The sequence below is a fragment of the Pseudooceanicola sp. HF7 genome (assembly GCF_011806405.1).
GTDB lineage: Bacteria > Pseudomonadota > Alphaproteobacteria > Rhodobacterales > Rhodobacteraceae > Pseudooceanicola.
This window is the reverse complement of record NZ_JAATOW010000019.1, coordinates 1-89,868: the sequence shown is the minus strand read 5'-3', so window position 1 is coordinate 89,868 and position 89,868 is coordinate 1. Positions and strand designations below refer to the sequence as shown.

Annotated in this window: 98 protein-coding genes, 2 tRNA genes and 3 pseudogenes; 56 read left to right on the top strand and 47 right to left on the bottom strand. The window is 63.7% G+C overall.

Annotated elements, in window-relative coordinates; translation table 11 throughout:
• A partial coding sequence (locus tag HCZ97_RS12285; RefSeq protein WP_167689000.1) for a M3 family oligoendopeptidase occupies positions 1–524 on the top strand: 524 nt, incomplete at its 5' end.
• A gap of 276 nt (positions 525–800) precedes the next feature.
• Here the strand turns inward: HCZ97_RS12285 and HCZ97_RS12280 are convergent.
• From HCZ97_RS12280 to HCZ97_RS12270, 3 genes are all read right to left on the bottom strand, one after another.
• Positions 801–1,769 (bottom strand): Gfo/Idh/MocA family protein, encoded by a 969-nt coding sequence (locus tag HCZ97_RS12280; RefSeq protein WP_167688999.1) that lies wholly within the window; start codon positions 1,767–1,769, stop codon positions 801–803.
• Between the two features lie 88 nt (positions 1,770–1,857).
• Positions 1,858–2,754 (bottom strand): RNA polymerase sigma factor RpoH, encoded by an 897-nt coding sequence (rpoH, locus tag HCZ97_RS12275; RefSeq protein ID WP_167688998.1) that lies wholly within the window; start codon positions 2,752–2,754, stop codon positions 1,858–1,860.
• Positions 2,755–3,033: 279 nt separating this feature from the next.
• Entirely contained in the window at positions 3,034–4,065 is a 1,032-nt protein-coding gene (locus HCZ97_RS12270) for an RluA family pseudouridine synthase (protein WP_167688997.1), read from the bottom strand.
• Here HCZ97_RS12270 and HCZ97_RS12265 point away from each other — a divergent pair.
• Positions 4,064–4,366: a DUF6476 family protein gene (locus tag HCZ97_RS12265; protein WP_167688996.1), complete on the top strand. Its 303-nt coding sequence runs from the start codon at positions 4,064–4,066 to the stop codon at positions 4,364–4,366. The two genes, HCZ97_RS12270 and HCZ97_RS12265, sit on opposite strands and share 2 nt — an antisense overlap.
• Positions 4,367–5,314: 948 nt before the next feature.
• On the opposite strand, the gene HCZ97_RS12255 is transcribed toward HCZ97_RS12265, so the two are convergent.
• On the bottom strand, positions 5,315–5,905 hold the full coding sequence (locus HCZ97_RS12255) for a TetR/AcrR family transcriptional regulator (protein WP_167688995.1): 591 nt from the start codon (positions 5,903–5,905) through the stop codon (positions 5,315–5,317).
• 89 nt (positions 5,906–5,994) lie between these two features.
• Between HCZ97_RS12255 and HCZ97_RS12250 the strand changes: the two genes are divergently transcribed.
• From HCZ97_RS12250 to HCZ97_RS12240, 3 genes are read left to right on the top strand one after another with little or no spacing between them, the layout of a single operon-like run.
• The gene (locus tag HCZ97_RS12250) at positions 5,995–6,339 is read left to right on the top strand and encodes a darcynin family protein (RefSeq protein ID WP_167688994.1); all 345 of its coding nucleotides are present in this window, start codon (positions 5,995–5,997) and stop codon (positions 6,337–6,339) included.
• A complete protein-coding gene (locus tag HCZ97_RS12245; protein WP_167688993.1) occupies positions 6,332–7,090 on the top strand; it encodes an SDR family NAD(P)-dependent oxidoreductase in 759 nt (252 codons plus the stop codon). The genes HCZ97_RS12250 and HCZ97_RS12245 overlap by 8 nt, the downstream gene beginning before the upstream one ends.
• A complete protein-coding gene (locus HCZ97_RS12240; protein ID WP_167688992.1) occupies positions 7,087–7,530 on the top strand; it encodes a hypothetical protein in 444 nt (147 codons plus the stop codon). Before HCZ97_RS12245 ends, HCZ97_RS12240 begins: the two co-directional genes overlap by 4 nt.
• Positions 7,531–7,774: 244 nt before the next feature.
• On the opposite strand, the pseudogene HCZ97_RS12235 reads toward HCZ97_RS12240, so the two are convergent.
• Positions 7,775–8,040: pseudogene (locus HCZ97_RS12235) on the bottom strand (transposase domain-containing protein); the annotation flags it as partial.
• Here HCZ97_RS12235 and HCZ97_RS20855 point away from each other — a divergent pair.
• A complete protein-coding gene (locus HCZ97_RS20855) occupies positions 7,939–8,298 on the top strand; it encodes an ATP-binding protein (RefSeq protein ID WP_368484366.1) in 360 nt (119 codons plus the stop codon). The pseudogene HCZ97_RS12235 and the gene HCZ97_RS20855 overlap by 102 nt on opposite strands.
• Positions 8,299–8,457: 159 nt before the next feature.
• Here HCZ97_RS20855 and HCZ97_RS12225 read toward each other — a convergent pair whose 3' ends face one another.
• On the bottom strand, positions 8,458–9,312 hold the full coding sequence (locus HCZ97_RS12225) for a PhzF family phenazine biosynthesis protein (protein WP_167688991.1): 855 nt from the start codon (positions 9,310–9,312) through the stop codon (positions 8,458–8,460).
• 149 nt (positions 9,313–9,461) lie between these two features.
• On the opposite strand from HCZ97_RS12225, the gene HCZ97_RS20850 reads away from it, so the two are divergent.
• Positions 9,462–9,899: an Lrp/AsnC family transcriptional regulator gene (locus HCZ97_RS20850; protein ID WP_167689008.1), complete on the top strand. Its 438-nt coding sequence runs from the start codon at positions 9,462–9,464 to the stop codon at positions 9,897–9,899.
• Between the two features lie 312 nt (positions 9,900–10,211).
• On the opposite strand, the gene HCZ97_RS12215 is transcribed toward HCZ97_RS20850, so the two are convergent.
• On the bottom strand, positions 10,212–11,114 hold the full coding sequence (locus HCZ97_RS12215; protein WP_167688990.1) for an AraC family transcriptional regulator: 903 nt from the start codon (positions 11,112–11,114) through the stop codon (positions 10,212–10,214).
• Positions 11,115–11,254: 140 nt separating this feature from the next.
• Between HCZ97_RS12215 and HCZ97_RS12210 the strand changes: the two genes are divergently transcribed.
• On the top strand, positions 11,255–12,010 hold the full coding sequence (locus tag HCZ97_RS12210; RefSeq protein ID WP_167688989.1) for an SDR family NAD(P)-dependent oxidoreductase: 756 nt from the start codon (positions 11,255–11,257) through the stop codon (positions 12,008–12,010).
• Positions 12,011–12,416: 406 nt separating this feature from the next.
• Here HCZ97_RS12210 and HCZ97_RS12205 read toward each other — a convergent pair whose 3' ends face one another.
• Complete coding sequence (locus HCZ97_RS12205; protein ID WP_167688988.1) at positions 12,417–13,436, bottom strand: alpha/beta fold hydrolase; 1,020 nt, start codon at positions 13,434–13,436, stop codon at positions 12,417–12,419.
• Positions 13,437–13,549: 113 nt separating this feature from the next.
• Between HCZ97_RS12205 and HCZ97_RS12200 the strand changes: the two genes are divergently transcribed.
• Positions 13,550–14,551, top strand: a complete 1,002-nt coding sequence (locus HCZ97_RS12200) for an AraC family transcriptional regulator (RefSeq protein ID WP_167689007.1) — start codon at positions 13,550–13,552, stop codon at positions 14,549–14,551.
• Between the two features lie 229 nt (positions 14,552–14,780).
• Complete coding sequence (locus tag HCZ97_RS12195; protein WP_167688987.1) at positions 14,781–15,413, top strand: tyrosine-type recombinase/integrase; 633 nt, start codon at positions 14,781–14,783, stop codon at positions 15,411–15,413.
• Between the two features lie 728 nt (positions 15,414–16,141).
• Here the strand turns inward: HCZ97_RS12195 and HCZ97_RS12190 are convergent.
• Positions 16,142–16,648, bottom strand: coding sequence for a ClbS/DfsB family four-helix bundle protein (locus HCZ97_RS12190; RefSeq protein WP_040605141.1), 507 nt, complete (start codon positions 16,646–16,648; stop codon positions 16,142–16,144).
• 250 nt (positions 16,649–16,898) lie between these two features.
• Here HCZ97_RS12190 and HCZ97_RS20465 point away from each other — a divergent pair, with 250 nt between their 5' ends.
• The 5 genes from HCZ97_RS20465 to HCZ97_RS12170 all read left to right on the top strand — a co-directional run bounded on the left by HCZ97_RS20465 (position 16,899) and on the right by HCZ97_RS12170 (position 20,281).
• On the top strand, positions 16,899–17,246 hold the full coding sequence (locus tag HCZ97_RS20465) for a DUF2946 family protein (RefSeq protein WP_217701775.1): 348 nt from the start codon (positions 16,899–16,901) through the stop codon (positions 17,244–17,246).
• 103 nt (positions 17,247–17,349) lie between these two features.
• Positions 17,350–18,324 (top strand): copper chaperone PCu(A)C, encoded by a 975-nt coding sequence (locus tag HCZ97_RS12185; RefSeq protein WP_167688986.1) that lies wholly within the window; start codon positions 17,350–17,352, stop codon positions 18,322–18,324.
• Between the two features lie 93 nt (positions 18,325–18,417).
• A complete protein-coding gene (locus HCZ97_RS20845; RefSeq protein ID WP_167688985.1) occupies positions 18,418–18,567 on the top strand; it encodes an SCO family protein in 150 nt (49 codons plus the stop codon).
• 356 nt (positions 18,568–18,923) lie between these two features.
• Complete coding sequence (locus HCZ97_RS12175; RefSeq protein WP_167688984.1) at positions 18,924–19,478, top strand: chloramphenicol phosphotransferase CPT family protein; 555 nt, start codon at positions 18,924–18,926, stop codon at positions 19,476–19,478.
• Between the two features lie 230 nt (positions 19,479–19,708).
• Positions 19,709–20,281 (top strand): adenylate kinase, encoded by a 573-nt coding sequence (locus HCZ97_RS12170; RefSeq protein ID WP_167689006.1) that lies wholly within the window; start codon positions 19,709–19,711, stop codon positions 20,279–20,281.
• 81 nt (positions 20,282–20,362) lie between these two features.
• Here the strand turns inward: HCZ97_RS12170 and HCZ97_RS12165 are convergent.
• A pseudogene (locus tag HCZ97_RS12165) lies at positions 20,363–20,809 on the bottom strand (GNAT family N-acetyltransferase); the annotation flags it as partial.
• Positions 20,810–21,195: 386 nt separating this feature from the next.
• Positions 21,196–22,092 carry a LysR family transcriptional regulator gene (locus HCZ97_RS12160; RefSeq protein WP_368484365.1) on the bottom strand — a complete coding sequence of 299 codons (897 nt, stop codon included), beginning with the start codon at positions 22,090–22,092 and terminating at the stop codon, positions 21,196–21,198.
• A gap of 124 nt (positions 22,093–22,216) precedes the next feature.
• On the opposite strand from HCZ97_RS12160, the gene HCZ97_RS12155 reads away from it, so the two are divergent.
• From HCZ97_RS12155 to HCZ97_RS12145, 3 genes are all read left to right on the top strand, one after another.
• A complete protein-coding gene (locus HCZ97_RS12155; protein WP_167688982.1) occupies positions 22,217–22,798 on the top strand; it encodes an NAD(P)H-dependent oxidoreductase in 582 nt (193 codons plus the stop codon).
• Positions 22,795–23,214 (top strand): DUF6220 domain-containing protein, encoded by a 420-nt coding sequence (locus tag HCZ97_RS12150; RefSeq protein ID WP_167688981.1) that lies wholly within the window; start codon positions 22,795–22,797, stop codon positions 23,212–23,214. Before HCZ97_RS12155 ends, HCZ97_RS12150 begins: the two co-directional genes overlap by 4 nt.
• Before the next feature lie 312 nt (positions 23,215–23,526).
• Entirely contained in the window at positions 23,527–23,688 is a 162-nt protein-coding gene (locus HCZ97_RS12145) for a hypothetical protein (RefSeq protein ID WP_167688980.1), read from the top strand.
• 268 nt (positions 23,689–23,956) lie between these two features.
• Here HCZ97_RS12145 and HCZ97_RS12140 read toward each other — a convergent pair whose 3' ends face one another.
• The 3 genes from HCZ97_RS12140 to HCZ97_RS12130 form a co-directional block, all read right to left on the bottom strand.
• Positions 23,957–24,469, bottom strand: a complete 513-nt coding sequence (locus tag HCZ97_RS12140; protein ID WP_368484364.1) for a DUF2267 domain-containing protein — start codon at positions 24,467–24,469, stop codon at positions 23,957–23,959.
• A 314-nt stretch (positions 24,470–24,783) separates the two neighbouring features.
• Positions 24,784–24,975: a hypothetical protein gene (locus HCZ97_RS12135; protein WP_167688979.1), complete on the bottom strand. Its 192-nt coding sequence runs from the start codon at positions 24,973–24,975 to the stop codon at positions 24,784–24,786.
• A 347-nt stretch (positions 24,976–25,322) separates the two neighbouring features.
• On the bottom strand, positions 25,323–26,057 hold the full coding sequence (locus HCZ97_RS12130) for a YafY family protein (RefSeq protein WP_167688978.1): 735 nt from the start codon (positions 26,055–26,057) through the stop codon (positions 25,323–25,325).
• A gap of 106 nt (positions 26,058–26,163) precedes the next feature.
• Between HCZ97_RS12130 and HCZ97_RS12125 the strand changes: the two genes are divergently transcribed.
• The 10 genes from HCZ97_RS12125 to HCZ97_RS20745 all read left to right on the top strand — a co-directional run bounded on the left by HCZ97_RS12125 (position 26,164) and on the right by HCZ97_RS20745 (position 31,646).
• On the top strand, positions 26,164–26,556 hold the full coding sequence (locus HCZ97_RS12125; RefSeq protein WP_167641872.1) for a GFA family protein: 393 nt from the start codon (positions 26,164–26,166) through the stop codon (positions 26,554–26,556).
• A 169-nt stretch (positions 26,557–26,725) separates the two neighbouring features.
• Positions 26,726–26,902, top strand: coding sequence for a hypothetical protein (locus HCZ97_RS12120; protein ID WP_167688977.1), 177 nt, complete (start codon positions 26,726–26,728; stop codon positions 26,900–26,902).
• A gap of 78 nt (positions 26,903–26,980) precedes the next feature.
• Positions 26,981–27,289, top strand: coding sequence for an IS66 family insertion sequence element accessory protein TnpB (tnpB, locus tag HCZ97_RS12115; protein WP_217701774.1), 309 nt, complete (start codon positions 26,981–26,983; stop codon positions 27,287–27,289).
• Positions 27,286–27,819, top strand: coding sequence for a hypothetical protein (locus HCZ97_RS12110; RefSeq protein WP_217701773.1), 534 nt, complete (start codon positions 27,286–27,288; stop codon positions 27,817–27,819). Before tnpB ends, HCZ97_RS12110 begins: the two co-directional genes overlap by 4 nt.
• A 776-nt stretch (positions 27,820–28,595) precedes the next feature.
• Complete coding sequence (locus HCZ97_RS12105) at positions 28,596–28,841, top strand: hypothetical protein (RefSeq protein ID WP_167688975.1); 246 nt, start codon at positions 28,596–28,598, stop codon at positions 28,839–28,841.
• A gap of 1,292 nt (positions 28,842–30,133) precedes the next feature.
• Entirely contained in the window at positions 30,134–30,340 is a 207-nt protein-coding gene (locus HCZ97_RS12100; protein WP_167688974.1) for a hypothetical protein, read from the top strand.
• Positions 30,337–30,924, top strand: a complete 588-nt coding sequence (locus HCZ97_RS12095) for a hypothetical protein (RefSeq protein WP_167688973.1) — start codon at positions 30,337–30,339, stop codon at positions 30,922–30,924. Before HCZ97_RS12100 ends, HCZ97_RS12095 begins: the two co-directional genes overlap by 4 nt.
• On the top strand, positions 30,921–31,136 hold the full coding sequence (locus HCZ97_RS12090) for a hypothetical protein (RefSeq protein WP_167688972.1): 216 nt from the start codon (positions 30,921–30,923) through the stop codon (positions 31,134–31,136). Before HCZ97_RS12095 ends, HCZ97_RS12090 begins: the two co-directional genes overlap by 4 nt.
• A gap of 140 nt (positions 31,137–31,276) precedes the next feature.
• Complete coding sequence (locus tag HCZ97_RS12085) at positions 31,277–31,522, top strand: hypothetical protein (protein WP_167688971.1); 246 nt, start codon at positions 31,277–31,279, stop codon at positions 31,520–31,522.
• Positions 31,515–31,646, top strand: a complete 132-nt coding sequence (locus HCZ97_RS20745) for a hypothetical protein (protein WP_303048713.1) — start codon at positions 31,515–31,517, stop codon at positions 31,644–31,646. The genes HCZ97_RS12085 and HCZ97_RS20745 overlap by 8 nt, the downstream gene beginning before the upstream one ends.
• Here the strand turns inward: HCZ97_RS20745 and HCZ97_RS20840 are convergent.
• Positions 31,643–31,801, bottom strand: coding sequence for a MucR family transcriptional regulator (locus tag HCZ97_RS20840; RefSeq protein ID WP_167688970.1), 159 nt, complete (start codon positions 31,799–31,801; stop codon positions 31,643–31,645). The two genes, HCZ97_RS20745 and HCZ97_RS20840, sit on opposite strands and share 4 nt — an antisense overlap.
• A gap of 28 nt (positions 31,802–31,829) precedes the next feature.
• Here HCZ97_RS20840 and HCZ97_RS12075 point away from each other — a divergent pair, with 28 nt between their 5' ends.
• Positions 31,830–32,087 carry a hypothetical protein gene (locus tag HCZ97_RS12075; RefSeq protein WP_167688969.1) on the top strand — a complete coding sequence of 86 codons (258 nt, stop codon included), beginning with the start codon at positions 31,830–31,832 and terminating at the stop codon, positions 32,085–32,087.
• 15 nt (positions 32,088–32,102) lie between these two features.
• A complete protein-coding gene (locus HCZ97_RS12070; protein ID WP_167688968.1) occupies positions 32,103–33,341 on the top strand; it encodes a recombinase in 1,239 nt (412 codons plus the stop codon).
• 85 nt (positions 33,342–33,426) lie between these two features.
• Here the strand turns inward: HCZ97_RS12070 and HCZ97_RS12065 are convergent.
• A tRNA-His gene (locus HCZ97_RS12065) sits at positions 33,427–33,503 on the bottom strand.
• 144 nt (positions 33,504–33,647) lie between these two features.
• Between HCZ97_RS12065 and HCZ97_RS12060 the strand changes: the two genes are divergently transcribed.
• A complete protein-coding gene (locus HCZ97_RS12060) occupies positions 33,648–33,848 on the top strand; it encodes a DUF6324 family protein (RefSeq protein WP_167688967.1) in 201 nt (66 codons plus the stop codon).
• Here HCZ97_RS12060 and HCZ97_RS12055 read toward each other — a convergent pair.
• Positions 33,845–34,300: an MmcB family DNA repair protein gene (locus HCZ97_RS12055; RefSeq protein ID WP_167688966.1), complete on the bottom strand. Its 456-nt coding sequence runs from the start codon at positions 34,298–34,300 to the stop codon at positions 33,845–33,847. The genes HCZ97_RS12060 and HCZ97_RS12055 overlap by 4 nt on opposite strands.
• 176 nt (positions 34,301–34,476) lie before the next feature.
• On the opposite strand from HCZ97_RS12055, the gene HCZ97_RS12050 reads away from it, so the two are divergent.
• A complete protein-coding gene (locus HCZ97_RS12050; protein ID WP_254871502.1) occupies positions 34,477–35,772 on the top strand; it encodes a hypothetical protein in 1,296 nt (431 codons plus the stop codon).
• Entirely contained in the window at positions 35,769–36,524 is a 756-nt protein-coding gene (locus HCZ97_RS12045) for a hypothetical protein (protein WP_167688965.1), read from the top strand. Before HCZ97_RS12050 ends, HCZ97_RS12045 begins: the two co-directional genes overlap by 4 nt.
• A gap of 299 nt (positions 36,525–36,823) precedes the next feature.
• Here HCZ97_RS12045 and HCZ97_RS12040 read toward each other — a convergent pair whose 3' ends face one another.
• Complete coding sequence (locus tag HCZ97_RS12040; protein WP_167688964.1) at positions 36,824–37,153, bottom strand: hypothetical protein; 330 nt, start codon at positions 37,151–37,153, stop codon at positions 36,824–36,826.
• A 238-nt stretch (positions 37,154–37,391) separates the two neighbouring features.
• Between HCZ97_RS12040 and HCZ97_RS12035 the strand changes: the two genes are divergently transcribed.
• Positions 37,392–37,931 carry a hypothetical protein gene (locus HCZ97_RS12035; protein WP_217701772.1) on the top strand — a complete coding sequence of 180 codons (540 nt, stop codon included), beginning with the start codon at positions 37,392–37,394 and terminating at the stop codon, positions 37,929–37,931.
• 3 nt (positions 37,932–37,934) lie between these two features.
• Here HCZ97_RS12035 and nusB read toward each other — a convergent pair whose 3' ends face one another.
• The 5 genes from nusB to HCZ97_RS12010 all read right to left on the bottom strand — a co-directional run bounded on the left by nusB (position 37,935) and on the right by HCZ97_RS12010 (position 41,477).
• A complete protein-coding gene (gene nusB / locus HCZ97_RS12030) occupies positions 37,935–38,432 on the bottom strand; it encodes a transcription antitermination factor NusB (protein WP_167688962.1) in 498 nt (165 codons plus the stop codon).
• A 28-nt stretch (positions 38,433–38,460) separates the two neighbouring features.
• Complete coding sequence (locus HCZ97_RS12025; RefSeq protein WP_167688961.1) at positions 38,461–39,003, bottom strand: 6,7-dimethyl-8-ribityllumazine synthase; 543 nt, start codon at positions 39,001–39,003, stop codon at positions 38,461–38,463.
• A 15-nt stretch (positions 39,004–39,018) separates the two neighbouring features.
• Positions 39,019–40,149 (bottom strand): 3,4-dihydroxy-2-butanone-4-phosphate synthase, encoded by a 1,131-nt coding sequence (gene ribB / locus HCZ97_RS12020; protein ID WP_167688960.1) that lies wholly within the window; start codon positions 40,147–40,149, stop codon positions 39,019–39,021.
• A 153-nt stretch (positions 40,150–40,302) separates the two neighbouring features.
• Entirely contained in the window at positions 40,303–40,824 is a 522-nt protein-coding gene (locus HCZ97_RS12015) for a hypothetical protein (RefSeq protein ID WP_167688959.1), read from the bottom strand.
• Between the two features lie 62 nt (positions 40,825–40,886).
• Positions 40,887–41,477: a riboflavin synthase gene (locus HCZ97_RS12010; protein WP_167688958.1), complete on the bottom strand. Its 591-nt coding sequence runs from the start codon at positions 41,475–41,477 to the stop codon at positions 40,887–40,889.
• A gap of 236 nt (positions 41,478–41,713) precedes the next feature.
• Between HCZ97_RS12010 and HCZ97_RS12005 the strand changes: the two genes are divergently transcribed.
• From HCZ97_RS12005 to HCZ97_RS11995, 3 genes are all read left to right on the top strand, one after another.
• On the top strand, positions 41,714–42,994 hold the full coding sequence (locus HCZ97_RS12005; protein WP_254871500.1) for a capsule biosynthesis protein: 1,281 nt from the start codon (positions 41,714–41,716) through the stop codon (positions 42,992–42,994).
• A 187-nt stretch (positions 42,995–43,181) separates the two neighbouring features.
• On the top strand, positions 43,182–44,267 hold the full coding sequence (locus tag HCZ97_RS12000) for a polysaccharide biosynthesis/export family protein (protein WP_167689004.1): 1,086 nt from the start codon (positions 43,182–43,184) through the stop codon (positions 44,265–44,267).
• Between the two features lie 55 nt (positions 44,268–44,322).
• Positions 44,323–46,284: a capsular polysaccharide biosynthesis protein gene (locus HCZ97_RS11995; RefSeq protein ID WP_368484363.1), complete on the top strand. Its 1,962-nt coding sequence runs from the start codon at positions 44,323–44,325 to the stop codon at positions 46,282–46,284.
• Here the strand turns inward: HCZ97_RS11995 and ribD are convergent.
• Complete coding sequence (gene ribD, locus HCZ97_RS11990) at positions 46,281–47,414, bottom strand: bifunctional diaminohydroxyphosphoribosylaminopyrimidine deaminase/5-amino-6-(5-phosphoribosylamino)uracil reductase RibD (protein ID WP_368484362.1); 1,134 nt, start codon at positions 47,412–47,414, stop codon at positions 46,281–46,283. The two genes, HCZ97_RS11995 and ribD, sit on opposite strands and share 4 nt — an antisense overlap.
• A gap of 33 nt (positions 47,415–47,447) precedes the next feature.
• A complete protein-coding gene (gene nrdR / locus HCZ97_RS11985; protein WP_167688954.1) occupies positions 47,448–47,915 on the bottom strand; it encodes a transcriptional regulator NrdR in 468 nt (155 codons plus the stop codon).
• Positions 47,916–48,162: 247 nt separating this feature from the next.
• Between nrdR and HCZ97_RS11980 the strand changes: the two genes are divergently transcribed.
• The 3 genes from HCZ97_RS11980 to HCZ97_RS11970 are packed head-to-tail and all read left to right on the top strand — an operon-like array spanning position 48,163 to position 50,696.
• Positions 48,163–49,572, top strand: coding sequence for a cytochrome ubiquinol oxidase subunit I (locus HCZ97_RS11980; RefSeq protein WP_167688953.1), 1,410 nt, complete (start codon positions 48,163–48,165; stop codon positions 49,570–49,572).
• Between the two features lie 12 nt (positions 49,573–49,584).
• A complete protein-coding gene (gene cydB / locus HCZ97_RS11975; protein WP_167688952.1) occupies positions 49,585–50,589 on the top strand; it encodes a cytochrome d ubiquinol oxidase subunit II in 1,005 nt (334 codons plus the stop codon).
• Positions 50,589–50,696, top strand: coding sequence for a DUF2474 family protein (locus HCZ97_RS11970; protein WP_167688951.1), 108 nt, complete (start codon positions 50,589–50,591; stop codon positions 50,694–50,696). Before cydB ends, HCZ97_RS11970 begins: the two co-directional genes overlap by 1 nt.
• A gap of 7 nt (positions 50,697–50,703) precedes the next feature.
• On the opposite strand, the gene HCZ97_RS11965 is transcribed toward HCZ97_RS11970, so the two are convergent.
• The 4 genes and pseudogenes from HCZ97_RS11965 to HCZ97_RS11950 all read right to left on the bottom strand — a co-directional run bounded on the left by HCZ97_RS11965 (position 50,704) and on the right by HCZ97_RS11950 (position 53,496).
• Entirely contained in the window at positions 50,704–51,684 is a 981-nt protein-coding gene (locus HCZ97_RS11965) for a GGDEF domain-containing protein (RefSeq protein WP_254871499.1), read from the bottom strand.
• A gap of 38 nt (positions 51,685–51,722) precedes the next feature.
• Entirely contained in the window at positions 51,723–52,310 is a 588-nt protein-coding gene (locus tag HCZ97_RS11960) for a heme NO-binding domain-containing protein (RefSeq protein WP_167688950.1), read from the bottom strand.
• A gap of 54 nt (positions 52,311–52,364) precedes the next feature.
• Positions 52,365–52,652 (bottom strand): annotated as a pseudogene (locus HCZ97_RS20835) (hypothetical protein); the annotation flags it as partial.
• A gap of 127 nt (positions 52,653–52,779) precedes the next feature.
• A complete protein-coding gene (locus tag HCZ97_RS11950) occupies positions 52,780–53,496 on the bottom strand; it encodes an HAD family hydrolase (RefSeq protein ID WP_167688949.1) in 717 nt (238 codons plus the stop codon).
• Positions 53,497–53,613: 117 nt separating this feature from the next.
• Between HCZ97_RS11950 and HCZ97_RS11945 the strand changes: the two genes are divergently transcribed.
• On the top strand, positions 53,614–54,072 hold the full coding sequence (locus tag HCZ97_RS11945; RefSeq protein ID WP_167688948.1) for a MarR family winged helix-turn-helix transcriptional regulator: 459 nt from the start codon (positions 53,614–53,616) through the stop codon (positions 54,070–54,072).
• Positions 54,073–54,084: 12 nt separating this feature from the next.
• On the opposite strand, the gene HCZ97_RS11940 is transcribed toward HCZ97_RS11945, so the two are convergent.
• The gene (locus tag HCZ97_RS11940) at positions 54,085–54,366 is read right to left on the bottom strand and encodes a DUF3572 domain-containing protein (RefSeq protein WP_167688947.1); all 282 of its coding nucleotides are present in this window, start codon (positions 54,364–54,366) and stop codon (positions 54,085–54,087) included.
• 104 nt (positions 54,367–54,470) lie between these two features.
• Here HCZ97_RS11940 and HCZ97_RS11935 point away from each other — a divergent pair, with 104 nt between their 5' ends.
• Complete coding sequence (locus HCZ97_RS11935; RefSeq protein WP_167688946.1) at positions 54,471–55,907, top strand: diguanylate cyclase; 1,437 nt, start codon at positions 54,471–54,473, stop codon at positions 55,905–55,907.
• Positions 55,908–55,975: 68 nt separating this feature from the next.
• Here the strand turns inward: HCZ97_RS11935 and HCZ97_RS11930 are convergent, their stop codons facing one another.
• From HCZ97_RS11930 to HCZ97_RS11915, 4 genes are all read right to left on the bottom strand, one after another.
• Entirely contained in the window at positions 55,976–56,437 is a 462-nt protein-coding gene (locus tag HCZ97_RS11930) for a periplasmic heavy metal sensor (protein ID WP_167688945.1), read from the bottom strand.
• A gap of 61 nt (positions 56,438–56,498) precedes the next feature.
• Positions 56,499–56,894, bottom strand: a complete 396-nt coding sequence (locus tag HCZ97_RS11925) for a hypothetical protein (protein ID WP_167688944.1) — start codon at positions 56,892–56,894, stop codon at positions 56,499–56,501.
• The gene (locus tag HCZ97_RS11920) at positions 56,887–57,480 is read right to left on the bottom strand and encodes an RNA polymerase sigma factor (protein ID WP_167688943.1); all 594 of its coding nucleotides are present in this window, start codon (positions 57,478–57,480) and stop codon (positions 56,887–56,889) included. Before HCZ97_RS11920 ends, HCZ97_RS11925 begins: the two co-directional genes overlap by 8 nt.
• A 181-nt stretch (positions 57,481–57,661) precedes the next feature.
• Positions 57,662–58,252, bottom strand: a complete 591-nt coding sequence (locus HCZ97_RS11915) for an EF-hand domain-containing protein (protein ID WP_167688942.1) — start codon at positions 58,250–58,252, stop codon at positions 57,662–57,664.
• 237 nt (positions 58,253–58,489) lie between these two features.
• Here HCZ97_RS11915 and HCZ97_RS11910 point away from each other — a divergent pair, with 237 nt between their 5' ends.
• Positions 58,490–58,909 (top strand): DUF983 domain-containing protein, encoded by a 420-nt coding sequence (locus HCZ97_RS11910; protein WP_167688941.1) that lies wholly within the window; start codon positions 58,490–58,492, stop codon positions 58,907–58,909.
• Positions 58,910–58,938: 29 nt separating this feature from the next.
• Entirely contained in the window at positions 58,939–59,613 is a 675-nt protein-coding gene (locus HCZ97_RS11905) for an NUDIX domain-containing protein (RefSeq protein ID WP_167688940.1), read from the top strand.
• On the opposite strand, the gene HCZ97_RS11900 is transcribed toward HCZ97_RS11905, so the two are convergent.
• Positions 59,610–60,503, bottom strand: a complete 894-nt coding sequence (locus tag HCZ97_RS11900; RefSeq protein WP_167688939.1) for a DMT family transporter — start codon at positions 60,501–60,503, stop codon at positions 59,610–59,612. The genes HCZ97_RS11905 and HCZ97_RS11900 overlap by 4 nt on opposite strands.
• Positions 60,504–60,732: 229 nt before the next feature.
• Complete coding sequence (locus HCZ97_RS11895) at positions 60,733–61,779, bottom strand: aldo/keto reductase (RefSeq protein WP_167688938.1); 1,047 nt, start codon at positions 61,777–61,779, stop codon at positions 60,733–60,735.
• Between the two features lie 169 nt (positions 61,780–61,948).
• Here HCZ97_RS11895 and HCZ97_RS11890 point away from each other — a divergent pair, with 169 nt between their 5' ends.
• The 4 genes from HCZ97_RS11890 to metG all read left to right on the top strand — a co-directional run bounded on the left by HCZ97_RS11890 (position 61,949) and on the right by metG (position 66,808).
• A complete protein-coding gene (locus HCZ97_RS11890) occupies positions 61,949–62,761 on the top strand; it encodes an ImuA family protein (RefSeq protein ID WP_175581714.1) in 813 nt (270 codons plus the stop codon).
• Complete coding sequence (locus tag HCZ97_RS11885) at positions 62,752–63,978, top strand: MFS transporter (protein WP_167688937.1); 1,227 nt, start codon at positions 62,752–62,754, stop codon at positions 63,976–63,978. Before HCZ97_RS11890 ends, HCZ97_RS11885 begins: the two co-directional genes overlap by 10 nt.
• Positions 63,979–64,093: 115 nt before the next feature.
• Complete coding sequence (locus HCZ97_RS11880) at positions 64,094–64,849, top strand: SDR family NAD(P)-dependent oxidoreductase (protein WP_167688936.1); 756 nt, start codon at positions 64,094–64,096, stop codon at positions 64,847–64,849.
• Positions 64,850–65,092: 243 nt separating this feature from the next.
• Positions 65,093–66,808 carry a methionine--tRNA ligase gene (gene metG / locus HCZ97_RS11875; RefSeq protein WP_167688935.1) on the top strand — a complete coding sequence of 572 codons (1,716 nt, stop codon included), beginning with the start codon at positions 65,093–65,095 and terminating at the stop codon, positions 66,806–66,808.
• Between the two features lie 267 nt (positions 66,809–67,075).
• On the opposite strand, the gene HCZ97_RS11870 is transcribed toward metG, so the two are convergent.
• Both HCZ97_RS11870 and HCZ97_RS11865 read right to left on the bottom strand, forming a co-directional pair.
• Positions 67,076–69,640 (bottom strand): methyl-accepting chemotaxis protein, encoded by a 2,565-nt coding sequence (locus tag HCZ97_RS11870; protein WP_167688934.1) that lies wholly within the window; start codon positions 69,638–69,640, stop codon positions 67,076–67,078.
• A gap of 204 nt (positions 69,641–69,844) precedes the next feature.
• On the bottom strand, positions 69,845–70,414 hold the full coding sequence (locus HCZ97_RS11865) for a hypothetical protein (RefSeq protein WP_167688933.1): 570 nt from the start codon (positions 70,412–70,414) through the stop codon (positions 69,845–69,847).
• A gap of 206 nt (positions 70,415–70,620) precedes the next feature.
• On the opposite strand from HCZ97_RS11865, the gene HCZ97_RS11860 reads away from it, so the two are divergent.
• Positions 70,621–70,767, top strand: coding sequence for a hypothetical protein (locus HCZ97_RS11860; protein WP_167688932.1), 147 nt, complete (start codon positions 70,621–70,623; stop codon positions 70,765–70,767).
• A gap of 65 nt (positions 70,768–70,832) precedes the next feature.
• On the opposite strand, the gene HCZ97_RS11855 is transcribed toward HCZ97_RS11860, so the two are convergent.
• Positions 70,833–71,378: a DUF6151 family protein gene (locus HCZ97_RS11855; RefSeq protein WP_167688931.1), complete on the bottom strand. Its 546-nt coding sequence runs from the start codon at positions 71,376–71,378 to the stop codon at positions 70,833–70,835.
• A 314-nt stretch (positions 71,379–71,692) separates the two neighbouring features.
• Between HCZ97_RS11855 and HCZ97_RS11850 the strand changes: the two genes are divergently transcribed.
• The 3 genes from HCZ97_RS11850 to HCZ97_RS11840 are packed head-to-tail and all read left to right on the top strand — an operon-like array spanning position 71,693 to position 74,639.
• Positions 71,693–72,673, top strand: coding sequence for a tripartite tricarboxylate transporter substrate binding protein (locus HCZ97_RS11850; protein ID WP_167688930.1), 981 nt, complete (start codon positions 71,693–71,695; stop codon positions 72,671–72,673).
• A 3-nt stretch (positions 72,674–72,676) separates the two neighbouring features.
• A complete protein-coding gene (locus HCZ97_RS11845) occupies positions 72,677–73,120 on the top strand; it encodes a tripartite tricarboxylate transporter TctB family protein (RefSeq protein WP_167688929.1) in 444 nt (147 codons plus the stop codon).
• Positions 73,121–73,133: 13 nt separating this feature from the next.
• The gene (locus tag HCZ97_RS11840; RefSeq protein WP_167688928.1) at positions 73,134–74,639 is read left to right on the top strand and encodes a tripartite tricarboxylate transporter permease; all 1,506 of its coding nucleotides are present in this window, start codon (positions 73,134–73,136) and stop codon (positions 74,637–74,639) included.
• A gap of 117 nt (positions 74,640–74,756) precedes the next feature.
• Here HCZ97_RS11840 and HCZ97_RS11835 read toward each other — a convergent pair.
• Positions 74,757–74,840, bottom strand: a tRNA-Leu gene (locus HCZ97_RS11835).
• Positions 74,841–75,034: 194 nt separating this feature from the next.
• On the opposite strand from HCZ97_RS11835, the gene HCZ97_RS11830 reads away from it, so the two are divergent.
• The gene (locus HCZ97_RS11830; protein ID WP_167688927.1) at positions 75,035–75,754 is read left to right on the top strand and encodes a rhomboid family intramembrane serine protease; all 720 of its coding nucleotides are present in this window, start codon (positions 75,035–75,037) and stop codon (positions 75,752–75,754) included.
• 121 nt (positions 75,755–75,875) lie between these two features.
• Here HCZ97_RS11830 and HCZ97_RS11825 read toward each other — a convergent pair whose 3' ends face one another.
• Positions 75,876–76,664, bottom strand: a complete 789-nt coding sequence (locus HCZ97_RS11825; RefSeq protein ID WP_167688926.1) for an inositol monophosphatase family protein — start codon at positions 76,662–76,664, stop codon at positions 75,876–75,878.
• 148 nt (positions 76,665–76,812) lie between these two features.
• Positions 76,813–77,727 (bottom strand): LysR family transcriptional regulator, encoded by a 915-nt coding sequence (locus HCZ97_RS11820; protein ID WP_167688925.1) that lies wholly within the window; start codon positions 77,725–77,727, stop codon positions 76,813–76,815.
• An 89-nt stretch (positions 77,728–77,816) separates the two neighbouring features.
• Here HCZ97_RS11820 and metF point away from each other — a divergent pair, with 89 nt between their 5' ends.
• Both metF and HCZ97_RS11810 read left to right on the top strand, forming a co-directional pair.
• Complete coding sequence (gene metF / locus HCZ97_RS11815) at positions 77,817–78,683, top strand: methylenetetrahydrofolate reductase [NAD(P)H] (protein ID WP_167688924.1); 867 nt, start codon at positions 77,817–77,819, stop codon at positions 78,681–78,683.
• Between the two features lie 105 nt (positions 78,684–78,788).
• Positions 78,789–79,232 carry a PaaI family thioesterase gene (locus HCZ97_RS11810; RefSeq protein ID WP_254871497.1) on the top strand — a complete coding sequence of 148 codons (444 nt, stop codon included), beginning with the start codon at positions 78,789–78,791 and terminating at the stop codon, positions 79,230–79,232.
• A 127-nt stretch (positions 79,233–79,359) separates the two neighbouring features.
• Here the strand turns inward: HCZ97_RS11810 and HCZ97_RS11805 are convergent, their stop codons facing one another.
• A complete protein-coding gene (locus tag HCZ97_RS11805; RefSeq protein WP_167688922.1) occupies positions 79,360–80,421 on the bottom strand; it encodes a DUF2235 domain-containing protein in 1,062 nt (353 codons plus the stop codon).
• Positions 80,402–82,696, bottom strand: a complete 2,295-nt coding sequence (locus HCZ97_RS11800) for a xanthine dehydrogenase family protein molybdopterin-binding subunit (protein ID WP_167688921.1) — start codon at positions 82,694–82,696, stop codon at positions 80,402–80,404. The genes HCZ97_RS11805 and HCZ97_RS11800 overlap by 20 nt, the downstream gene beginning before the upstream one ends.
• A gap of 312 nt (positions 82,697–83,008) precedes the next feature.
• Between HCZ97_RS11800 and HCZ97_RS11795 the strand changes: the two genes are divergently transcribed.
• Entirely contained in the window at positions 83,009–86,155 is a 3,147-nt protein-coding gene (locus tag HCZ97_RS11795; RefSeq protein ID WP_167688920.1) for a valine--tRNA ligase, read from the top strand.
• A 296-nt stretch (positions 86,156–86,451) separates the two neighbouring features.
• Here HCZ97_RS11795 and HCZ97_RS11790 read toward each other — a convergent pair whose 3' ends face one another.
• From HCZ97_RS11790 to HCZ97_RS11780, 3 genes are all read right to left on the bottom strand, one after another.
• Positions 86,452–87,681 carry a multidrug effflux MFS transporter gene (locus HCZ97_RS11790; protein WP_254871496.1) on the bottom strand — a complete coding sequence of 410 codons (1,230 nt, stop codon included), beginning with the start codon at positions 87,679–87,681 and terminating at the stop codon, positions 86,452–86,454.
• 129 nt (positions 87,682–87,810) lie between these two features.
• Positions 87,811–88,083, bottom strand: coding sequence for a DUF2842 domain-containing protein (locus HCZ97_RS11785; protein WP_167688919.1), 273 nt, complete (start codon positions 88,081–88,083; stop codon positions 87,811–87,813).
• Between the two features lie 109 nt (positions 88,084–88,192).
• Entirely contained in the window at positions 88,193–89,488 is a 1,296-nt protein-coding gene (locus tag HCZ97_RS11780) for an adenylosuccinate synthase (protein WP_167688918.1), read from the bottom strand.
• Positions 89,489–89,868 lie beyond the last annotated feature (380 nt).

Here is an 89,868-nt window from a genome sequence, read left to right as displayed (position 1 = left end):
TGCTGACCTTCCGCGCCCTTCTGGCCAAGGCCGAGACAACGGCAGAGCGCAAGACCATGCTCGCCTCCAAGGTCGAGGACATGATCAACACGGTCGTGCGTCAGATCGCCTTCTACGACTTCGAATGCAAACTGCACGAAGCCCGTCGCGGCGGGGAACTGACGCCCGAGGACATCAACGCGATCTGGATGTCTGTGCAGGCGGAAAGCCTGGGCCCGGCGTTCGACTTCATGGACGGCTACGAGACCTATTGGGCCTATGTCCCCCACTTCGTCCACTCGCCCTTCTACGTCTATGCCTATGCCTTCGGGGACAGCCTGGTGAACGCGCTCTACGCGGTCTACGAGGACCAGCCGGAGGGCTTCCAGGACAAATACTTCGAAATGCTGAAGGCCGGCGGTTCCAAGCACCACAAGGAGCTTCTGGCACCCTTCGGCCTGGACGCCACGGATCCCGCTTTCTGGGACAAGGGGCTGTCGATGATCGAAGGCTTTATCGACGAACTTGAGGCGATGGAAGACTGACCGGCGATCGTCCACGCGAAAAAAGAAGCCTGCGCGGCAAGTTGCAGCGCGGGCTTGTCCGGCTCAGGCGCACGATCCCACCGGGACTGCGCCTGCCGATTGGCATCCTGTTCTGCATCGGCGGTGTACTAGGCTTCCTGCCCGTGCTGGGGTTCTGGATGATCCCTCTTGGTGTGGCGCTGATCATCATGGATGTCAGGTGGCTTCGGACGCGACGCATGCCGCCCCCGAAGCCCGGGGACGAGCCCCCCTCACTTCGATTGAGCTGCTTGCGCTTTACGCTTCCAGCGCGGCTTCGATCATCCGCTGCGTGCCCTGGGCCTGCTCCAGCGACCAGGGATAGGCCGCCTCTCCTCGGATCGCGGCACCGAAGTTCTCAACTTGCAGGACGTAATGGTTCACACCGGGGAAACGCTCGGTCATGACGGTCAGGTCCGGGCGGGACAGATGCACCTCTGCCTGCCCAAAGACATTAGCGTTGAAGGGCGTGGTAAGTGACAGCACCCCCTCCGTCCCATGGAAGTGCATCCCCTGACGTGGCGCCATGCGGGTCGAAACCATGGAGGACATGGTGAAGCCCGGAAATTCGAAGATGTTGTGGGAAAACGTGTCTACACCGTTCGTCAGGTCCTTCCTGGCATGGGTCATGCGCTCAGGCTCTGCGCCGGTCACGAACCGCGTGGCGCCGAAGGTATAGACACCGATGTCGCGCAGCCCGCCGCCGCCGGTTTCCGGCTTGTTGCGGATATTCTTGCTGTCCGGATTGTCGTAGGAAAACTCCGCGTTGACGAAGCGCAGCTCTCCGATGGCGCCATCGGCCACGAGGTCGCGCGCGCGCTGGAACTGGGGATGATGAACGATCATGAAAGCCTCTGCCGCAACCAGGCCAGTGTCATCCCGAACCCGGATCAATCCCTCGATCTCGGCTGAGGTCATCCCCAGGGGCTTTTCACACAGCACGTGTTTTCCGGCCCTCAGCGCCTTCTCTGCCCATTCCACGTGCAGGTGGTTCGGCAGCGGGATGTAGACGGCATCGATATCCGTCGCGGCCAGAAGCGCTTCATAGCTCTCTTCATGGCGAATGCCCGGTGCAAAAGCCTGAAAGGGCGTGACCTTTTCCGCAGCGCTGGAGGCCACGGCAACCAGCTCGGCCCCGCGGGCCGCATGAATGGCCGGCCCCATGTGGTTCAGCGCGAAGTTGGCGGCGCCAAGGATGCCCCAGCGGACAGGCGGTGCAAATGACATGGAAAACTCCCTTGCATCAATGATGGTGCAAGGGAGTCTAGAAGGCGCCGATCGTTAGCGCAAACAAATGTCTTCAGTCACGACACCCTCAGGCAGAGGCCATCATGCCTTTGTCGTCGGCCAGTTCGCGCATCCGGGTCTGCAGTTTCTCGAAGGCGCGCACCTCGATCTGGCGGATCCGCTCGCGGCTCACGTCATAGCGGCTGCTCAGGTCTTCCAGCGTGACCGTCTCTTCGGACAGCCGGCGTTGCGTGAGGATATCCTTCTCACGGTCGTTCAGCACATCCATTGCCTCGGCCAGAAGGGCGCGGCGGGCCTGCAGCTCATCGCGTTCCTCGTAGTCGGTGGCCTGATCGGCATCTTCGTCCTCAAGCCAGTCCTGCCACTGCATCGTGCTGTCGGCATCCGAGCCGACCGTGGCGTTGAGAGAGGCGTCAGAGCCCGCCATCCGGCGGTTCATGGAAATCACCTCGGCCTCGGTCACGCCCAGATCATGGGCGATCTGCTTGACGTTGTCGGGGTGAAGATCGCCTTCCTCAAGCGCGCCGATCCGGGCCTTGGCCTTGCGCAGGTTGAAGAAGAGCTTCTTCTGGCCAGAGGTCGTGCCAAGCTTCACCAGGCTCCAGGACCGCAGGATGTATTCCTGGATCGAGGCGCGGATCCACCACATGGCATAGGTCGCCAAGCGGAAGCCCTTTTCGGGGTCGAACCGCTTCACGGCCTGCATCAGACCCACGTTCGCCTCAGAGATGACCTCGGCCTGGGGCAGCCCATAGCCGCGATAGCCCATGGCGATCTTTGCGGCCAGCCGCAGGTGAGAGGTGACAAGCTGGTGCGCCGCCTCGGTGTCTTGGTCTTCGACCCACCGCTTGGCCAGCATGTATTCCTGCTCCGGCTCAAGCATCGGGAATTTGCGGATCTCCTGCATGTAGCGATTGAGCCCGCCTTCCGGCGTCGGTGCAGGAAGATTTTTGTAATTACTCAAATCCTTGTCCTTCCCCTGTTTTCTGGTCCCATGTGAATGGGCTTAACATCCAGATAGGTGCGATGACACATGCCTGCAAGCATTGGTCACGAAAGTTTAACGGTTGGTGTACGTTTTGCCGTCGCAGAAAGTTCAGATTTACCTTTGCCCACTGCGGAGCGTTGCGAGATTTGTACGCCCGCACCATCCGGTCGCGCAAGGAAAGAGAATCTGCATAAATGCACACTCCCTTAGCTAGATGGGCCGGATTGAGCAGATACGCAGGGGAACCGGTGGAATTCAGCCGTTCTGGGGCAGTGCCTCAAGCAAGGTTTTCATATCCTGCGGCAAGGGCGCGTCAAAGGTCAGATCTTCACCGCTCACCGGATGCACGAAACCCAGCGTCGCCGCATGAAGCGCCTGGCGAGGGAAGGCATCCACCATCTCCGCCACCCCTGCCCCAAGGGCCTTGGCCGATGCGCGGCGGCGACCGCCGTAGACCGGATCGCCGACGAGCGCATGACCGGCATGGGACATGTGAACCCGGATCTGGTGAGTACGGCCAGTCTCAAGACGACATTCCAACAGCGCCAGCGCCGGGGGTGTTCCGAAGGTCTCCAGCACCCGGGCACGGGTCACCGCGTGCCGTCCATGATCGAAGCTGACCGCCTGTTTCTGACGGTCCGTCTTGTGGCGCCCCAGCATGGTGGTGATCTTGAGCAATCCGCCCGCCTCAAAAGAGGTGCCGCGAATGCCGCGCAACCGCGGATCATTGGCATCCGGCACGCCATGGCACAGCGCCAAGTAGCTGCGCCTTGCGGTATGTGCCTCGAATTGTGCGGCGAGGGCGTGGTGGGCCCGGTCGCTCTTGGCGACGACCAGCAGGCCGGAGGTTTCCTTGTCGATACGATGCACGATGCCGGGTCGCTTTTCCCCGCCGATACCGGAGAGGGTGTCGCCGCAATGGGCCAGCAGCGCGTTGACCAGCGTTCCGGAGGGCGATCCCGGTGCCGGGTGCACCACCATGCCGGCGGGCTTGTTGACCACGATCAGTTCTCCATCCTCATAGGCGATATCCAGCGGGATATCCTGAGGAAGCGTCTCTACCTCTGCGGCTGCGGGCAGCGTGATTTCTATCACGTCGCCTTCGGCTACCTTCGCCTTGGGGTCGCTCAGCACCTGGCCGTCGCAGGTTACATGTCCGTCAGAGATCAGCCGCGCAAGACGTGTCCGAGAGAGCGATGCCTCTACTGGCACATCGCGGGAAAGCGCCTTATCAAGACGTGCGGGCGGATCTTCTGAGATCCTGACGGTAAGGCGGTTGAGGGTCATGCAAGATATTCCAGAGGCGGAACCGGCAAATTTGCGGCTGCTACGGCGGTTGGTCACCACGCTGATGGTGGTAATGATCTTCGGGGTTCTAAGCTTAGTCGCGCTGGTTGTCATCCGCTTTGCGCATGATCCCGCCCCGGCAATTCCGGCAGAGATCACCCTGCCCTCCGGGACAGAGTCCGAGGCGGTGACGATGGGCAAGGGCTGGGTTGCCGTAGTGACCACAGATCAGCGAATTCTGATTTTCGACGCCAAGAGCGGCGCGCTGCGCCAAGAGGTCACCGTAAGCAGTCCGGATTGAGCAGATCTTGAAGGTCTTGCCCTTGGCGGCAACAGGGGTCTGTCGAGTAGGGTCAGTCGAAAGGGACGCGCCCCAAGCAGTCTTGTCGCGACACCTCTGCGCAGATGCCTGAGGATACAGCAGCGGAACAGGATGCCATTCCGGCAAACGATTGGACACGTCTGTCAGAGCCAAGGTGATGCAAACTGCGAATTGGGGGGATGGTACCGCCTCCCCGATTTAAACGGGGGACCTCTGGATCCACAATCCGGATAGTGCGAAAAAGTTCTAATATTTTCAGACTCTTGTCGACCCGGTTGGAAAGTCAATCTGGCTCAAGTTCCAACTTTCCAACTGACGACCGTCCGTTGGAACGGGGCTTTTTCCAACTTTTCGGCCCCTTCCGCGGGCCGCGCGAAACGTTCTCCGCCTCTCTCAGGCGGGGACCGGATCACTCCAGCACACAGCTCGCCGCCGACACGCGGCTGCGAGAGACAGACGACGAAAAGCATCTCGAAATCGCCACCAAGGAGCTGGTCGCGGGGTGCAACTATAGGCTGCGCTACAACCATCACCGTCCAGACGAGCCTCGACGGCCTCACCCCGTGGGAGTATCAACAACGGTCAGTAGAGGACCAAACACTGAACAGAGCGAACTATAAAACGCGGCCTCCAAGGGGAGCAGGTCACTTCTTTTGCTTAGCAGACCTCGGTGCAGAACGCAGCGAATGTCGGCTCTCCGGGCCATTTCGCCCGGCCGACCACCAGCTTGTCGGTCATCGCCAATGGCAGGTTGCGGGACACGGACCTGTCCCGCGAGGAGCCATCCGGTCGAGGCGTTTACTACGATCTCCGCTCCCACGGGGCTCCCACCGCAGGTCAGGCGAAACGGGGCGCCGAACGCAGCGATGCCTCCGTTGGCGTGATCTGGGATCAGGCGGGGCGGCCGGCATCGTGCCCGCGCGTGCCTCAATCGCGAGAACTTACGGCCCGAAGATACCCCTCAAGGGCCTTCACGACGCGCTCCCTCAATCCCGCCTCGGGCAGCAGACCTTCGCCGGCGGCGTTGACCAGCGACCGGGCGATGATGACGGCCGTCAGAAGATCGGTCGGGTCGAGAGGGCCGAAGCGCCGCGCCAACAGCCCCGAGGAGATCGAGGCGATTTCGCGCGCCATCTCGTCGGCCTCCTCCCCCATTGGGAACGAGGCCTCGATATGTTCCAGCGCAGCGGCCAGTCTCGGCCTTGCGAACTGATGCCGGATGGAGACGTCAACCATCTGTTGCAGAACCTCCTCGCCGCCGTCCTGGATCGCACGCAGCTCTGACAGCAGCACCTCACGCTCGCGGCGGATGAGCGCGACCAGTATCGCATGCTTGTCGGGAAAGTACTGATACAGCGTCCCGACGCTGACCCCGGCGCGTTCGGCGATCCGGTTGGTGTTCAGCGCCTCAGCGTCCCCGGTCTCCAGAATGCGAGCCGCTGCTTCGACAATGGCCGCAAAGGTTTCAATCGCGCGGCGTTGTGTCGGTTGTTTTCTGGCTTGCGGGGCGGCGGACATGACGTGAATCCTATGCGAGTAGAAAAACTGAGTCATTGCTCGGATAATGTGGCTTCCTGTCTACTTCTGCAACCCGAAAGGCCGGATCGATGACCGAAACCGCCCGCCATTACAAACCGCTGACACTTTTCCTGCTGGTGCGCGCCCTGCCCGCCTGGCTGGCGTTGCCGAGGCCACGGCGCCAAGAAATTGCCCTTGCCGCCGCGCCGAGCGAGTACATTCGCCTGCGCCAGTTCGACTGCGAAGCTTTTTCCGCCATGTGCTCGGACATCTGGATGCTGACCGCCGAGTCCGCCGGCGCGATCAACAGCGCAATGGAACGGCTGCGCGACACGCCGCTGTTCGCTCAGCCCTATTTCGAATTCGTCGCCATTTTGCCCTGTATCGAGGACGGATGGAGAACCTATGAAACCTCGGAGAACACCCATGGATGAGCGTCGTCCCATTGTCGTGACCGGCGCCAGCCGGGGGGTCGGGCTGGAACTGGTGCGGCATCTGGTGGCACAGGGACAGCCGGTCATCGGAATCGCCCGCGAAGCACCGGATCTGCAGGACCCCCTTTTCCGCTTTATCAGTTGCGATCTGTCGGACCGGGGCGCCATCAGCGCGCTTGTTCAGAACCTTGTTCAACAGAACCCGGGCGGCCTGGTCAACAACGCGGCCGTCCAGACGGAAGGTGACACCGTCACCCTGTCGACGGCGGCCATTGCGGCGTATATCGGGAAGGAACTGGACGTGAACCTAGCAGCACCCCTGATCCTCAGCACCGCCTTGATGCCGGTGATTGCCAAAGGGCCGGAGGGTTTCATCTGCAACATTAATTCCTGTCTCGCCCTTGCGCCCAAGACCGCTGCACCGGCCTATTGCGCGGCAAAGGCGGGACTGTCCAACGCGACGTTCGCCCTGCATGAGCTAGCCCGTGCCTGGCCAGGCCTGCTTGTGAGCGAGGTCCTTCTGCCGCTCGTCGACACCGACATGACGGCCGGGCGCGGCAAGGGCAAGATCAGCGCGACGCAAGCAGCCAAGGGCATCCTTGATGGACTTGCACGACGCAGGACGGCGATCAGGATTGGCGGCGCACGGGTGCTCTACGCCCTCTGGCGCCTGTCTCCCAACTTGGCCCGCATGGTGCTGCGGGGTGCCCGACCCGGCCAGGCCGGACACGTCCGGAGGGTCGGATCATGAGAACCCCGGTCATCATCCTCCTGTTGCTGACCGGGCCATGGCTTCTGGCGCAGGGCCTGTCTCCTACCGACATGGCGCGCGCCCAGTCTGGCGGGCTGGCCGGGCTGGTGCTTGCCTTCACATTCTTCGGCATCGGTCATTTCGCGATGACCGAACAGATGATCGACATGTTGCCCCCCTGGGTCCCCGCGCGGCGCGCTGTCGTGCTGCTGACCGGAGTCCTGGAATTTGCACTGGCCATCGCGCTTGTGATCCCAGCCACACGCTCGGTCGCGGGGTGGACCTGCGCGGCTGTTCTGGTCGGTTTCTTTGCTGTGAACGTCTATGCCAGTTTCAAACGCCGCGGCGGCGGCGGGCACGACTGGGGGCCGTTGTATCTTTTGGTCCGGTCCCCTTTGCAGGTCCTGCTGGTTTACTGGTGCCTCACCTTTTCAGTCTAAGGCCTGTGTCCGCGTGTCGAGACGCCGGTCCGACCGTTTCGACAGCGTCTGGCGCCGTTTCCCGGATTGGCGCCAAATGCGGGTCGAAGTCCGCCACATCCCGTAGGATGGCCTATAGCGGATATTTCAACCGGGGTCCGTCCGCCGTATGCGCACCCACCGACAGCGGCAAGTCGTGCCCGTCCTTTGAAACCGGCCTGTTGGGCTTGCTCTTAAGCTGTTACGCTGCTTGAGCAGCGTAACGCTAGGGGAGGAACTCGTCGAGGCAAGTGATCTTGTGATCGGCGATTTGGGCAAGGACCGACGTGAGCCAGGCTTGCGGATCGACGTTGTTGAGCTTTGCGGACTCGATCAGGGTGAAGGCGATTGCCATGGCTTTGCCGCCGCCCTCGGAACCGGCGAACATCCATTTTTCCGGCCTATGGCCACAGGTTTGACGGCGCGCTCGGCGGTGTTGCTGTCCAACTCCAGGCGGCTATTCTCCAAGTATGGCCGCGCCTTTGGCATCCGGATAAACGAGCTGATCTCCTCATCCTCGACGACTTTGGCGTTAGCAAGCTCAAGGCCACGGGCAAGCACGATCTTCCGGAGCTTCTCAATGATCGTATCGGTACACGCGCGACTATCGTTTGCGGCCAGCTGCCAGTCGAAAACTGGCATACCTCCATTGATAAACCGACGATAGCGGATGCGATCCTTGATCGACTGACCAGCGCGGCGCATCGCATTGAACTATCAGGCCCATCCTTACGAATAAAGGCAATCTGACTCCTTTGTCGCTCAATGTCAGTGCGGGTGAACAGGGCTATCGTTTTTGATTGCCCGGAATTGATGACACACCCTGATCGCGCATGTCGGTTTGGGTGACAACCAGCACTTCGAGACCAACTTCGACCGATGTCGCGATGTAGTGGAACTGCCGGCTCCCTATAGGGCGGCATCCTCCTCGATCTCGTAAGCTCTCCCCGAAACTTCGACCGGCGATCCGATATCTTCGCCGAGCGTGATTTCAAGTACGGACGGCGCGCCCATCTCCTCGCCCTGATGGATGGTAATCCGCCCGTGATGAGGCCAGCCTTGGTCCCGCAAATAGCCTGCGAAGGCGGCCGCGGCGGCGCCCGTGGCGGGATCCTCGACCACGCCGCCCGACGCAAAGGCGTTGCGCGCTGCGAAGGTCTGTGCGTCGTCCGCGTGGACGAGCATGATCGTCACCAAGCCGTGGCCGTCCATCATCCGCCGGCCGGCGTCGAGGTCGTAGCTTGTCGACGCCAGGGCCGCGCGATCCTTCAAGGCCAGCAGGACGTGATCCGCCCCGGCATGGATGCGTGCCGGTGGCAGGCGGTCGTCCAGATCGGCAGGGGTAAGGCCGAAGAGGGCAAGCGCGTCCCCCTGCTCCGCCTCGGTCGCGGCGCGGCTGTGCGTCGGAGGTGAGGTGAGCGTGGCGGCCATCCCGGCCTCGTCCGGCGTCGCCTCGACGGTTATTTCGGCGTCGTTCAACGTCAGCCGATAGGTGCCCGCACCAAAGCGCGCACCGAGGACTGCGCCTAGAGCGATCGTCGCGTGGCCGCAAAACGGGACTTCGGAGGCAGGCGAAAAGTAGCGCACGCGCCACGTCTCGACACCGTCGCCGAGCGGCACGGCGAACGCCGTCTCGGAATATCCGACCTCCGCCGCCACGCGCGCCATACTCGTTTCGCTGACAGGCGTGTCGAGCAGCACGACGCCCGCCGGATTGCCTCCTGCGCCGTCGCTGCTGAAGGCGGAAATGCGGTGAATGTTCATCTTGAGGTCCTCGTTGTTTCGATGTCCCCGTCATCCTATTGCTCGCGGACTTGTTCGTCCCCTGCGGACGAAAGGCAAATCAGCGATAGTGCCTTCATCATTTCGCCCAGAGAGGCGATAAAGACCGCATGATGAAGGCACTCGACTAAATCGACCGCCAGATCATCGTCGCCTTCGATTTGAATGGCCGCGCAAGCTTCACGGAGGTCGGCAATCAGGTCGGCCTGTCAGGCCCGGCAGTTGGAGAGCGACTCCGCAGGTTGCAGGACTCTAGCGTAATCGAGGGATTCGGTGTTCGAGTGGATCCCCGAACATTCGGTTACACGATGGAGGCCATTGTCCGCATCAAACCGCGCTCGCGGCAGATGCATATCGTCGAGCAGCTGATCCTAAACGAACCACGTTTCACAGCCTGCGACAGGGTCACGGGCGAGGATTGCTTCGTCGCACCGCTGGCCCTGGTCAGCGTCGCCGAGTTGGATGATATCTTGATGCCGCTGCACGAACGCGCCGAGACGCATACATCAATCGTCAAATCCTCGATCCTACCAACACGGATGCCCGATCTCTCTCCCCGCGACTTGTAGCGGTCCAACGGTCCTTCGACGAGCGACGGCAACGCTCTTTCGAGAATGCAGCCTTCTAGCGTGCAAGTTCGACTTTCAGCATTGTCCGCATGGCGAAAATTGATGCTACTTGCAGCGAAGGTCCGCTCCCCGCCCGTCGTGTTGATCGACGCCTTCTGCCCGAAGCCGGCATTCACCAGGATGGCCATCGCCGCAGCGCGACGTCCCAGTAGCGGACCTTTAAAGCTCTGCGCAGCATCGTCCAATGCCCTGAGGTCCGCAGTGCGGGACGAAGCTGACGCTGGTCTATCCGCAGAAGTGCATCCCGAGCACTCAGGCGACGGCATTCGCGATGCGTATGTCCCTCCCAGGAGGTGCATCGAAAAGACGGCCGTATTCCCGAGTGAACTGCGTCACGCTAGCGTAACCGACCGTGTGGGCTGCCTGCGCGATCTTCGCGCCCTCTACCAGCATGAGCCGCCTCGCTTCAATCAGGCGAAGCTGCTTCTGGAACTGGAGAGGCGAAAGGGTCGTGATGGCGCGGAAGTGCTTGTGGAACGCGGGCTCACTCATTGCGGCGGCCTCCGCGAGTTCCTCGACCCTGATCGGACGGGCGTACTCCCGCCGCAGGATATCGACCGCGCGCGCGATCCGTCCCGCGTGGCTGTCCGGCACCCCGAGCGCAGCGATGGCGGGGCCGTGAACCCCCATGAGAAGCCAGTAATGCAGCTCGCGCAGCAGGCCGTCGGCAAGGACCGAGAGGGCCTCGGGCCGATCCAGCAGGCGCGCAAGTCGAAGGGAGGCATCGATGACCTCTGTGTCAATCGGCTCCACCCTCACGGGCGGCGCTTTACCCGACCGCACGGAGACGGCCGGGCGCAATGCTCGCAGGATCGCGGGGTCGAGTTCGAGCACGAGCGCGTAATAGGGTTCCGCGATGCTGGCGTGGGCGATCCGGCTGACTGTCGGGATATCCGCCGCGATGACCATCGCCTCCCCCGGCGCATATTCGAAGCTCGCGCCCAGCGTCGTCACACGCTTCCTTCCCTGCAGCAGCATGGCGATCACGGGCTTCTGGACGGCAACCATCAGCTCTCCCGGGTGCAGGGCACGCACTACGGACAGGCCCCGGGCCGGAGTCGGCGCCGAACCGTCGGGCCCGGCATTGGCGTCGGCGAACCGGCGGCAATGGACGAGCAACTGAGCAAGGGACGAACTGCTTTGGGCAATGGTCATGCAATATCTTATGTTCTGGATTGGCCTGTCGGGGAAGGGAATAATGGAAACAGGCAAGTCTTGGCGAGGTTCAGGCAACTACAAGCGCCGGCGCACTTTTATTTCAGAGTGACACCATGACACCCTGAAAGGACACTCTCATGAGCAAGATCGCTCTCGTCACCGGCGCCAATCGCGGCCTCGGTCGCAACACCGCTCTCGCCATCGCCAAATGCGGCGGCGACGTCATCGTCACCTATCGGTCGAACGCCGGGCAAGCACAGGAGGTCGTGACCCTCATCCGCGAGATGGGGCGCCAGGCCGTGGCGCTGCCCCTCGACGTTGCCGACACCGCAAGTTTTCCGGCCTTCGTCGAAAGCCTGCGCTCGGATTTGCGCAACACTTGGGGCCGCGACAGCTTCGATCATCTCGTCAACAATGCCGGGCATGGCGAATTCGCCCTGATCGAGGAGACCACCGAAGCGCAGTTCGATCGCCTGTTCGCAGTCCATGTGAAGGGCGTCTTCTTCCTCGCTCAAGCCCTTCTGCCGCTCCTGGCCGACGGGGGGCGGATCGTGAATTTTTCGTCCGGCCTGACGCGGATCTCCTTCCCCGGCTTCGCGGCCTATTCGGCGGCAAAGGCGGCGGTCGAGATGCTCACGGTTTACATGGCGCGGGAATTCGGTGCGCGGGGCATCGCGGTAAACACGGTTGCTCCGGGTGCCATCGAAACTGATTTCGGCGGCGGTCTGGTCCGCGACAATGCCGAGGTGAACGCTCAGTTCGCGGGGATGACGGCGCTCGGCCGCGTCGGGCTGCCGGACGACATCGGTCCGATGATCGCCAGCCTTCTGCGGGACGACAATCGCTGGGTGACTGCACAGCGCATTGAGGTGTCGGGCGGCCAGACGATCTGATCACCCTGCATGACGCGCCGGCTCCCTCGGCGCGTCATTTCATTGGCCGATCTATGTTGCGAGACGGGAGCGTGACGGGCCGCGCCTCGCCCCCTTTGGGCTCAAAGCGATCATGCGGCGCTGCGGCGGGACGCATGACCGGCTCGGCGGTGCTGCAAGACGCTCGCGGCCCTCACCAGTCATTGGCCAGGATCAGCATTGCCGCAGCGCGGCTTCCCCATACCGGACCTTCATGGCACCGCGCAGCATAGTCCAAGGCCCCCAGGTCCGCAGTGCGGACAATCCAACCTCCCGGTTCCCATGTCCAAAGAGCGGCTTCAGGGCAACTTCGAGGCATGACGCTCTAACACGAACGCGATGACCCTTCCGCCGGTGTTCCGCGGAAGGGCCCGCCAGATCAAGGCGCCTACAGGTTCAAGAACTGCGCGATCGCCTCTATAGACGCAGCGTGTGCCATGCCGCGGTCCCAGCCCTCGGGATCGTCGCAAATCGGATCTTCACCTTCCTCGATCAGCAGGTGCGCGGCATTCTCCTTGCAGATCGGCAGGAACGAATAATGCCTTGCATTGGGTATCACGGAATGCTCCACATTCGGCAACATGTCGATCAGCCCGCTGCCTTCCGCCCGCACATCCGTGGCGAACCACGGAAAGGCATCGCCCAAGGACACCACTTGTACAGGGACGCCGATCGCCGCCGCGCTGTAGGGGGTCGCAGCATAAGTATAGCCGGGATCGACGGCGACGATCGAGCTGAAGCGGGGGTCCGACATGTCGGCCGAGAATTCCGGCGGCAGGTTGTTGAAGTCGACTCCGCCACGCATCAGAAACAGACAGTCCTGCGCGGCCTCGCCGAACCTGTCGCAGTAATCCCGGTAAGCGTCAGAATCAAGACGCAGACCAGCAAGCCCCATCACCGTGGAGCCGCCGAGCGAGAAACCGAGGGCCGTGATCCGCGCAGGGTCGACATGCTGCGCGATCTCCGGATCGGACAAGACATGGTCGAGCGCCGCACCCAGATCCGCCGCGCGCTCCGCCAGACGCGCTGTCCGGCGCGGAGAGCTATCGCCGGTCGTCGTCCCGGGATGGTTCATCACCACGACGAATGCGCCACGCTCGGCAAGCCCCGCGGCCAGCCAGGCGGTGCCGTCGATGCTGCTGCCGGAACCGTGCGACACGACGATCAGCGGCAGCTCTCCTTCGGGAAAGGCCGCGCCGACATAGGCCTCGACCGGCTCGAAGATCAGGCTCTCACCGACGGCGGCCGCATAGGTCGCCCGACCGACCGGATACCAGATGCCCCCGGCGATTGGCCCGGACCGATGGTCGGCCCGGAAATCGAACCGGTCGAAGCCGACGGTCGGGTCCGCGAGTGCCGGGTTGGCGAGCAAGACGGCAAGCGTTGTCGTGGACAGCAGGTATTTCATCTCGGGTCTCCTTATTTCGGATGATGGGCCCACGTGCCATGCAACAGCGCCGTCGCGCGTCCTGAAACCGGTTTCAGGTCGTGCGAAACCGGATCCTGGTCTATTGCGTCACCATGTTGACGCTTCCGATTCCACTTGTGGTCGCTCTGGTTCTTGGCTTTCTGGCACTGCGCCACGCCCTGGCCGGCGATCGCTCGATCCTGTTTCTGGTGTTTCTGGCGACCTGTGGGCTGCAGGCCTTGGTGATCTCGCTCACGCAACATTATGGGCTGTCCATTTTCCGGCCCATGCAACTTGCCACTGCCGTTGCCTTGCCGCCTCTGGCCTGGCTGACATTCCAGTCCGCAGCCCTGCGACCGTTCGACCGGAAAAGGGACTGGCTCCACCTGCTTGGACCCGGCTTCACCGCCTTCTGCACGGTCTTTGCCCCGGTCACATTGGACGTGGTGCTGCCTGCGCTCTTCGTCGGATACGGCGCGACAATCCTGGTTCGTGTTCGGACCGACGAAGCACTGCCGCTCGCTCGGCTGGGCGCCGGGCCACGACCGGCGCGGATCTGGAAGGGCGTTGGCCTGCTTCTCGTTTTCTCGGCCCTACTGGACGTGCTGATCGCCGTTGCTCTCCGGCTCGGGCATGCCGAATGGCGACCGCTGATCATCAGCATCTTCACATCCTTCACGCTTCTCGGCATCGGTCTTTTGTCGCTTTCACGCGACGCGGATGGCACAGCCGAAGACAGCGCGGGAGCAGCCGCTCCTGAAGCGCCTCGCCAGTCGGAGGAAGACGCAGAACTGATCTCGCGCCTTGATGCGCTGATGCAAAGAGACCGGCCGTATCTTGATCCCGACCTGACGCTGACCCGTCTCGCCCGGCGGCTGCATGTACCGATCAAGCATCTTTCGGCCGCGATCAACCGGGCAACGGGCGAGAACGTCTCGCGCTATGTGAACGGGTTTCGCGTTCGCAACGCCTGCGCGCTCTTGGATGGTGGCGATACCGTCACCGAGGCTATGCTCGGCAGCGGATTCAACACGAAATCGAACTTCAACCGCGAATTTGCGCGCGTGACCGGGCAGTCGCCCTCTGCATTCATTCGCAATGGCCACGAAGGCTAACGTTTGGCACCTGCTCCCGACAGTCCCGAAAGCACGGAGGTCGCGCAGACGTCCGATCTTCAACCTTTGTGGCGTTGGTGGCCCGAACTTCTCTAAACACCCGTCCGGTGCTGAAGCAGAATTCAGACAGAGTGGGCTCGATCCCGACATTCGCCTCGTTTTGGTGGTATGGTGGGACGTCGGCGCAGTGCCGAAGACGTGGCGGGACCGGTGGAGTGGAGGAACCACCATGTCTACCGCCAACCTACCAGTAATCCGCGCCTGCCGTCCGGCTTGGAACAAGGGGCGCATCGTCGGCCAGAAACGTCCGCTGCAACCGAAACATGTCTGGGCGATCCGGGTCCGCCTCGAAATCGCGGAGCGGACTCGCGAGCTGGCGCTCTTCAACCTCGCGATCGACAGTAAGTTGCGTGGCTGCGACTTGGTGCGCCTCAAGGTCGCTGACGTCTTTGCGGCGGGGCAGGTCAAGCATCGCGCCGCGATCGTTCAGAGCAAGACACGGCGGCCGGTCAGCTTTGAGATCACCGAAGGGACCCGGAAAGCAATCGCAGCATGGCTCGAGTCGCCGCTGATGGTCGGGTCGGAACATCTCTGGCCCGGACGATACCATGCGCGGCGGCACATCTCGACGCGTCAGTATGCTCGCCTCGTCCGAGACTGGGTGACATCCATCGGTCTTGAGCCGAGCGCGTATGGCACCCATTCCATGCGGCGTACGAAAGTCGCGCAGATATACCGAAAAACCGGGAACCTGCGGGCGGTGCAACTCCTCCTTGGCCATACGAAGATGGACAGCACGGTGCGCTACCTGGGCGTCGAGTTGGAAGATGCGCTCGCGATTGCCGAGGCGGTGGAAATCTGAACAGGGCGGGCCGGTTGTCGCGGCCGGCCCTCTGCGGACATTCATACCAGCCGAAGAGAACGGCCGGTTTGGGTCCAGGCGGGCCTCCACTGCGTCCTGAACGAACAGCAGCGTGCGGCCCACGGTGTTAGCAGGTGCCTCGCTTACTGATTTCTTGGGCACACTCAATCGCCCGCCCAAACTGCATCGTCCATAGCGAGCTAACAAAGGTGCATTGGCGCTCTTGAGCTCGTCTGCGCCGCTACCACTCTATCGAAAGTGAATCGGCAGGGAGCTCAAATGGCACAATTTGACCTATGTACACGGCATATCAATGAGGCTGGGCCGTGGCTGCCCTTGATAGAGGTAGGAATCCGAATGTGCAGTCGTTGTGCACGGTCAGCTCACAGTGAAGGGCTTGTTCCGGATCAGGAGCGCTTCGTTCGAGAGCGCTACGAACTCGCAGGCCTACTTTGCCCGTTGACGCGCAATGAGAATGGATTCGCGGTCTTTAAGCCGAATGTCGTGGAAATCACGGACCCCGAGGATAGCACATGAGGCCCTCCGCGGTCGCAAGCCGCCCTTGGCGATAGGGCAGCTCTCCTGGCGCTTCGAACACGTCGGCCCGAAGCCGACCTTGGCCGAGCAGGCTATCGCTGCCTGGCAGTTTCACCAAACCAGCCCTTCATGCATCGCGCAGCAATCCAGGAACATGAAGGTCGGCTGCGCGGAAAAAAGCTGCCTTGCGCCTAGCTGACAGTTTTCAACCATTTCCGGATACGCGAGCGCGCATTCGCGTAGGGTGACGAGGTATTGAACTGGATCATCCGGCCCTTCGTCCACTTGCCATACCAAGGGCTGCCATAAAGCTCGTCATGCGTCCGGGATGAAATGGTTTCAACCAGCCTGTGGTTGACTGCAGCAAGGCGGATCAGGAGGTTCTGCCAGTCAAGATGCTGATAATCCGCATAGAACTTCTGGGCCAGCAAGCCGAGTTGATTCCATTTGAAGCCGGTTTCGGGAAACTCCACGACCTCACCACGGTCATCCCGCTCCAACCATCGCAAAACGAGTTCGTTCCAGCCAAGCAGATAGGCCACCAGATCGGCAGGGCTTATCATCATTCCAGCGGCGTGTCCTTCCATAGAGGCTGTGCGTGCAAGCTCCGGTGGAACACGCTCTAGGTCAGATATCAGGTTGCCGAATGTCTTTGAAATTGCATCCAGAAGTTCTGTTTTCGATGTTGGTACGCCCATCGTGTTTCCTTGCTCTTCTTCAGAAGAGGATAGGCCCAACGCGCGTCGTCGCCAATGAGGGGAACGGGCCGTTCGCGTCGGTCGCCTACAAAATGGGGCGGCAAGCCGACCTTCGCTGCGCACCGAGCGAACGGCTTGTTTGTGTCCAAGACCACAAGGCGCTCAACTATCAATTTGCTCCTGCCGCAGACCGACGCACCCGCACATCGGCTCTGGCGTCGGTACAAAGCTCCGGTGTATTTTACACAACATGACCCATCGGTTGCGCCATCGACTGACCAGCATTGCCGCTGTGCTTCTCCTGATCGTGGGAAGTGCTGTATCTGCGGCCATGATGGCGCCTGATCGCGCGGATGCGGCCGAGGCCCGAATTACCCTGATGGCAATGAGCATGGATGACATTTGTGGGGGCGAGAGCGCCCACGACCATCACTGCCCCTTCTGTCACCTCGTCTCGGATACGCCTGTTCCGGCGCCGGCCGATATCGCTTCGACCCTTCTGCCGTTCGCGGCCTGGACCCAGTCCACCGATCTGCATCATGCGGCGCAGGCACGGGATCACGCGCGCTCTCCGAGGGCTCCTCCGACCTCGATCTGATCGCTGGCCCTCTACGGGCCGTCCCTGTCAGATCCGCGGCCCCATGGCCGCCCCTTCGCGCAGGCAGCGGTGCGTCCGCGCGCGCGTTCCAATGGAGAACTAGATGAAATCCGTCCTGATTGCCGGCGCCTTTGCCGCGCTCGCCACCACTGCGTCCGCCCATGCCACCCTCGAACAGAACGAGGTTAAGGCTGGCGAGACTGTGAAGATCACCCTCCGCGTGCCCCATGGCTGTAAGGGAGAAGCGACCCACACCGTTCATATTGCGCTGCCAGATGGTTTCTATGCCGCAAAGCCGATGCCGAAGGCCGGGTGGGAGCTGACGACCGCAACCGGCGCCTATGCCATGCCCTACAACAACCATGGCCGCGAAATGACTGAGGGCCTGCGCGAGGTAACCTGGTCCGGCGGCGATCTGCCGGATGCCTGGTATGACGAGTTCTCGGTCCGGGGCACCTTCGGTCCGGATGTCGCGCCCGGAACAGTGCTTTTTTTCCCGGCAATTCAGACCTGCGCCAACGGCACGGCCGACTGGACCGATACCAGCGGCTCGCATGACGTGCCGAACCCCGCGCCGAAGGTCACGGTCGTCGCGGGTGGGGGCGGCCACGGGCATGGTTCGGTGTCGGATCACGCCATGGGCGCCGTCACGGCCGGCGCGCTTGAGATCTCGGGCGGATTTTCCCGTGCGACCCTGCCGAACGCGCCTGTCGGCGGTGGCTTCATGACCATCACCAACACGGGAGCCGAGGACGACCGTCTAATTGGTGCGTCTTCATCCGTCGCAGGACATTTGGAGGTGCACGAGATGGCGATGGAGGGCGACGTGATGAAGATGCGCGAACTTGCCGATGGCTTGCCGATCCCTGCCGGAGAAACGGTCGAACTGAAGCCCGGCGGGTTCCACATCATGTTCATGGAACTGCAAGAACCGCTGGTCGAGGGTGAGACCGTCACCGTCAAGCTGACCTTCGAACGGGCCGGAGAGGTCGAAGTCCCGCTGATGATCGGCAAGATGAACGCCAAAGGCCATGACCACGGGTCCATGGATCACGGCAGCCACAGCATGAAAGACTGAGGCCGCGCGATGACCATCCAGCGCAAGCATCTGGTCATCGGTGGTTTGTGGGGGCTGGCTCTGCTGGCCCTCATCGCCGTGGTCTGAGGCCGTGTGATCGGACCGAAGTTCGAGGCCGGGCTGGCCGACACGATCGGCCCCGGTGATTACCATCTGACGACCACCAGGGGTGAGGCGCTCACCGAAGCTACCTTGAATGGCAGCCCGAGTGCCGTTTTCTTTGGATTCACTCATTGCCCCTAGGCCTGGCCGAGATAGGATGCGCGCTATCAGCGGGCGATATCCAGAATTGCAGAGCGTAGCCCTCAATGACGGACATCCGCCCCAGCAAGACCGAACGTCCGGTATGGGCCGGGAGCAGACTTGCGGCGACGCAGCGAGCCGAACACCTGGCGGGACGCAGCGCCCGCCGCTCGCGGCCCAGACCTGCCGTTCGAAGCGACCGTGGATGCGGCAACGCACTGTCACCAAAGCAGCCATTCGTGCATCGCGCAGCATTTTTCGTGAGTGAAGGTCAGCAGTGCGGGACGAAGTTGCCGTTCCGCTCTATCCATTGACCACGTATACCAGTTACTGCGTCGACGTTTCCGGAGGTCAGTATGTATGGTCAGATTATTATACTGCATGGCCCGTCAAGTAGCGGAAAATCCACAACGGCTAAGGCGATCCAAGGACTAGTAGAGTTGCCGTTCTGGCACATTTCTATAGACCACCTACGCGACAGCGGTGTTCTGCCGACAGACCGAATAGATCGCCAAGAGTTTCTGTGGTCTGACTTGCGTAAGCCCTTCTTTGCTGGCTTTCATGCTTCGCTTGCTGCATGTGCTAAAGCAGGTAACAATTTGATTGTAGAGCACATTCTTGACACACCTGACTGGGTTCCTGAGCTGAAGAACTTGCTGGCACCTTTCGATGTCCTTTTTGTGGGATTGCATTGCGAATTGGAAGAATTGAAAGCTCGCGAGTTTGCCCGAGGTGACCGTCCTTTCGGCAGTGCAAAACAAGACTATCACACCATTCATGCCGGTCGGGTTTATGATATCGAAGTGAATGGTCAAGCAAATGTGGAAGAGAACGCACAGGCCATTCTTGAATTTTGGCGTTCAGGTCTCAGACAGTCAGAGTTCACAGTATCAGAAAAGGGATCGGCGTAGGTAAGGGCTCGTTCCCGACCTTCGCTGCGCGGCAGGGACAAGCGCCTGGTCGCCCATCGAGCGGCGCCGCTCACGGCCCATATCCGACATTCAGCCTCGGATCAGAATGCTGCAGCCCGGCCCACCAAAGCAGCCGTTCGCCGCACTTGCGAACCCTGGCGGGGCCCCAAGGTCTGCTGTGCGGGACGAAGCGGACATTGCAGAAGGTGACGCGCACCGCTATCGCCCTCATGGTTTTGAATGCTAATGGCGGGACTGACGTGCCAAGAATATATTTGATCGGAGCTTCATGCTCGGGCGTCTCGACGCTTGGCGCGACACTGTCCGCGCAGATGGGTGTTCCATTGCTGGACGTAGACGACGTCTATTGGATACCAACAGACCTACCGTTCACAACAAAGCGCCCGCCAGAAGATCGGGTCCGCTTGATCCAACAGCGGCAATCCCAGACGGATGGTTGGGTTTTGTCAGGTTCCTTTATGGGCTGGGGAGATATCCTGATTGAGCAGGTCGATATCATAGCCTTCCTATATACACCTACCGCGATACGGCTACGACGTCTGGAGAGCCGAGAGGCACAAAGACATGGTGATCGTATTCTCCCTGGTGGCGACATGTATGAAGGCCATCTGGCATTCCGTGACTGGGCATCTCGCTATGATGACTCCTCGTTCACAGGACGCAATCTGGTGCAGCATGAACGCTGGCTCAAAGCACAAACTGCTCCGGTTCTGAGGCTTGACGGCACACAGCCTGCTGAAGTGTTAGCTGAGACAGTCACGACCGCGCTGGAACGGCTCTGAAAGGCCACAAAGGGGTCGCCCCCTAGCTTCGCGAAGGTGGTCTGGCAGGAAGGAATAGCCCTGCCAGACCTCTTCGCAGGTCTTGATACGGAGTGCCGCATTCGGGAACGGGAACCCGAAGTCATCGACCGCGCGCCGGGACACCTCCTGAAATCCGAGCCTCTTGTAAAAGCGGACGGCCTGTTCGTTGTGGGTATAGACCTCAAGGGACAGTTCGCCCTTCCGGGCCAGGGCATCGGCGATAAGCGTGCGCCCGATCCCGTGACCCTGCCAGCCCGGCGCGATGAAGATCCCGCCGATGAAACAGTCCAGAAGGCTGATGAAGCCAACAGCGTCTCCGTCAAGGCAGGCCACGGAGGTCTCCGCCTTCGGCAGATACACCTCCTCGACCAACCTGCGCTGTTCCGTCAGCCGTTTTTCACCGATGAAGGGGTGCGCCTCCAGAGAGGCTTCGAACCAGATGGTCGACAGTATTTTCAGATCCGTTGCCGCGTCAAAGGGCCGGATTACAACGTTTGCGTTCTTCATGAGAACTCCACAGAAATCATGCAAAAAGGCTCGGCATCCATGTGCCGAGCGATGCCGCTACATGCGGGTCAATCGAAGCCTCTGTGCATAAATCTCCGTCTTTGGCTCGACGAACATAAGCCTCCCCGCCACCAGTTTCAATGACGGCAGAGGGCTCCAAGCAGATCTGAGGCGGCGCGGCAGGCCGCTCGCCCTAGCGCGCCAGGACTGCGGACGCTGACGGCCCTCACCGGACATTCGAGCCAAGCGCGGCGAACGGCACGAAAGAGCCCAGAGTGACCGGAATCATGCCAAGGCTTCGCTGCTGGTGCATTCGTCCGCTCCCAGCCCTTCTGAAGCATTCGTGCAAGACGCAGCACGACGCCAAGCGCTTACACGATGGGCCTTCATCCGTTACCGGAGTTGATGATCTCGCCGCCTTCTGCGGCCAGGACCGCCCTGATGATCCCGGCCACATGGCCTATGCCCGGGTCATCGCTACTCCTGTCGTGCCACGCGAGATGAAGTGGGAAGCGATCGACTTCGAGCGGCGGGGCAACACCGACGAGGTCGCCCCCGTGGTGCGCCTCGAATGACTTGCGGGGCAGCATGGCGAACAGATCGGTCGTGGAGAGGATCGCAGGGACGAGCTGAAAAGACGGGACCACGAGGCCGACCTGGCGCGAAAGGCCGATGGCCCGCAGGCTATCATCGAGCGGGGTATGACGCTCGCCCCGGCCCGACACCACGATATGCCGCCATGCCAACCAGCTTTCGAGGCAGAAGCTTTCGGCCGCGGGATGTTCTTTGCGCATTGCGACAACGTAGTCCGCCTCAAACAGCGTCTCCGCTTCGATGTGATCGACCGGCCGGTCGAAGAGCGCGACGCCAAGGTCAGTCTCACCATTCGTCAGTTCCCGCGCGACGACGTCGGGGCCGAGCCATGGCTTGAAGACAATCGAGATGTTGGGTGCCGTTCGGGCCAGCTTTTCGATCAGAGGCTGCGCCAGAAGGGCCGTCGGTGCATCGGCCGCGCTGATCCGCACAACCTGTACCAGCTCGGAAAGCTCGGTCTCGGGCGGGTCGAGCAAGTGCTTTACCTGAGCCAGCACGTCACGGATCGGTCCGCGTAGCATTTCTGCCCTTGGTGTCAGCTTCATCTCGCCCCACCCCCGCTCGAGGAGAGGGTCGTCGAACAATGCGCGACAGCGTTGGAGCGCACTTGAAACGGCAGGTTGGGAGAGGTTCAGCCGCTGGGCGGCACGGCTGACATGCGCTTCTGCCAGAAGGGCATCAAGGATCACGAGGAGGTTTAGGTCGACGGCCCTTAAATTCATGGGATTGATAATATCCTATACCTGATATCTATTGGAGTAATTTTTATTGGAGCGCCATCCTGAGGTCAATCTTCATCCCAAGGAGGCAGCCATGTCCCGCACTCTCATACTTCTGTTCCACCGCGACATCGCGCAGTCGCATGCAAACCTCGCACTATGCGACCGCGTCGCCGCGCTCCCCGGAGTTGAGGTCGTCGACATGCAGAGCCTCTACCCGGACGGCGTGATCGACATGTTCACCGAGGCCGGCACCGAGGCGCAGCGCCTTCTGTCGGCTGACCGGATCGTTCTGCAATTCCCGGTGCAGTGGTATTCCACCCCCGCGCTGCTGAAGGCCTGGCAGGACAGCGTCCTCACCCGCATGTTCTACCTGTTTGCCGAGGACGAAGGCGACCGGCTGGCGGGAACACCGCTGATGGTCGCGGCCACCGCGGGGAACACCCCCGGCGCCTATGGGCGGGGCGGGGCGAACCACTTCACGATCGATGAGATCTTTACCCCGCTCAAGGCCACGACCCGTCGCTGCGGCTTGCCGTGGCACGCCCCCTACATCACGTTCGGTGCGGACAAGTTGAGCGCGGCCGAGCTGGCTGAGGCTGCCGAGGGCTATGCACATGCGCTGGACGCTTTCATCGCCGCCACGCCGGCAACGCGCGGACAAGAGGTGGCATGAGCATGACCGCGAGCAACCACGACACTTTCAGGGATCTTTCGTCCGGGACACCTGCGCCCTTCACCGTCGCCGCGCGCAGCTTGCCGGTGGTTTTGGGCCTGCAATTCCTGCTGGCCGGCCAGGCTCTCTACGGCGAGATCGGCTGGGGGGCACACGCCATCGTTGGCGGTATCATTTCACTGCCCGTTCTGGGGCTTGCCGGATACGCGCTCCTCGTGCGGCGGCTGCGGGGCTTCGCACGGTGGGCCTGTGCCCTCCTCGTGTTGTATTTGGGGCAGGTCGGTCTGGCCGCCACTGGCGGCGCGGCGCTTGCCATTCACCCCTTCAACGCCGCGCTGCTGCTCACCGCATCGCTTGTCCTGCTGTTCAAGGTCGAGCGGCGCAACGCCCGCTGCGTCAACGCCCAATCGGTGTGACCGCGGCAGGGCTGAGACAGGAATTTCGACGCATGGTAATTTTGGGCTGTTAGTATGGGGGGGCGCCACTCTCCGACCGCCGCGCAGCCGCACGATGGGTCCCAGCCCTTGGCGCCGACGGGAGAAGCGTCGCAGGAGCCGTATCTCCTGCGTCCTTGAGGCCGCGGACCCAGCCGCGCGCCCCGCAAAGCCCCCTCCGCTACCCCAAACCGGGTACCATGCTTCGGCCTGGATTGCCCGGCTCTCCGTAGGCGACTGCGCGAGCGGCATCTTCCGAAAGGGCTATAACGTGCTTTCGCACCAGGTGCGCAAATGTTCGATCATCGCGCGCAACTTTGGCGGCTGGTTCCGCCGCCCCGGCTAGAACAGGTAAAAGCCGGTGAACGGCGGCAGGTAGGCGTCAAGCAGCGCGCCCTCTCGATCGACGGCTTCCAGGGCCTAAACGGCATGCAATGGGTTCAGCGCGAGGGGTAGCGAACTGCGCATCGCCGACGTTCGGGTACAGAGATGTCGCAAGCGCGGCCAACGGCCGCTACGTCCCGCACTGCCGAGCTCGGATTGTTGGAAATGCTGCGCCGAGGCCCGAACGGCCGCTTCCGTGAATCCGCGCCGCAGCGCCCATCAAAACATCGAATGTCCGTTCAGGGCCGTTCATTACAGCCTGTGTGGCCAGGTTAGAGCGGTTCGCCGCGACGCGGAGATCGGCCGCTTTGAGCCCAGAGTGACAGATGCTGCAAAGCAGCTAGATGATCCTTTGCTCTAGCTCGGCAGGATCGGCGACATCTACTTGCCAGAAGTCGCGCGCCTCGGCCGGTAGCTTCGCTAACACTCGCTCGAAGTCTCTCCGGTTGGTGGTTCGCCGAACCGCCCATGCCGTTGCCTCAATGGCATTGTCCGGCGTTAGGTTGTGGTTCACCCTCACCGCTTTGACCTCGGAAAGGAGCTTTTCGCGGTCGTAAAATTCAGCGCGGGGTCCCGTAACATCCCAGTCGTGCACGAAAATCGCACGAAGAACGCTTGGCAGGACACTTGCGAATTCCAAACCCTCTTGAGCGTTCAAACGACGCCGAAACACCTGTAGGACCGCATCGACCGCCGTGTACGCCATGTTGTCGGACTCAAGGGACATGCGCTCTTTCACATCATCGAGGAAGGCGCGCCATTCCTTGGAAGCGTGTCGATATGTCCATGGCATTGGCATGGGTAGCTGGTTCCCTGCTACGGCATCGTTTCCCACACAGATATCGAAATTCAAGAGATTTGTCGAATAAACGAATGTCCGCTTCGTCCCGCAAAACCTCGCAGTCGCAGCGAACGACCGGAACGGCGGACCGTGCCGCAACGTAAACCTCACCTGGTTGCTTCAAACGGCCGAGTTTGCAAATGGCGCTATCTGCGCTTCGCTGACCTTGAAACAAGGCGCGGCACCCTCAGGGCCAGCTGAGCAGCCTTGAAGGTCCGCTAACGGGAACCCCTTCGCGCTTGCAGCAGAGACATCGCCGCGCCCTGCATGAATGTCGCGTTTGGGCTGGCAGCCGAACTAAGCCACGGCTAGGGGAGAAGCACCTGTCATACTGGAGGCTGAGCCTGTTGTTTGCGAACCGCCGACTTCATCGCCTCTGCGACACGATCAAGGTCTTTTTTAAGTTCCACGATCTGGGAGTCAATTTCGGCCTCACTTAGGCTTGCGGTGCCAAGGCGATCTCGAGCCGGGATTAAAACTGCTCCGTGGACGTCAATTTCATAGTCGAACCATTCCATGGCGTATTCCTCACTCAAGAGATGTGGGGCCGCACCGTGCCTCCAAAGGCACCCCGTAGTCAACATGATAGGGTCGTTCATTGGCGGTAGCCAACTGGTCAAATCCGAACGACTGCTTGCGTCCCGCAATGCGGACCTCGGGATCCTAGACCTTGCTGCGCGGTGCCATGAAGGTCCGGTATTGGGAAGCCGCGCTGCGGCAACGGTGATCCTGGCCAAGGTCGGCTTTGGGCCGTTCATGACAGCCCTGTGTGGCCAGGTTAGAGCGGTTCGCCGCGACGCGGAGATCGGCCGCTTTGAGCCCACCTTGACTGATGCTGCGCAACGCACGAATGTCGGCTTTTGAGTTACTCGGTTTCAAGGCCGCGCTGAAAACCTTGATCCAAAGCCACAAAATTCTCCCGCTCAAGGTCCATCGCACACCGCCACCGGGTCCGCAGCGCCCGTGCATTCTCCGGTATCCGCTGTTCCAATGGCTCCGCCGAAATCATGCGCTCGGTGCGAAAGTAACGAAACCCGCCGCGAAACTCGCACCACGCGGCCAGAATACGGCCCTCATCCCTATAGCCCAGGAGGACAGGCCAAACCACACGACTGGTATGCGTGCAGTTTCCGTCACGATAGACCAGTGCCAGCTTTCTATGGGCACGGATGGTATTTCGCAGCAGTGCGGCATCCACTGTCTCTGCAGTCGGGCTTACCGGGGCGATGCTGGTTGCAGGTTCCAATACATGCCCGCGCAACCGTTCAGGCACCATCACCTCGATCTTAGCCAACAGGTTGAGCGCAGCTTTTGCCAAGTCTGGCTCCCCCCGGCTGGCAACCCAATGCGCGCCCAAAACAGCGGCATCCAACTCGTCCGAGGTCAGCATCAACGGCGGCATGTCAAAGCCTCTTTCAAGAACATATCCGATACCAGCCTCACCACGGATCGGGACATCTTGCGCCGTCAAGGCCGCGATATCGCGATATACCGAGCGCTTCGACGACCCTAGTTCCTGCGCGATCTTTTCAGCAGAGACAGGGCCACTCACGCGCCGCAGCAGTTGAACAATCTCAAACAGGCGCTCTGCCTTGCGCATGATCACACCCCTTCGCCTTATGCTGCCACTATGCTGTCAGCATGCCATATTTATCGCGCTCAGAAAACATGACAGGACGGTGCTTTAAACAGAAAGTGAGACCACCATGATTAAAGGAAGTTGCTGCTGCCAAGCCGTTCAATTTGAGCTGGCAAACCCACCTTCATTTGTCGGAACTTGCCACTGCTCGCGGTGCCGAAAAGTTGGCGCAAGTGCGATTGCATTTGTCAAAGGCGAAGACGTGAAATGGATATCAGGCAAAGACTGCGTGCAGGTGTTCGAGCCGGTTGCGCCCTACATCTACCCGCGCTGCTTCTGCAAAATCTGTGGCACGTCCTTGGGTGAGATTTTATCGGCTGAAGACAGTTTTCCAATTGCCGCGAACACTCTGGATGGCGATCTGGACCTTGTGAATCAATTACACGAATTCGTTGGCGAAAAACCCTCATGGTATGAAATCTGCGATGATGCACCCCAGAATGTCGGGCATCCTGAGTAAGTATTTGCGGACACTCAAACCATAGTGATGAATGCCTGCTTTGTCCCGCTGAGCCGCCGTTCGTCCAGGGCGCAGCGAATGTCGGCTTCCCGCCCTTTCGAACCAGCTCTCGGCCTGGCGCCGCCAGGCAAAGCACGGACAGTTGGTTCTCCCCGCCGAGGAGATCGGCGTGCTGGTCTGCATGGCGCTGATCGTTTGCGACCCGGCCGAAAGGAACGAGCCGACGAGCGCGACGCCCGAGCTGATCTGGATCATCAGGGGAGCGATGCAGATCGGGCTGTCGCCCAACACGCAGGCGGATCGGATCGCCGCGATCGTGCATGCTCTGGAAGCACCGACATGCTGATGCCACCCCAAGGCGTCCGCATCCTGGTGGCGACGAAGCCCCCTCTCGGGCGCCTGCGGCGCATGCCCCTGCCGGGCAGTGGGTAGATTTCGTTTGGGACGTGATGGCCCGGCCGCCCCAGTTCAGTCGACCCTGGCCGAGGATCCGTTCACCGGGACGGTCGTTGTTTTCCGGGCGAAGCGCGCGGACCGAATGAAGATCCTGTTCCGGCACGGCAGCGTCCTCGTTATGGGTTGCAAGCAGCTGGAAGAGAGCGCCTTCACCTGGCCCGCGATCCGGGATCGGGCAATGACGCTGAACCGCGCCCAGTTCGAGGCGCTGTTCGCCGGGCTGGATCGGCGGCGGGTGCGGTCCCTGGGGACGCGCCGCCCGGCTGTGGCAGAATGACTCAGGAGCGGGAAGCCTGCCTGCCGGGGACGGGAGCAGGGTATCATCCCGCCATATCCAGCGCCCCATCCGTCGACCTGTCGGCCATCCCGGAAGACGAACGCGAAGCTGTTCTGGCCGCGTTGCGTGAGCGCGATGCACTCAGGGAAGCCAACAAGCGCCTCGAGCATCTCGTCACCGAGCTCAACCAGTTCGTGCATGGCAAGAAGTCCGAGAGGCTCAGCGAGGACGATCGGCAGATGGCGCTCGAGGATCCGGAAACTGCCTTCGCCGAGGTAGAGGCACAGCAAACCGAAGTGGCCCCGGCCTCATCCGGACCGCGACGAACCAAGACCGCCCGGCGAAACCGAGGCGATCTGCCCGAGGGACTTCCCCGGATTGAGCAGGTGATCGAGCCGGCCAGCCTGGAGTGTCCGTGCGGCTGCGGCTCGATGCACCGGATCGGCGTCGTGTTGGAAGCTAACCTCTGGCGAGACGACCGGAGCGGGAGGCTGGAAATCGTACCGGCCCAGCTCCGCGTCATCCTCTAACCAGCAGCACATGCCTGCATGTGCGAGAGGGTGACGGTCCGGTCTAAGTATGCCTGTCGTGCCTGCGCCGAAGGGATCACCCAAGCTCCGGCCCCCGCCCACCTGATCGAGGGCGCGCTACCGACTGAGGGCGCCATCGCGCGTGTACTCGTCACCAAGTTCGCCGACCATCTATCTCAAGGCGACGCTTGAGGCGATCGCGGCAGGCCTTCCTGCGCACCGGTTCGACGAGCTCCTGCCGTGAAACTCAAGCCGGCAAGCTGAACTCCGCGGGGGCGCAGACGCCGCTTACGAACGTCCGCATGATGAGCTCAAACAGAGCTTTCAAAGCGTGAGCACTCAACCAAATTGGTTCATTCTGAAATTCTGAAATTTCCCCAGCAATAACAACTGCATAGTAGCAACCCACTCTTCCCGCGTGCCTATAAAAAGGGTCTAGTGGGTCTCAGTCAGAGAGGCCGGAAACGATCCGGTCTGGGGCACTACATACCGGACCCGACACGAGGCCAGCGAAGCCGCCGGGCGAGGTGTGTCCAATAGAAACTGAGGTTCAATAATTGAACCTGACACCAACGAAATGGAAGAGAAAGACATCATCGCCAGCGCAATCGCTGATCTCGCCTTAACCTCTAAGGCCAGCATGCGGGGTGCAATGTAGTGCGGCTACCGTTACCACCTCGTCAGCCTTGACCTGACCAGCTGGACCGATGCCCAGTTGATTGAGATGCGGGACGCGGTGCTTGCCGAAATGGAACGCCGCGCCGAGGAGGTGGCCCTTGCTGCTGCCGGTTAATCCCCGCCCCTCCGACGAAACCCGGGCGCTAGTCGCCCGGGTCCAGCGGGAACGCGAGGCGGCTTTCGCCGCCTCCGACCCCGAGCCCACATCCGGAGCCAAGCCCGGCTGGGCCAAGCGGGCCAGCCGCAAGGCCCCCTTCGTGCCCGAGCGGGACAAGCCCGGGACCCGGTTCGCCGCGCCCGTGCCCCGCGGCCAGGGGCCCGCGAAACGCTGGTCCACGCGCTAAGCGCGTGGGTCTGCCCAGGCATCTGCCTCCGCCCACGTCACGGACGTGAGCCCCAGGGTTCCAATGTTTCCGCGTGAGGCGGATTTTGGGACTTTTTTCGAGATACACGCGACTGCCTCCGCGTGTGTGCCCCGCCTGCGTGTCGCCTGCACGTAGGCATTTCGTCGACTGCGGCGGGGTCGGGGTCGGGAGCAAAATCGCCTCCTGAGCCCGCCTCGCCGATTTTTTGAGGAAAGAAGCTGTAAAGAAGAAGAGAAATGCAACCGGAGCGAGAAATATCGCAGATCCGAGGAAAATCCAATGAAATCAGATATTTGCGATCCAAAGCCCGTATCAGGGCCATTTGGGGCGGTTCTAGGGTCTGGTTCAGGTTCGAACCGTTTTGGTGGGCTCCGGATCGGGTTCGGCCAGCAATACGCCCTCGTGGCGCACGCCCCAAAACCCATCTAAGTAACTGTTTTTATTGATAAAAATGGCTATTTTTCCTATTTTCTTTTTCTTCTTTCTCTCAAAGACCAAGCCTCAAGATGAAAAAAAGATGATCTAAGGAGAAGTTAGAAACAGTGGTGCCCTACAAGAACTTACTAGCCCCGCGAGAAATTCTAATTTCGCGAAATCCTATTATTCTTATAAAAGAAAAACAGGATGTAGCGCACCACGCTTTTGCGATCCCGCCCCCTCCCCTGGGCTTCGTGAGACGTGAGACGGGAACCGCCGTCCCCCCTTTCCTAGACCCGAGTTTCTGAGGCTCGCTCACAGTGGTGCTCGGCCCTGAGGAACCCACTTCGCGAAGTGGGACTACACATTCCCCGCTCCAATCACCCATTGTAGGCGACGCTCGACACCCTCGTCGAAACCGGAGAAGTACAATGGATCCAGTGAAAGCCCTCAAAGACCTGAAGACCTGCCTGACCGACGTGCTCGCCCCCCTACGCGAACCCGACGCTGTTCGTCTCGACCTTGGACAGCGAGCGGCCGCACATCATCCGGTAGAACGTCGAGAACATCCACGAGACCTTCGCCGAGGTCTACGAAACCACCCTGGCCCACATCCGGACCCTGCCCGATACGCAGACCCTCGAGTTGATGACCTTCCGCGCCAAACCGGCCGAGGCCTACACAACCGCCCCTGTGGGGTTCGACCTGGCCCCGGCACAAGCGCCCCTCGCAAAAATCGACGCACAGAGCGCCATCTCCCCCACTCAGCACCCCTACCCCATAAAATCCCGACTTGCCCCTCTGCGCCTCAATTCTCGAGCTCTTGGAGGGTATTCTGTCCGATGGATTACCCCATGACGATCCAGAACCTCTTCTCAAGGGCGACTTTGCACTCCCAACTCCAGCCAGGCAATCGGCGTGTGATCCGGGTCAAGCTAGCGGATCAGGTCGACAATACCGACCCCCTCCGCTTCATGAAGCTGAACCGCTTCACCCACAACGCTCTGCGCAAGCGCCACGCGGGCGTCAAAGAGCGGCTACTGCAGGACCTGGGCCAATGAAGCTGACCACTCTCGCAAAGCGGCTCGCCGAGCGTTCGGGTGAGCCTCTCCTCGAGCAGATCGCGCTCGGGAATAAGCCGCTTGAGGATCTCGGGCCTGACTGCCTCCCCTGGACGGGAACCTCCAGAGGGAACAGCAATACTCCCAGAGCAACGAAGCGTCGAGGGCGGGACAACCTCCCTTATCTCGAAATTCGCTCCGACCTCCCGGTCGGTGTCATCCAGTACAACGGCAAAGAGCATCGGGTCCCCCGCCTGCTTATCCAGCTGACCCAACAGCCGTCGGTCGAGTTCCGGCTGCAGCAGACTTGCTCGACGCCTCTCTGTGTCAACCCGCACCACTTCGAAGTCATCCAGCTGAACCGCGAGGTGCCCCAGCACGATCCAGAAGGCGTTCCGGACTTCTCTTTCGGAACGACGGACGAGGTCACAGTGGAGGAGGTCGAAGAACTGGTCGAGATTCTGCTCGACGAACACATGCCGGCCACCTGGACGGATGTGATCTCCAATACCCTCATGGAGGACCTGCCGCCGGAGATGATCCGCGACGTCCTCAAATCCCTGAACAAGGAGCATCTGACATGAACGACCAAGACCTGGTCCTCGGCGCCTTCCATCACGTCACAGGCGTGTCGGTGGTCGAAGGCTGTATTTCGATCCTCGACGATCGAAGAAACACCAAAGGATGTTTCGTGAACGCCCCAGAATTACCACCTGACGTTCTCGCTCAACGAGCGGAACCAGCACCAGGCGCGCGCTGTGCTCGCGGCTGGGATGCACATCGCCGCCATCACTGACCGCCCCGAGGGCACACTCTTCGGATACCCTGTGATCGACGGTGATGAGCACGACCTCCGGTTCCTGGACCCGACGCCCTGCGTCGTAGGCCTGAAGCCGAAGGGTTCTCTTGTCAAAGCCCAGAAAAAGGACCTGATATATGAAACGACCGATAGCCCCGGAGCGCTCGCCGCATGAGGCGATACTCGTCTGTGGGATGGAGGCCGTCGACGCCTACGAAGGTGGCGAGAGGCGGTTCTCCGAGCTGAACCGGATCGGCGCCGTCCGGTGTGAGAGTTTCCAGAGCCGCGAGGCTCTGGAGGCGTTCCTACTCGGGGTGCAGATCGCCACAGACTGGCTCGACACGGTGGTCACCACCGAGATTGAGGGCGTACCTCATGGATGACCTATTCGCTTCCCTGGAAGAGGTCATCCGAAGCACGGTGCCCCACCATGGTCAGCAGCACGCGCTCCTGCTCCAGCTAGATGCGCTGAAGAAGATGTTGCGGGAGTTCCAGCGGGTCCATTAATGCCCGAGGCCTGAGTCCTGCGCGATCTGGCTCCGCTTCTCGGAGAAGTTCTTGGTCACGAAGGGGTAGTCATCAAGTAGGCCCCACCTCTCGAGGTACTCTTCAGGGGACATCCCGAACCGCGACTTCAGGTAGCGCTTCAGCAGCCCCGACATCACGACCCGCCCCCGCAGGGCTGGTTCGATGCGTGATTTCGCGACAGTCGAAACGGCCTGTGGGGACATCTCCTGGGCGGCCCAGTTCCTAGGCATGAGCAAGCGCCGGTTCAGCGACCGGCGCCGCAACCTGGAGGCTGAGGGGTTCCCCAAGCGAGACCCCCTCCTCAACATCTACATCAAGGCCGACGTCGAAGCCTGGCTCGAGAACCGCCGCACGGTACCTGAGGCCGCGCCTCCTGAACCAGCGGTAGAGCCGATGGTCATCGACTTCAATGAGCTCTGATCACGGAGGACACCGATGAAATTCAAGGACGCCCTATGGGACGGGTCCGACCCGGACTACGCGCCGGGGAGGACCCGCTCGAAGAACCTGTTCTACTGGAAACCCCCAGCCCAAGCCGTAAAGGAGGGCTACCCAGGGAAGCGAGAGCGACTTGTAGGCGAAGACGGTGACGGCCGGGACCAAGAGCGCGCGCGACGCTGCCGCGAGCTGACCCGGGAGGTGTACGAGTTCTTCAACCCGGCAGGCCGGGAACCTATCACCGGGACCTGGGCCTGGCTGATCGAGCGCTATCGTTCCGACCGCTTCAGCCCGATCCACAAGGTGAAGGCCAACACCCGTGAGAGCTATCTGATCTACATAGGCAAGCTCGAGAAGGCTATCGGCCCGTCGATGATCTCTGGAACCAACTACGAGGTGCTCTGTCAGCTGCGCGACGGGATGCTCGACCGCGGCCGCACGCCCTCTTACGTGAAGAAGATCTTCACGCACCTGCGGATCGTGGCGAACTACGGCTCGCTGATCGAGAACGAGGCCGCTGCGCGAGTCGCCCAGACCCTCGCCGGCATGCGGATCGAGTCTGCGCCGAAGAAGTCGAAGGCCCCGACCCAGGAGCAGATCCGCGCGATTGTCGACAAGGCCGATGAGCAAGGCCTCTTCGCCTTCGCGACCGGGCTGCTCTTCCAGTGGGTCTTCGCCCTACGGGCGGTCGATGTTCGCGGGCAGTGGCTGGAGTGTTCCCCCGACGAGGCAGGCATCGTCCGCGAACTGGCCCGCAACCGACGTCAGATGCACCTGCCCCAAACCTACGAGCGGTGGCAGGACGGCCTGACCTGGGAAATGTTCGAGGACGACCTGTCGGGTTTCCGGAAGACGATCTCGAAGACGCGGAAGTCGATGCCCGAACCGCTCTTCTTCGACATGACCTACGCCCCGGAGCTGCAGCACCGACTGCGGATCCTAGGCTCGCAGAACCGAGCTGGCCCCGTGATTGTCGGGGAACGGACGGGGATGCCTTACACACGCGATGGTTGGACGCAGGCGTTCATCCGCTGCCGGCGCGCTGCCGGTATTTCAGAGGAGGTGAAGATGATGGACACCCGGGCCGGCGCCCTCAGCGAAGCAAGTTCGCTAGGCATCGATCCGACGATTCTGCGCGATGCCGCAGGCCACCAGAACGTGGCGACAACGGACCGCTACCTGAGGAATCGGGAGAAGAATATCGCGTCCGTGGTCCAGCTGCGCAGCAGGCGGTGAGCAAGGTTGGAAAGTTCACTTTCCAACCACTTTCCAACCGCCTGTGTCGACCGACCGAAAACGACTGCTAAGTGTCTGATTTTATTGGTACCGCCTCCCCGGTTTGAACGGGGGACCTCTGGATCCACAATCCAGCGCTCTAACCAACTGAGCTAAGGCGGCACGTGGGGGGTGACTTACCGATGCCTCCGGGCGAATGCAAGTCCCTCTTGACGGAAAAATGACAGCCAGCCGCCGGGTCATCCTGGGTCTTGAAAAATCTGGCGCTGCCCTGTAGCGGATGCCGATCAATCCGGGAGCAGTGCCATGGGAATCGACACAGAACGCGATATCGAAGCAAATCTCCAGATCGGCCCGACCGACGCCGGTATGGTCCGCCTTTTCATCGAGGCAGGCAGTATGGAGATTCCGATGGATTTCGATCCCGAGGAAGCCGAAGAAATCGCCGAGGAAATCCTTGCCGCGGTTCAGGCTGCGCGCAGTGCACGCGGCAAGAAGCGGCGCTAAAGCCGCGGATCGCGCCAGCCTTGCAGGCGGCGCGCTGAATCACGTGCGAACTTGAGCGTCATGCTCTTGCGGCGGGCTCCGGCGAGCTTGCTTTCTTCCGGCATGCGCAGGATCTCTCCGCCATAGGCGTCGCAGATGATCAGCCCGGTTTCCTCTGGCAGCAGCTCCAGCGGAAAATCCGCCCCCACCGCCCAGAAAAAGCGATCGCACCACTCCAGGTAGCCCTGCCACTTGCTGTCAGAGGTGAAATCCACCCGCGAACTCTTGCACTCAATGCACCAGAGCTCTCCCTTGGGACCAAGGGCCAGCACGTCCATGCGCTTGCCGCGCTCGGGCACGAATTCCTCCAGGCAGGCGAAGTCGTGACTGGCCAGCATGCGACAGGTGCCGCGGGCAAGAAGCTGGCCGGGTTGGGGATCTGCGGGGTCGGGAGCAAGCGGTGTAATGGGCATCCGGGCATTCTGAACAATACGTGAACAAGTGCAAGTACCATGGTGCCGGCACGGAAAACACCTATCTATCGGGACAATGCCGCGCCTCTGGCCCGGCGGAACGCTGTGGGGAGAAGACCTTGACCGATGATCAGAAGCGCACCGAAGGCCCGACGTCCGGCGCGCGTAACGCCCGCATGGCCCGCGAGCTGGAATCACACCTGGCCTTCCTGGATACCTTCACGGGCGCCGCGCTTGGCGTGCTCTCGGTCGCCTCGGGCATCTATACCTACCTCGGCGTTTCTTCCCTGCTGGATGGCGACGGGGCGATGCAGGCCTTCGCCGCGATCGCCTATTCTGTCGCGGTTTCCACCGGGATCTTCGTGTTCTGGTCCTACATGATGCGGCTCTTTCCAGCCATGCGCACCGCGCGGTCGCGCGCCGGCCTGCTGGGCGCGATGGGGCTGGGATCCCTCGCGATCATCGCCATGTCTTCCTGGCTGAACGCCGCCGCCCTTGCCGGGGCTGCCGCCGTCGAACAGCACCTGGCCGAAACTGTCCAAGACTACCAGGCTGCCCTTGAGCGATCGCATGAGATCGCGCTTTCGGCACAGGGACTTGAGCGTGACGTTGCCCGCGCGCAGCAAAGCTTTGCGGATCTCAGCGAACAGGAAGCGGACGGTGGCCTTTCGGGCTTTGCAGGCCGGGGAGCGGTTTTCCGGGTCCTGCGCCAGAAAAGCCAGGAGCTTTCCGCGCTTCAGGAGCAGATCGCGCAACAGGGCCCGCTGGTCGATGCCGCCTTCACAGAAGGCAATGCGCTTCTGAGCGAGATGCGCGCCCTCACGGTCGAACCCGGCCCGGTGCAGGCACGCTCCGTCGAATTCAGTGAAAAGGCCGTGCGCCTGGCCGGCATCGTGGCAGAACTGCGTCAGCTGTCCGTGGCGCCTCTGGTGGCCAGGGCCGCCCAGGACCTTTCGGCCTCTGTCGTCCTGCCGGAACTTGACGGAACCAACGAAGCGATGCGCGGGGCCCAGGGCGCAACCATCACCTCCGTCCTGAATGTTCTGGCGCAGCGCGCCACCACGCTGGAGGCCGCCGCGCAGGAGGTCGTTCAGATGGAGCCCGCAGCGGAGGTCGAATACACCCCAGTGTCTGCCGCTGACGCCGTGATTCTTTATGCGGGCAACTTCGTTCCTTCCTGGGCAGGCGCCATCGCGATCGACCTGCTTCCGGCCGTGCTGGTCCTGATCCTGGCCGTCACCCATGGCGCCATCCGCGCCGGCCGGGATGGCGCGCCCATCGAGGATCGCATGACGATCGCAGAGCTGCGCGCGGCCCTTGCGGCGGCCCGGGATGTTGACGCGGCGCTAATCGCGGGCCGTCAGACCGCACAGGCCCCGGACCTTTCCACCGATCATGCACAGCGCCCCTCTGCCAGAGCCGAACAGGTGCCTGAGACGGCGCAAGGAGCACCCAGCGGAGCGCCGAAATGAGCGCGCCCCGTGAAGAAGGCCGCAGCATCCGGCGCATCATGGCCGGTGTCCTGGTGTTCCAGCTGGGACTTTGCGCCTTGCTCTTCCTCGGTGATCTCGGAAAGGGCTTCTCCCTGCCCTCCCGTGGCCCTTCAGCGCCCGGCTTCGACCTGCCCGTCAGCCCTGGGGATCAGACCCGCCGCTATGACCCGTCGGAGCTGCCCAACACTGGCCCTGGCCCGTCCGGCCCCATGCCTGACCGCCTGGTCCTGGAAGAGCGCGACGGCGGCTGGCGTTTGACCGGACGCATCGCGGAAGGTGATGCAGAGCGTATTGCCGCCCGCATCGAGACCCGCCAATCGGCAGAGGCTCCGCCGCAGGACATCTGGCTGAATTCACCGGGCGGCTCTGTCGGGGATGCCCTGGCGCTTGGGCGTGTCATTCGCGACGCCGGGCTCACGACGCGCATGGGCAGCAAGGATGTCTGCCTGTCCGCTTGCCCCTACCTTTTCGCGGCCGGCGTGAGCCGCATCGCGGATGAAGATGCCCGGATCGGCGTCCATCAGCACTATTTCGGAGAGAACACGCTGCTGCCTGCCTTCACTGCCGTCAAAAGCATCCAGGAAGGACAGGGCATGGTCATGAACTACCTGTCAGAAATGGGCGTAGATCCAATGCTGATGAGCCACGGCCTGCTGACACCGCCGGACCAGATCTACCTGCTCACCCAAGAGGAACTGACCCGCTATACTCTTGTAACAGAGGGCGCCTGAAGCCCGGCCAGGATTGGCGCTGAGCGGAAGAACAAGCAGGCTGAGCGCCGCGAAAGCTGAACCGATTACCATTCCGGCGACAAGGCGCTGAATGGCTGGATGGAAAATTCTGCCAATTCGGTGGTCACGCCCCTTGCTCCACCGGGTGCGAAGCCCTAGGTGAAGCAGTGGCGGGTGCTGCCCTTCTCGTGAACGGTTACATTCCGGTGGCCTTAAGCAAATCCGAGGGAGCTGGCTCTGTCCGGGCCGTGGTCCGGTTACCTGGCGCCCACCTGTATATACAGGTCCTCGGGAATGCGTTAACCAAACGGTTGCGTGCGGGCCCGCCGCTTTTCTTTCGACTTCGACTCGACCCGGATGGGCATCAGTTGATGCGTCATCTGGCGCAGGCCACCGCGCGGCGTTCCGTCGTCACGCATGGCCATGATCGCGATGGCGAATTGCACGCCCCCGAAAACGATGCCGTTGAAAAAGAAGATCATGAAGGCCGCAAGAGGGCCGTCACGCGTTTCCAGCACAAGGTGCTTCAGGCCAGCGACGTCGAAGCCTACCAGCGCGGCAGTGAAGCCCGCTGAGATGGCGAAACCAATGGCAACTTGGATGATATAGAGTCGGATGAGCTTCGGCATGGCGGCCTCCGGAATCTGCATACCCGCCTAAGATAGTGCAGAAAGGGGCCAAAGTCATCGGCCTCCCCGGCTTTTGGGCAGCGACGCGGCGTCGCGCCCCGCCTCTTGCGTGCTTGACCCTGCCCGCCCGCATCCCCAGTCTGACCCGCACCGATGCGAAGGAGATAGCTTGGCCCATCTGATCCCCCCTGTCATGAGAACCTTGGCCGCTTGCGCCCTCATGTGCCCCGCGGTGGCCTTGGCCCAGTCCTGCCCGCAGACGCCGGTCAACGACGCGCCGCTGCGCCTGACACGTGCGGACCCTTTCATGCAGATCGACTACACAAGTACCGCCGAAGGCCTGCGCGAAGACAGGACAATGGAAGTGCGTGGACTGACGCGTGACAGCACGACCCTCTACGCTCACCCCCTGGTCCCTGCCCGCCTGACATCGGACCAGACGAAGATCACCATGCGGTACGATGCCCCGCTGCAGGGTATCGAAACGCTGGATCGGGACAAGAAATGGGAAAGCGGCTACACGGTGTCTTCAGACGGGGAAGAGCTCTTCAAAGGCCGCTTCACGCTGAGCTACAAACGCAGCGCGAATGTCGTCATCGGCGAGTGCCGCTACAACGTCTGGGTGGTCGAGGCGCGGATGTATCGCCCCGAACTCTACAGCAACTTTGAACAGCTCTATGCGCCGAAACTTGGCATCGTTCTGGGATCCGTTGCGAAGAATGCAGAGGATACGCCGGTTTCAGGCGTCTTCTTCGATCACATTGAACGGGGCCTGTGAGGCTTAGAAAGCTTCCGGCCGGGCTTCGCGCGCCATGTGGTCCAGGACGGCGTTGACGAACTTCGGCTCCTTGGTTTCCGGGAAGAACGCCTGAGCCACACCTACGTATTCGACGATCACGACCTTGGGCGGGGCATCGCCTTCCAGAAGCTCTGCACCCGCGGCCCGGAAGAGCGCCCGCAGCGTCGGATCGATCCGCGCGATCGGCCATTTCGCCACCAGGGCCCGGTCCGTCATCTGGTCGATCTTGACCTGCCAGTTCACGGCGCCCTTCATGACATCACGGAAAAGCGTAACGTCACCCTCGGTGTATTCACCCTCTTCGTAGGTCGCGCCGAAACGGTGATCTTCGAATTCCGCAATTACACGTTCGACCGTCTGGCCCGAGGCTTCCATCTGGAACAGCGCCTGAACCGCGTAAAGACGCGAAGCCGAGCGCATCTTGCGCTTCTGGTTGCCCGAAAGGGGCGCGGGCTCGGGGGTCTGGGTGTCTTCGCTCATCGGAGGCCTATCGGATCTGGAGGGTGCCTCAGGCGGAGGGTTCTCCCCCGGCAAGGCCAAACTCGTCTGCGGCAGGACGGAATCCAACGCCGCTTTTCGGAGCGCCCCATTTGCGCGAAAGCGCGAGAAGATGCAAGGCCGCAGCCGCCGCGCCGCCACCTTTGTTCTGATCGGCCACCCTGGCGCGCACCAGGGCCTGGTCCCGGTTCTCGACCGTCAGGATCCCGTTGCCGATGCAAAAGCCCTGGAGCCCCAGCAGCGTCAGCCCGCGTGAGCTGTCGTTGCAGACGGTGTCGTAATGGGTCGTCTCGCCCCGGATGACACAGCCAAGCGCCACGTAGGCGTCGTAATCCGCCATCCGACCCGCGATGGAGATCGCAGAGGGGATTTCCAGCGCGCCCGGCACTTCGACCAGGTCATGTACTGCGCCCCAGGCCTCGATTTCGGCCTTGGCACCGGCGATCATCTCGTCGGCAACGTCCTTGTAATAGGGCGCGACGACGATCAGCACCTTGGTGGCTTTTTCCACCTTGCCGCGCGGCAAGCTGTAATGAAGTTCATTTCCGGCCATGGTTGCCTCCGCGCCTCAGTTTCCAATCCGGCGGGTGCCGGTGATTTCCAGCCCATAGGCTTCCAGCCCCACCACGTTGGGCTTGGGCGAATTGGTCAGCAGCACCAGCTTGTGCAGCCCGAGCGAGGACAGGATCTGCGCCCCCAGCCCGTATTGGCGCAGCGTGTGGGGGGACACATCGTCTTCCGTGGCAAGCTTCATATGCAGGTCGCGCAGCAGAACGACCACGCCCCGGCCCTCCTCGGCGACCACGTTCATGGCATCGCGGAACTCGTCGGCGCGGCCATCCGGCCCGGCACCCACGACATCCTTAAGGGGATCCAGCGCATGCATGCGCACCAGCACCGGCTCATCGGTCGTGATGTCGCCCTTGGTCAGCACGATGTGTTCCGCACCCTGGGTCTCATCCACGTAGATCTTGAGCGCCCATTCACCGCCGAACTCGGACACCAGCGCAGATTCCTTTTCCACCTTGACCAGGTTGTCATGGCGACGGCGGTAGGAAATCAGGTCAGAGATCGTCCCGATCTTCAGCCCATGTTTCTGCGCAAAGGCAATCAGCTCCGGCAGGCGCGACATGGAGCCATCGTCGTTCATGATCTCGCAGATCACGCCGGAGGGGTTCAGACCGGCCAGCCGGGACACATCCACGGCCGCTTCAGTATGGCCAGCACGCACCAGAACGCCGCCCTCGCGGGCGCGCAAAGGGAAGACGTGGCCTGGCGTGGCGATATCCTGGGCACCCTTGCCCGCGTCGATGGCCACAGCCACGGTGCGCGCACGGTCATGGGCAGAGATCCCGGTGGAAACCCCTTCGCGCGCCTCGATGGAAACCGTGAAGTTGGTCTCATGGCGCGACGAGTTCTGAGAGGACATTAGCGGCAGACCCAGCTGGTCGACACGATCGCCCGTCAGGGAAAGGCAGATCAGGCCCCGGCCGTGGGTCGCCATGAAGTTGATCGCCTCTGGCGTGGCCATCTGCGCGGGAATCACCAGATCCCCTTCGTTTTCGCGATCCTCGTGATCCACCAGGATGAACATCCGGCCATTGCGCGCATCCTCGATGATCTCCTCGACAGAGGAGATGGCATCGGACCAGCTTTCCTCGACCGGGCCGGGCTGTTCGTATGTGGTGCTGTTGGACATGGGCAGATCCTCAATTTGCGGCAGCAGATACCGCAGCCGGACAAGGAAAGCGAGTCTCGCGGTACCTGCATTAACGGACACGGCCTGTGCAGGGGACGCAAGAGCCCCGTCCCCGTCAGCCGCGAGGGCGCATCAATTGCGACCTTGGGATGTTCAGCCGAACAGGCGGTCCGATGTCAGTACTCCACCAAGGCGACCTGCCGCAGCCCATTCCCCCTCCAGCGCGTGACCGATCACCGCAACAAGCCCAGCCGCGGGTAAGCGCCCCTGTGCCTGAGACAAGGCGTCGCGCATTCGGGGAAAGCTGGCCAGAAGCGGCGGCGCGGCAAAGGCGGCATCCAGGTTCTCGACGCAATCCATCAGCGCTTCGGGCACGAGCGGTGGCATGGCAAGACCGATACGCCTGACATGCCGCAGCCGGGCCAGCCGGGCTGCCACGTGATCAGGGGGCGGTGCCGCGTTGGAATAGACCTGCATCGCGTTGGAAGAAATCAGATAGGCGCTGACATCGCGCCCCGAACTGGCACGGATCGCCGCATAGTCACGATAGCTCAGCCCCAGCTCCTTCGCGCGCGCCATCCGCAAGCGCACGATTTCGACGGGCAACCGGGCAGACTGGTGCTGGGCCTGCGCCCGTTTCCAGGCATGGATCCGCCAGCTACGCCCGTCATCCATCGACGGGCCTTTGTTATGGCCGATGCCGCAAAGCGGGGCATCGCCATATCCCGGTTCCACGCTCAGGAAGCGCTCGACTGAAGGCGGGCGACGTAACGCGCCATCGTGTCGACCTCCAGGTTGATCGCATCGCCGGTCTTCACGTCACCCCAGGTGGTCACGACCTTGGTATGCGGGATCAGGTTCACGCCGAAGACGTTCCCGTCCACCTCGTTCACGGTAAGAGAGGTGCCGTTCAGAGCAACGGAACCCTTCGGCGCGATGAATTTCGACAGGGCTTCAGGTGCGCGGAAGAGAACGCGCGTGCTATCGCCTTCCTGCTCCATGGAGACGACCTCGGCCACGCCATCGACATGGCCCGAAACGATATGACCGCCCAGCTCATCACCGACCTTCAGGGCGCGCTCCAGATTGATCCGGCGCCCTTCGCCCCATTCATCAAGGTTGGTCTTGGAAAGCGTCTCTGCACTGACTTCCACGGCGAACCAGTCCTCGCCCAGTTCGATCACCGTCAGGCAGACACCGTTGCAGCAGATGGAGGCGCCCAGATCGATACCGTCAACGTCATAGCTGCACTGGATTTCCGCGCGCAGATCGCCCTGTTGCTCAAGGCGGCGGACGATGCCGATATCGGTGACAATTCCGGTGAACATGGGCAGGCCCCCTGGCAGCAAGATCTTTCCCTTCGGGGTACCGCCATTGCCCACGAGCCGCAAGCGGGCTTTACCTTTTGGCAGGATCCGATAGGACATAGTGATCCATTCTCGCGGCAGTTGACGCAGGAAGGTGAGCACGCCTGCGATCAGACATGACCGGCCAGGTGTGCTTGGACATGCGGAACGACCGCCACGGCGGTCAGGGCCGTGTTGGGGGGAGAAAGGCAGGGCCCTTGGACGAAAAGCGCGTTTTCCTGTTCCTGCAGGGACCTCATGGCCCCTATTTCCAGCAACTTGCCGCCATGATGCGCACTGCCGGGGCGGACTGCTGGCGCGTGGGCTTCAATGCAGGCGATGCCTTCTTCTGGCGCGACAAGGCAGGCTACATTCCTTTCGATTATGGCCTTGAGAAATGGGGAAACCGGTTCGACCAGATCGTCGCTGACAAGGCGGTGACCGATATCGTCCTCTACGGCGATGCCCGCCCGATCCATGCAGAGGCTATCGCCCGCGCCCACATCCACGGCCTGACGATACACGTGTTCGAGGAAGGCTACCTGAGGCCCTATTGGATCAGTTACGAGCGCGGCGGTTCCAACGGCCATTCGCGGCTCATGCAGATGAGCGTGGAGGAGATGCGGGATGTCCTTGCCAAGTCGCCAGTGGAACCCCCAGTGTCCCCGGCCCGCTGGGGCGACATGCGCCAGCACATCTTCTACGGCGCGCTCTACCATTTCTTCGTGATGTTCAACAATCGTGCCTACGCGAACTTCACCCCGCATCGCGGCGTGCCCGTGGCAAGAGAATTCCTGGGCTACCTCAAGGGCTTGCTGTTGATGCCGGTGACCAGTGCGGAGCGGCGGATCGCCTCGCGCAGGATCCGCCTGGGGCGGTTCCCCTATCATATCGCGCTGCTTCAGCTGGAACATGACAGTTCCTTCCAGACCCATTCCCCCTTCGCCACCATGGCCGATTTTCTGGAGGAGGTTCTGCAGGCTTTCGCGGAAGGCGCGCCCAGGCACCACCACCTTGTCATCAAGGCGCATCCCCTCGACGATGGTAATATCGGGCTTCGCCGCCAAATCCGGGCGCTGGCAGAGCGGTACGACCTGAAGGGCCGCGTGCACTTCCTGCGTGGCGGCAAACTGGCAGAGCTGCTGGCCGATACGCGCACCGCGGTCACGGTGAACTCCACCGCCGGGCAACAGGCGCTTTACCGGGGCATCCCCCTGCGCAGTTTCGGCAAGGCCGTCTACAACAAGCCGGAGTTCGTCTCGTCCCAGCCGCTGGCAGAATTCTTCGCCGGAGCCATCCGTCCGGACCGCCAGGCCTACGGCGATTATCGGCGCTACCTGCTGGAAACCAGCCAGGTCGCGGGCGGCTTCTATTCGGCGCGGGCAAGACGCCAGCTGCTGCGCCAGATCGTCGACATGATGCTGGCACCTGAAGACCCCTATGAGGCTCTGAAATCAGGCACCGCGGCCCCACGGCAACAGTTGAGAATCGTTCCCTGATAGGTGATCTTTCACAGGCTGGTGTTTCCATCGCGCCTCTGCCATCGTCTTACCTAATAGTCTGAATCCCGTGACTTTACCGGATAGCCCAGGCGTCAATGACGCAGTTTCATTGCACCCAGGCGCGAGGAGGCCAACCTTGAAGATGAAGACCATTCGCATCGCACGCCCAATTGCCCCGATCGCGATGGCATGTCTCCTGTCTTCCTGCTCCACCCTGCCCCAGGTCGGCCCCAACAAGTCGCAGATCTTTTCAGGATCCGTACAGGAACAGGGCGATGCCTATGTGGTCCCGGTCGATGCCCGCATTGCGCGGATCACCGATACCCATCAGGCGCTTGGTTTCTCCAGCAGCTTCCGGAATGCCGGTGTGCTTGGCTCGGACACCATCCGTGCCGGCGATGTGCTGGGCCTGACGATCTGGGAAAACGTGGATGACGGGCTGCTGGCCAACGAAGGCCTGAATGCAACCCAGCTTTCCTCCGTTCAGGTGGATGGCGACGGCTTCATCTTCGTCCCCTACGCCGGTCGGATCCGCGCCGCGGGCAATACGCCGGAAGCGATCCGCAGGATCATCACCGAAAAGCTTCAGGAGCAGACCCCGGACCCACAGGTAGAGGTGCGGCGCGAGGCTGGCGATGGCGCGACCGTGACGGTGATCGGCGCTGTTGGCGGTCAGGGCGTTTTCCCCATCCAGCGCCCGACCAGGACCCTGTCCGCGATGATTGCCGCGGCGGGCGGGATCGCCATCCCGCCAGAGACCGCGATCGTCACCGTTCTGCGTGGCAGCCAACGTTCGCAAATCCGCTACGAGGATATCTTCAAATCCGCCAGCAACGATATCGCGGTGCGGGACGGCGACCGGATCATGGTGCAGCAGGACGAGCGCGAATTCACCATCCTTGGTGCCATCGGCAGCCAGTCCATCAAGCGGTTCGAAAGCCCCGATCTTTCCGCGATCGAGGCGCTGGCCCAAGCAGGCGGCCTGCGCACGATCACCTCTGACCCGACGGGCATCTTCGTTCTGCGCTCGGAATCCGAGGGCATCACGAGCTCTGTTCTTGGTCGCGCCGTGAGCGGCCCGCAGAAGGTCATCTACCTGCTGAACCTGACGGAGCCCAACGGCATGTTCACGGCCCGGGACTTCAAGATTCGGGACGGCGACCTGATCTACGTCACCGAAGCGCCTTTCACTCAGTGGGACAAGGCTGTTTCCGCGCTCTTCGGATCGCTGGATTCAGCGGCCGCGTCGGTCTCCACTCTGTCTCCGTAGGTCGGCTATGGGCCGTGACTCCGGCAAGAGGCCGGGAGCGCCGCAAAGGATCTGCGTGCGCACCTCTGGTTTCCTGGTGCAGCGCCGCCTTCGCCGGATCCTGCACCTTGCCGGCTACAGGATTTCCATCGGCCGCCCCGCCCCAGGCGACCTGGTCGCGGTCTGGGGGCATTCCCGGCATGCTGCCCGTGGGGAACGCCTGGCCGCCCGTCATGGTGCCGGACTGCTGCGGGTCGAGGATGCTTTCCTGCGCTCGCTCTTTCCCGGCCGCGCTTACACTGGTGCGAAGGACGCGCCCATCGGTCTGACAATCACCCGGCAGGGCTGCCATTTCGACGCGAGCTGCCCCTCGGACCTCGAAACGCTTCTGAGGGAACACCCGCTGGATGACCCCGCCCTTCTTACCCGGGCAGAGGGCCTCATCGCGCGGATGAAAGAGGCACATCTGACGAAGTATGCCGCCGTGGATCCCGGCCTGCCCCTGCCCGAACCGGGCTACGTTCTGGTCGTCGATCAGGTCCGGGGCGACGCCTCTGTGCGGCTAGGGAGCGCTGATGCAGAGACCTTCCGGCGCATGCTTGCCGCCGCGCGCGCCGAACATCCCGATCGGCACATCCTGATCCGCACGCACCCCGAAACGGCCCAGAACCTGCGAAAAGGCCATTTCACCGAGGCCGATACGGCCCCCGGTGTGACGCTCTTTACCGCAGCGGCAAGCCCTTGGGACATGTTGGAAAAGGCCCATGCGGTCTACACCGTTTCCTCCCAGTTGGGGTTCGAGGCCATCCTTGCCGGTCACCGTCCTGAAACCTTCGGCATTCCTTTCTACGCCGGTTGGGGTCTGAGCAATGATCGCCATCCGGACATGCCGGACCGCCGCCCCCGCCAGCTTTCCTCTGTTCAACTGGCCGCCGCAGCCCTGCTTCTCTACCCCACTTGGTACGATCCCCTGCGCGACCGCCTTTGCCCGGCCGAAGACGCAGCAGAAGCGCTTGCAACACGGGCCCGCGCCTGGCGCGAGGATCACGAAGGCTGGAGCGGTGAGAATATCCGCCTTTGGAAACGCGGCCATTTTCAGCGCTTCTTCGGCCGGTACCGCCGGCTGACCTTCACCGCTGCCAAGGGGCGCAAGACCCTGCATTGGGGGGCCACGCAGGAAGACCAACAGGTGACCCGGGTCGAGGATGGCCTGCTGCGGTCCCGTGGCCTTGGCGCACAGCTGGTCCCGCCCCTGTCGCTGGTGCTGGACGACCTCGGGATCTACTACGATCCGACCCAGGAAAGCCGCTTCGAAAGACTTGTCGCGCAGCGCATCCACCTTCGCCCGGATCAAGAAACCCGTGCCCGGGGCCTGATCCGCAAATTGAAGGAGCTCGGGCTTAGCAAGTACAACATCGGCGGTGCGCCCGTGCCCTTGCCTGACGGGCATCGCATCCTGGTGCCAGGCCAGGTGGAGGATGATGCCTCCGTTCAGCTTGGGGCCGGCGCGCTACGCACAAATGCCGCCCTTCTGCGCCATGTGCGCCAGCAGAACCCGGGCGCGATCCTGCTTTACAAACCGCATCCTGACGTAGAGGCCGGCCTGCGACCCGGTGCCCTGACAGATGAGGGTTTCGCGGATCTCGTCCTGCGCGACACGGACCCGGCGCTCTTGCTTGATCAGGTGGATGAGGTCTGGACCATGACCTCCGGCCTTGGGTTCGAAGCCCTCGTTCGCGGCATTCCGGTCACCACGACCGGGCGCCCCTTCTATGCCGGCTGGGGCCTGACCCGCGACCTTGGAGAGGCCATGCCGCGGCGCGCCGCGAAACACGGCACCGTGACCCTTGAAGGGCTGGTTCACGCGATGCTGATCGACTATCCGCGCTACCTTGATCCGGTCAGCGGCCAGCCTTGCACCGTGGAGGTCGCAGTGGAGCGCCTTGAAAGCGGAAAGACAGGCAGGCCCCGACCAGGGCTGCGGATGCTGGCGAAGGCCCAGGGGCTCTTCGCCTCCTGGCCCGGTCTTTGGCGTTAATTGTCAGGCCGCTTCCAGCGCGTCATGACATCCTTGCCGACCTGACGGCTTTCAACCAGGGTCAGCCGCGGCGCTTCCGCCAGTCGATCGATGCCAAGCGCCCCGATGCCCGGCCGTCCTTCCGCGCCCAGCAAGAGGCCGGCGGACATAACGACCAACTCGTCTACAAGATCCGCGCCCAGAAGCGTCGCGGCCAGCGCGCCACCCCCTTCGCAGAAGACCCGCGTCAGCCCGGCAGCCCCAAGCGCCTGCAGGACCGAAGCGATGTCCAGCTGGCGACCCGAAACCTCACAGGACAGCAGCTTTGCGCCCAGCCCCTGCCATGCGTCCACAAGTGCGTGATCCGCATCCTTGCCGTGACAGATCCAGACCGGGATGTCCTTCGCTGTGCGGGCAAGCTGACCCATCAGCGGCAGATCCAGGCGCCGGGACACCACGACCCGAACCGGCTGGCGGGTAACGCCCAGCCCCCGCACGGTTAGCGACGGATCGTCGATCCGGGCTGTGCCGGCACCGACCATGACGGCATCATGGCGGGCCCGCATGGCATGGACATCGCGGCGCGCTTCCGGCCCGGTGATCCACTGGCTTTCGCCGGTCGCCGTGGCGATCCGCCCGTCCAGGCTGAGCGCCAGCTTCAGCGTGACAAAGGGGCGGCCATGTGCCTGTCTCAGGAAAAATCCGGCGTGATCCTTGGCCGCCTCGGACGCCAGCATGCCTGTCGAGACTTCGATCCCCGCAGCCCGCAACCTGTCAAACCCCTTGCCCTCGACCCGCGGATCGAGATCCTCAAGGGGGGCGACCACGCGCGCAACGCCGGCCTCTATCAGCGCCTCGGCGCAGGGCGGTGTCTTTCCGTGATGCGCGCAGGGTTCAAGGCTGACATAGGCGGTTGACCCACGCGCGGCAGAACCGGCCTGCGCAAGGGCCACAACCTCGGCGTGGGGACGGCCTCCGGGTTGGGTCCAGCCCCGCCCGACAACGCGCCCCTCGCGGACGATAACGCAGCCCACGGCCGGGTTCGGCCAGGTCTGTCCCTGCCCACGACGCCCGAGTGACAGCGCCATGGCCAGGAAGCGTTCATCCTCGGATCGGTTAAGGGTCCCGCTACGCACCGTACCGCTACTCACTTGCTGCGCCAGTCCCTGCCACGGCAACCGCCCTTAGTCATTCGGCGGAACGTTGGGCCGCAGCTCGCTGACAAACTTGTCAAAATCGTCTGCCGCCTGGAAGTTCTTGTAAACGCTCGCGAAGCGGACATAGGCCACCGTATCGATCCGGGCCAGCGCCTCCATCACGATCTCACCGATCACCTTAGAAGCGATATCCGTCTCCCCCATGCTTTCCAGGCGCCGCACGATGCCAGAGATCATCTGGTCGATGCGCTCCTGCTCCACGGGCCGTTTCTGCATGGAAATCCGAATCGAGCGTTCCAGCTTGTCGCGGTCAAAGTCCTCGCGACGTCCGTTGGACTTGATGACCACCAGATCGCGCAGCTGCACCCGTTCATAGGTGGTGAAGCGGCCCCCGCAGGCCGGGCAGAACCGACGCCTGCGGATGGACACGTGATCCTCCGCCGGCCTCGAGTCTTTCACTTGCGTGTCGATATTGCCGCAAAATGGACAGCGCATCGAATGGCACCCCTCTACCTCCGCCCCGCAAGATATGGGGCAGCTCCGATTTATCCACAGCCACTATAGGGGGTCCACTGTAAATTGGGTAGCGCGTAATTTAATGGCCCAGATATACGCTTTTAGTGTCGGTACTTACCTGCAACAGAGTGCCACAGCGGCGCGTCGCCACGCTACAATCTGTCATGTCGTATTTGCACATCCTCAGCGTAGGTTTAACCTGGGTTAACCAGGCAAGGATGTCCAAATGCTCGAAAGCGTCACAGCAGAGACCCTGGCACGTATCCAGTTCGCGTTCACGGTCTCTTTCCACATTATCTTCCCCGCCTTTTCAATCGGCCTGGCCAGCTACCTTGCCGTGCTCAACGCGATGTGGCTGCGAACGCGGGACGACACCTATCTTACCCTCTTCACGTACTGGAAGAAGATATTCGCGGTTGCCTTCGGGATGGGCGTCGTTTCCGGGATCGTGATGTCCTACCAGTTCGGCACCAACTGGGCGGTCTTTTCGGACAAGGCCGGGCCCATCATCGGCCCGCTCATGGGGTACGAGGTGCTCTCGGCCTTCTTCCTTGAGGCCGGTTTCCTGGGGATCATGCTGTTCGGACGCAACCGGGTGGGCGATGGGCTGCACATGTTCGCCACGCTGATGGTGGCGGTTGGCACGCTCTTCTCCGCGACATGGATCCTGGCCGTGAACTCCTGGATGCAGACGCCGACGGGCCACGCGATGAATGACGTGGGCCAGTTCGTGCCAGCGGACTGGTGGGCGATCATCTTCTCTCCGTCCTTCCCCTACCGCCTGGTCCACATGGTTCTTGCCGCTTACCTGACCACGGCGCTTGTCGTTGGCGGCGTCGGCGCCTGGCACCTGCTGCGCGACCGTCTTGATCCCTCGGCGCGCCGAATGTTCTCCATGGCGATGTGGATGATCGTCATCGTGGCGCCCATCCAGATCTTCGCGGGCGATCAGCACGGCCTCAACACGCTGGAGCATCAGCCCGTCAAGGTCATGGCAATGGAAGGTCACTTCGAAAGCCACCCCGACGGCGCACCGCTTGTCCTTTTCGGCTGGCCCAATCAGGAGGACCAGAAGATGGAATTCGCGGTCGAGATCCCGAAACTGTCCAGCCTGATCCTGAAACACCAATGGGATGCACCGCTGAACGGTCTGGATACCGTCGCAAGGGAAGACCAGCCGCCCGTGGCCATCGTCTTCTACGCCTTCCGCGTGATGGTCGGGCTGGGGTTCTGCATGTTGGCCCTGGGGCTCTGGTCCGTGACGAAACGGGCCATGGGACGCCTTTACGAAAGCCCCTGGCTGCACCGCTTTGCCCTCTGCATGGGGCCGATGGGGTTCGTCGCCGTTCTGGCCGGCTGGATCACGACAGAGGTCGGCCGCCAACCCTGGACGGTCTACGGCCTGCTGCGCACCTCTGACAGCCTGTCACCCATCCAATTGCCGGCGGTCGCGACCTCTCTCGCGGGCTTCGTGGCTGTCTACTTCTTCGTCTTCGGGGCCGGCACGCTTTACATCCTGCTGATGATGGCCAAACCGGCAGCAACGCCGAAACTGGGCCTGCGCGATGGTCCCATCCGCACGGCGGGGATTACCCCCGTTCAACAATCCGACCCCGATGCCCGTCATGATGACTGAGGAGCGCCAAAAATGATCTTCGATCTATCTTTCATCTTCGCCGGGATCATCGCTTTCGCGGTCCTGACCTATGTCGTGCTCGACGGCTTTGACCTGGGGATTGGCATCCTTTTCCCTCTGGCCACGGATCACAAAGAGCGCGGCCTGATGATGAACACCGTCGCGCCGGTCTGGGACGGGAACGAAACCTGGCTGGTGCTTGGGGGTGGCGGCCTGTTTGCCGTCTTCCCCCTGGCCTATGCGGTGGTCATGCCGGCGCTCTACATCCCGATCATCTTGATGTTGTTGGCCCTGGTCTTTCGCGGCGTTGGCTTTGAATACCGCTGGCGATCGGAGCGCTGGCAGCCCCTCTGGGACACGGCCTTCTTCGGTGGCTCGCTCGTGGCGACCTTCATGCAGGGCGTGGCGCTTGGCGCGCTGGTGCAGGGGATCGAGGTCGAGGGCCGCGCCTATGCCGGCGGCTGGTGGGACTGGCTTTCCGCCTTTTCGATCGGGACCGGCGTCGCCCTGGTGCTCGGCTACGGATTGCTGGGCGCGACCTGGCTTGTCATGAAGACTGAAGGCCCGTTGCGGGACCAGATGCGCCGCCTGGCGATCAAGCTTGGGGCGGGCACCCTGATTGCGATTGGCGCCGTCAGCCTGGTCACGCCCTTCCTGCACCCGCAGTACCTTGGCCGCTGGTTCACCTTCCCAGCCGCCTGGTATAGCGCCGCGGTTCCGTTGCTGCTGCTGGTCGCGGCCGCGCTGCTGTTCGACGGGCTGCGCAAGGGCAAGGACGTTCAGCCCTTCCTGGCCGCGCAAAGCCTTTTCGTGCTCAGCTTCATCGGCATCGGGATCAGCTTCTATCCCTACATGGTGCCGCCGAACCTGACGATCGCAGAGGCGGCCGCACCGGATGAGAGCCTGCGCTTCATCCTGGTCGGAGCGGTCGTGCTGGTGCCGATCATCCTTGCCTATACCGCCTATGCCTATTGGGTCTTCCGCGGTAAGATCGATCCGGAAGAAGGCTACCACTGATGCGGCAATCACCCAAACGGCTCATGTGGTTCGCCGGCCTTTGGCTGGCGGGTGTCTTGGCCGTGGGGGTTCTGGCCCTCGTCATAAAACTGGCCCTGCCCTACTAAGGGCAGGTCACCGTCCGGTCAGCCCCTCCGCATGGGGCACGAAAAAGGAATGCCGTGCCCGCCCGGACTCCTTTGACCCATAAAGAGCCGCATCCGCATCCGCCAGCATCTGCTCTGCCTGCGGTGCCGCGTAGTAGCTGGAAAGGGTCGTACCGAGAGAGCAGGAGATCCGGCACTCCTGCCCCTCGAACATCACCGGCTCTTCCAGCCGGTCGATCAGGCGGGCGGCGATTTCCTCGATCCGGGCGGGGCGTGTCAGGCGGGGGAAGATCAGCACGAACTCATCCCCGCCCACGCGCGCCACGGTATCGGCCTCTCGCGTTTCCTCCACCAGCACCTTGGCCACTTGCTGCAGAACGGCATCCCCGGCGGCATGGCCATGGGTGTCATTGACCTGCTTGAAGAAATCGAGGTCCATATGGCTGAGCGCAAAATCCTGTCCACTCCGGATCAGGCGGGCCAACACGTGATCCATGGCCCGGCGGTTCTTCAGTCCGGTCAGGGTGTCTGTATAGGCCTGTTCCTCTGCCGCCATCTTCGCGCCCTGCAATCGCAGCCCCAGTTTGCGATAGGCCTGGGTCACGGCTGCATTGGCCTCTGCCAGGTAAAGCAGTTCGATCGTCAGATCCGTAGGAGCGAAATCCCCGCTGTGCAGCGGGTAGGTCTGCAAGGCATCTCCGAAGGCGATCCCGAAGGCCGCGTTCACGATGGCACCGCCATCCTCCAGCGGAACGACCACCGCCTTGAGCGCCGTGCGCGGCTCATCGCGCAGACGCAGGCGCAGCTTCTGACCGGCCTGCGCCAGCAGATCCGGCATCGCGCTGATCGAACGACGCTGGTTCAGCTCGAACAGGTCGAGAAAGCGCAACCCCTCAAGCTGCCTGCCAGGCCGCAATTTCTGCATCGTCGGTCCGACACGGCGGATCAGCCCATCGGCATCCAGGCGCACATGCATCGGGAAGAGCACATCCATCGCTTCCGGGCTCATGCGAACCGGGGAAAGCGCAACGTTTTCCTGCGCACCGTTCATCCGGTGCGCACCCCAAGCTCGAACCGTTTGCCCTCGGAAAAGCGGGGTTCCACCAGCGTGATCTCTATGCATTCGCCCTGCCCCCCCTCGCCAAGGTGATCCAGCATGACCAGCGCGCCATAATCATCGGCCATGGCACGCAGCACGCCGACCAGCACATGCCCCATTCCGGGCAAGCCATTGCCCGTCGTCAGCGTGAAGCGGCTTGCCTCTTCCTGGCGCAGGTCCAGCGCGGGCAGTTCAAGGTCCGGGACGGCCAGCCGGGTGCGGTCCGGAAGATCTTCCAGCGAAAACAGGAAATCCTCGTAACAGACCCCCGCAAAACGCAGCAATCGCCTGACGCCGCGGCTGTTCTCGTGGGACACAAGATAGGTCCCGATATCTTCCAGGAGCACCTCGCGCGGGCGGCTCAGGCGGGCGGCGGCGGCATCCAGAACCAGGCCCGTGATCTCGTCATCATAGGCCAGCATCGCCTCGAACTCCTTGGTCGGCAGATCCGCCGCCAGAACGACATCACTCCAGACGGCCTCGCCGTAGGTGTCCCGCAGAAAGGACTGGATGGATTTGTTGATCAAACCGTGCATGTCGTCATTGCCCGCCACTTTCGGCCAGCATCGCCTCAGAGGCTTAACATCACTTCAACAAGTGCCGCTCTTCCTACGCGATCCTTGCGAGGACGGGCTTGGAAATCCGAGGGGGCGCCGCCCGATTCCTTGCGCCTTAAAAAGAAGTCCAAAAGAGCGGCGTCCGGCGTTGGCGGCGGCGGGAAGTCCTTCAATATCAGCAATTACTTGGCATGGGCTCTTTCGACGGCCTAGACTGCGGGACTGCTCCCAAAATTCGTAACTGCGCCAATCGGACAGGAAGGGGTGGTAAACGGCCATCGTATAGCCGGCCTGCTTTTGCTGGATGCCGAAGACGTGACCGCCTTTCCCGTTACATCGCGGAACGCCGGTCTCAGCCCATCAACGGGTTAGGACCGCTCAGCGAAGGCCAAGCCGCACCACTGTCCGCGCCGCACGTCAGGTCAGCAGGCGATGTGGAAAGATCCTGTTAACTACGTCCGGGCTGCTCCGACCCGTCCTGGCGCAGCCAATCGGGAAGATGGCCAATATGCGGCAGGACAACATCGGCATAGGGCGTCAGCTCATGCGCGTCCGCCATCCCCGTCAGAACCGCAACCGTCTGCATGCCGGCCGCGCGACCTGCCAGCAGGTCGTGGGTACTGTCACCCACCATGACCGCGTCGCCCGCCAGGTGGCCACCATGCTCCAGGAAAGCGCGCAGGGGGGCCGGATCGGGCTTTGCCCCATGACCACTGTCCGCGCCGGCCACGAAGGCAAAGCGGTCAAGCACCCCTGCCGTGCTCAGCTGCGCGCGCGCACTGACTTCACTGTCATTGGTCATCACGCCAAGCGCGATTCCGTCGCCCGCCAACTCATCAAGCAGCGCCTCGAGGGGGGCTGCGGGCACCAGGAGCGTATTGGCCGCAGAGGCGATCAGGAGATCCTCGATCTCTTCCAGGGAGCTTTCGGGCAGAACCCTGCGGATCAGGCCTGCGACCTCGCGGTTCGTCCCGGCAATCACCGCGCTGTCAGGATGGAAGCTGCCTGTCGACAGATCAAAGCGCATCGCCTCTGCCAGCGCGCCAGCCAGGGTCGCATCCCCCTGCGAAAGCACCTGTACCACCTGAGCCGCCCAGGCGTTCCATGTCGCACCAAATTCGAACAGCGTGCCGTCCTTGTCGAAGAGTATCGCCGTGATTGCCATGCCTGCCCTCTGTGCCCATGCCTTTCTGCAACCTGCTGCATCTCGATCATTGGCGCAAGCGCCGCTCAAGGGCGCGTGGCGCTTGACTTTTCACGGCGCGTCAGGCTGAAAACGCTCATGCATTCCCAGCCCCCCGGATATCGCCTGCACCAATCGCTCGGCTACTGGCTGTCCCTGGCCGCGCGCCTTCAGGAACGTCGCCTGGATGAGAAACTGCGTGAGATCGGGCTGACCCGGATCACCTGGTGCATCCTGCTGGGCCTGGCCAACGAAGGGCTTACCCAGCCGTCGGAACTGGCGGATTTCGTGGGCATCGATCGCACGGCAACCTCGCGCGCCCTGCGCCAGATGGAGGCCGCCGAACTGATCGAGCGCCGCTTCGGCACCGATGACCGCCGCACCCGGCAGATCTCGCTGACCGAAAAGGGGGAAGAGGCGGTGCGGCTTGGCACCCCCTTCGCGCAAGAGAATTCGAACGTCATGACCGATCGTCTGGGAGAGGCCGATGCAGCCCGGTTGGTCGCCCTTCTCAAGGAATTGACCGAAGGCGAAGAGGCGAACCTTCGCCACCTCTAGGCAAGCGCCTGCTCAGGTCCAATGCACCTGTTCGCCGCCGGGCAAGGCCATGCGCGCCTGCATCGGCTGATCATAGGCCAGGCCCGAAGCGTCGCAGCACGCTTTGACCCAGGCGTCGTCCATCAGCAGAAAATCCAGAACAGCCCCAAGGAATTCAGGGGTTTGCGCCGCCTCGCGCAGCTCATCCACGGACAATCCGCTGGATCCCAGGAAGACCGGAAGCAGGTCATCGTTGCCCGCAAGCCAGGCCAGGCAGGTCAGGGCAATCTCTTCCGCGCGCTGCGTGCTTGTCACCAAGAGCCAAGGTTTCCTTTACCAAGAGAAATGGATTCTTAACCAATTTCACCAATTCCTAGGTCAATCAAGCCGCAACAATGACCAAAAAGATCGGGGCGGACATGCCAGGAAGAATTCTGATTGTTGACGATGACGTAACGCGGCGGATCACTCTGGCCGCGCGTCTCTCGGGCGCATTCTATGACATCCGCATCGCCGGATCGGACGAAGAAGCCTTCGCCTTGATGCAGCAATGGAAACCGGGCGTTATTCTTGTTTCCGACCAGCTGAGCGCCCCGACGGTAAGGGATTTCCTGCAACGCATCCGCCAGGACTCCCGGTGCAGCGATACGATCATTTTCGTGGTCACGGCCGCCTGGGCACAGACGAACCGGGCCGAGCTCCTGTCCCAAGGAGCGGATGACGTAATTCCCCGCAGCGAACCGGATGAGGTGTTCCATGCCCGGCTGCGCTCGCATGAGCGTGCCCGCGCCATGGTAGAGGCCCTGCAGCTGCGCGGCGATGGCGGGGACACGCCACCGATGCCCGGCTTCTCCGATGCCACGATGGATTTCACGGGCCGCATTCCCGTGACCATGGTCGCCTCCGATGCGGGCATGGCCGAAGCGTGGAAAACGGCCATGTCAGCAAGCCGCCGCATCCACCATGATATCGTCACACTGGACCAGATCACGCGCACGGAAGAGCTTCGCGACACGCAGGATGACACCCCAAGGCTGCTGGTCATGGGGCTTCAGGCGGGCAACGAAAGCAGGGTCTTCCGGATCATCGCAGAGCTGCGCTCGCAACGCCATCCGCCAGAGACAGAGGTTGTCCTTATCGCGCAAGATCCCAGTCCGCGCTGCGTGTCCCAAGGGTACGACATCGGTGCCAGCGAGGTGATGACCAACGGTCTGGACGCAGAGGAGCTGAATGCGCGACTGATCAACCTGCAAAGACGCCTGGAACGGCGCCGCTGCCTGCGCTCAGCCCTGGCCGATGGCCTGCGGGCCTCGGTGATCGACCCGCTGACCGGGCTCTACAACCGCCGCTTCGCCCTGCCCCGGCTGAACCAGCTTGCTGCGAACGCGGGCAAGGCGGCGGGGTCTTTCGCCGTCTGCATTGCAGATATCGATCACTTCAAGGCGGTGAATGACCGCCACGGCCACCTGGCCGGTGATACCGCGCTGCAATGCCTGGCCGGTGTCCTGCGTGACAACCTGCGGCCCTGCGATCTTCTGGCGCGTCTGGGGGGAGAGGAATTTCTGATCATGCTGCCAGAGACCGGACCCAACGAAAGCCTCTACATCGCCAGCCAGCTTTGCGAGATCGTGCGCTGCTCACCCGTGCCGCTGGACACCCAGCGACCGCCCCTGAACCTGACGGTCTCCATCGGGGTGACCATCGGACAGCTTGGCCAGCGCAGCGCCGAAGAACTTCTGACAGATGCGGATAGCGCGCTTTACACCGCCAAGCGCAACGGGCGGGACCAGGTCGCGCTGCATGCAAGAACCAGCTACCTGTCCGAAATCAGCGGTGAGATGCGGCTGAGTTCCTGAACCTCTCACCCGCAAGACCTGCCCTTGCACGGTAAGCCCCCCGGCAAGGATGCAGGCCTGCCGCTGCCTCAATCGTCGGAGTGGCGCTTTGACAGCGGGCGCCGCAGGACTTCCTCAAGCCGGTCCGCAACGGCCAGCCGCTCTTCCCGGGACATCTCCGCGAGCCGCTCCAGCAAGACCTTCTGGCCCAGCCCCAGGCGTCGCATGGCTTCCTCAAGCTGACGCTCCATGCTGTCTTCCAGCACGTCCGCTTCATAGGGATCGGACCTGAGCGCCCCAAGGATACGTTCGAACTCTGCCCGCACGACATCCCGCTCCGGACGCCGCTCGCGCATCTCGCGCCCGATTTCCCGCCCGATCCAGCGCCGGTCCTCGGGGCTCAGCGCATAGGCAATGACGCCACCGAAGCGATCCGCCCCAGGCGGGCGCGAACGCGGACCATGTTCGCCATGCCCGCGCAGGATCGCACCGCCGACCATGCCGGCAACGGCAAGGTTGAGCGCAAGGGAAATGAAGAAGGCAATCTTCAACCCGCGCCCCCGACGGGGGCCTTGCCTGGGATCCCCTGCAGTCCTTGGTTCGCTCATTCCTCTACCCTTCCCCTTCGTCGAAACCGTAGCCATCCGCGCTGTCGACCACGTAAAGCTCGAAAAGCTCTTCGCTGCTGGCCGTTCCCATGAAAGCCTGCATCCCGTTCTGCACGGCGTCGGGCGGCGTCACACCGATCCAGATCCCGGCAACAGTGGCCGCCGCCAGCCCCGCCAGCGCCGGGATCCCGCCGATGGAGGCAAGGAACGCCCCCCAGCCCGCCCTGCGCCTGGGCGCACGCGGCGGGGCCTCCCGCCCGCTGGCTGCCTGCTCTGCATCAGCCAGGATGCGGGCCGTCAGATCATCGGGCAAGCGCAGGTCCTGCGCACCACGGGCCTCATCGAAGAGCGCCTCCAGCGCCGCCTCGGGAAACAGATCGTCCTTCTTGCCGTCAGTCATCCTGATACCCCAACTCGTCCCGCTTCCCGGCCAGTAGCCGGGTCAGCGCCCTCTTGCCCCTCGCGGTCAAGCTTTCGACCGCTTCGGTGCTGATCTCCATGATCTCGGCAATCTCAGGATTGCCGAACCCTTCCAGGTGGCGCAAGATCACCGCCTGTTTCTGCCGCTCCGGCAAGGCATCCAGCGCAAGCTGCAGCGCATCCAGTCGCGCCCGCTGCTGCAGCTGTTCATCTGCCGGTTCTCCCGGATCTGCCGGTTCCGGCACATCCTCGATATCCTGAGTGCCCCCCCGGCGACGGCGCAGACGGTCCGTGCACAGGTTCGCCGTCACCCGGTACAGCCAGGTAGAGACCTTGGCCTCGCCCTGGCGCCACTCCGGCGCGATCTTCCAAAGGCGCATCATCGCGTCCTGGGTCACATCCTCGGCTTCGGCCCGGTCGCCCAGCATCCGCCAGGCCTGCGACAGCACGCGCGGCCCCAGACGCGCCGTCAGCGCAGCAGCCGCGGCCCGGTCGCCATTGGCAAACAGCACCAACAGCGCGTCGTCCGGTATGGCATCTGGATCGTCGAAGGCCATGTCACTCATACCTCTGCGAGGTATCCCTTCGTGCGGGCCCTGGCAATCGCGTCACCTGCTGGCTGCGCCATGCGCCTCTCCTTGCGGGTCAAGCTTTGACCTGCCGGCGCCAGGGCACGGCGCCGGCAGCTCAGGACCGAATGCCCAGGGTCAGTCTTTGCCCCGGATATCCGGTCCGGCGTAATTGGCCTCAGCCCCGGTCCTGGCCGTGCTTCCAGGGTGCCTCGCGGTGGCCGTCCCGATGGTCACCGCCGTGTTCGCCACGCTTGCGGGGGCCGTGATCCCCATGCGGGTGCATACCACGCTCGGCAAAGCGATCCTGCATGGCCTGGAACTCCTCGGCAGAGATGACGCCATCCCCGTCGCGATCCACGCGACCGAACATCTTTTCCGCGCGCGCGCCCTTCGGAGCCATCTCATCGATCGACAGAAGGCCATCACCATCAGCGTCGCGTTCAGCCAGGAAATGCTTGGCCCGGCGGGCATCGCGCTGCGCTTCCCGCTCGGCCCGCATCGCCTTCATGTGGGCGGCAACGTCCGCTTCGCTCAGCTTGCCGTCCCCATCGGTATCGGCCGCCGCGAAACGTTCCTGGGCGCGGGCCTTCCCATGGGCCTGCATTTCTTCCAGCGTCAGCTCCCCGTTGCCATCGACGTCAAGCTGGCTGAAGTCCAGCGCCCGGCTCGCCGGCGGCGTATCACCGCCCTCCTGCGCGAAAGACGCGGCCGTAAAACCGGTCAGGGAAAGGGCCGTCAGCCCGCTCAGCAAAATGGCCTTCTTCATGGCGTTCTCCTAAACTACCCGTTATCGGATGCGCGCGGTTGTTCCGCCCGTCATCTGCTTCCTCATACGGGCCGGTTCAGCGCTTCCGTCGGCCGCCATCGCGATTTTCTTTCGCCACATCCGAAAGGCATGTTTTGCGACATCGGGACGCGGAGACGTTGCACCACCTAGGAATCCACTCAACCTTGCCCCATGTTCCAGCTTCGACGCAGCCCGACACGGGCGGGAGTTTCAGAGATGCAAGACAGTTCAGATACCGCACAAACCGTCGCCCCCCTTCCAGAGGGAGAGGACCGTCCGGTCATGCCCGCGATCACGCGCGGCTGGCGCCGCCGCTGCCCGCATTGCGGCAACGGTCCCCTGATGCAATCTTACCTCAAGGTGCGCGACAGTTGCCCGGTCTGCGGAGAGGTCTACTCCCATCATCGCGCCGATGATGGCCCGGCCTACCTCACGATCCTGATCGTGGGCCATATTGTGGCGCCCGCCCTGCTCAGCACCTGGCTGGCCTGGCGGCCCGACCCCATGGTGCTCTTCACCGGGTTTACGATTGGCACGGTGGCGCTCTCGCTTTATCTTCTTCCCAGGCTCAAGGGCGGGCTGGTCGCCTTCCAATGGGCCCGCCACATGCACGGATTCGGCCAGGCCAAGACCTGAGGGTCCGTCTGCGCGAAGGAAGCAGACCCATGGGCGATGGCCCCACGATCAGAGATGCGGCAACCGTGATCGCGATCCGCGACCGCACCACGGTGCCCAGGGTCCTGATGGGACAGCGCGGCGCGCAGGCGGTCTTCATGCCGATGAAGTTCGTCTTTCCCGGCGGCGCGGTCGACCCCGGCGATGCGGCGATCCCGCTGCCCCCGCTTGCAGAACCCTGCGCCACGCGGCTGGCCAGCAACAGCCCGCCGGACATGGCACCGGCCCTGGCGGCAGCTGCCATCCGCGAGTTCTGGGAGGAAACCGGCCTGCTGCTTGGTACGCCCGGCGACTGGCCCGACGCGCCAGACGACTGGCGCGACTTTGCCGCCACCGGCCACCGCCCGGATCCCTCCGGCCTCAGTTTCATCTTTCGCGCCGTGACGCCCCCGGGCCGTCCGCGCCGGTTCGACGCGCGGTTCTTCCTGATCGAGGCAGAGACAGCCATCGCCAGCGATCCCGATGACTTCTCAGCTGCCTCGGATGAGCTGTCGCACCTGCAATGGATTCCGCTGTCGGAAATCCGCCGCTTCGACCTGCCCTTCATAACCGAGATCGTGCTGGCAGAGGTCGCCGCGCGCCTTGACAACCCCGGCCCGCCGGACAGCGTGCCCTACTTCGCCCAGGGCGAGGAAGATCAGCTTTTCAAGCGCCTGCGCGGTTAGCCGAACAGGATCAGCGCCAGTACGCTGGCCGTCACCGCGCAGATCCCCAGCAGCTCGCGCCAGCTCACCTTCTCATGGAAGAACAGGACGGATGCGAGCAGGCTCAGCACCACTTCGAACTGGCCGATCGTGTAGACATAGGCGGCGTTCTGCAGCGTGAAGGCCACGAACCAGCAATAGCTGCCAAAGACCGATGTCAGCCCGACCAGCGAGGTGACGCGCCAGCCGCGCAGGACGCGGGTGATCTCTCCGCTTTCCCGCCAGGCCAGCCAGACCGCCATCAGCAACAGCTGAGAGGTCACGACCGCGCCCAGCGTCACCAGCGCGCGGGTCAGCGCCTCGCCCGTCACCAGCAGGGAGGCCCCGCGATAGGTCACCCCCGACACGGCAAAGAAGACGCCGGAGGCAAGGCCAAGCGCCGCGGCGCGGTTGGCAAAGCGCGCCAGCCCCTTGCCGCCCGGGACCTCCGTCATCAACAGGACCCCCACCAGCCCGCAAAGCATCGCCAGCAGCGCCGGCAGGGAAACGAATTCGCCAAGGGCTACGACACCGACGAAAGCGGTGATCAGGACCTCTGTCTTCTTCAGCGTCACGCCGACGGCGAAATTGCGGCTGCGAAACAGGGCGACGACGCAGATCGTTGCCAGGATCTGCGTGATCCCGCCCAGTACGCTTTGCGCCCAGAAGGCCGGCGGCAGGGCGCTCCAGATCTGAGGATCGGCAAGGCCGCTTGCCAGCAGCGCCGCCCAGACCAAGGGCGCCGACCACAGGAAGCGCGCAAAGGTCGCCCCCGAAGGGCTCAGCCCCGTTCCGGAAAGATGTTTTTGCAGCATGAACCGCCCGGTCTGAAAGACCACCGCGGCCAGCGTGAAGAGGATCCATTGCGACATGGGGTGCCTCTTTGCCTATTCTCCGGCGGAAGACCATAGCCTATGCGGAACCGGGTCCCTGGCGTGTCGAAATTATCGCCAGAAGACCTCTGCACAGGACCGGTAGAAATAGCCCCCATAGCGCGTCAGGGAATGCGCCCCGAGCGCGCGCCGCGCCTTCGCCAGAAGGGCCGGGATACCGGGCGCTTTCGGCATCCCGTCGCCCCGCAAGGCCACGATGAGCGCCTGCTCAGAAGGGCATCGGATGGGCCTTGTGCACCTCGTCCAGCTCGTTCAGCACCTCTTCCCCCAGCTTGAGATCCCTGCCCGCCAGGACATGCTTGAGCTGGGCCTGAGTCGTTGCCCCGAAAATGACAGAGGTCGTGAACGGACGTTGTTCCACCCAGGCCAGGGCCATATGCACCGGGTCCAGGTCGTACTTGAAAGCAATGTCCAGGTATTCATCCACGGCCGCGAAGGCGCGTTTGGTCTTGCGCCCGCCCAGTTCCGGGCTGACCGTGATGCGGGACCCCGCGGGCTTCGCCCGGCCCTGGTACTTACCCGTCAGCAGGCCCGTCGCCAGCGGAGAAAAGGCCATCAGCCCCACGTCCTCGTTCAGGCAAAGTTCGGCCAGGTCGGTATCGAAGCCGCGGCACAGCAGCGAATATTCGTTTTGGATCGTGGCCGCCCGCAACCAGCCGCCGTTTTCCGCCAGGCGCAGCCATTGCGCCATGCCCCAGGCGGTCTCATTGGACAGGCCGAAGGCGCGGATCGTGCCGCGCTTGCGTTCCTTTTCCAGCGCCAGCAGGCATTCCTGCATGTTCTCGATCACGGCCTTGGGGTCCTGCCCCGAGGGATCGTAGGACCAGTTCTTCCGGAAATGGTAGGATCCGCGATTGGGCCAGTGGAACTGGTAAAGGTCGATGTAATCGGTCTTGAGACGACGCAGCGCGCCTTCGATCTCTTCCGGGATGGACTGCGCCGTGATCGGTGCCCCCTCTCGGACATGTTTCATGCCCTCACCGGAATGCTTCGTGGCGATCACCACCTCGCTGCGGTGGCCGCGGGATTTCTCCAGCCAGAGGCCGATGATCCGCTCCGTCCGCCCGATCGTCTCTTCCTTTACCGGATTCGTCGGATACATCTCCGCCGTGTCCAGGAAGTTGATCCCGTGCTCCAGCGCGGCGTCGATCTGCTTATGCGCTTCCGAACTGCGTGTCTGTGTGCCCCAGGTCATGGTGCCTAGGCAGTAGGTCGAGACTTCTATGCCTGTGCGGCCAAGCTCTTTCATGCGCATTTTTCACCCGTCCATCGCCATCATTTCGCAATATCCACGGAAAGTTACGAAATTCCTGCCTCGCGTCACCCGGAAACCTTCATTTTTCGGTCAATCCCGCCTTTTCGCCACAGTGGCGCCTGCCTGGTCAGGCTTGAGAACATTTAGCGAACATTCTACATTTCATCTCATGCAGACCGATCATCCCCTGCTCTCCCGCCGTCCGGGCCCGAAGATCCCCCGCCTGTCTCTGGACCGCGCGGCAGAGGTCAGCTTCCGCCTGATCCGCCTGCATGAACTTTGCGGCCCCGCGCGGCAGGCCCTGGCCCTGATGCTTGCGGACCGCACCCTGGCGCAGGCCGATACCGGCGCGCCGATCTACTGGATAACCCTCGTCCGGCAGAAGGAAGAGCTGCACATGGAAGGTCTGCCGCCATTCTGCGATCCCAGCCGGCTTGTCTTCGTGAAACTGGAAAAGCCCGATGACGCGCTCTGGGCGCTGGAGGAGGTCCTGCGCAGCGGCGCCGTGCCCCTGGCCGTGGCAGAACTGCCAGAGCCCCCGGGCCTGACCCAGGTGCGCCGCCTGCACCTTGCGGCAGAGACCGGGGCAGCAGCCCATGGCGAGCGCCCCATGGGATTGATCCTGACCCCCGGGAATGGCGGCGCGCCCGGGATCGAAACGCGTTGGCACATGTCCTCGGACCACGCCAGCCCGGCAGAGGGCGGAGAGCGCTGGCAGCTGGATCGCCGCCGCGCCCGCATGGAGCCCCCCCGAAGCTGGGCCCTGCAGATGGGGCGGGAGGGACCGGAACTGGGGCCCTACCCGCCCGTGAAACAGCCCCCTTCGCAAAAGGGCGCAACCGCACCGGCACCCGACATGCCAGCGGCAGGACTTCCGGACACCAGATGTCAGGACGCAGGCGGCGCAGAAAACCGTCACCCGATGTCGCCAACAGGCGGCACAGCCGGACAGGAACGCCCCAAGACGGGGGTATGCGACTGATACTCAGCCTCTCGGCCCTCTTCCTTTCCGTCATCCTGCTGCAATTGTCCTCCGGTACGGTCGGCCCGCTGGACGCGCTTTCCGGCGTCGCCCTGGGCTTCTCCCGCGGAGAGATCGGGATGCTGGGATCGGCGCATTTCCTTGGCTTCTTCGTGGGGTGCTGGGGCGCGCCACGGCTGATGGGCCGGGTCGGCCATGCCCGCGCCTTTGCCGCCTTCACGGCCCTTGGCGCCATGGGGTTGCTGGCGCATATGCTGGTGACCGATCCCTATGCCTGGGCGCTGATGCGGGTCGCCACCGGCATGTGCATCGCGGGATGCTACACGGTGATCGAAGGCTGGCTCATGGCCCGGATCGAGAACGCCGAGCGCGGCAAGGTGACCGGGATCTACCGTGTCGCGGACATGAGCGCCTCTCTCGGGGCGCAGCTGCTGGTGGGGATCCTGGCGCCCGCCTCCTATGTCTCCTACAACCTGCTGGCCATCCTGTGCTGCGCGGCCCTGCTGCCGCTGGCGCTGTCCCGCGCCCCGGCCCCGGCGATGCGCGAAGCCCCCCGGCTGCGCCCGGCGCTTGCCTGGCAGCTCTCGCCGCTGGCGGTGGTGGCCGTGATGGTCTCGGCACTCTCGGGGGCGACCTTCCGGATGATCGGCCCGATCTACGGACAGGAGATCGGCCTCGACAAGGGACAGATCGCCTGGTTCCTGGGGCTTTACGTCCTGGGCGGCGCGCTGGCGCAATATCCCGCAGGCTGGCTTGCGGACAAGTATGACCGCCGCTGGGTACTGGTCTGGATCTCGCTGTCGACCATGGTGACCAGCCTGGCCTCTGCGCTGACCTCCGGCACGCCCTCAAGCGCGCAGATCAATGCCTTCCTCTTCGGCGCGGCAAGCTTTCCGATCTATTCCATCGCCGCCTCCCACGCCCATGACTTCGCCGAAAGCACCGAACGGGCAGAGCTTTCGGCGGCCCTGCTGTTCTTCTACGCGGTGGGGGCCATTGCCTCTCCCTACCTGGCTTCGCAGCTCATCACGCTCTGGGGTCCGGCGGCGATCTTCGGGATGATCGCCCTGGGGCACGCCGCCCTGCTGGCCTACGGCTTTGCCCGGATGCGCGTCCGCCCCTCGCGCCCCATCGGCGAACGCACGCGCTACACCTACGCGCCGCGGACCTCTTTCGTGATCGGGCGGCTGCTGCGCGGACAACGTGAGAAATCCTGAAAAGGGCCCTTATGCAGACCCGCCCCGGGCAAAATCGCACCATGCCCAGCCGTGAATTCGCCCAGGGCGTGATTATATGAAGTGCAGGGACAGCAGAGATGAAAGGAGTTATCTCATGGACCTGACATTCAACGGAAAAACCGCCATCGTGACCGGTGCGGCCTCTGGCATCGGCGCAGCCATCGCCGAGGAACTGGCCGCCTCCGGCGCCACCGTCATCGTCGCCGACCTCCAGAAGGAAAGCGCGCAGGCCCAGGTCGACAAGATCACCGCCGCCGGCGGCAAGGCCCTGCCCTATGCCGCCAACGTGGCAGATCCGGAAGCCGTCGCCGGGCTGGTCGATTTTGCGACCTCCGAAACCGGCGCGCTGCACATGATGGTCAACAATGCCGGCATCGGCGGCGCCCAGGCGCCCGTGGGTGAATACCCGATCGACAGCTGGAAACAGGTGATCGATGTGAACCTCAACGGCGTCTTCTACGGGATGCGCTACGCCATTCCCGCGATCAAGGCCGCGGGCGGCGGCTCCATCGTGAACATCGCTTCGATCCTCGGCTCCGTCGGGATTGCCGGATCGGCCGCCTACGTGACCGCCAAGCACGGGGTCGTCGGGCTGACAAAATCCGCCGCCATCGAACATTCCAAGGAAGGCGTTCGGATCAACTCCGTCGGGCCGGGCTTCATCCATACCCCCCTGGTGGACAGCAACCTGGACGCCGACACGCAAGAGGCGCTTTCCGGGGCCCACCCCATCGGGCGCATGGGCACCCCGGAAGAGGTCGCCTCGCTCGTGGTCTACCTGCTGTCGGACCGCGCCAGCTTCGTGACCGGCTCCTACCACCTGGTCGACGGCGCCTACACGGCCCAGTGACCCCGCCTGCTAGATCACCCGTTTGATCGCGCCCCGCCCCGCTTCCCTTGCGAAGCGGGGCCTTTCATTTCAGCGCAAGTCCCGTGCCCGCCGCCACCGGGATAAAGCACAAATCACCTTCCCCCTTCACAGTCGCACGGCCGGATGCCACAAGGCTTCCTCTGGGCTTCCTCTGGCTCCCCTCTGGCGCTCACCGCCCCGGAATTGTATGGGAGGCCGAAACCGCTACGCGAAGGGCATTCCATGGCACGGCACCTCATCACCTCGGCCATTCCCTATATCAACGGGATCAAACACCTCGGCAATCTCGTGGGCTCCCAATTGCCCGCCGATGTTTTCGCGCGCTACCAGCGCGGCCGCGGCAACGAAGTGCTCTTTCTCTGCGCGACGGATGAACACGGTACGCCCGCAGAGCTTGCCGCCGCCAAGGCCGGCAAGCCCGTCGCGGACTACTGCGCCGAAATGCACGATATCCAGGCCGGGATCGCGGAAGGCTTCCGCCTGTCCTTCGATCACTTCGGCCGCTCCTCCTCGGCCCAGAACCACGCGCTGACCCAGCAATTCGCGGGCGTTCTGGCAGACCAGGGGCTGATCCGCGAAGTCTCTGAAACCCAGATGTATTCGCCCACCGATGGCCGCTACCTGCCCGACCGCTACATCGAAGGCACCTGCCCCAACTGCGGTTTCGACAGCGCCCGTGGCGACCAATGCGACAATTGCACCAAGCAGCTGGACCCGGTCGACCTGATCAACCCGCATTCCACCGTCTCCGGCGCCACCGACCTGGAGGTGCGCGAAACCAAGCACCTTCACCTGCGCCAGTCGGAAATGAAGGCAGAGCTGGAGGCCTGGATCGACAGCAAACACGACTGGCCGATCCTGACCACCTCCATCGCCAAGAAATGGCTGAATGACGGCGACGGGCTGCAGGACCGGGGCATCACCCGCGACCTGGACTGGGGCATTCCCGTGCGCAAGGGCGAAGAGCCCTGGCCCGGCATGGAAGGCAAGGTCTTCTACGTCTGGTTCGACGCGCCGATCGAATACATCGCCTGCGCGCAGGAATGGGTCGATGCCGGCAAGGGCGATGACTGGGCCCGCTGGTGGCGCACCGACAAGGGCGCAGAGGACGTGACCTACACCCAGTTCATGGGCAAGGATAACGTCCCCTTCCACACGCTTTCCTTCCCGGCGACGATCCTGGGCTCGAAAGAGCCCTGGAAGCTGGTCGATTACATCAAGAGCTTCAACTACCTGAACTACGAAGGCGGCCAGTTCTCCACCTCGCGCGGGCGTGGCGTCTTCATGGACCAGGCGCTGTCGATCCTGCCGTCGGACTACTGGCGCTGGTGGCTTCTGTCCCACGCGCCCGAAAGCTCCGACAGCGAATTCACCTGGGAGAACTTCCAGGCCTCCGTGAACAAGGACCTGGCGGACGTGCTGGGCAACTTCGTTTCTCGCGTGACCAAGTTCTGCCGCTCCAAGTTCGGCGAAGCCATCCCCGAAGGCGGCAGCTACGGCCCGGAAGAAGAGGCGCTGATCGCCGATATCTCTGCCCGGCTCCAGCGCTACACGGCCAACATGGATGCGATCGAGATCCGCAAGAGCGCGCAGGAACTGCGCGGCATCTGGGCGGCCGGCAATGAATACCTGCAAAGCGCGGCCCCCTGGGCGGCCTACAAGGAGGATCCGGACCGCGCCGCCGCGATCATTCGCCTGTCGCTGAACCTGATCGCGCTCTACGCCAAGATCTCCGAACCCTTCATTCCGGATGCCTGCGCCACGCTTCGCGACGCCCTTGGCCAGACCGGCGATCAGCCCTGGCCCGATGACGCCGGCGCGGCGCTTTCGGCCCTTGCGCCCGGGGCGTCCTTCACGGTTCCCGAGAACCTCTTCCGCAAGATCACCGATGAAGAGCGTGACAGCTGGCAGACGCAGTTCAGCGGCAAGCGCGACTGAAACTGGACGGCACCCGGCCCCGCAGTTCAGCGGGCCGGGCCTCCGCAGGCTTGACCGGGCTAGCCGCTCAGACCGAGCGGCCTCACCAGACCCGGATCAGCTTCCAAGGTTAGGGCTTTCAGAAAAGCTCCGGTTCACCGGCCCCGAGCGCAAGTTGCGCCGCAGCCGCCCTCCTGCCCCGCTCGCCATGACCCAAACCGCATCAGGCCCGCGCCGTTTCCGGCAGCGGGCCTGTTTCTTTGGCTCTGCGCGGACCAGCGCCCAAGCTCAGGTCTCTTTCCACTTCTGGGCCGTCTTGCCTGCCGGCGCGGCCCCGCCGCCAACCGCCACAAGATCCGCGACCTTTTCCCGGCCAGGCCCTCCGGCGGTGCGCTTCCGGCTCTTGCTGCCCCGCGGCGCATTCACCTTGAACTTGCTGGCCGCCTCCACCAGGGAATTTGCCTCCGAGGTCAGGGAATGGCTGGCCGCGGTGGTTTCCTCGAACATGGCGGCGTTCTGCTGGGTCACCTGGTCCAGGTCGTTCATGGCCGTGTTGATCTCGTTCAGCCCCATCGACTGCTCCCTCGCAGAGGTGGCAATGGCCGACACCCGGTTTGAGATATCCACGACCGAGGTCACGATATCGCCAAGCGCCTCCCCCGTCCGGTCCACCAGGTCCACGCCCGATTTCACGTGATTGCCGCTGGCAGAGATCAGGGCATTGATCTCTCGCGCCGCTTCGGACGACCGCTGGGCAAGCGCCCTGACTTCGGTCGCCACGACCGCGAAGCCCCGCCCGGCATCCCCGGCCCGCGCGGCCTCCACCCCGGCATTGAGCGCCAGAAGATTGGTCTGGAAGGCAATGTCGTCAATCACGCTGGTGATTTTGGAAATCTCCTGGGACGAGGCCCGGATCGCATCCATGGCCTCCACCGCCTGGCGGGCGACGGTGCCACCGGTTTCCGCCTTGGCCTGCGCTCCGGCGGCGATCTGGCTGGCCTCATCCGCGCCGGACGCGGCCGATTTGACCGAAGCCGTCAGCTCATCCAGCGCCGCGGCGGTCTCTTCCAGCGTTGCGGCCTGTTTCTCTGTCCGCTGCGCCAGGTCATCGGCGGCATTGCTGATTTCCCGAGTCTCTCCCTGGATCGATTCCGTGTTCTGCACCACGGCGCACATGGCCCCGTGAAGCTCTTCCACCGCCTGGTTGAAATTGGCGCGAAGCTGCTCGTAATCGGCCCGGAACGGCTGGGTGATCGTGCTGGTCAGATCGCCCTGCGCCAGGCTTCTCAGGCCGACCTTGAGCGAGTTCATCACCAACTGCTGCTGCGCGGCCGTCTCCTTGCGCTCGCGGTCTGCGGCCTCCATCGCCAGGTGGCTCTCCGTGATGTCGGAGCCAACGAAGACGCAGCGTTCGACAGTGCCGTCCGGATCCATGATCGGCGTCAGGCTGCCCTGGAAGAAGAGCTCCTGATCCCCGCCGGCCTGAAGCACGAACTTGCCGGTCAGGGACAGCCCCTTGCGAAGCTCCACGAAAGCCGCCTTGGCCTCTTCCTCCGTTTCTCCGACCTGGGTCAGCACCTTGCTGCGGCGCAGGCCGCGCATCGTCTCGACCGAGGGGCCGGCCATCTCTGCCAGCCGCCGGTTCCAGCCGGCCAGGTTGAAGTTCTCATCGAATTCCACCCGAACCTGCTGGGTGTCGATCGCCGCAAGCACCGCCTCGTTCAGCTTCTGCTTGGTCACATCCTGCAGCTCGATCACGTAGCCAAGCACATGCTTGTCCTCGGCGCTAACCGAATCCACCGACACCAAGATGCGGGCCTCCCCCCATTTCAGCTCTGTCTGGCGCGGCAGGGCGGCGCGTCCACTGCTGACCTCCTCGAAGAAAGCATCCACACCCGGGAACCGCTTCATCGGCTGCCCTTGCAGGTCCTTGGGATCGAAATCCGTCCAGTCGCCGCGGATCACCTCCTTAAGGTGCTCAAGCAGCTTCCGGCTTGCGCCGTTCACGAAGGCGATGTCCATCTTGTCATCCAGCAGGATCATCGCCGCGCCTGAGGTCCTCAGCGCCTCGCTCTTGAACGCATTTTCCATCTCCGTCGCCCGGGCCGCCTGAAGATCCAGGCGGAATTCGTCCAGGCGCTTGGCAATGCCCCCGATCTCATCCGCACGCCGGGTGCCATGGATCACCGCGTCGAACCGGCCCTTGGCCACGTCCCCCATCTGGTCGGTCACATGCCGCAGCGGGACAGAGATCGACCGGTAGAACAGCACCGCCGCGATCCCGACCGCCACCAGGAAGACCCCGAAGGCCATAAAGATCGCGTTGATGCGGCCCGCCAAGGCAGCAGCCATGCGCTCACGCACGTCCCATTGGGTCACGAAGGCACCGGTGATTTCCTTCGCCGGGCCATAGCGTGCCGGATAGGCCCAGATCAGGTTTTCCATGTCGACCTGCGGGCTCTGGGTGCGGATCGCGGCTTCGGCGGCGCGCCGGGCCGCCACAACGTCAAAATCCTGGATCTGCAATTCGGTCAGCGTGCTGCCATCGGCGCGCACGGACATGGCCCCGCGCAGGTCGCCCCCGACACCACCTGCGAAGCCCTCGATCAGCTCGTCCACGGCTTCGGGCCGGTTGAACTTCAGCGCGCCGCCAACCTGCCCCGACAGCCCCGCCGTGGCCTCGTTGCCGCGGATCGCCGTCCACTCCACGATGGACTGGCGTGCCTTGGACATCGCGATCAGCTCCGTCGTGGTGACCACGGAGAGGATGCAGAGCGCAACGATGAAGGTCGCCCGGAAGAAGGTCGAGCGAAAGAAGGGAATGGCGCGGCTGTCTCTGGCTGATCGTGGCATGCTGGTTTCCTTGATCTGGCGCGATGGTCCGGGGATCTGGCGCGGTCTTCCTGCCCCGGCTCTGTGCCGGCGCGATCCGGCCCGGCGCTTGGTCAGACGATGACCGCCGGGACAAGCCCGGCACATCGCGGGGCGCGCGCCTTCATAGTCGCTGGCGCGAAGGCCTGCGGCCCCTGTCGATCAGGGGCCCGCAGCGCGGTTGCCTCAGTACAGCATCTCTGCATTGAGCCCGACGGTCATCGCCCCGATGGGATCACCGGTTTCCGGATCGGAGATCGTCAGGGAGACCTGGCCAACGTAAGACTGCACGGATTCATCGAATTCGACCTCGTCCACGAAGACCGCACCGCGTCCCACGCCATAGGTCTGCTGGAACTTCGCCTCGTCGCCCTGCCAGTAATCCGAGGTTGCCCCACTGGAGGCAACGTTCAGCCCGTGCTCATCCATCACGAAGACTTCGAAGATCGTGCCGGCAGAGTTGTCCATCTGATCGCGCAGGAAATCCGCGGCCGGGTTTTCCAGCACCGGGCGGATCGTCGGCTGCGTGCCGCTTCCCACTTCGGCGCGCCAGCGCAGGTCCGCGGCATCGATCCAGGCCTGGTCGACATCGGCATGGGCGGTGTTCTGGGCGCGCACGGCCTCAATGATGACGGGCGAGAAGGCCCAGACAAGCAATTCGCTTTCCAGGTAATCACGCATCGAGGCTTCATAGGGGTTGGCAAAACAGGGCGCGGCAGCAAGGGTCAGCGCAAGACCCGCAAAAATCGATTTCATGTGGTTTCCCTTCATCCAAGGCATTCTTCGCCCGGCACCTTGGAAGAAAAGGATTGCGGCGGGCTTAATGCTCCAGCGCTTCCGCCGCCGCGAACTGTCTAAAATCCATCGGGAAACAGCGACCAGCCCGTGCCCGTCAAGGCCAGGCGCCCTCCCGCGCCACGGCTTCACGCCGACATGGCGAAATAGCCAGCAAAGATGTCCTGATGACCAGCTACTCCCTGAACACCGACATCACCTGCCAGGTGGGGCGCAGAACGCTCGCCGCACTCGAATGTCGACTTCGGACCGGGTTAGGAGAGTTCATCGGCCGCAATGGCAGATACGGCTTGCCGACACATAGCGACAAATGAATGCTTCCAAACCTCTCCCTGGCCAAGATGCCAGCCCCTCGGCGCGGGGCGCGGCGCCTGTGACATCACTCCGGCAGCGGCACTTTCGGGCCGATCGGCTTGCCGGCATCATCGAAGAACGGGTTCCGCCGCCAGCCACCGGAAAGCCGCGACTTCACAGAGCGCAGGGCAAATTCCCTCAAAAGGCGCCCCTTGCCATATTTTTTCTCTGGTACGGGGCCCGTGGCGCACTCTTCGAACACGCGTATCTTGATCGGTGGCAAAGCATCTTTCTGCGAAAGATAGGCCGCCTGAAGCGTCATGAACGGAATGGCCCGTGTCGGCAGGGTATTGGCAAGCGGCGAGTGACAGCAGGTCGTGAACCACCGCGCGGGCCCCTTGCCTGTCATCCTCGTCCAGGCGACCTTGTCCGCGCCTTTCACGAACTGCGCGGCTTCGGGCGCGACCTGGTAAAGATCGCTGCCCCCAGCTTCATCAAGAATGTCACTCGCGCCAAGACGCGTGGCGTAGGCGCGGCAGCTCTTGCAATAGCAAACCGCGCGCGTGCCGCCGTCCGGTGCGACGGTCAGCGCGACCTGGCCGCATTTGCATGTCCATGTGGTGCTGTTCATGGGGACCAGGATGGCAGCCAGGAGGGGCGGAAGGAAGGGTCTTTCTGCCCGTCGCCCCGTCTTTCGACGGTGAGGCTGACAAAATGCCGCGTCCCGCAGGAAGCTCCCCAATGCGGGCGCCCCGCCACCCGCGTCCCAGCCCGGCTGTCGCACATGGCTGCGGCGGCTGCTCCCCCCGTCCCGGCCACCGAGTCGCGCCCGATCTCCCCTTGGTGCGGGATGTTTGACGGCACCTTGCCAATGCCTGCACTTTCCGCGATTTTGCGCGCGATTGACGGCTCTTTAAGCCAAACATGACTCCGGGAGGTTTCACCATGTTCATTTCGCGTCGCGCAGCCCTTTTGGGCGCTGCAGCCCTTTCGCTCTGCACGCCTGTCTTCGCACAGGAGGCCAGCTGGCCCAGCCAGCCGCAGCATGTCTACGTGGGCTTCCCCGCGGGCTCCTCTCCCGACCTGCTGGCGCGGATCGTGACGGAACCGCTGGCCGAAAAGCTGGGCCAGCCCTTCGTGATCGAAAACAAGCCCGGCGCTGGTGGCATCATCGGCATCCAGCAGATGCTGAACGCGAAGGACCAGGAAAACTCCTTCGCCACCACGATCAACGGCCCGCTGACGACCGCACCGCGCCTGACGCCCAGCCTGGGCTATGACGTCGCGGCGGATATCGCGCCGGTCACGCTGATCGCGACCTCGCCCCTGGTGCTGGTCGTGGCCGCCGATTTCACGGCAGAGGACCTCTCCGGCTTCGTCGAAGCCGCCGGCGAAGAGCCCGAGGCGCTTGCCTATGGCTCCGTCGGCCAGGGCTCCGGCGCGCACCTGACGGCAGAGCTCTTCTCTGATCGTGCGGGCGTGGAAATGCTGCACATCCCCTTCACCTCCTATGCAGAGGTCACCACCGCGATCATCGGGCATGAGATCGACGCCGGCTTCATGGCCCCCTCCGCCGCGATGCAATACGTCGAGGCGGGCAAGCTGCGGATCCTCGGCATCACCTCGCAAGAGCCCTTTGCACAGGCACCCGGCGTGCCGGTCATGGCCGGCCAGGCCGGTCTGCCCGAGGATTTCCGCGCCGAACTGTGGAACGCCTTCATCGCGCCGGCAGACACCGACCCTGCGGTCATCGATCAACTCAGCACCGACATCAACGCGATCCTCGACGATGAAACGGTGCAGCAGCGTCTGCTGGACATGGGCTGGCAGGCTGCCGGCGGCACGCCCGAAGACCTGGAAAAGCGCATCGCCGAAGACACCAAGGTCTGGGGTTCGGTGCTTGACCGGATCGACGCGAAAGACTGATCGATGAAGCGCGATATTCCTGACCTGGCGGGCGGCCTCATCCTGGCGGCCATCGGCCTTTTCGTCACCTTCTACTCAGTGGAACAGTACGATATCGGCACGATGCGCCGCATGGGGCCCGGGTTCTTCCCGGTGCTCCTGGGCGGCACCCTTTCCGTGCTGGGTCTGATCATCGCGCTTCCCGCCCTTGGGCGGCAGGGTGAAGCGATCCGCGTGGCATGGAAGGAATGCCTCGCGGTGCTGGCGGCGATCCTTGTCTTCGCCGCCGGCCTCAACAGCCTGGGCCTGGTGCTGGCGACCCTGATCAGCGTGCTGATCGCCACGCTGGCCACCCCGAACCGCCGGATCGGCTGGCGGATCCTGCTGGCCGGGATCGTCACGACCCTCTCGGTCGGGGTGTTTTCCTTCGGATTGAAAATGACTGTCCCGCTCTGGCCGGGTCTATGAAAGGCATCTGACTATGAGCGGTTGGGACGGGTTCCTGCACGGGTTGAGCGTTGCTGCACAACCTGACGTGCTGATTTACTGCATGTTCGGCGTGCTGCTGGGCACCTTCGTGGGGGTCCTGCCCGGCATCGGCGCAATGGCCACGATCTCTCTCTTGCTGCCGATCACCTATTACCTGTCGCCCGAAGCGGCGCTGGTGATGCTGGCCGGGGTCTACTACGGTTCGCAATACGGCGGCGCCGTGGCCTCGATCCTGCTGCGCCTGCCCGGCACCCCGCAATCGGCGGTCACCACGCTGGATGGCTACCCGCTGGCCCAGCAGGGGCGCGCCGGCGTGGCGCTGTTCACCTCGATGGTGTCCAGTTTCGCGGGATCGATGATCGGGATCTTCGTGCTGATCGTGCTCTCCGGCGCCCTCACGCGGGCGGCGGTCGCCTTCGGGGCCGCCGAATATGCCGCGATGATGCTGCTTGGCCTTGTCGCCGCCTCCACCGTTGGGGCCAAGGCCCCGGCCAAGGGGCTGGCCATGGTCGTCCTGGGGCTGATCCTGGGCTGCGTCGGCACCGATGTGAACTCGGGCGCGCAGCGGTTCACCTTCGGCCAGACAGAGCTGATGGATGGCATCAACCTGGTGGCGCTGGCCATGGGGCTTTTCGGCGTGGCCGAGGTCATCGCCAATATCCGCAAGGCCGAGCGTACCGGCGTGCCGCCCCACGTGGCGCTGCGCGACCTGATGCCCAGCCGGGCAGAGCTGCGCCGCATCCCCTTCCCGGCCCTGCGCGGTGCCAGCCTGGGCAGCTTCTTCGGCGCGCTGCCCGGCACCGGCTCGACCATTTCCTCCTTCCTCGCCTATGCGGCAGAGCGCCGGATTTCGCGCCGCCCGGAGCAGTTCGGCAAGGGCGCGATCGAAGGGATCGCAGGGCCGGAGGCCGCGAACAACTCCGCCGCCATCAGCGCCTTCGTCCCTACGCTGGCGCTTGGCATTCCCGGCGATCCGATCATGGCGCTGATGCTGGGCGCGCTGGTCATTCACGGCGTGCAACCCGGCCCCCTGATGCTGGAAGCGCGCCCCGACATGTTCTGGGGCCTGATCGCAAGCTTCGGCATCGGCAACCTGCTGCTGCTGGTCCTGAACCTGCCGCTGATCGGGATCTGGGTCTCGATGCTGCGCATCCCCTTCCGCTGGCTGTATCCGGCGATCCTGATCTTCGTCTGCCTCGGCGTCTATTCGGTGCGCGGGGCCAGCTTCGACATCTTCGCCGTCGCGCTGATCGGCGTCATCGGCTACGCGCTCATGCTCGCGCGGTTCAATCCCGCGCTCCTGCTGCTTGGCTTCGTGCTGGGCCCGCTGATCGAGACCAACCTGCGGCGGGCCCTGCTGATCGGGCGCGGCGATCCGATGGTCTTCCTGCAGCGTCCGCTCGCCGCGGCCTTCATCATCGCCGCCGCAGGGCTGATCGTGATGTCCCTGGTGCAGGTGATCCGGCGCAAAGGCACCCCGGCCGAGCCTGCCTCCTGACCACCACGCCAGGGCCTGCCCTCCTGAAGAAGGAAGCAGGCCCGACGCGCGGCTGAATGGCTAAAGCCCCCCCTGCGCAACGCGATGCGACATCCCCGTCGCACCCTGTTGCCCTGCTGGTACCCGCGGCCGGACTCGAACCGGCACGCCTTGCGGCTAGGGATTTTAAGTCCCCTGTGTCTACCATTCCACCACGCGGGCCTCGGGAGGTGGGCGGACCATAATCATTGGACCGGCAGAGTAAAGATGCCCCGCCGCCCCAATCCCCGGGAAATTGCGCGCGAGCTGCCAAGACCAAGGCAGGCACCGGCCGGACCCCGCCACCAGTGACCGGGCGCCCCAAAGACGGCGGGCCTTTACCTTGACCGCGCCGGGCAAACCGGCCAAGTGGCCCCATGTTTCCCCTTCGCGATCACAACCCCTCCGGCAGCACGCCCTATGTCACCTACGCGCTCATCGCGCTCAACGTGCTGGTCTATTTTTCCATGTCGGGCTGGCAGGATCTGACCTTTTTCGAATTCGCCTTGATCCCCGCGCGCCTGTCCTTCGGAGAGGGCTATTTCACCCTGCTCACCTCCACCTTCCTGCATGCTGGCCTGCTGCACCTGGCCGGCAACATGCTGTTCCTGTGGATCTTCGGTGACAACCTGGAGGACAAGATGGGCGCGCTGCCCTTCCTGGGCTTCTACCTGGCCTGCGGGGCGGGCTCCGGGCTGGTCCACTTGGCCTCTGCGCCGCAGTCCATGGTGCCCACGGTGGGGGCCTCGGGGGCGATCGCGGGGGTGATGGGGGGCTACCTGCTGCTGTTTCCGAAAGCGCGGGTGGACGTGCTGATCCTGATCAAGATCGTCCCCATGCCGGCCTGGATCATGCTCGGTCTCTGGTTCGCGCTGCAAGTGTTTCGCAGCTTCGGCGTGGATGCCGAAAGCGGCGGCGTGGCCTATTGGGCGCATTCGGGCGGCTTCGTGATCGGCCTGGTGCTGAGCCTGCCGGCCTTCCTGCGCCTGGGCGGTCCTGCCTTCTGGGATCGCTCCCAAGGCCGCCCGCCCCACCCCGAGGCGCGCTACAGGATCTCTCCCAGCATCGTACCGAAGGTGCCGCGCAAACGCCGCTAGGGGGCAAAGCCCCGGCCCACGACGCGCCTCTTTCGAGGCGGCCCCGCAAGGCCGCCCCCAGCCGGGATCACCCCGGCAAAGTCAGGGACCTCAAATCAGGCCCCCGAACTCGCCCCGGGCCTCAGCCCCGGCGAATGATCTTGGAGAACTTGTCGAACAGCGGCTCGTTGGCGCAGATGACCTCGCCATCGGCCAGGATGTCGCCCTCGGGGTTCAGCGGCTGGATCAGGCCACCGGCTTCGCGCACGATGACGATGCCCGCGGCGATGTCCCAGGGCTTCAGGCTGCGCTCCCAGAAGCCGTCGTAGCGGCCGGCGGCCACATAGGCCATGTCCAGCGATGCCGCGCCCCAGCGGCGCACGCCGGCACAGACCGGCATCAGCTCTGCCAGGTCCTTCAGGGTGTCGGGCAGATCGCGGCGGCCGCCGAAGGGCAGGCCCGTGGCGTAGATCGATTCGATCATCCGGATCCGGCCGGACACACGGATGCGCATGTCGTTCATCCAGGCGCCCTCGCCCTTCTCGGCCATGAACATCTCGTCCTTGGCCGGGTCGTAGATCACGCCGCTGACGATCTGGCCCTTGTGCTCCAGCGCAATGGACACCGCCCAATGCGGCAGACCGTGCAGGAAGTTGGTGGTGCCATCCAGCGGATCGACGATCCAGCGCCGGGTGGGGTCTTCGCCCTCGATCTCGGTGCCTTCCTCGCCCAGGAAGCCATAGGTCGGGCGGGCGCCCATCAGCTCTTCCTTCAGGATCTTCTCTGCCGCGATATCGGCACGGCTGACGAAATCGCCGGCCCCCTTCATGGAGACCTGCAGATTCTCCACCTCGCGGAAGTCCTTCACGAGGGACCGGCCCGCCTTGCGGGCGGCTTTCATCATGATGTTGAGATTGGCACTGAAGGTCATGGATCGGCTCCGGGAGAAGGCGTTAGGCGTGAAAGTCTGGAACTGGGCGTGATGCGAAAAGGCCGTATAGACTGCGGGATGGGGCTTGCCAAGGGTGCGCAGCTGCCTTCGCCCTGCCCTTTTGCCGCCCCAAGGTCAAGTCGTGGCGTCAGCTCTCGGGCAGGCGTTGCAGCTTCACCGCCTCTGTCCGGGCCAGCCGGGTGAAATGCGCCATGTAGGGCTTGGCCGCCTCCTCGGACCGGCAGGCCGCGTACATGCGCCGCGTCACACCGCCCTGGGTCAGCGGCAGCACCTTGAAATCGGGCTTGCGCCGGGCCTCCCGCAGGGCCCAGTCCGGCAAGACGGCAACCCCCCGGCCAGAGGCCACCAGCAGCAGGATCACCTCTGTTAGCTCGACCTGTCGGAACCCCGCGGGCTCCACCCCCGCCGGGTCCAGCAGCGTCTTGGTCACATCCAGCTTGCTGCGGTCGATGGGATAGGTCAGCAGCATCTCCGTGGCCAGGTCCTCGGCCTCGATATGGCTCTTGGAGGCCAGGGGATGGGAGGCGGGGCAGATGAAGGCCGGGGAATAATCGAAGATCGGCGCAAAGGTCAGCCCGGGGATGTCCTCGGGCTCAGAGGTGATGACCACATCGACCAGCTCGCGCTCCAGCGCCTCCAGCCCCTGCATGGCAAGGCCCGCGCGAATATCGATGTCGACATCCGCCCAGGCATGGCGGAACAGCTCCAGCACCGGCAGCAACCAGTCGAAACAGGCGTGACATTCCAGAGAGATATGCAGACGCCCCGCGCTGCCGTCGCGCAGCCCCTCGAACTCGGCTTCCAGCGCCTCCATCTCCGGCAGGATGCGCTCGGCCGTGCGCAACATGCGCAGACCGGCCGCCGACAGCCGCATGGGCTTGGTCCGGCGCACGAACAATTCCATGCCCGCCTGGTCCTCCAGGCCCTTGATCTGGTGCGACAGCGCACTTTGGGTTATCTTCAGAAGATCAGCCGCCCTGGCCAGGCCTCCGGCCTCGTGGATCGCACGGATCGTTTTCAGGTGGCGCAATTCGATATGCATGGGCTTTAGCTCATAATCATCGTGAGTATTATGAAGTTGTCTCATTTCCTCGGCTTTGCCACAAGAGACCAACTCCAAAGAGGTTCCAGATGACGACGCCCGCCGTTTCCTTTGAATTCTTCCCGCCCAAAAGCCTCGAAGCCTCCTTCCGGCTCTGGGACACGGTCAACGTGCTCTCCCCGCTGGACCCGCGCTTCGTCTCCGTCACCTATGGTGCCGGTGGCACGACCCGTGACCTGACCCGCGATGCCGTGGCGACGCTGCACAAGCACATGGGGCTGAACACGGCCGCGCATCTGACCTGCGTGAATGCCACCAAGGAAGAGACGATGGCGATCGTGGATGGCTTTGCAGAGGTCGGCGTGAGCGAAATCGTCGCGCTGCGGGGCGATCCGCCCAAGGGCGAAGGCAGCTTCACCCCCACCCCCGGCGGATTTGCCAATTCGGTCGAGCTGATCGAAGCCCTGGCAGAGCAGAAGAAGTTCACCATCCACGTGGGCGCCTACCCTGAACCCCACCCCGACAGCGCCGACAGCACCGCCGATGTCCGCTGGCTGAAACGCAAGTTCGAAGCCGGGGCCGATGACGCCATCACCCAGTTCTTCTTCGAAACGGAGACCTTCCTGCGCTTCCGCGACGAATGCGCCAGGGCCGGCATCGACAAGCCGATCATCCCCGGCATCATGCCGATCGAGAACTGGAAAGGCATGCGCAAGTTCGCCAAGGGCTGCGGCGCCAACTTCCCCGACTGGCTTGTCGAGGCCTTCGAAAAGGCCGACCGCGACGACCGCGCGGACCTGCTGGCCACGGCCCTCTGCACGGAGATGTGCGACAAGCTGCTCTCCGAGGGAGTCGAGAACCTGCATTTCTACACGCTCAACAAGCCCGAGCTGACCCGCGATGTCTGCCATGCCCTGGGCGTCCCGCCCGAGGCCAAGCTGGAAAACGTCGCCTGACCCCGCCTCTCTGCTGACCCCGTGCCGCTACGCTGCGTAAATCTTCCACTGTGCGGTTGAGCTCTCCACCTTGCGGGATTACCCTTCCGCAAGGGGAGGATGCTCATGCAAAACGTGAAAGAGATGACGGGCCTGGACAAGCTGACTCGGATGCTGCGCGACAACGCGCCGCCCGCCGGGATCTCCGTGCCGCTGAACTTCTCCCTGGAAACAGCGCAGGACGGCCATGTCACCTTCACCGGCACCCCGCTGCAGGATCACGTGAACCCCGTGGGCACGGTCCATGGCGGCTGGTACGGCACCCTGCTCGACAGCTGCATGGCCTGCGCGATCCTCAGCCGCCTGCCGGTGGAGACCAGCTACACCACGCTTGAATACAAGGTGAACATCATCCGCCCGATCCCCCTCGGCATGCCGGTGCGCGCAACGGGCTTGGCCCAGCACGTCGGCCGCTCCACCGGCGTCGCCAGCGGAGAGATCCGCGGCATCGCCGATGACCGCCTCTATGCCACCGGCTCCACCACCTGCATGGTCCTCCCCCGCCCCTGAACGCGCGCCGACGCGCCCCGTCGCCGCAACCGCCCGGATCCCCCTTCATCTGGCCCAAAATACTTTGGGGTGAATTGCGCCCGCCCCGGGCGCAAGAGGGGCAAGGCCCCTCCCCCGAGACGCAAGATCACGCCAACTGCCCCTGCGTCGGATAGCGCCCTCGCGCAATGGCACTGTCATGCAGCCGCTCTGAGGGATCCGCGCCCACGACCCGGGCCTTGCGCAACAGGAACAGCTTGGCATAGCCGCGCCACTGGCCAACGGAGGGCGCATCGATATCCATCGGGAACCGCGCCCGCCAATGCTCCGGCAGGGGCATGCCACGCAGCTCCGCCTGGCCCAGGATCCAGACCAGCGGGATGTTGGAAAGCTCCCGCGCCGGCGCGAAGCCACCCAGCTGGCCGCCCACGTCCCCATGGGTCCCCGCGAACCAGACCTGCTCCAGCCGCCCGGCCCAGGCCGGATCGCTGTCCCACATCACCGGCGCATAGACCTGCCGCGTCTCTTCCAGCGCCAGCGCATGAAAGCCCGACTTCACGCAGGCCGAAAGCGCGTGGTTGTGAAACCCGTGCTTGGCCTCCGCAAGCTTCCAGATCAGCGGCAGCCGCAGCCCCAGGCTCTTCACCGTGTCGAAGGCCCCGATCATCTCGATCGACGCGGCCTCGTGGCTCCAGGCGCGGCGAAAGGCGGTGCAGGTCTGCGGATCATGGGCCTCCTGGTAGAGGCGATAGGCCTGGCGCACGTTGCGCTCCGTCGCCTGCTCCGCCCGCAACAGCCCCACCCGGTCGATCATTCCGGCCAGCGAGCGCACGGCGTAAGCCCCGCGCGAATAGCCGAACAGCATCACCCGGTCGCCCGGCCGATAGCGAGAGGCCAGCCAGCCATAGGCCCGCCGGATCTGCCGGTTGATCCCGCGCCCCAGCAACACATCCATGGTCGACCGCCAGCTCTGCCACTGGATCCCGGCCTCGTAATAGACGGAGAGCTCCGGCCCCGCGGTCTCTGCCAGCAGCTTGTAGATCAGCCCCGCATTGCTTTCCTCTCCCTCCTCGAGAGAGGACATCGTGCCATCCAGCACGATCACATGCAGCACCTGCCCCCGGTTGGGCCCGGGGGGCCGGCGGCGCTGGCGGCGCAGCCAGGGCGGGCGCAGCCCGACCAGTATCCGTCTACGCAGCCGTGTCAGCATCTCTCAGCATTTTCCACACGCGCGACGGGGTAAAGGGCATCTCCGCCCGCTTCACGCCCCCGCGCGCCAGCGCATCCATGACCGCATTGGCCCCCGCCGCCATCGAGCCCACGGTGCCGGCCTCGCCACAGCCCTTCATCCCCATGGGATTGGCGGTGGAGGGAACGGGAACCGAGGTGAACTCGATCATCGGCACATCGGCGGCCCGTGGCACGGCGTAATCCATGAAGCTGGCGGTCAGCAGCTGGCCATCCTCGTCGTAGGTGACGTTCTCCATCAGCACCTGGCCCAGGCCCTGGACCACGCCGCCATGCACCTGGCCCTCTGCCAGCATCGGGTTGATCAGGTTGCCGAAATCATCGACCACCACGTAACGTTCCAGGCTGACCGCGCCGGTCTCGGGATCGACCTCCACCTCGGCCACATGCACCCCGTTGGGATAGGAGCGCCCGGGCAGGCGGGCGGACTTGCGATGGATCATCAGATCCTGGCGCCCGGCCTCCGCCGCCATCTCGGCCACGTCCAGCATGGTCGGCGCGGCATTCGATCCCTTGATGCGGAAACTCTCGTCATCGAAAGAGACATCCTCGCGCGGCACGGCCATCTTCTCGGCCAGGAAATCGCCGAAGGCCTCCACCATGACCTCGACCACGGCCAGGGTGGCATTGGCCTGCGTCGTGACCGATCGGGACCCGCCCGTGCCCCCGCCGGTGGCAATCAGGTCGCTGTCGCCCTGGATCACCCGGATCTGATCCTGCGGGATGCCGGTCTGGTCGGACAGGAAATGGGCATAGACGGTCTCATGCCCCTGCCCGTTCGACTGTGTCCCGACGTAGATATTCACCGATCCATCCTTCAGAAATTCCACCTGTGCGGTTTCGTTAGGATCACCCAGAATACTTTCGATATAATAACAAAGCCCCATGCCGCGCAGTTTTCCCGCCTCGCGAGAGGCCGCAACCCGCGCCTCAAAGCCGGACAGGGCCACCTCCTCGGCCGCGCGATCCAGCAGGGCGGGGAAATTGCCCACGTCGTAAAGCTCGCCGGAGAAGCTGCGATAGGGGAAGGCCCCGGGCTGCACGAAGTTGCGCCGCCGCAGCTCCCAGACATCCACGCCCAGCTCATGGGCGGCGTAATGCATCATGCGCTCCAGGGCAAAGATCGCCTCCGGCCGGCCCGCCCCGCGATAGGCATCGGTGGGGGTGGTATTGGTGAAATAACCCTCGGCCTCCAGCAGCGCGGTCTTGATGTCATAGACCCCGGTAAAGACCTTGGCAAAAAGCGTCGTCTGGATCTTCTGGCCGAAGTTCGACGGATAGGCGCCCAGGTTGTACTTCGTCTTCACGTGGTAACCGATGATCTTCAGATCCTTGTCAAAGGCCAGCAGGCTCTCGTGGCTCAGATCCCGCGCGCCATTGTCTGCCAGCATGGATTCGGTGCGATCCGCGATCCAGCGCACCGGACGGCCCAGCTTGCGCGCCGCCGCCGCACAGACGATGTACTCGGGGTAAAGCTTGGCCTTCATGCCAAAGCCCCCGCCCACGTCGGGATGGGTCACGCGCACGTTCTCGGGCTCCAGCGACAGAAGCTTCGCCAGCTCCGCCTTGGCCGCCCAGACCCCCTGGCCATTGTAGCTCAGGTGCATCCGCGTGCCGTCCCACTCGGCGAAACAACCGCGCGGCTCCATGGCCACGACCATCACCCGGTTGTCCATGATATCGGCCCGCACCACGTGGGCGGCCTCGGCGATGACCTTCTCCATCGCCTCCGGATCGCCCAGGCAGAAATCGACCGCCTTGTTGCCCGGCGCCTCCGGGTGCAGCTCGGCCGCGCCCGCGCCCATCTCCGTCTCCGCCGGCAGCTCCTCGTAATCGAACTCGATGAGCTCCAGAGCATCCTTGGCCAGCTCCACGCTCTCGGCCAGCACCACCGCCAGGGGCTCGCCCACGAAACGCACCCGCTCCTCGGCCAGCATGAAATACCGCGGAGCCGCCCCGAGGGAGCCATCCCGGTTGTCCTCGCGCGTATAGCCCAGCCCCTCGGTGATCCCCTCGGCCGCCAGGTCCCCGGCGCTCAGCACCGCATGCACCCCCTCCAGCGCGCGCGCCTCCTCCAGCCCAAACCCGGTGATCTGCGCATGGGCCACGGGCGAGCGATAGAAGACCGCCACCAGCGATCCTTCCGGAGCGATATCATCGACATAGCCCCCGTGACCCGTGACGAACCGGATATCCTCGACCCGTTTGACCGGCTGACTGCGTCCGAATTTCTCCATGGCGCGGCGCTCCTTCTGGCATGACAACATCTGGACACTAGCCGCTCCCCTGCCACTGTCCAGAGCCCGCGCCGCTTTCCCCGCGCCATTCCGCCCCACAAGCCCAGCCCGCAAGCCCAAAGGGCACGCCCCTCCCCCTTCTTCTTGCCTCCAAACTCTGGGGGAGGCCCGCAACGCGGGCCGGGGGCAAAGCCCCCCATCCCTGCCCGACGCTCCCCGCACATCGCCCCCATGGTGCGCCCCCTTCCCCTCCCTGCCGCAATTCGCTATCCCCACCAGAACGGATTGAGGCTGGGAAAACGGGGAACCGAGATGGCCATGGACAAGACTTTCAACGCCGCCGAGGCCGAGGCACGGATCTACGACGCCTGGGACAAGGCCGGGGCCTTCAAGGCCGGCGCCAATGCCAGGCCGGGAGCAGAGAGTTTCTGCGTGATGATCCCGCCCCCCAACGTGACCGGCGCGCTGCACGTGGGCCATGCCTTCAACAACACGCTGCAGGACATCCTCGTGCGCTGGCACCGGATGCGCGGCTTCGACACGCTCTGGCAGCCCGGCCAGGACCACGCCGGCATCGCCACCCAGCTCCAGGTCGAAAAGATGCTGGCCGCGCAAGAGCTTCCGGGCCGCCGCGAAATGGGCCGCGAAGCCTTCCTGGAAAAGGTCTGGGAATGGAAGGGCCAGTACGGCGGCACCATCGTCAACCAGCTCAAGCGCCTTGGCTCCTCCTGCGACTGGTCGCGCAACGCCTTCACCATGGCCGGCGCGCCGGGTGATCCGCGCACGGGCCATGAGAACTCCCCCGACTTCCACGATGCCGTCATCAAGGTCTTCGTGGAGATGTACGACAAGGGCCTGATCTACCGCGGCAAGCGCCTGGTGAACTGGGACCCGCATTTCGAAACCGCGATCTCCGATCTCGAGGTCGAGAATGTCGAAGTCGCCGGTCACATGTGGCACTTCAAGTACAAGCTGGCCGGCGGAGAGACCTACACCTACGTCGAGAAGGACGAGGACGGCCACGTCACCTTCTCCGAAGAGCGCGATTACATCTCCATCGCCACCACGCGCCCCGAAACCATGCTGGGCGACGGCGCCGTGGCCGTCCACCCCTCGGACGAACGCTATGCGCCCATCGTCGGCAAGATGGTGCACCTGCCGCTCTGCGACCGCCTGATCCCGATCATCACCGATGAATACCCCGATCCCACCTTCGGCTCGGGCGCGGTCAAGATCACCGGGGCGCATGACTTCAACGACTACCAGGTCGCCAAGCGCGGCAACCTGCCCATGTACCGCCTGATGGACATGGCCGGGAACATGCGCGCCGATGGCAATGATTACGACACCTGCGTCGCCCGCGCCCGCCAGATCGCCGAAGGCGCCACCGCCACGGAGATGGAGATCGACAGCCTCAACCTCGTGCCCGAGAAATACCGCGGCATGGATCGCTTTGAGGCGCGCGAAGCCGTGGTGGCCGATATCAACGAAGCCGGCCTCGCGGTCATGACCACCCGGGCCGATCCGCGCCTGGGCCTGCCCAAGCCCAAGAAGGGCCAGGAACCCACGGCAGAGGAACTCGCCGAACCCACCCCCCTGGTCGAGGCCAAGCCGATCATGCAGCCCTTCGGCGACCGCTCCAAGGTGGTGATCGAGCCGATGCTGACCGACCAGTGGTTCGTCGACACCGCGCAGATCGTCGCCCCGGCGCTCGATGCCGTGCGCGACGGGCGCACCCGGATCCTGCCGGAGTCGGGCGAAAAGGTCTATTTCCACTGGCTCGAGAACATCGAACCCTGGTGCATCTCGCGCCAGCTCTGGTGGGGCCACCAGATCCCGGTCTGGTACGGTCTGGACCTCGGCACCCTGAAACAGGGCGGCGACGGGGACATGGATCTCGTCGACATGCTCAAGCTCTTCCTGGATGAGCACCTGGTGCACATGGGCCCGGTGCAGGCCTGCGGCACGGATTTCGACGCCGTGATCGAAACCTTCCGGGACGAGATCGCGGATACCCCCTCGCCCATCTCCCATGCCCGCATCGTGGAGGTCGCGGATCGCCGCGAAGCCCAGCACATGCTGGCCGAAAGCCTGGCCAATTTCACCGCCACCCAGGATCCCACCGTCATCGTCTACCCAGTCTGGCGCGACCCCGACGTGCTGGACACCTGGTTCTCCTCCGGCCTCTGGCCGATCGGCACGCTCGGCTGGCCGCAACAGACGCCCGAGCTGGACAAATACTTCCCCACCTCGGTGCTGATCACCGGCGAAGACATCCTCTTCTTCTGGGTCGCCCGGATGATGATGATGCAGCTGGCCGTGGTCGACCAGGAACCCTTCCACACGGTCTACCTGCACCAGCTGGTCCGGGACGCGAAGGGCAAGAAGATGTCCAAGACCACCGGCAATGTCATCGACCCGCTGGAGATCGTGGACGAATACGGCGCGGATGCGCTGCGCATGACCAATACCTCCATGGCGGCCATCGGCGGCGTGCTGAAGCTCTCGGAAGAGCGCATCAAGGGCTACCGCAACTTCGGCACCAAGATCTGGAACGCCACCCGCTTCGCGGAGATGAACGGGGTCTATGACAACGGCGCCCCCGCGCAGGATGTCCCCGTCGCCACCGCCACGGTCAACAAGTGGATCATCGGCGAAACCGCCCGCATCCGCGAAACGGTGGACGCGGCGCTCGCCGAATACCGCTTCAACGAAGCCGCCCAGGGCCTCTATGCCTTCGTCTGGGGCAAGGTCTGCGACTGGTACGTTGAACTGGCCAAGCCGCTGCTGCTGAACGAAGACGCGCCCGAACGCGCCGAAACGCAGCGCGTCATGGGCTGGGTCATCGACCAGTGCCTGATCATGCTCCACCCGATCATGCCCTTCATCACCGAAGAGCTCTGGCAGGTCACCGCCAAGCGCGACGCGCTTCTGATGCTCACCGACTGGCCCGCCTATGACTCCAGCCTCATCGACCCGGCAGCAGACCGGGAAATGAACTGGGTCATCGCCCTGATCGAAGACATCCGCTCGGCCCGGGCCACCATGCATGTCCCCGCCGGCGCCTATGTGCCCCTGGTGGTCACCGACATGAGCGCCACGGCCCGCACCGCCTGGGACAACAACGAGACGATGATCAAGCGTCTCGCCCGGATCGAGGCGCTGGAAACCGTCGACAGCTTCCCCAAGGGCACGATCACCCTCCCCGCCGATGGCGCGACCTTCGGCCTGCCGCTCGCCGATGTCATCGACGTGGCAGAGGAAAAGGCCCGCCTGGAAAAGAGCCTCGAAAAGCTCGCCAAGGAAATCGGCAGCATGGCCGGGCGCCTCAACAACCCCAACTTCGTCGCCTCCGCGCCCGAAGAGGTTGTCGTGGAAACGCGCGAGAATATCGCCGCCCGCCAGGACGAACAGGCAAAGCTGCAGGCCGCCCTGGCCCGGATGTCCGAACTCGGCTGATCCCACCCGCCTGCCTGACCAACACCGCCAAAAGGGCCCCAACCAGGGGCCCTTTTTCCATGCACGCCCTCTCCCCACGCACAGAAGCGCCCGCCCCACCACCTGCGCGCGCCACCTCCCCCTTCTTCTTGCCAAAAAACTCCCGCCGGAGGCCCCCACGAGCCAAGCGCACACCGCCGCCCGTCCCGCCCCAGGGTTCAAAAAGCCCTAATCCCCCGCGCGCCCCGCACCGACGTGATACCGACGCAAGACAGACGCGATACCGACAGGCTGCAAAGGCCCCTCACCGTCCCCGCTCACTCCGCCGAAAGCGCCTCTTCCCGGGCCCGCCGCCCCTCCAGCCAGCGCACCCAAAGCGCCGCGGCAAGAGAGATCGCGCCCGCCGCGAACATCACCGTCAGCACCACTGTCACGCCGTTGCCGGCCGTGATCACCAGCCCCTGCAGCGTGGCCCCGACCCCGCCCATCAGCATGATCATGGCAGAGGACAGGCCAGAGGCGCTGCCGGCCAGCTGCGGGCGCACGGACATCACCCCGGCGGCCGCGTTGGGCGACGACAAACCATTGGAAAGACCCGAAATTCCCGCCGCGCAGAAGAAGACCTCCAGGCGCGGTTCCCCCAGCAGGACCTGCGCCAGCGCCGCCCCGATGGCCAGGATCGCCACGACCCGGCCGATGATCATCATCCGGGTCAGCGGCCAGTCCAAGTGGCGCGCCACCCGGGCCGACACCATGTTGCCCGCGATATAGCCCAGGGTCATCACCCCCATGTAGACGCCGAGCCGGCTCGGCGGCAGCGCGAAGGCCCCGCTCACCGCCAGCGGCGCCCCCGCCACGAAGGTGTGAAAGCTCGCCACGCTGAAGCTCCAGCAGATCGTGTAGCCCCAGAACCGCGGCGCCGCGACAAGCTCCGGGTAGGCCCTGAACTGCTCTGAAAAGCTGGCCGCGCGATGGTGGTTCGTCTCGCCCAGGTCGACCCAGGCCAGGGCGAAAATCCCAATACCGATAAGGGCATAGAGCCAGAAGGTCGCGCGCCAGCCAAGCAGCTGGTCGATGACGCCGCCCAGGGCTGGCCCCATCAATGGCGCCACCGCCATGACCATGGCCACGGTGGCCATTTTCTGGGCCACCGCGCGGCCCTCGTATTGATCCCGGATGATCGCCCGGCTCAGCGCCACCCCCGTGGCCGAGGCCGCCTGGCACATCCGCGCCACCAGGAAGACCTGCACGTTCTCGGTCAGCGCGCAGACGACCGAGGCCAGGGCAAAGATCGCCATGCCGATCAGGATCAGCGGCCGCCGCCCGTAAAGATCCGACAGAGGGCCGAAGATCAGCTGCAGAAGGGCTGTCATGAACAGGTAGCCGCCCACGGCGATCGACATCACCGCGTAATCCACCTGGAAATCCGCGGCCATATGGGCCAGCGAGGTGGCGAACATGTTGATGCTCAGGATGGAGACGCCGGTCAGCACGATCAGCGTCGCCAGGGCGGGCGGTGTCCGCGCGCCTTTCATCTGTCTTGCCAAGCGTCGCTCCTCCCCGGGCAGCCCCTCAGCGGGTCCCCTACCTTCACCCGCCTGTCCGGCAATGGAAAGCCCGGGCCCGCAGGCACCCGGCGCAAGAGCGCGTTTGCCAGGGCCCCGTGGGGCCTTTGCCTAGCCCCGGGGGGTGGAGTCCCGGCCGGTCTCGTCCTCCGCGGCATCAAGCGCCGGATCGGCATCGGGATCGGCCTTGCCGACGCCCTTGAAGACCATCTTGAAGGGCACGGCCCAAAGCACGCCCAGCACGATATAGACCAGCAGTTCCACCAGGATGGGCGGGCGCTCCATCAGCGCCAGGATGTTCACCGCCAGCACGATGTAGACCGGCAGGCCGACGACCAGGATGAACAGCGACCAGCGCCGCCGTGCCTTGTAACTCAGTGCCATGAAAGCGCCTCCCGATCCCGGTAGAACGGGCCAGGTGCGCCCCGGCCCGAATGGTTCGGCGCGCAGACGGGGCCTACCCCCTCCGCGCGCCCGTGATGTTGCCCGGTGCTCAATCCGCGAAGGGATCGGTGACCAGGATCGTGTCTTCCCGCTCGGGGCTGGTGGACAGCATCGCCACGGGGCAATCGATCAGCTCTTCCACGCGGCGGACGTATTTGATCGCATTGGCCGGCAGATCCGCCCAGCTGCGCGCGCCCTCGGTGGATTCGCTCCAGCCCGGCATTTCCTCGTAGATCGGCGTGCAGCGCGCCTGCTGATCCGAGGCCGTGGGCAGATAATCCATCCGCGCGCCGTCCAGCTCGTAGCCGACGCAGATCTTCAGCGTCTCGAAGCCGTCCAGCACGTCCAGCTTGGTCAGGGCGATGCCGTTGACGCCGGAGACCGCGCAGGTCTGCTTGACCAGTGCCGCATCGAACCAGCCGCAGCGCCGCTTGCGCCCCGTCACGGTGCCGAACTCATGGCCGCGCTCGCCCAGCCGCTGGCCGGTCTCGTCTTCCAGCTCCGTCGGGAAGGGGCCTTCGCCGACGCGGGTGGTATAGGCCTTGACGATGCCCAGCACGAAATCGATGGAGCCGGGGCCGATGCCCACGCCCGTCGCCGCCTGCCCCGCGATCACGTTGGAGGAGGTGACAAAGGGATAGGTGCCGAAGTCGATGTCCAGCAGAGAGCCCTGCGCACCCTCGAAGAGGATGCGCTTGCCGGCCTTGCGCTGCTCGGTCAGGACCTTCCAGACCGGGGCGGCATATTGCAGGATCTCCGGCGCGATCTCTTCCAGCTTGGCGATCAGCGCATCGCGGTCGATGGCTTCCAGCCCCAGGCCCTTGCGCAGGGCGTTGTGATGGGTCAGCGCACGATCGACGCGGGCTTCCAGCGTGGCGCGGTCGGCCAGGTCGGCGACGCGGATCGCGCGGCGGCCCACCTTGTCTTCGTAGCAGGGGCCGATGCCCCGGCCCGTGGTGCCGATCTTCGTGCCCTTGGAAGAGGCCTCTTCGCGGGCGCGGTCCAGTTCCCCGTGGAAGGGCAGGATCAGCGGGGTATTTTCCGCAATCATCAGCGTCTCGGGGTCGATGGTCACGCCCTGCTCGCGGATCTTGGCGATCTCGCCGACCAGGTGCCAGGGATCCAGCACCACGCCATTGCCGATGACAGACAGCTTGCCGCCGCGCACCACGCCCGAGGGCAGCGCGTTCAGCTTGTAGACCTCGCCGTCAATGACCAGCGTGTGACCGGCATTGTGACCGCCCTGGAAGCGCGCGATGATATCGGCGCGCTCGCTGAGCCAGTCAACGATCTTGCCCTTCCCCTCGTCGCCCCACTGGGCGCCGACAACGACAACATTGGCCATTCCACGGTCCTTTCGACTTGGCTTTAGACTTGGCTGGTAAACCCGCGCCCGTATAGCGAAGCGCGGGGGGCTGCGAAACCGGATTCTGCCCTTTGCCGCCGTTCCGGGCCGTTCCACCCCGCGCAGGCGCCGCTGGCCAGCTTGCGCGCGGCAGAGCGCCGCCGAAACGCGCCCCGCCTGCCCCTTCCCCGCCGGCGCCCCTGCACCGCGGGGGCAGACGCGCCCATTTCACCTTGCGAGCCCCGCCCTCTTGTCCTAGAACCCGCCCATCCTGCCGCCCGCGCCAAGTGGGAGGCCGCTTCACGCCGCACCAAGACAAAAGCTGCAAAGGTCCAAGATGGAAAACGTCGTCCTCATCGTCCACCTGATCCTGGCGCTCG

Excerpts from the sequence above, each read along its gene's own strand:
- cydB (WP_167688952.1), top strand. The coding sequence starts at position 49,585 with ATGATCTTCGATCTATCTTTCATCTTCGCCGGGATCATCGCTTTCGCG.
- HCZ97_RS12245 (WP_167688993.1), top strand. The coding sequence starts at position 6,332 with ATGGATGAGCGTCGTCCCATTGTCGTGACCGGCGCCAGCCGGGGGGTC.
- HCZ97_RS12250 (WP_167688994.1), top strand. The coding sequence starts at position 5,995 with ATGACCGAAACCGCCCGCCATTACAAACCGCTGACACTTTTCCTGCTG.
- HCZ97_RS11785 (WP_167688919.1), bottom strand. The coding sequence starts at position 88,083 with ATGGCACTGAGTTACAAGGCACGGCGGCGCTGGTCGCTGTTCATCCTG.
- HCZ97_RS12215 (WP_167688990.1), bottom strand. The coding sequence starts at position 11,114 with ATGACCATTGCCCAAAGCAGTTCGTCCCTTGCTCAGTTGCTCGTCCAT.
- HCZ97_RS11810 (WP_254871497.1), top strand. The coding sequence starts at position 78,789 with ATGCAAAACGTGAAAGAGATGACGGGCCTGGACAAGCTGACTCGGATG.
- HCZ97_RS12270 (WP_167688997.1), bottom strand. The coding sequence starts at position 4,065 with ATGACCCTCAACCGCCTTACCGTCAGGATCTCAGAAGATCCGCCCGCA.
- nusB (WP_167688962.1), bottom strand. The coding sequence starts at position 38,432 with ATGAGCGAAGACACCCAGACCCCCGAGCCCGCGCCCCTTTCGGGCAAC.
- HCZ97_RS12190 (WP_040605141.1), bottom strand. The coding sequence starts at position 16,648 with ATGGGCGTACCAACATCGAAAACAGAACTTCTGGATGCAATTTCAAAG.
- HCZ97_RS12130 (WP_167688978.1), bottom strand. The coding sequence starts at position 26,057 with ATGCGCAAGGCAGAGCGCCTGTTTGAGATTGTTCAACTGCTGCGGCGC.
- HCZ97_RS11915 (WP_167688942.1), bottom strand. The coding sequence starts at position 58,252 with ATGAAGAAGGCCATTTTGCTGAGCGGGCTGACGGCCCTTTCCCTGACC.
- HCZ97_RS11905 (WP_167688940.1), top strand. The coding sequence starts at position 58,939 with ATGGGCGATGGCCCCACGATCAGAGATGCGGCAACCGTGATCGCGATC.
- HCZ97_RS20840 (WP_167688970.1), bottom strand. The coding sequence starts at position 31,801 with ATGTCGGGGCTGCTGAAGCGCTACCTGAAGTCGCGGTTCGGGATGTCC.
- HCZ97_RS12225 (WP_167688991.1), bottom strand. The coding sequence starts at position 9,312 with ATGAACATTCACCGCATTTCCGCCTTCAGCAGCGACGGCGCAGGAGGC.
- HCZ97_RS12185 (WP_167688986.1), top strand. The coding sequence starts at position 17,350 with ATGAAATCCGTCCTGATTGCCGGCGCCTTTGCCGCGCTCGCCACCACT.
- HCZ97_RS12090 (WP_167688972.1), top strand. The coding sequence starts at position 30,921 with ATGAACGACCAAGACCTGGTCCTCGGCGCCTTCCATCACGTCACAGGC.
- HCZ97_RS11780 (WP_167688918.1), bottom strand. The coding sequence starts at position 89,488 with ATGGCCAATGTTGTCGTTGTCGGCGCCCAGTGGGGCGACGAGGGGAAG.
- HCZ97_RS20465 (WP_217701775.1), top strand. The coding sequence starts at position 16,899 with ATGACCCATCGGTTGCGCCATCGACTGACCAGCATTGCCGCTGTGCTT.
- HCZ97_RS11795 (WP_167688920.1), top strand. The coding sequence starts at position 83,009 with ATGGCCATGGACAAGACTTTCAACGCCGCCGAGGCCGAGGCACGGATC.
- HCZ97_RS11830 (WP_167688927.1), top strand. The coding sequence starts at position 75,035 with ATGTTTCCCCTTCGCGATCACAACCCCTCCGGCAGCACGCCCTATGTC.
- HCZ97_RS11920 (WP_167688943.1), bottom strand. The coding sequence starts at position 57,480 with ATGAGTGACATGGCCTTCGACGATCCAGATGCCATACCGGACGACGCG.
- HCZ97_RS11870 (WP_167688934.1), bottom strand. The coding sequence starts at position 69,640 with ATGCCACGATCAGCCAGAGACAGCCGCGCCATTCCCTTCTTTCGCTCG.
- HCZ97_RS12040 (WP_167688964.1), bottom strand. The coding sequence starts at position 37,153 with ATGCCGAAGCTCATCCGACTCTATATCATCCAAGTTGCCATTGGTTTC.
- HCZ97_RS11910 (WP_167688941.1), top strand. The coding sequence starts at position 58,490 with ATGCAAGACAGTTCAGATACCGCACAAACCGTCGCCCCCCTTCCAGAG.
- HCZ97_RS11970 (WP_167688951.1), top strand. The coding sequence starts at position 50,589 with ATGCGGCAATCACCCAAACGGCTCATGTGGTTCGCCGGCCTTTGGCTG.
- HCZ97_RS12210 (WP_167688989.1), top strand. The coding sequence starts at position 11,255 with ATGAGCAAGATCGCTCTCGTCACCGGCGCCAATCGCGGCCTCGGTCGC.
- metF (WP_167688924.1), top strand. The coding sequence starts at position 77,817 with ATGACGACGCCCGCCGTTTCCTTTGAATTCTTCCCGCCCAAAAGCCTC.
- HCZ97_RS11805 (WP_167688922.1), bottom strand. The coding sequence starts at position 80,421 with ATGCTGACACGGCTGCGTAGACGGATACTGGTCGGGCTGCGCCCGCCC.
- metG (WP_167688935.1), top strand. The coding sequence starts at position 65,093 with ATGGCACGGCACCTCATCACCTCGGCCATTCCCTATATCAACGGGATC.
- HCZ97_RS12200 (WP_167689007.1), top strand. The coding sequence starts at position 13,550 with ATGTTGACGCTTCCGATTCCACTTGTGGTCGCTCTGGTTCTTGGCTTT.
- HCZ97_RS12110 (WP_217701773.1), top strand. The coding sequence starts at position 27,286 with ATGACTCAGGAGCGGGAAGCCTGCCTGCCGGGGACGGGAGCAGGGTAT.
- HCZ97_RS11890 (WP_175581714.1), top strand. The coding sequence starts at position 61,949 with ATGCAGACCGATCATCCCCTGCTCTCCCGCCGTCCGGGCCCGAAGATC.
- HCZ97_RS12100 (WP_167688974.1), top strand. The coding sequence starts at position 30,134 with ATGACGATCCAGAACCTCTTCTCAAGGGCGACTTTGCACTCCCAACTC.
- HCZ97_RS12265 (WP_167688996.1), top strand. The coding sequence starts at position 4,064 with ATGCAAGATATTCCAGAGGCGGAACCGGCAAATTTGCGGCTGCTACGG.
- HCZ97_RS12125 (WP_167641872.1), top strand. The coding sequence starts at position 26,164 with ATGATTAAAGGAAGTTGCTGCTGCCAAGCCGTTCAATTTGAGCTGGCA.
- HCZ97_RS12280 (WP_167688999.1), bottom strand. The coding sequence starts at position 1,769 with ATGTCATTTGCACCGCCTGTCCGCTGGGGCATCCTTGGCGCCGCCAAC.
- HCZ97_RS12060 (WP_167688967.1), top strand. The coding sequence starts at position 33,648 with ATGGGAATCGACACAGAACGCGATATCGAAGCAAATCTCCAGATCGGC.
- HCZ97_RS12010 (WP_167688958.1), bottom strand. The coding sequence starts at position 41,477 with ATGTTCACCGGAATTGTCACCGATATCGGCATCGTCCGCCGCCTTGAG.
- HCZ97_RS11935 (WP_167688946.1), top strand. The coding sequence starts at position 54,471 with ATGCCAGGAAGAATTCTGATTGTTGACGATGACGTAACGCGGCGGATC.
- HCZ97_RS11820 (WP_167688925.1), bottom strand. The coding sequence starts at position 77,727 with ATGCATATCGAATTGCGCCACCTGAAAACGATCCGTGCGATCCACGAG.
- HCZ97_RS12155 (WP_167688982.1), top strand. The coding sequence starts at position 22,217 with ATGTCCCGCACTCTCATACTTCTGTTCCACCGCGACATCGCGCAGTCG.
- HCZ97_RS12075 (WP_167688969.1), top strand. The coding sequence starts at position 31,830 with ATGCGTGATTTCGCGACAGTCGAAACGGCCTGTGGGGACATCTCCTGG.
- HCZ97_RS11980 (WP_167688953.1), top strand. The coding sequence starts at position 48,163 with ATGCTCGAAAGCGTCACAGCAGAGACCCTGGCACGTATCCAGTTCGCG.
- ribB (WP_167688960.1), bottom strand. The coding sequence starts at position 40,149 with ATGTCCAACAGCACCACATACGAACAGCCCGGCCCGGTCGAGGAAAGC.
- HCZ97_RS12255 (WP_167688995.1), bottom strand. The coding sequence starts at position 5,905 with ATGTCCGCCGCCCCGCAAGCCAGAAAACAACCGACACAACGCCGCGCG.
- HCZ97_RS11950 (WP_167688949.1), bottom strand. The coding sequence starts at position 53,496 with ATGGCAATCACGGCGATACTCTTCGACAAGGACGGCACGCTGTTCGAA.
- HCZ97_RS12195 (WP_167688987.1), top strand. The coding sequence starts at position 14,781 with ATGTCTACCGCCAACCTACCAGTAATCCGCGCCTGCCGTCCGGCTTGG.
- HCZ97_RS12175 (WP_167688984.1), top strand. The coding sequence starts at position 18,924 with ATGTATGGTCAGATTATTATACTGCATGGCCCGTCAAGTAGCGGAAAA.
- HCZ97_RS12045 (WP_167688965.1), top strand. The coding sequence starts at position 35,769 with ATGAGCGCGCCCCGTGAAGAAGGCCGCAGCATCCGGCGCATCATGGCC.
- HCZ97_RS12085 (WP_167688971.1), top strand. The coding sequence starts at position 31,277 with ATGAAACGACCGATAGCCCCGGAGCGCTCGCCGCATGAGGCGATACTC.
- HCZ97_RS12240 (WP_167688992.1), top strand. The coding sequence starts at position 7,087 with ATGAGAACCCCGGTCATCATCCTCCTGTTGCTGACCGGGCCATGGCTT.
- HCZ97_RS11960 (WP_167688950.1), bottom strand. The coding sequence starts at position 52,310 with ATGCACGGTTTGATCAACAAATCCATCCAGTCCTTTCTGCGGGACACC.
- HCZ97_RS12095 (WP_167688973.1), top strand. The coding sequence starts at position 30,337 with ATGAAGCTGACCACTCTCGCAAAGCGGCTCGCCGAGCGTTCGGGTGAG.
- HCZ97_RS12015 (WP_167688959.1), bottom strand. The coding sequence starts at position 40,824 with ATGGATGACGGGCGTAGCTGGCGGATCCATGCCTGGAAACGGGCGCAG.
- HCZ97_RS11945 (WP_167688948.1), top strand. The coding sequence starts at position 53,614 with ATGCATTCCCAGCCCCCCGGATATCGCCTGCACCAATCGCTCGGCTAC.
- HCZ97_RS11855 (WP_167688931.1), bottom strand. The coding sequence starts at position 71,378 with ATGAACAGCACCACATGGACATGCAAATGCGGCCAGGTCGCGCTGACC.
- HCZ97_RS12205 (WP_167688988.1), bottom strand. The coding sequence starts at position 13,436 with ATGAAATACCTGCTGTCCACGACAACGCTTGCCGTCTTGCTCGCCAAC.
- HCZ97_RS12150 (WP_167688981.1), top strand. The coding sequence starts at position 22,795 with ATGAGCATGACCGCGAGCAACCACGACACTTTCAGGGATCTTTCGTCC.
- HCZ97_RS12135 (WP_167688979.1), bottom strand. The coding sequence starts at position 24,975 with ATGGAATGGTTCGACTATGAAATTGACGTCCACGGAGCAGTTTTAATC.
- HCZ97_RS11850 (WP_167688930.1), top strand. The coding sequence starts at position 71,693 with ATGTTCATTTCGCGTCGCGCAGCCCTTTTGGGCGCTGCAGCCCTTTCG.
- HCZ97_RS12000 (WP_167689004.1), top strand. The coding sequence starts at position 43,182 with ATGGCATGTCTCCTGTCTTCCTGCTCCACCCTGCCCCAGGTCGGCCCC.
- HCZ97_RS11900 (WP_167688939.1), bottom strand. The coding sequence starts at position 60,503 with ATGTCGCAATGGATCCTCTTCACGCTGGCCGCGGTGGTCTTTCAGACC.
- HCZ97_RS11925 (WP_167688944.1), bottom strand. The coding sequence starts at position 56,894 with ATGACTGACGGCAAGAAGGACGATCTGTTTCCCGAGGCGGCGCTGGAG.
- HCZ97_RS11825 (WP_167688926.1), bottom strand. The coding sequence starts at position 76,664 with ATGACCTTCAGTGCCAATCTCAACATCATGATGAAAGCCGCCCGCAAG.
- HCZ97_RS12070 (WP_167688968.1), top strand. The coding sequence starts at position 32,103 with ATGAAATTCAAGGACGCCCTATGGGACGGGTCCGACCCGGACTACGCG.
- HCZ97_RS12050 (WP_254871502.1), top strand. The coding sequence starts at position 34,477 with ATGGCCCGCGAGCTGGAATCACACCTGGCCTTCCTGGATACCTTCACG.
- HCZ97_RS12055 (WP_167688966.1), bottom strand. The coding sequence starts at position 34,300 with ATGCCCATTACACCGCTTGCTCCCGACCCCGCAGATCCCCAACCCGGC.
- HCZ97_RS11845 (WP_167688929.1), top strand. The coding sequence starts at position 72,677 with ATGAAGCGCGATATTCCTGACCTGGCGGGCGGCCTCATCCTGGCGGCC.
- nrdR (WP_167688954.1), bottom strand. The coding sequence starts at position 47,915 with ATGCGCTGTCCATTTTGCGGCAATATCGACACGCAAGTGAAAGACTCG.
- HCZ97_RS11840 (WP_167688928.1), top strand. The coding sequence starts at position 73,134 with ATGAGCGGTTGGGACGGGTTCCTGCACGGGTTGAGCGTTGCTGCACAA.
- HCZ97_RS11860 (WP_167688932.1), top strand. The coding sequence starts at position 70,621 with ATGACCAGCTACTCCCTGAACACCGACATCACCTGCCAGGTGGGGCGC.
- HCZ97_RS12025 (WP_167688961.1), bottom strand. The coding sequence starts at position 39,003 with ATGGCCGGAAATGAACTTCATTACAGCTTGCCGCGCGGCAAGGTGGAA.
- HCZ97_RS11800 (WP_167688921.1), bottom strand. The coding sequence starts at position 82,696 with ATGGAGAAATTCGGACGCAGTCAGCCGGTCAAACGGGTCGAGGATATC.
- HCZ97_RS11885 (WP_167688937.1), top strand. The coding sequence starts at position 62,752 with ATGCGACTGATACTCAGCCTCTCGGCCCTCTTCCTTTCCGTCATCCTG.
- HCZ97_RS12145 (WP_167688980.1), top strand. The coding sequence starts at position 23,527 with ATGTTCGATCATCGCGCGCAACTTTGGCGGCTGGTTCCGCCGCCCCGG.
- HCZ97_RS11880 (WP_167688936.1), top strand. The coding sequence starts at position 64,094 with ATGGACCTGACATTCAACGGAAAAACCGCCATCGTGACCGGTGCGGCC.
- HCZ97_RS20745 (WP_303048713.1), top strand. The coding sequence starts at position 31,515 with ATGGATGACCTATTCGCTTCCCTGGAAGAGGTCATCCGAAGCACGGTG.
- HCZ97_RS11895 (WP_167688938.1), bottom strand. The coding sequence starts at position 61,779 with ATGCGCATGAAAGAGCTTGGCCGCACAGGCATAGAAGTCTCGACCTAC.
- HCZ97_RS12170 (WP_167689006.1), top strand. The coding sequence starts at position 19,709 with ATGGTTTTGAATGCTAATGGCGGGACTGACGTGCCAAGAATATATTTG.
- HCZ97_RS11965 (WP_254871499.1), bottom strand. The coding sequence starts at position 51,684 with ATGAGCCCGGAAGCGATGGATGTGCTCTTCCCGATGCATGTGCGCCTG.
- HCZ97_RS11865 (WP_167688933.1), bottom strand. The coding sequence starts at position 70,414 with ATGAAATCGATTTTTGCGGGTCTTGCGCTGACCCTTGCTGCCGCGCCC.